The organism is Desulfitibacter alkalitolerans DSM 16504 (assembly GCF_000620305.1).
GTDB classification, from domain to species: Bacteria; Bacillota; DSM-16504; order Desulfitibacterales; family Desulfitibacteraceae; genus Desulfitibacter; species Desulfitibacter alkalitolerans.
Map to the genome: position 1 here is coordinate 393,982 of NZ_KK211101.1, position 96,984 is coordinate 490,965.

The window sequence follows — 96,984 nt, forward strand, 5'->3', positions numbered from 1 at the left end:
AATATGAAAAATATAACAGCTAGCTGTGTAAATTAGCAGACAATATGAAAATAAAAAAAATTCAAAAAACATATTGACAAACGACATATTACTATTTACAATAAAATTAACTAGTAAGTAATATTTACTAGTTCCCCTGAACAGTTGATGGTCTTGCGAGGGCCAAAAAAGAGAAGATTTTAACTCCACTATTATGAAGGATGTTAGTTTTAGAACAAATTAAGAAAGTTGGGATTAGCAAGTTTACCAAAGTTACTTTATATGAAGGTTAATTAAGCTTAAGGCAAGATTGATTTAAGTATTAAGTAAGTTTAAGGTTCATCTATTATTAGTGAGTGAGAGTTAAATCTTAACTACTAGTCGTAGGACTAGAAGGGCAAATCGCAGGCAAGAGCCTTAGCTTAGAAGTAATGAGCTAAAGACTGATTATTGGAAAATAAAATCAGGGGAGAAAGAGAAAGGAAGGCTAAATTGCAGTACGTTCTTGAGAGTAAAGGGTAGGCACATTCCTGAAGTTAAGGAATAGAGCCTACCCTTTACTCATTTATTTTTAGGGCTTAAAAGAAATTTAGTGAATTAATTGAAATACCCCAAAATGGTTTCGTAGATAACCTCTTCTGGATTTCCAGGACTTATATGTCTCCACGAGACATCAGAGAAATTAAGAGGTCAGCTTTCTACCAGTGCTCCATCGCAAATATTATACGCATAGCTGTCAGAAATCTTATATTGTTTAACATTAGTATCCAAATGCCAGAGCATTATATCTATACCACCAGAGGGTACAGGTTCATTGTACTCTACTTTTATCCATACATTTATGTAAGAAATGCCTAATTCCTCATCTTCAACTAATTCCATGGTGGCAGCATCAAAGCTCCAGCTTCTTCTCTCGTCAGAGTGTATAACTTGATATGGATCTGTATTTACATCTTCCCTGGCTCGTTCTTGTGCGCAAGATGTCAAAAAGATCAGGGATATAAATATTATCAAATATATTTTCAATACGGTTTTAAATTTAACCATAACAATTCCCCCCCTTTGTGTATATTTAGTTAAGCTTCGTAAATATATTTTACCATAAGTTCTAAATTAATAATAGTAACTTTTATCAATTAAAAACGCAAAACATCTTTTATTGCAGAATAAATGAGAAGGATTTGAGAAACATATCTAGAAATCAACTGCATAGATAAATTTACTAATTCAGGGAGAGAGAATATGATTGATTTAAGAAGCGATACGGTCACATTACCTAGTGAGGAAATGAGAGAAGCCATGGCAAAAGCAGTTGTGGGTGATGATGTATATGGTGAAGATCCCACTGTAAATGAGCTTGAAAGGATGTCTGCAGAAATAACTGGAAAAGAAGCAGCTTTATTTGTGCCTACTGGAACAATGGGCAATCAGATTGCAATTTTAACACATACCCTGCGGGGAGATGAGATTATAGTTGACGAATTATCTCACATTGCCCTATATGAAGTAGGGGCTGCCTCCATGTTTGCAGGAGTTCAGTTAAAAACCATACCCAATCTACTTGAAGGGGATACTGTAAAGAAATTGTATGGTGCATACCGTGAACCTAATATACATGCACCAAGGTGTAGACTATTATGCCTGGAAAACACCTTTAACATTGGCTCTGGAACTGTTATGCCTGTAGCGGATATGAGGTTAGTATATAAGGCTGCCAATAGTATGTCATTATTTGTGCACCTTGATGGAGCAAGAATTTTTAATGCAGCCATTGCTCTAGGTTGTGATGTAAAAGAGCTAGTAGAAAACTGTGATTCTGTAATGTTTTGCCTTTCCAAGGGGTTAGGTGCACCAGTAGGTTCAATATTAGCCGGTAGTAAGGAATTCATTAATGCTGCACGAAAATATAGAAAGGCCATGGGTGGAGGCATGCGCCAGGCTGGAATATTAGCAGCTGCAGGGTTAATCGCCCTAAAAACGGTTGATAGATTGTCTGTAGATCATGACAATGCCAGGCTGCTGGCACAGCACTTATCATCTGTTGATGGATTAAAGGTGGATTTATCCCGAGTACAGACAAATATTCTACTAGCTGACATTAGTGGTTTGAATATGGATGCTGGTTCTTTCGTGGGCAAGTTATCTGAAGCGGGTGTCAAGGCGGTACCAGTAAGCTCCAGGGTGGTTCGTTTTGTTACCCATAAGGACATTACTAAAGAACATATAATACAGGCTAGTATTATTATTAAAAATTTAGCATCTGACATTCTTGACCTTTAAAATATGAGAGGAAAATATGAGCCTAGCAAGGTGCAGAATTTTAAACAGGAATCAAATTGAGTTTATGAAAAACAAAATTGAAAAAGCTATAGAAATAAACATAAAGGTAATTGTTAAATTTTGACGAATGTTATTCATAATAGCAGTATAACATTAGGGGTGAAACCATGGAACAGTGGAAGCTGAAACTAAAGGAATCTTATAGCTCTTTGATTATGTTTTTCATAGCGGCTTACATGGTATTTGTTATATTTTTTACATCCTTAACTATTCTGCCCATGTATGTCATTGAGTTGGGCGGCAATGAGTTTGATTCTGGTCTGCAAACCACATTGTTTTTTATTTTTGCTGTAATATTAAGGTTTTATTTTGGACCCCTGGCTGATAGCAAGGGGAGAAAGCTTCCCCTGCTAATAGGGACTTTTGTGTTTGCAACATCAGGACTTTTCTTCATGCTGAGTTCTGAGGTGTGGCATTTGACGTTGGCCCGTCTTTACCAATCCATTGCTCTGGCAACTTTTTTGTCCAGTGGAAGTTCTCTGGTTGCAGACATGGCACCATTAAAATCGCGAGGAACTTATATAGGCATGTACCGCTTAATTATTACCCTGGGAGTTTTGACAGGCCCTGTTAGCGCTCTTGAGGTTATCAAAAACCATGGATACAATTACTGGTTTGTCTTAACATTTATAGGGGGTATTATAGCCCTTGGTTTAATTATGCTTGTCAAGGCACCACCCTTAGCTGTTAGTGCTAATACGAGGTTTATGAACAGTATTTATACAGTGTTCAAAAATAGAGCATTATGGCCCATTTATGCTGGATTAGCTTTAACATCCATCTGCTATGGAGCTATCTTGACCTTTGCGTCTCTTTATATTTCCCAGGTAAGTGAAGCTGTTAACCCTGGCATATATTTTACATATTTTGGCATTTCGGGAGTTCTGGCTAATATTAGTGCTGGATACCTCTCAGATAGATACGGGAGAGAGGCAATAGTTTGGCCGGCAGCTATAATTCTTGGAGTAGGTCTTATTGTTCTAGCCTTTGTTCCCATTGTGCCAGCAACCATAATTATTAGTGGGCTGCTCACTGGGATTGGTTGGTCTGGTGGGATTGCAGCTTTTATTGCCTGGTTAATTGATTTAATAGAGGACAAGATGCGCGGTACAGTCCTATCTATTCAAGAAAGTATAATTGATACCTTTGTAGCATTAGGCTCTTTGGTCTTTGGAACATTAGCTGCCATTATAGGCATGCAGTTTTCCTTTGTAGTTACAGGGAGCAGTATTGTAGTTATAACAGTCATTTTGCTGCTCGCGCCAAAAAGATGTGACAGCAAAGCACAAAACGAGGTGGGAAGATGAGTTCACATGTTTTGAAAAACCCGGTTAATATACATAAGGCGGATGTTAAACATAGTCATAAAAGAAAGATAGCGGAAAAACATCATGGAGAGTTTGTTTCACTAGACCTGGAAACCACAGGCTTTAATCCCAAATATGCAAAGATAATTGAGATAGGAGCCATTAGATTTGTAGACGAAACAGCTGTGGAAACCTTTCACACTCTAATAAATCCTGGGATGCCAATTCCCAGAAAAATTACAGATATAACAGGAATTACAGATGACATGGTTATTAATGCTCCGAAAATTGAGATTGTTTTTCCTCAATTTATTGCTTTTTTAAAGGATAGTCCAATTGTAGCTCATAATTCAAGCTTTGACATGGGATTTATACGGCATACTGCTCAAAGGTTTGCTGTTAAAATTTGCAACCCCATTATAGATACCCTGCAAATAAGTAGAATAATGTTCCCCAACTTAGATAATCATAAACTAAATACTGTATCAGACTACCTGCAGATAAAACTAGAAAACCATCATAGATCAATGTCTGATTCAGCAGCTGCAGCAGAAATATACATAAAATGCCTAAAAATGCTCAGCTAAAAAATCTATAAAGGGGAAAAGGTACTTGGTAAACATTATTCATAAAGATAATATGAAGGCAATGTGAAGGAAGCATGAGAGAAAGGGAGGAGGTTTATGAGTCATTTTTTTGCATATCTTTCCAGGATGAAGCTGATCAACCGTTGGGGCTTGATGCGTAACACTTACACAGAAAATATTCAAGAGCATAGCTTGCAGGTAGCTATGATAGCCCATGGCCTGGCTTTAATAAAGAATAAGAAGTTTAACGGTGATTTAAACCCTGAAAGGGTTTTGGTCCTTGCTGTATTTCACGAGGCTGGTGAAGTAATAACAGGTGATTTAGCTACTCCCATTAAATATTTTAATCCCAAAATCAAAAGGGCATATACTGAAATTGAAGAAATAGCTAAAGAAAAATTATTAAATATGCTTGCTCCAGATATGCGGGAGGATTACCAACCATTACTTTTTATAGAAGAAGGGGACAAGGAGCATTGGAAAATTGTTAAGGCTGCAGATAAGATTTCTGCCTATATTAAATGTTTAGAAGAACTTAAGGCAGGGAACCAGGAGTTTTCCAAGGCAGAAAAGATCATTTTAGCTGCTATTAACAACATGGACCTGCCTGAAGTACAATATTTTATGGAACATTATGTTGGAAGCTTTTCTTTAACCCTTGATGAATTAAACTAATTTGATTGGAGGTAAAAATATGATTTTGACCACTACTAGTGAAGTTCCAGGAAAGGAGGCAAGTGAGATTTTAGGAATTGTTAGGGGCAGCACAATAAGAGCAAAGCACATTGGAAAAGATATTGCCGCGGTTTTGAAGCAAATAGTTGGTGGAGAATTAAAGGGATACACTGAAATGCTTAATGAGGCCAGGACAGCCGCAGAAAACATAATGATTAGGGAGGCTAGTGATTTAGGTGCTGATGCTGTGATTAATGTTAGATTTGCTACTTCTAATATAATGCAGGGAGCAGCTGAGATACTAGTTTATGGGACTGCAGTAAAGCTAAGAAACATCAATTAATAAGCTTTTAACAAGATAATGACTGTTATATTAACAGTTATTGTGAAAGGGTGATAAAATGATACTTCTTCCATATGATAAAGGTTTTTTGGAATTACCCCTGCCTGAGAGTGAGAAAGTACACCTGCTGAATCCTCCTTCAAGTGGGTTTAAACCAGAGGGAACACAGGAAGAAATAGTGGAAAAAGCTTTATCTGAGCCAATAAACTCAGAAGCCTTGAGCAAACTTGCTGAAAATAAAGAAAACATAGTTATAATCACTAGCGACCATACCAGGCCTGTCCCAAGTCATATAACCATGCCGCTGATTTTATCTGAGATAAGAAAAGTCAATGAAAATGCTAAAATTACTTTATTAATATCAACCGGAATGCACAGGCCCATGAGTGACGAGGAGATTTCCCTTAGATTTGGTGAAGAGGTTTTAAGGCAGGTATCTGTAGTAAACCACCTGGCAGAAAAGGACGAAGACATGGTTTTCCTTGGCATATTACCATCAGGTGGTGAGTTGTGGATTAACAGGCTTGCCATGAAAGCTGATTTGTTATTAGCCGAAGGATTCATTGAGCCTCACTTTTTTGCTGGGTATTCAGGGGGAAGAAAAAGTGTTCTGCCAGGTATTGCTTCACATAAAACTGTACTTTTTAACCATAATTCCGACTTTATAAATAGTCCCCATGCTAGAACAGGTATTTTAAAAAATAATCCGATACATAAAGACATGGTATGGGCTGTGGAGCAGTCTAAGTTAGCTTTTATAGTAAATGTCATAATCAATTCAAAAAAGGAAATTATTCATTGTGTAGCTGGACATCCAATAAAAGCCCATGAACAAGGCTGTGAATTTGTAGAAAAGCTAACTGCTGTCGAACCAATCCCCGCGGATATAATTGTTAGTACAAATGGTGGTTATCCATTGGATCAAAATGTGTACCAGGCAGTTAAGGGTATGACTGCTGCAGAAGCTACTGCTAAGTCTGGAGCAATTATCATTATGGTGGCAGGCTGTAGGGAAGGCTTAGGAGGGGATAAATTTTATCATCAAATGGCTGATGCTTCTTCTCCTAAAGAAACCATGGAAAAAATTATGGAAACACCTAACAGTGAAACAGAGCCCGATCAGTGGCAGTCACAAATACTTGCAAGGGTGCTTTTAAAGCATAAGGTAATATTGGTAACTGATCCATCACTTGCCCAGTATGTAAGGAACATGCATATGGAATTTGCACCTACTTTAGAAGCGGCATTTGAAATGGCTATAGCAGAAAAGGGAAGGGATGCAGTAGTCACTGTGATACCTGATGGCGTTGGAATAACAATAAAACCCTGTGAATAATGCAGGGGTTTATTGAATATGTAATGTAACAATTGACCTGGGAAAATAATATTGGAGTTATTTATATACTAGACAATGTAAAATTTAGGGAGTATAATTGTGGTGAGCAATTTATTCCGATAGACACCTTTGCCATTTTTCATGGCAAAGGTCTTTTTTCTGCACAATAGGGATTTAGATTAAAGGGATGGAGGGATAACATGATTTTATTAATTATATTTTTAATCCAGATTACCTATGTGACATTATTTACTTTAAGAACCATATTTGTTGTAAGGGGTAAAACCCAGGTAGCGGCAGTAATAAGTGTTATCGAAGTTTTTATTTATATATCTGGGCTGTCAATTGTATTATCTAATCTAGATAATATGTTTAATTTAATAGTTTATTGTGCTAGCTATGGTTTTGGTATTATACTTGGAAGTTATATTGAACATAAAATGGCTCTAGGATTTACCCAAATTCAAGTTATAACTACTAACCTGTCAGAAGGCCTGCCAAATATATTAAGGGAACAGGGTTTTGGCGTTACCAGTTGGGTGGCAGAAGGTAGAGATGGTCAAAGATTAGTTTTAAATATATTGGCTAAAAGAAAATGCTGTGACAGACTTGAAGAAACTGTTAAGTATTTTGACCCGGAAGCTTTCATTATAGCCTTTGAACCTACCAGATTTTCAGGTGGATTTTTAGCCAAAAAGGTGACACATGTGTGCAGCAAGATTATTGATAAACATGGTAAACGGGAGTCAGTTGAAAAAGTGCAGCAATAAATGTTATCATATGCATGAGTATTAATTATATTATGACAGGGGTTGGGTTAGTGAATTTAAGTGATCAGGAACTAATCTTGCTTGTGTTAGCTGGAGATAATAATGCATATGATGAACTTGTAATAAGGTACGAAAAACAAATATATACATTTATTTGCAAAATGGGCTGTAATCCAGAGGATGCCAAGGGAGTAACACAGGGAGTATTTTTTAAAGCATATAACGCCCTTCCTAATTTTAAGAACCAGTGCAAATTTAGTACATGGCTGTATGCTATAGCCAGTAATAGGTGTAAAAACTGGCTGCGCAAATCTAATAAGACTGTATTACTATATGAAACCGATATTAGAGATGGTAAAAGCAACACGCCTGAGGAAATGTATCTAAAAAAAGAAAATTTAGCTGCTGTAAAGAAAGCATTTAACATGCTGCCGGAAAAATATAGAGATGTTTTACAGCTCTATTACCATAACAACATGTCTTATGTAGAAATAGCCCAGACCCTGGGACTGAGGGCTAGAACAGTAGAAACCAGGTTATACAGGGGTAGACAGATGGTAAAAAGCTATTTAATGCAAAATGATAACGAAGTACTTTTCTAATTTTAGCTTAAAAATATTTATTACTAATTAATTGAATTAAATTGAAGTATTTTTGATAACTTCTGTGTCTAATTTATAGATAAAAAAACTGATCAGTAAAATATTTATATGCAAGGGGGGTGTTACTCTGAGGAGAGCATTCCTCTTATTTATTAAGACGTGGGAGAGAGTATTCTAGGATTTAAAACTAATATTAAAGAAAGAAGGAGTGCTGATTTTGAAAAAGTCAATTGATTTATTATTTATAACTGGAAATGACATAGAGAAGTTAAATTTGACTAATAAAGAAATAATGGATGCAGTAGAAGCCAGTTTACTTGCCCAGGGAAATGGTCAAGTTGTCATTGAACCAAGAGAACATCTTATCCCCAATCCCGAGTTTAATGGACATTTTAATATATTAAGAGGTTATATAGAGCCTATTAATATGGCTGGAGTAAAAGTTGTTGGAGATTATGTTTACAACTATAAACAAGGCTTACCCTCAGAACTGGCCTTATTAAACCTATATGATCCTAGAACAGGTGTACCAATAGCAATAGTAGATGCCACAGAACTCACCTCAATGAGAACAGGGGCCCTAACAGCTATTGGAGCAAAATACCTGGCCAATAAAAATAGCAGGGTGCTGGGGCACCTGGGTTCAAGGGGTACAGCTTGGTGGAATGTAGTTCTATTAGATGAAATATTTGATTTTGAGGAAATAAGAGTTAACAGCAGGAGACCTGAATCAAGAAATGAATTTGCAGCTAAACTAAGTGATTATTTAGGAAAACCTGTTAAAGCCGTAGAAACAAGTGAGGAGTGTCTAAGGGGAGCGGATATAATGGTTGAGGCCACCAGGTTAATAGAACCTGAGGTGCTGTTAAAAACAGAGTGGGTAAAGCCTGGAACATTTGTTGTTCCTTATGGAACAATTAGTGCAGTTGAGTTTGATTTGACAGATGTTATGGATAAGCTAGTTGTGGATGATTGGGGACAGTGCAAAGGTGGTAAATTTGGAAGCTTAAGAAGGCATGTTGATGCAGGAAAGCTTTCTTTAGAAACCCTGCATGGAGAACTTGGTGAAATTGTAGCTGGTAAAAAGGCTGGTCGTGAAAGTGATGAGGAAAGAATCCTATTTTGGCATCGTGGCCTATCTTTAAATGATATAGCATTGGGACATTTAATTTATGAAAAGGCAAAAAAACTAGGCTTGGGTACAGTTATTAATTATCACTAAAAAAACCTGAAATTTAGATGTTATTTTTGCACTGCAAAATAATTTGCAGAAATATCAAAAGAATAAACCCAGAACATGGCCAACCAGTCTTAAGATGCCAAAAAATATGCACCAAGAGAATTTTGATATATAAAACTATTCCCAATAATACAAAGAAAATACCAGTTCATTGGTTCTTGCATTGGGTGGAACAATAATTGCATTTAAAGGTTAGCATACTGTTTATTGGATAATGTTTTTTATTGTAATGCCACATTGTAGTTGTTATGATAATTTAAAGCCTTAACAATATGTTATGGTTAGACTTTCACTCATTAATGACGGGGGAGGGGGTGAATGCATGGACCCAATTGGGTATTTTTTGAATAATACTGAACGTATAGCTACCTATGCCCAAGTTCATTTCCATGTAGTACTTATCGTTGTTGCTATATCGTTAGTATTATGGATTCCCGTTGGCATTATTATCACCAGGAATGAACGTTTAGCACAGATATCTTTAAGCATAGCAAATTTATTTATGTGTATTCCAAGTCTGGCATTATTTAGTATATTTGTAACAATACCATTCCTGGGGTTGGGCATCAAATCGGCAGCCACAGCACTTGTGATGTATGCTATGCTGCCTTTACTAAGGAATGTATATAAAGGTGTTAAGTCCGTTGACAAGTCAGTTTTGGAAGCTGGAAAGGGTATGGGAATGTCTTCCTGGAGAATTTTTTGGGAAATAGAATTACCCCTGGCCTTACCTGTAATATTTGCTGGTATTAGAATAACAGTTGTTCTCACAACTGGCATGACTACTGTTGCAACGTTCATTGGAGTACAGAGCTTGGGAAGACTTATTCAGCATGGAATTACAAGGTCCAATTATGACATGATTCTTGTAGGAGCAATAATAGTGGCTGTTATATCATTAGCCCTAGATTTTATTTTAGGTAAGATTGAGAAAAGACTTATTTCTCCTGGCTTAAGGGTTAATAGTTAGTGTAGGGGGGAGCAAAAATTGATTAGATTAGAGAAGTTAACAAAAAAATATCCGGGCCAGAAAATACCTGCAGTTAATGGCATTGATTTGCATGTTAAGGCTGGAGAAATTTGCGTTTTTGTAGGACCATCTGGTTGTGGTAAAAGTACTACATTAAGGTTAATTAATAGGTTAATAGAGCCAACATCTGGAAGTATTTATATAGATGGGAAAAATGCCATGGAGAAAAATCCAGATGAACTTAGACAAAATATTGGTTATGTAATTCAACAGATTGGATTACTGCCTCATAAAACCATTAAAGACAACGTTGCAATTGTACCCAAGCTTCTAAAATGGCCTAAAGACAAAATTACAAAAAGGGTTGATGAACTCCTTATCCTGGTTGGACTTGACCCTGAGGTAGTACGTGATAAGTATCCGTATCAGCTTAGTGGAGGTATGATGCAAAGAGTTGGAGTAGCAAGAGCCATGGCGGTTAATCCTCCAATAATGCTAATGGATGAACCCTTTGGTGCCGTTGATCCCCTTGTAAGGTCATATTTGCAGGATGAGTTTTTAAAGATACAGCAGGATATTAAGAAAACTATTTGCTTTGTTACCCATAGTATTAATGAAGCTATAAAAATGGGTGATAAAATTGCAATTATGAATGAAGGACAAATTGTTCAATATGGTACCCCTGAAGAAATTTTATCTTCTCCAGCTAATGACTTTGTGGCAGAATTTGTTGGTGCAGATAGAGGGGTTAAAATGCTTGGCCTAAGCAAATGCAGTCATCTAATGGAGTCAGTTGAATGTACGGTAAAAGAAATTGATGCTGCTATTATTAGGAACAGATTGGAAAAGCATATGGTTTGCTTTGTTGTTGACAGAGAGAACAAGCCAGTTGGTTTTATTACTGCAGAAGAATTGAAGGATTTGGGAAACCGTACTATTGAAGAAGTAATAAAAGGTCACTCTGCATTTGTTCAGGTTTATGAACCTCTAAACAACGCATTGGCTGCCATGTTAGAAAAAGATACTGATGTTGTTGGAATTCTTGATGGTGAAAAGCTTATTGGTATGTTAACCTGGCGTGAGCTTAAAAAACACGTAAGTAAGATTGGAGGTTGATCTTATGAATAAAGATCGCCTATTGGTGGCTTTATTTGAAAGAGCTCCTCAACACATTGTGGAACACCTTATTTTAGTAGGTATAGTACTTGTAGTAGCAACTGCCATTGCTTTACCAATTGGCATATTTTTAACACGGCCAATGAGCCGGAGGTTTTCAGACCCAGTTATGGCAGTTTTAAATGCCGGGCAAACTATACCTCCACTTGCAGTTATAGCATTATTTTTACCAGTTTTAGGATTAGGTTTTAAATCAGCATTATATGCCCTGGTCATTTATGGCCTGCTGCCAATAGCACGAAATACTATAGCAGGGTTAGCAGGGGTTAGCCCTGATGTTAAAGAGGCTGCTAGAGGAATGGGTATGAGTGCAACAAAGGTTTTTTTTCAGGTTGAGCTTCCTTTGGCTCTTCCAGTAATACTTGCAGGCATAAGAACATCCACAGTAATTACTGTAAGTACTGCCACCTTGGCAGGCTTAATAGGTGCAGGAGGGCTTGGCAGGTTAATAATTGCAGGTCTAAACATGAACTGGCCCGAATTTACAATAGTTGGTGCAGGTCTTGGAGCCCTGATGGCAATATTAATAGACCGATTTATGAACATAATTGAGCATAGATTTGGACCTCCTGGGCCGGTAGTTGATGTGGATTAATTATAAATAATATTTAGATAGGGAGGTAGTTAGATGAGGATAACAAAAAGTATTATAGTAACTGTTTTACTAATCCTAGCACTCGTAGTTACAGGGTGTGGTGGCGGCAAAGGTGGAGATGCTGAGGGACCTTCCATTACTGTAGCATCCAAAACCTTTACTGAGAGTATAATTTTAGGAGAAATGTTAGTTGCTTTGCTTGAAAACCATGGGTATCCTGTAGTAAATGAGGTGGGACTTGGAGAAACTGCTATTCTAAGACCAGCTATTGAAACAGGTGAAATTGACGTATACTATGAGTATACTGGCACTGTTTTAATGAGACAAATGCAGCACGAACCAGTATTTGAATCAGAGAAGGCTTATCAGTTAGTTAAAGAGTGGGACTTAGAAACAAACAATGTAGTATGGCTTGACTACGCTCCAGGCAATAACACCTATGTATTTATGGCTAGACCTGGTTTTTCGGATGAATTTGGAATTACAACAACATCCCAGTTTGTAGAATACATTGAAAACAACCCAGATAAGAAGTTTAAATTTGCCATGCGTGATGAGTGGTATGAAAGGGAAGACGGTCTGCCAAAGTTTGCTGAAACTTATGGTTTTGATGTAAATAAAGTTGAAGTAATGTTTGTAGCAATGGGACTAACTGAAGATGCTTTAAGACAAAAGCAAGCTGATTTGGGTGTGGGTTTTGCAACTGACGGCAGGATCCCTGCTTTTGGATTAAATGTTTTAGAAGATGATAAAAATTGTTTCCCAGTATACAATCCTGCACCAACCATTCGCAAGGAAATAATTGATGCTTATCCTGAAATACCTGGAATTTTAAACCAGCTGTCTGCACTTTTGACAAATGAAGCTTTAATGGAGCTTAACATGTTAGTAGATCTTGAAGGATTAGATGCTGCAAAGGTTGCCAGGGATTTCTTACAGGACAATGGCTTAATTAAGTAAAGAAAAATTTCATTGAAAAATGAAAAGGTTGCTTGTTCATTCTTTGGACAGGCAACCTTTTTTTGCATTAGAAAGCCAAGTTTTCTTTAAAAAAATTGTACCTCTACATGCAATTGAAGCTACATTGTGGTAATCTAAACAAAAAAACAAATCAAAGAAGGTGCATTAGATAATGCTAATAAATTACGAGTTATTAAGTGCTCTTACTGCCATTATTTTAGCACAAGTTTTAAAAGTTATTTTGGATTATTTTTTAGATGGAAAAATAAATCTAGGAATTCTAATTAGTACCGGAGGAATGCCTAGCTCTCATACGGCTTTGACTGCTGCTTTGACTACAGCCATGGGAATATCCCATGGTTTTGAAAGCCCGTATTTTACCATATCACTAGTATTGACCCTTATTGTTGCACATGATGCGGCAGGAGTACGCTGGCAGGCTGGCAAACATGCATCAGAAATAAATAAAATTAGAGAGGATTTACATAGACTATTACAGTCTATATCAGATAATGAGCCTCCCTTAAAGCATAGGAAGGAATTGAAAGAACTATTGGGACACAAGCCATTGGAAGTTATTTTAGGGGGAGTTATGGGGATAATAATTGCAGTTTTTATAAGCTTGTTGGCTTAATTACAGGTATTTATGAATTTTTCCATTAATTGAAAGGAATAATAAAAAATTTAGAGAATACTTTAGAGAATATTAAGATTCAATGCTGATTTAAGGGTGGGTATATTGGAATATAAATCTGGAGCTACAATTCTGATAGTTGATGATGATAAACTTAATAGAATATTCCTAACTAAACTGCTCGAAAAAGAGGGTTATCATGTTGTTCAGGCCCACGATGGTTATGAGGGTTTTAAGGCAGCATATGATTTAAAGCCTGATTTAATGCTGCTTGACGTAATTATGCCAAAAACCGATGGCTTTAATGTCTGTAAAGCTCTTAAAAGGGAGCCGAATACTAAGGATATTCCTGTAATTTTTGTTACTTCTAGAGCAGATAAATCTGACATAGTTTCAGGTTTCCAGGCAGGTGCAGTTGACTTTGTTACAAAACCTGTATTTATGCCAGAATTGTTGGCAAGGGTACGTGCCCATCTTAGTATTAAATTTTATGCAGACCAACTGAGACAAAAGAATGAGGAGCTAGAAGAGCTAAACCATTTACTTAAACATCTGTCAAAAAAAGACGCACTTATGGAAATATGGAATCGTGGTGCTTTTGATATTGAATTGGAAAAATTACATAACCTATCAATAAGATACGAAAGGGTGTATTCTTTAATTTTTGCTGATATTGATTATTTTAAACCATACAATGATTATTATGGACATCAAGCTGGTGACGAGGTTTTAAAAGAGGTTGGGAGGATTTTTAGATCTGCATGTAGAGCTACTGATTTTATAGCTAGATATGGTGGAGAGGAAATAGTTGTTATTTTGCCTGAGACTAACGCGGATCAATCTGTTAAATTGGGTAATAGGATCATGGAGATGCTATGTGAGAAGAACATTTTGCACGAAAAAAGCCCGTTATCTAATAGGGTAACACTTACAATGGGCATTAGTGAACTTGATTTAAATAACATAGTATCATATCAAGAAATAGTTAAAATGGCTGATATTGCCCTGTATGAAGGTAAAAATAACGGGCGAAATACCATAGTAATTTATAATAATAAAATAGTATTTAAAAAACAGGGTGCTGGATAATCTGCAAGAAAGGATTCGCAAATGTCCCCTATATGACTACTAACAAACCTCTAATAAAATGGTAAAACATCTTACTTAGTAGTCACTGCTGGTCATCACGAACCCTTTCAGTAGATATTTTGAACATTTTTAGCAGTTGTTATTCTGGGAAATTTTGGATTATAGATTCCTTCGCAAGGAATTTTTTTATTGCTGGATAAAAATAAAAGGGAACTTCCAGCTTGAAATAGATTCCTTCAGGAGTATACCTGGTTTCAATAATGCTGCAATTATTATGTATGTCAGAAACTATCTTACCCTGGGAAAAAGGTAAAAGTATTTTTATGATAACCTTTTTTTCTGGAAGTTCTTTTTCTATTAAATCTAATAAATCATTTAATCCCTGTCCAGTTTTAGCTGAAAAGGCTAAGTAGGGAGATTGGTCCGGGGGTTTAGGCAGCACTTTAAGATCTACCAGGTCAATTTTATTATATATTGTAATTCTTTTGATTTTTACCGCACCAATTTCTTCAAGGACCTTATATACTGCTTCTTGCTGCTCTTTGACAAAGGGGTTGCTTATATCTACTACATGGAGTAACAAATCTGCATCTAAAACTTCATCTAAAGTGGTTTTAAATGCAGTAACCAGCTGATGGGGGATCTTTTGAATAAAACCCACAGTATCTCCAATTAATATCTCACGTCCATTATTAAGTCTGATACCTCGTATGGTAGGGTCTAATGTTGCAAAGAGCTTATCTGTACCCTGGTCTTCATTAGAGATATTTTGGCCAACTGCCGGAACCTCTCTTAGAAGTCTATACCTTATGGAGGATTTACCTGCATTTGTATAGCCAATTAAGACTATAAAGGGTGTATTAGGATTTCTGCTCTGGCTTTTTATCCTTCTCTGCTGGGAGACTCGAGCTATTTGCTTCTTTATATCATTAATTCGATTTTTTAAATGCCTTCGATCAGTCTCAAGCTTTGTTTCCCCGGGGCCCCTGGTTCCTATACCACCTGCTAACCTGGATAATTGAAGGCCAAGCCCGGTTAACCTTGGAAGACGATAATTAAGCTGGGCAAGCTCTACCTGTAGTTTTCCTTCCCTGCTCTTTGCTCTCTGGGCAAAGATATCAAGAATAAGTGTAGTTCTATCAATGACTCTAACTCCGGTTGTTTCTTCGAGATTTCTAATTTGAGTACCAGACAGTTCTTCATCTACTATTATTAAATTCGCTTTCAATCCTTGTACCCTTAGGCCAAGCTCTTCAGCAAAGCCTTTACCCATATAGTAGGCACTATCAGGTCTGGTTCTTTTTTGAATTAATTTATCTAAAACATCAGCTCCTGCAGTTTTAGCAAGCTCAGCCAATTCCTCTAATGATGCTTCAGTATTCATTAGATGGTTGCCAGGTATTTCAATGCCTACAAGTACTGCTTTTTCAGACTTACCCTCAGTAATAAAATCACCCCCTTCCAGTAGATTAATCATAACATAATCATTTTATTTAGTAAAAACTTCACAACCTTTTAATCAAAAATATTAAGAAAGTAGTCCGTTTATCTAATGTTCTCTATTTTACTTAAATGTGGTAGAATATGAAGGAATATTTTACTGAAGGATGTTTAGCTGATGAAATTAAAATCTATTCTATATGTTATCGGCATTGTCTTGATGTTTGTAGGTTTATCCATGCTCCTTCCCTTGGGGTTTGCTATTTTTTATGGCGAAGATGGGGAAGTAATAAACTTTCTCACTGCTATGGCTATTACAATTACTACAGGTTTGCTAATATTTAGATTTACAGAATTCAATAAGAATTTATCAAATAAAGAGGGCATCCTAATAGGAGCAATGGGTTGGCTAATAGTACCCTTTTTTGGAAGCCTTCCTTATATTCTATCTGGAACCCTGCCAAACTGGTACGACGCCTATTTTGAAGCTGTTTCAGGATTTACTACAACAGGTGCTACAGTCATGGTAAATATTGAAGGAGCTCCCAAAAGTGTGCTTCTCTGGAGGAGCTTTACACAATGGTTGGGAGCCATGGGAATCTTGCTGGTGTTTGTAGCCCTTATTTCCAAGATGGGTATTGGGGGGACACGTCTTTTAAAAGCAGAGACCCCTGGACCAACAGTAAGCAAAATACTTCCAAGGGTAAGCCAATATGCTAAGGCTATTTGGATAGTATATATAGCTCTTACAATAATAGAGATTATAATCTTGATGTTGGTTGGGTTAGATTTTTATGAAGCCCTAAACCATACCTTTACTAGCATTGCAACAGGGGGGTTTTCAACTAGAAATGCAGGATTGGCGGCATTTGACAACCATTTAGTTGATTTTGTTGTTATTGCTTTTATGATTATTGGTGGGGGCAATTTTGCCTTGTATTATATTGTTTTTACAAAAAGAGCTCCATTACTGTTGTTTAAAGATGAAGAGTATAGAAGCTATCTGCTAGTTCTTCTTATTGGGCTGTTAATTGCAATCATTAGCCTTTCCCTCGACTATTATGGAAATATTTCTGATGCAATTCGCTTTGGTACCTTTCAGATTGTATCTTTATTAACTGGTGCTGGTCATGTTACTTATGACTATGACAAATGGACAACCATGGTAAAAATGCTCTTATTTACCTTGATGTTTTTTGGTGGATGCCAGTATTCTACTACAGGTGGAATTAAAATGGTAAGGATGCTCATGGCCCTGAAATTTATCAATGGTGAAATTAGAAAACTGGTTCACCCAAGACTCATATACCAAATTAGAATAAATAATATACCTGTACAGGATTCAGTGGTATCTAATGTAATTGGTTTCTTTCTATTGTATTTTATATTCTTTTTTGTAACAGCAATAATATTGTCGGGATTTGGTTTTGATAAGGTATCTTCAGTTACAGCATCAGCAGCCATTTTAGGCAATGTTGGCCCTGCCATGGGCCTATTTGGGCCAACCCAAACCTATGCAGAACTGCCAAACATTATAAAATTGTGGCTTTCCCTTACCATGATTATGGGGCGTTTGGAAATCTACCCCATGTTAATTCTCTTCCAGGTGTTTATTTCAAAAAAGGACAGGATGTCGCTGTTAAGAAGCAACTAATATTATACTGTTATCTATTTTTAACAGATTATGAATACTATATTTTAAGATTAAATAAGAAGTAGAAGAGATTAACTCTTCTACTTCTCCTAAAGGTACTATTTTTTGAATTGCTGCTGCATTTGCTGCTGCCCTGAAGTCTGATATTGCTTGTACTGGGGTTCCTGCTGCTCAGCATAATTAATTCTGCCTTTTAAACCCTGGCTTATGCTTTCTAACTGATTAGCATAATTGATAAACTGCTGTTTAGCATTTTGGTCTTGGGTATCCATGGAAAAAGTTTTTAATTGAATACAAGCAGAATCTATGCTGTTTAAGGTTTGGTGAAGTTTTTGACCAACTGTCATTTAGTGATCCTCCTAATTTTTTTTCTGCACTACACTATTATTCTTTCATTGTTGAGGACTTTTACTCGTAGTATTTATTTCCTTATGGGAAATAATATATATAAAATCAAAAAATACCAAATGATAGAGGTGGATAAAGTGATAAAAAAGGAAAACCTTATTTCTATTGATGAAGCATTGGAATTAAATAGAGAAACAATAAAAAAAATATATAATACAAATGTAAACCCTGCATTAGGCAATCTTCTTGCCTTATTAAACTTTGATAAAAAATATACTCGTGCACAAGGAACACAGGTTTGGGATGAAAAAGGAAATTCCTACCTTGACTTTCTTGGGGGCTACGGTTCTCTAAATCTTGGTCATAACCACCAAGCTGTAATAGAGGCAATTGATAAGGTTAAATCCCTGCCTAATATCCTTCAGGCCAGCATAAACCCCTTGGCAGCTGCCCTGGCACATAATCTGGCCCAGATAACTCCTGGTGAGCTTTCCAATGTGTTTTTTGGTAATAGTGGAGCTGAGGCTGTAGAAGGAGCCCTTAAAACTGCAAAAATATATACAGGCAAGAGGAAAATTATTTACTGTGAAGGATCCTTTCACGGAAAAACAACAGGTGCATTATCTGTTACTGGAAGGGTAAAATATCAAAAACCTTTTTACCCATTAATTCCCCAATGTGAGCCAGTGCCCTTTGGAGATCTGGAGGCACTAGAACGGGCATTAAAAGATAAAGATACAGCCTGCTTTATTGTGGAACCTATCCAGGGTGAGGGAGGGATAATATTACCACCAGAGGGGTATTTAAAAGCTGCAAGGGAGCTGTGTACAAAATATGAAGCATTGTTTATAGTGGATGAGGTTCAAACAGGCTTTGGCAGGACAGGAAAAATGTTTGCCTCTGAATGGGATGGGATTGCGCCTGATATAATGTGTTTTGCCAAGGCTCTAGGAGGAGGAATTATGCCCATTGGTGCCTTCATAACTACTAAGGAAATCTGGGAAAAATCCTACGGTTCAACTGATAGGGCTACCTTACATACATCTACTTTTGGAGGCAACAGCTGGGCGGCAGCAGCAGCCCTGGCAACCCTGGAAGTACTTCTTGATGGGGATTTAGCATATGAAGCCAGGGAAAAGGGAAATTATTTATTGGAAAGACTTGCTCAATTAAAGAGCCAGTATGCTCTAATAAAAGATGTTAGGGGAAAGGGTCTGCTCATTGGAATAGAGTTTCAGCAGGAACAATCAGTCCTGGACAAGCTGACAGGAGGCAAGGTTAGCGAACTAACAAAGGAGTATACTGGAGCCCTTGTAGCAGGCGAACTCCTTAACAAGCATAATATTATCACAGCCTATACCATTAACAATCCAAATGTTATAAGGCTGGAACCTCCATTAACAGTAACCTATGAAGAATTAGATTATGTTATAAACTCCCTGAATAAAACCTTTTCATCCAACAAGAGTGTCATCAAGCTAGCATTAAGCAGCTCCAAAAGCATAATTGGCTCTCTATTAAAAAAATAGCGGAAAGAAAAAAACAACCTGAAGAAGATTTAGGTTGTTTTTTAAATAAGCATTTTTGAAAATGTTTTAAAGTCATTTACTATATAGTCTGGCTGGCAATTTATGAAGTCTTCAGTTTTAAATGTAGTCCAACCAACAAGTACAGTGGTCAATCCAGCCCTTTTGCTTCCCATTATGTCAAAGGGGCTGTCGCCAATGGAAATAATTTCTGAAGGTTTTAATCCCATTAGTTTTATCATTTTTTCATAGGGATCTGGATGGGGTTTATGTTTTTCAACATCCTCTAAGAAGATTAGATGTTCAAAATAGTGTTCAATGTTGAAAAACTCAAGATTTTGTTTTCCCGCAGCTTTGGATTTAGAAGTCACAAGGGCAATAATTAGCCCGTTGGTTTTTAGCTGTTCAAGGAGCTCCTCAACACCGGGAAAAAGGGCAATGACTTCATCATGATATTTCTGAGAGAACTCTCTATAAGCAGCAATTAAATCCTCAGCTTTTTCAGGGCAAAAATAATTCATCTGCTCTAAAAGAGGTTTACCATACATTTTTAAAAGCTTTTTTTCATCGATCCTTTTGCCAAGATGGATCTCGCAAGCATACTGAAAGGAATCAACATTTAATTGGGTGGAATTTAAAATAGTTCCATCAAGGTCAAAAATTACACCTTTATATGACATCTATTTAAAACACTCCTTTGATAAAAAAGAATAGGTAGGGGTGCTCCCCCTGCCTATTATAATGCTTCCTGACCTTTTTCTCCAGTTCTAATTCGTATAGCTTCTTCCACATTATAGATAAATATTTTCCCGTCACCAATTTCTCCTGTTCTAGCTCCCTCTATGATGCTGTCTACAGCTTTATCTACCATGTCATCTGCAACAATAATAGATATCATCACCTTAGGTAAAAGATTTACATTGTATTCGTTTCCCCTGTAAACCTGTTTATGTCCCTTTTGCATTCCGTAGCCAAGAACCTGACTAACAGTCATGCCAGTAACACCAATGTTATTTAGTTTCTCTTTGACATCTTCAATTTTAGAAGGTCTAATTATGCTATCAATCTTTTTCATACTTAATCACCCCTTAAATAGATTTTATTGTCATAGAAGTATTTGCTAAATCTGAAGTTATGCTGGTCGAATATGCAGGACTGCCAACAATGTCATTATAAGCTTTAGCACCATGTTCACTAACATCTAGCCCATCAACTTCTTCTTCTTCTGAGACTCGTAAACCAATTAATCCTTTTATTATTGTCAAGACAACAAATGTAACTATTACAGTCCATGCCATTACTGCCAAAACCCCAATTATTTGTATACTCAAAAGGGTCAACGAGCCGGTGTAGAATAAACCGCCTTCAACAGCAAACAAGCCCACAGCAATTGTTCCAAAAGCTCCACATACTCCATGTACAGATATGGCACCAACAGGATCATCAATTTTTAGCATTTTATCAAATAATCCAACAGCTATAACAAGAATTACACCAGCAATGAGACCAGTTAATATTGCTCCAACAATGGATAAAGCATCTGCACCAGCGGTAATACCCACTAATCCAGCTAAAGAACCGTTTAAAGTTAAAGTTATATCAGGCTTTTTATACTTAATCCATGTAAATATAAGTGCACTTATGGTCCCAGCTGCTCCTGCAATTAAAGTGTTTGCTGCAACTTGTCCAAGACCTGGATCAAAGGGACTTAAAGTACTTCCAGGGTTAAAGCCAAACCAGCCAAACCAGAGCAGTAATACACCCAGGGTGCCCAATGGTATATTATGACCAGGTATGGGGTTAACCTTACCAGCAGCAGTATACTTGCCAATTCTTGGGCCCAGAAGAAAGGCTCCAACAAGGGCTGCCCAGCCCCCCACACTATGAACAATAGTTGATCCGGCAAAGTCCATAAATCCCAATTGATCTAACCAACCTCCACCCCAGGTCCAATGTCCAACTATGGGGTAGATTAGTGATGTGATTACAATGGTAAACACTAAATAAGTAGAGAACTTGGCCCTTTCTGCAATAGCACCTGAAACAATTGTTGCAGCTGTGGCAGCAAAAACTGCTTGAAAGAACCAGAAAGCTATGATAGGAATTCCAAAATCAACCTCTCCTTTAAAACTAAGACCAAATCCATCACTTCCAAGAAACCCAAATTGACTGCTGCCAAACATAATACCAAAGCCTACTAAAAAGAAACACATGGCTCCTATTGATATGGTAGAAATATTCTTCATTAGTATGTTCACAGTATTTTTAGCCTGGGTAAAACCGCATTCTAGCATTGCAAAGCCTGCGTGCATGAAAAACACAAGAAAACCGGCAAAAAGTACAAACATGGTATCTAACGCAACCCTCATTTCATTAATTTCTCCACTGTCAGCCGCACTAAAACTAGAGAGCAGAAGCACAAGGAGCAAAGCATTTAAAAAGATTTTAAAATTTCGTAACATGTAAATCCCTCCAAAGTTAGTAGTTTTTGAGGATCCTCTGGAAAAAAACAAAAAAACGCCCACAAATTAACAGGCATCTTTACCTGAATTTGTGGACGTCTTTGTCCTTGATATGTAGCACTTCATTGTGCTATTGTTTTTTTAGATTATATATTTGGACATGGCCTCATGTCAACTACATTTATAATAATTTTATAAATAATTTTTTAACCTGTGATTAATGTCACAGAGTTAGTTCCTGTATTTGCTTATAATAAAGTCAAGAAAATCAACTCAAATATAAGAGATAAGAGAAGGGAGATATTAAAAATGATTAGAAGAATAGTTAGCATTAACGAAGAAAAATGTAATGGATGTGGTCTTTGTATACCAGCCTGTCATGAAGGTGCAATTCAAATTATTGATGGCAAGGCAAAGCTTTTAGAAGATAAGTTATGTGACGGGATTGGTGACTGCCTGGGAGAATGTCCATTGGGAGCAATTGAAATAATTGAAAGAGAAGCAGATGAATTTGATGAAGAGGCTGTAAAGGAACACCTTGCTAAATTGGAGAATAAGGCTAAACCGCAGGATAGACACAAAATCCCATGTGGCTGCCCGGGAACAATGAGTAGAATGTTTGAAGATAAAGTAGAGGAAGATACTGAAGAGGGTGAGACTGCAGAAGTAAAATCTACCTTAAGACAATGGCCAGTGCAGCTGAGCCTAGTACCTGTAAATGCACCTTACTTTGAAAATGCAGAATTGTTAATTGCAGCAGACTGTGCACCCTTTGCATACGGAAATTTCCATCAGCTGCAAAAAGGCAAAGCCATTGCAATTGGATGTCCAAAATTAGATGATGGAAATTACTATGCAGATAAGCTTACACAGATACTAAAATCCAATAATATCCGCAAAATAACTGTTGCTCGTATGGAGGTTCCCTGCTGCGGAGGATTAAACAGCATTGTTAATCACGCAGTAGCCCAATCAGGCAAGGAAATACCAGTAGAGACTAAAACTATTTCTATTCAAGGAAAAATCATTAGTTAGAAAAATATACTTTAATACTGTAGAATTTATTAAAAATAGTGCATGTCTTACACATGCGCTATTTTTAATGCAAAAAAACATGCACCTAAACAAAAAATGCCTTATAGATGTAATCTCTAATAATATCAGCTTTTTAAATAATTTTAGTGCAAAAAAATAAGCATCTTAATAAAAGAATAAGAAATGAAAAATACGCGAATTCCTTTAATATTACTACTTATTCATCATGGCATGAAACTTGCTATACCCTATTATGGGTATATTAATCAATATAAAACAGATTGGGAAGACTAGGGGTGGTTCCTCTGTCTTATTTTTAAATAGGCAAATCTCGGAACATTCCAAACCACAATTATTGTCTCGATTATAAGGGGGAAAATCATGATTAAGAGTAAAGTAACAACAATATCAGAGGAACAAATAAAGCAAATCCATAATTCAGCATTGGAGATATTAGAGGATACTGGAGTCGTTGTCCATCATGATGAGGCACTAAAACTCCTAAAGGAAGCAGGTTGTATTGTAGAAAACAGCAATAGAGTTTATATTCCTACAGGTTTAGTTGAAAAGGCTATTGCTACAGTGCCAACAAGGATCACCTTATATGACAGAAAGGGAACCCCTAGAATATTCCTGCAGGACTGGGAAATAAGCTATGGTACTGGCTCAGATACAATTAACTATTTAGATCCCTACACAGGAGAAAGAAGAAAGTGGCAGAAAAAAGATGTGGAAAATGCCGTAAAGGTGTGTGATTTCTTACCTCACATTGATTTTGTCATGTCCATGGGAAATATTGTAGATGTACACAAGAAAATGATAAACAGAGAGCAATATGCTCTTATGCTGTTAAATAGTACCAAGCCCCAGGTTGTCATTGCTGAAGATGATAAAGCCCTGGCAGATATAACGGCAATGGCTGCTGCAGTTGTAGGTGGAAGGGAAGTTTTGAAAAGAAAACCACTTTTCATGGTATACTGTGAGCCTACTTCACCTCTGCAGCTGCCATATGAATCTGTTGCCAAGGTCCTTTTAGCAGCAGAAACAAGTGTACCAACCAACTTTGCCTGTGGAGGCTTAAGTGGAGGTACAGTGCCAATGACTGTTGGAGGAAGTGTGTTGCAGGCACATACAGAAGCATTAAGTGGAATGGTCATTCACCAACTAAAAAATCCAGGTGCACCATTTGTGTATGGTTATGGGATTACTCCTCTTGATATGAGAACCCTACAGTCGGTTTATACGTCTGCTGAATCCATGGCTGCTCAGGGAATGCTGTGTGATATAGCAAGATATTTTAATTTGCCATCCTGGGGATATGCTGGCTGCAGCAGTTCCAAGACAGTAGATGAGCAGGCCGTTATGGAGGCTACAATGTTTACCCTTATGGGGGCCCTCCAGGGGTGTAACCTAATGCATGACGTATTCTACTTGGAATTCGGTCTGACTGGTGCCCTTGAAATGATTGTCATTAGTGATGATACAATCAATAGGGTGAAACACATGATTAAAGGCGTTGATACAAGCAGAGAGGCCCTGGGAGTTGATACCATAAAGATGGTAGGTCCAGGTGGAAACTTCATGGGAACCCAGCACACGGTAGATAATTTTAGAAGAGGCTGGTCCACAGATCTATGTGATCTTCAAGGCTATGAAGGATGGGAAAGAAGCGGCAAGCTGACCTTATTTGATAGAGCCAACAAGAGGGTTAAAGAGATACTTGAAAATCATCAGCCAGAGCCTGTTAATGAACTGCAAGAAAAGGAAATTGCAAAGATTTTAGCAGATGCGGAAAGTAAGCTGTAGTCCAATCAGTAATTGGAGAAGGGAGGTATGAACATATGGCGTATCATATAAATGGACTAAATCTTACCATAGAAAAAGTTGTTCAGGTGGCAAGACATTATGAAGAGGCAGCAATTGCACCTGAGGCTTATGAACGTATGGAAAAATCACGGCAGCTTGTAGAGAAAATGGTTGCAAATGATGAAGTGATATATGGCATAACAACTGGTTTTGGAAAGTTTGCTAATGTATCCATAAGCAATGGTCAATTAGATCAATTACAAGAGAATCTAATTCTTTGTAATACTGCAGGTGTGGGTGCTCCCCTGCCAGAAGAGGTGGTCAGGGCAATGATGCTGCTAAGGGCAAACTCCCTGGTAAGGGGTAATTCAGGAATAAGACCTGTTGTAGTAGAAAGACTTTTGGAAATGCTTAATAAAAAAGTGCATCCTGTTGTTCCTGAAAAGGGGTCAGTAGGGGCAAGTGGAGATCTAGCCCCCCTGTCTCACATGGTTCTTGTTTTATTAGGAAAAGGCGAGGCATATTATGAAGGCCAACTAATGCCAGGTGGGGCTGCCATGGAAAAAGCAGGGATAGAGCCAGTAAGATTAAAAGCCAAAGAAGGCTTATCCCTATGTAATGGTACCCAGGCAATGGCAGCTATTGGTGCCCTCGCTGTATATGATGCTCTAAACCTATCCAAAATAGCTGATATAGCAGGTGCATTAAGTGCAGAGGCATTAGAGGCTATAGTGGCAGCTTTTGACCCAAGAATTCATGAAATTAGACCACATTCAGGCCAGATAGAAACTGCCAGTAATCTAAGAAAGCTGTTAGAAGGCAGTGAAATTCTTAAACAAGCGGATCACTGCAAGGTACAAGATGCATATACACTTAGATGCATGCCCCAGGTCCATGGGGCATCCAAGGATGCCATAAACTATGTCAAGGCTGTCATCGAAACAGAGATAAATTCAGTTACAGACAATCCATTAGTTTTTCCAGAGGAGGGAGAAGTGCTATCAGGTGGGAACTTTCATGGACAGCCTCTTGCTCTTGCAATGGACTTCTTGGGTATTGCTGTAGCAGAGCTTGCAAATATATCAGAAAGACGCACAGAAAGATTAACCAACCCTGCCCTAAGCGGAGGCCTTCCTGCTTTCCTTACAGAACGGGGAGGTATAAACTGTGGTTTTATGATTGCCCAGTATACTGCTGCTTCTCTAGTAAGTGAGAATAAGGTTTTAGCCCATCCGGCTAGCGTTGACTCAATACCCACCTCAGCATCACAGGAGGATCATGTTAGTATGGGAACCATTGCAGCCAGAAAGGCGCGATCCATATTGGAAAATGCCCAGAACGTTCTAGCAATAGAAATTTTGTGTGCCTGCCAGGGTATAGATTTTAGGAAAGGAAAGCCTGCTCCAAGGACATCTGCTGCCTATGAAATGCTGCGAGAAAGAGTCCCCAGGCTGGAAAATGACAGGGAGCTTTATTATGATATTAATGAAGCTGTTAAGCTAATAAAAGAAGGAAAAATAGTCAAGGTACTAGAAGACTACTAAAAAGGGAGGAAAGTAACATGGTATTTATGCGTTCCAATTATTCTGAACAAACGACTCCATTCATGAGCTGGGTCACTGAATCACAATTAGAAAGAATCCATTCAGCATCTTTAGAAATCCTTCAAAGAACAGGCACAAGGGTGGATCATCCTTTGGCTTTGAAGCTTTTAAAAGAAGCTGGTTGTTTAGTTAAGGACAATATAGCTAGAATTCCCCATTGGTTGGTAGAAGAGTGTATCAGAACAGCTCCTAGTAAAATTACTCTGGGAAATAGAAAGGGACAGAGAAAAGTACATTTAGAAAAAAATAATTGTTATTTTGGTACCGGTTCTGACATGCCCTATATAATTGATATGGATACAGATAAGAGAAGATATGCAGCACAGCAGGATGTGGAAAATGCAATAAAATTAATGGACTTCCTTGAAAATTATGATTTTGTAATGAGCTACTGCATTGCAAATGATGCACCTAAAATGACTAATGACCTCCATCAATTTAAGGTAATGGCAGCCAATACAATAAAACCAATAGTTTTTACTGCCCATAGTACAGAACATACACAGGCAATTATTGATATGGCTGCTGTGGCTGTAGGTGGTTATGATAATTTAAGAAACAGTCCCCTAATGGTCCTGTATTCAGAGCCAATATCCCCCTTGATTCACACGGAGGTTGGTATTGGCAAGATGTTTAAGTGTCATGAATATGGCATACCAGTAGTATATACTCCAGGCGTAGTAGCAGGAGCCACCATGCCTGTTACCAAGGCAGGAACAATAGCCCTTATGAATGCCGAGGCCCTGGCAGGGGTTGTCATTTCCCAACTCCATGTTAAAGGGGCACCAATAATCATTGGTGGCGGGGCTACTCCCATGGATATGAGAACTACGGCCACATTATACGGCTCTCCAGATGCCCAGATGAACTATGCAATTATGACACAGCTGTCACAATATTACAAAATACCAAACTTTACTGAAGCAGGATGTGTAAATGCTCCTGTTCCAGATGCACAGGCAGGCTTTGAAGCAGGAATTGGCTTGTTAACATGTCAACTAGCAGGTGCTAATCTGGTTCATGATGTGGGATATTTAGAAGGCGGTAAAACTGGGTATTTGCCATTCCTTGTAATGTGTGATGACTATATAGCTGGTGTTCGACATATGGGCAGGGGCACTAGAATAGATGAAGAAACATTGGCAGTTGATGTAATTGATGAGGTAGGTATAGGAAATAATTATTTAAATCATCAGCATACCTTTGATCATTTTAGGCAAGAAATATGGCAGCCTAGATTCTTCAACAGATATATCTGGGAGGACTGGGAGCAAAGGGGCAAGAAATCCTATCTGGATGCCCACAAGGAAGAAGTAAAACGGGTTCTAGAGGCTGATAATCCAAATTTTATTGATGCATCCATCTTAAATGAAATGGATAAGATTATAGCAGGTATTGAAAAGTAATTTGGCAACAATACTTATTCATTTTAAAAGGAGTGTCCTAATGCTTAATAAATTTAACGAAATATTCAAGGTTCCAGAAGTTTGCCAGGATTATATTGACAATATGGTAAAAGCTGAAGAAAAAAGACTAGTAGTAGCAATGGAAGGAAAGGAATTCACCATAACAGATGCCATAGATAAGCTGGAGCTTACCAAAGAGCAGGTGGAAAAACTAATAGATACTGCCTATAAAAGAGGGATTCTTAATAAAGTTAATGGCAAGCAGGGAACTTACATCAGTACGGATTTATATACCAGGTTAAAATATACTGCAGTATTCGATCATTATGAGGTTATTCCATTGGAAGCAAGAAAAAGTATTGATGAATGGTATATTAATGCTTTTATAGAAAAACACAAAGAAAACTTTCAAAAACTAGGAGATAATGAACTGGATATAGAAGCTGCACATTTTTTGTACAGCCATACACCATTTTTATTGGAGCAGGCTTATGAGGTGATAGACAGTGCAGATAGAATTGTGGCACTGCCCTGTGACTGCAATCAGCTTTCAGAATATAGGGCTGCCAGGGAAGAAGTTTTCCGCTGCATTCACTTTGACACCTATGCTGACGGTTATTTAGAAAGAAGTCTGGGTAAGGTTTTAACCAGGGAAGAGTGCAAGGAGGTAGTCAGGCAGGCAGATAAAAAGGGTTATATGCACTGTATTAATTTGAATTTCAAAAATGCTGGGCCTGGATTTATATGTAATTGTGGTCCCAGGTGGTGCTATCCATATAGAGCTGCAAAGATAATGGGAAGTGAATCCTACTATCCATTAAGAAGAAATGTTGCAGATTATGAAAGTGACAAGTGCATAAGCTGTGGTCTATGCATAAAAAGATGTCCCTTTGGAGCCTTTAGTCAGCTTGATGAGCAGGTAGAAGTCAAGGGAAAACTAAAAAATAAAATCAGCTTTGATAGCACCATTTGTCAAGGTTGTGGCTTGTGTGCCAACACCTGCCCCGAAAATGCAATTAAGATGATAACTTTTAAATAATATAAATTCTTATAGTCAATTTGGCCGGGAATTAAGAAAAAGTGCAGATTTTTGAAGTACTTGTAGGTTTTAAACTGTCTAAATTAGTAAGAGCATAAGATATCCAGCTTTTGGGTATCTTTTGCCTTATTTAATATTTATTAAAGCTTTATACAAATCACTTACTTTTGGAGGTGACAACGTGCAAACAGCAGATCTAATTATTAAAAATGCCAGGGAATTGGTAACCTGCTCTGGAGGCTCAAATAAGCCTAAAATAGGTGAAGAACTGAAAAATCTATATATAATTGAAAATGGCTGGACAGCAGTAGTGGGTAATATGATAGCTGCCGTTGGAACAGAAGAAGAGGTTAAATCTAAAGTGGAAATTACAGATAAAACCCAAATTATAGATGCTGCAGGAAAAACCGTGCTTCCAGGACTTGTTGACTCCCACACCCATCTAGCCTTTGGAGGATCCAGAGAAAATGAACTTGAATTAAAGCTAAAGGGAGTACCATATTTAGACATACTTGCCCAGGGTGGGGGAATATTAAGTACAGTTAGGGCAACAAGAAGTGCTTCAAAAGAAGAACTAAAGGAAGCAAGTGTTAAATACTTAAATCAAATGCTTGCCCAGGGAACAACAACAGCTGAAGCCAAAAGCGGCTACGGACTGACAACAGAAGATGAAATTAAACAATTAGAGGTTATAAAGGAATTAAACGAGGAGCACCCAGTAGACCTGGTTCCAACCTTCCTGGGAGCCCATGCAATACCTACAGAGTTTAAAGGTGGAAATGAGGATAGGTTTGTTGATATAGTTGTAAATGAAATGATGCCTGCAGTTAAAGAAAAAGGACTGGCAGAATTTTGTGATGTATTTTGTGAAAAAGGTGTTTTTGATGTGCACCAGTCAAGAAAAGTCCTTGAAAAGGCAAAAGAACTAGGATTTAAATTGAAAATTCACTCTGATGAAATCTATCCATTAGGTGGTACAGAGCTTGCTGCAGAGCTTAGAGCTACTTCTGCAGATCACCTGTTGGTGGTAACAGATGAAGGAATAGAGAAGTTGGCAGAAGCGGGAGTAATTGGAGTATTATTACCTGGAACCACATTTAACTTAAGAGAAGACCACTATGCCCCAGCCAGGAAAATGATAGAAAAGGGAGCAGCCATAGCATTGGCTACTGACTTTAATCCAGGAAGCTGCCCTACAAACTCCATGGATATTATAATGACAATAGGATGTTTATATCTAAGGCTTGTTCCTGCAGAAGTAATAAATGCAATAACAATAAACGCTGCCCATGCCATTGACAGGGCTCATTTAGTTGGAAGCATAGAGGAGGGCAAGCAGGCTGATATAGTTATCTTTGATGCTCCAAATCATCAATACTTATGTTATCGATTTGGAACAAATCTAGTAGAGAAGGTAATCAAAAAAGGTAAACTTGTAATAGGAGGATTTTGATAATGGCCAAAATAGTACAATGTGTACCAAACTTTAGTGAAGGAAGAAGACAGGAAGTAATAGACCAAATATTAGGGGCTATAACAAGTGTTGAAGGAGTTAAGCTGGTAGACTACTCATCTGATGCAAGTCATAATCGATCAGTAGTAACTTTTTTAGGAGAGCCGCAGCCAGCAAAGCAGGCTGCTTTTAAGGCAATTGAAAAGGCAAAAGAGCTAATCAACATGGATGAGCATAAGGGTGAGCATCCAAGAATGGGTGCCACAGACGTGGTCCCCTTTATTCCAATAAGGGAAATAACAATGGAAGAATGTGTAGAGCTGGCCAGGGAGCTAGGACAGGAGGTCTGGGAAAAGCTTCAGATTCCAGTATACCTATATGAAAAGGCAGCATGTGCTCCTGAAAGACAAAACCTATCAACCCTTAGAAAAGGTCAGTATGAAGGATTAAAAACCGCCGTGGCAGAACCAGAAAGAATGCCGGACTTTGGAGAGGCAAAGCTTCACCCAACAGCAGGTATAACGGCAATTGGTGCAAGACCGCCCCTTATTGCCTACAACATCAACCTTGGCACCAACAATGTAGAAATAGCAAAAAAGATAGCTAACGTAATCAGGGGCAGCAAAGGAGGTTTTCCTGCAGTAAAGGCCCTGGGTATAAAGATTGAAGAAAGGGACATGGCTCAAGTGACAATAAACATGTGTAACTTCAAGGAAGTCTCTCTGTTTAGGGTATTTGAGATAGTAAAAAATGAAGCAGAACGTTATGGAGTAAACGTTATTGGAAGTGAAATAGTCGGCTTGACACCCATGGAGGCTTTAATAGATGTTGCTGATCACTACCTGAGGCTGGAAAACTTTAAAATGGATCAGATATTAGAGACTAAACTATAAAATAACTAGAGACAGTCATGCTGCATAAAAGTTAATTAACGGTTTGCTCATAGAATATTTTCTTAATCATAGCCTTTTAAAGGGTTATAATTTATAAAGCAAGGTATAGGAGGTTCATATAAAATGCTAGTAGAACTAACAGGCCGAGAATTTATTAATGCAGTAAGCTCAGAATCCCCGGCACCTGGTGGAGGAAGTGTAGCGGCATTTGCTGGGGCTCTATCAGCAGCCCTGGTTAACATGGTTATAAACCTAACAGTGGGAAAAGAAAAGTTTCAAGAGCATGAAGAAGAATTAAAGGAAATCAGAAAGAAGGGTTATGAGCTTCAGGAGCAGCTAACCCAATATGTTGATGAAGATACCCGGACATTTAATTTAGTAATGGAAGCATATAAAATGCCAAAGGACACAGAAGAAGCCAAGGCAAAAAGATCAGAAGCAATACAAGGGGCAATGAAAAAAGCAGCAGAGCTTCCCCTAGAGGTGGCCAAATGCTGTTTGGAAATAATAATATTTAGTGATGTGGTAATTACCAGGGGTAACCCCAATTGTCTCAGTGATGGCGGAGTAGGCTGTCTCATGGCTCATGCTGGCCTTAAGGGAGCTATATTTAACGTGCAAATTAACCTAGGAAGTATAAAGGATGAACAATACAAGGCCAGGCTTGCTGAGGAAATCAAAAATATTGAAGATGAAGCAGAAAATCTAACAAAACAGATTATAGCCAAGGTAAAAAGCCGGCTTTAAATTGGGATAGTATCTTGTAATTATTCTGCAGGGTATTTAAAAAAGGGGGATAGTTCAAATGATTAGCAATATAGATATAGCACAGGCAATGACAATTAAACTTGAAGCCGAACTGCCAGAGATGCCCCAATTCCAGGAAGGCATCAGAAGGGCACCAAACAGGGGTTACAAGCTTACACCGGAACAAACAAAAGTAGCCTTAAAAAATGCCCTTAGATACGTACCAGAGGAGCTTCATGAGAAATTGGCACCTGAATTCCTTGAAGAATTAAAGACAAGGGGCAGGATTTATGCTTACCGCTTTAGACCTGAGGGCAGACTCTATGGAAAGCCCATAGATGAGTACAAGGGCAATTGTATTGAAGGAAGAGCCTTTCAGGTAATGATAGATAATAATCTTGACTTTGACGTAGCACTATATCCCTATGAGCTGGTTACCTATGGAGAAACGGGACGGGTATGCCAGAATTGGCTGCAGTATAGATTGATTAAAAAATACCTGGAAGTAATGACAGAAAACCAAACCCTAGTAGTGCAATCAGGTCATCCCATGGGATTATTTCCATCAAAGCCAAATGCCCCCAGGGTAATTATAACTAATGCTTTGATGATAGGTATGTTTGATAACCCAAATGATTGGGAAATTGCTGAACAGATGGGTGTGGCCAATTATGGGCAGATGACGGCAGGTGGCTGGATGTATATTGGCCCCCAGGGAATTGTCCATGGAACCTTTAATACTCTTTTAAACGCCGGCAGAAACAAGCTTGGCATACCAGAAGACAAGGATTTAAGAGGGCATTTGTTTGTATCCTCAGGCCTTGGCGGTATGAGTGGAGCACAGCCTAAAGCGGTGGAAATAGCCAAGGGAGTTGGCATAATAGCAGAAGTGGACCATTCACGAATAATGACACGCTACAATCAAGGCTGGATAAGCAAGGTATCAGATAATCTTGATGAAATCTTTACCACAGCAGATGAATACTTGAAGAAGAAAGAACCAATTTCCATTGCTTACCACGGAAACATAGTAGATCTCCTGGAATATGTGGCAGATAAAAATATACATGTTGATTTATTATCAGACCAGACATCGTGTCATGCAGTATATGACGGCGGATATTGTCCCCAGGGAGTGACCTTTGAGGAAAGAACCAGGCTTATAGGATCTGACAGGACAAAATTTGCAGAGCTTGTTGATAAATCTCTAAAAAGGCATTATGAACTGGTTAAGGTTTTAACTGAAAGGGGAACATATTTCTTTGACTATGGCAATGCTTTCATGAAGGCAGTTTATGACGCAGGTGTTAAAGAGATTTCTAAAAATGGAATTGATGACAAGGATGGTTTCATTTGGCCATCATATGTAGAAGACATTATGGGCCCCATGCTTTTCGATTATGGCTATGGACCCTTTAGATGGATCTGCTTAAGTGGAAAGCATGAGGATCTAATGAAAACAGACAAGGCAGCCATGGACTGTATTGATCCAAATCGAAGGGGCCAGGACAGGGACAACTACATCTGGATAAGAGATGCTGAAAAAAATCAGCTGGTAGTAGGAACCCAGGCAAGGATTTTATACCAGGATGCTGAGGGACGAAAGAAAATTGCCTTGAAATTTAATGATATGATTCGCAAGGGAGAAATAGGCCCTGTTATGCTGGGTAGAGACCACCACGATGTAAGTGGTACAGATTCACCCTTTAGAGAAACGGCTAATATTAAAGATGGAAGTAATGTAATGGCAGAAATGGCCATACAGTGCTTTGCCGGAAATGCTGCAAGGGGTATGAGCCTATGTGCACTTCATAATGGAGGAGGCGTGGGTATTGGCAAAGCAATTAATGGAGGCTTTGGACTTGTGCTAGATGGCAGTGAGAGGGTAGACAATATAATAGAAATTGCTATGCTCTGGGATGTAATAGGCGGAGTAGCCAGGAGAAATTGGGCTAGAAATGAAAACTCCATAGAAACAATAATGGAGTTTAATAAAGTCTATCACGGCAAAGGTCATGTTACAATACCCTACATTGCTGCTGATGAGCTAGTTGAGAGAGTTATAAAAGGGGGCTTGAATTAAAACAGAAGAATTGAGCTAAATGTAAAGAGTGACAGGCTTACCGCTGCCTATCACTCTTTTTTAAATCGTATTTTTTAATTTTATACTGGAGATTCTGTCTGTTTAATCCCAATTGATTTGCAGACTTTGAAATATTCCATTTGGTCTTTTTTAAGATTTCTGCAATGATGTTTTTTTCATACTCTGCAAGCTGCTGATTAAGATCTATCATTACTTTTAGTTTACCAGTGGTTTTTGTATAGGATAAAAGCTCCCTTTGAAAGTGAGTAGGCAGGGTGTCAACCCCAATGGGACTTTTATCAGCTCTAAGCAAAAGATTTTCAATGATATGCTGTAATTGACGAATATTACCTGGCCAATTATATGCTTCTAAAAGTTCAGTTAATTCCTTGCTGAGTTTATAGGAACCCTTTTTATATATCAGGCAATATTTTTTTACAAAATAGTCTATTAAGTCTCTTATATCCTCCTTGTGCTCTCTAAGGGGTGGAATGGTCAGAACAAGACCAGAAAGGCGGTAATACAAATCTGAGCGCATTTCTTGCCTTTCTACGCTAATGAGTGGATCCCTGTTTGTTGAACTGATAATTCTACATCTGATACTATATTCCCTTGGACTGCCTATTCTTCTAGCTCTTCTTTCCTGCAACACCCTCAAAAGCTTAGCCTGCAATGATAGGGGCATGGAGTTAATTTCATCTAAAAACAAGGTTCCTTCTCCGGCCTGTTCAAAAAATCCTGACATGTCTGCAGCACCTGTAAAGGCACCCTTGGTCGTTCCAAATAGCAGGCTTTCCAAGAGGTTTTCCGGTATTGCTGCACAATTAATTGCAAGGAATGGTTCTGTATTTCCCTGGCTGTAGTTGTGAATGCTCTGGGCAAAAAGCTCTTTGCCGGTTCCTGTTTCCCCTGTTATTAATATTGGGGTAGTGCTTGAAGCAATTTTTTTAGCTTCAAACTTTAGCTGGTTCATTACCTGGCTATTTCCAATAATATCATCGAAGGTATAGCTGGCCATGTTATTTAACCCAGCTCTAGTGTTTGAATTGTCTTCAGAATATGATCTTTGCAGCTGCATGGTCCTTTCTAAAAGCTCCTTGAGTTTTGCAACATTTCTGCACAAAGAGTACACTCCTAAAATTTTATCATCTTGGAAAATGGGCAGGGTCTTATATACCATATCCACTTCATTTCCCTGGGTAGTATAATAAATCCTATTGCCTTCTTCAATGGGTTCCCCAGTTTTAAATACATGAATATGTTCATTATGTTCATGATCAACTCTATATACTTCAGATATTTTCTTGCCAATCACTTCACTTTGATTAAGACCATCAAGCTTGGCCATTTCTTTATTGTAGAAAATAATCCTATTATCCTTGTCGCTAATGAGTATTCCTTCTTTAACATTATTTAACGCCTGTTCAAGACAATAAAGCCTTTCATTAAGCTTTTTAACCATGGATTGTTCCACTTTTAGGCTCCTCCTAAACTAACATACTAACTTTTATACTGTTTTTTATACTATCATAATACCATAAGGAGAAGACCATGCAATTTATCTTTGAAATTTTTATGCTGACATTAGTAATACTAGAAGGAAGAAAGTACTTACTTTTAGAATCATTAGAAATAGTATACTTTGCCAAGGAGGTCTAATCAAAATGAAAGAAAGGTCACTATATGCTGAGCCATACAAAATTAAGATGGTAGAGCCTATTAAGGTTACTGCCAGAGAGTACAGAGAGACGAGACTAGCTGAGGCAGGGTACAATGTTTTTAATCTGGCTAGCGAGGATGTTTATATTGACTTGCTAACTGATAGTGGTACTAGTGCCATGAGTGATAACCAATGGTCTGGTATTATGAGTGGAGATGAGTCCTATGCAGGTGGGAAAAATTACTTTAACCTAAAAAGAACCATTAAAGATGTTATGGGATATGACTTTGTGGTGCCAACCCATCAGGGCAGAGGAGCAGAAAATATACTGATGCAGATGTTTGTTAAGGAAGGTGATAGAATACCAGGCAACCTTCATTTTGACACTACAGATGGACATATCCGCCTTAGAAAGGCCCTACCTGTAAACCTCTTGAAAAAAGAAGGATATGACAGTACCTGTAAAGCACCTTTTAAGGGAGACATTGACCTGAACAAGCTTGAGGAAGAGCTTGAAATGCATAAGGAGAAAATACCCTTTGTGCTAATAACCGTTACCTGCAACAACAATGGTGGTCAGCCTGTTTCCATGAATAACCTTAGAGAAGCTCGACAGCTTACTGACAAATATGGAGTACCTCTATTTTTAGATGTTGCAAGATTTGCAGAGAATGCTTTTTTCATCAAGGATAGAGACCCAAATTACAAGGATGTGAGCATAAAAAACATTGTAAAAGAGATGTTCTCCTATGCCCATGGATGTTCAATGAGTGCAAAAAAAGATGCCCTTGTAAATATTGGAGGCTTTCTGGCATTTAAGGATAATCCAGATTATTATAAAAGGGCCGTGGAAATTCAAATACCCTTTGAAGGTTATGCTACCTATGGAGGACTGGCAGGCAGAGATTTAGAGGCCATGGCGAGAGGACTCAAGGAAGTCCTTTCTGAAGAATACTTGGAGGATAGGATAGGTCAGGTAAAATACCTTGCTGATAAGCTTTTGGCCATTGGAATTCCAATTATTGAGCCCCCAGGGGGTCATGGAGTATATGTAGATGTTAAACGATTTCTTAACCATCTGCCACAAAAGTTTTTCCCTGCACAAGCCCTGGTGTGTCAGTTATACCTGGAGGCAGGAATCAGAAGTGTTGAAATTGGAGCCTGTGCTTTTGGATACTTGGATCCTGATACAGGAGAAGAGGTATATCCTGAGATGGAGCTTTTAAGAATGGCTGTACCCAGGCGGGTCTATACAGATAGACATATGGATGTGGTTGCAAATGCATTTGCAAATATTGCTGATAAGAAACCAGACATTAAGGGACTGAAGCTTGTATACCAGGCAGAAGTTTTGAGGCATTTTACAGCCCAGTTTAAGCCCCTTTGAAAAATTTAAGAAATTATAAAACTAGCACCAAAACCATATTGGCTTTGGTGTTATTTTTTTTATTATTATAAAGTATTGACATTTCAACTAAGGAAAAATACAATTAAGTTGTAAATATACAATATTGCAAAATTTATTTGAGGTGAAACCATGATGCGAAATAAAGTTCTAGCCGTGGATTATCATAAGTGCATTGGTTGTCGTATATGCGAGCAATGGTGCAGCTTGAGCCATCACGGAGTAATAAGCCCTGTCAAGGCAAGGGTTAAGGTTCATAGAATTGAAGAAACTGGAGCCAATATACCCGTTATATGTACACAATGTAATCCAGCACCTTGTGTTTCAATTTGTCCGGAGAATGCCTTGTCAAGGGATTTAAAAACAGGTGCAGTTAGAGTTAATGATGATCTTTGCGTTGCCTGTAGAAAATGTATGAATGCATGTCCAAATGGAGCCATATCATTAGATACAAGTGGAGAAACAGTATTAATTTGTGATTTATGCAAGGGGAAACCACAATGTGTGGCTCAATGTCCCACAAATTCACTAACTTATGTCCTGCCTGAAATAGTTGGCAGAGAGCAAAGGACAAGAATTGCACGTTGTTTTGAAAAAGGAGGAAGGGAATAATGGAGAAGATACCTGTAAGTTCAACTGGCAAATTATTGAGAGTAAACCTTTCTTCTAAAGAGATTAGTCAAGAAAGCATTCCCTTTCATGTATATAGAGATTATTTAGGCGGTAGGGGTGCTGGTGCATATTATTTATTAAAAGAGCTTGCAAAGGGAGTAGACCCCCTGAGCGAAGATAATAAGCTTGTCTTTTTTACAGGGCCTGTCATTGGTACCTTGGCCCCAGGCAGTAATAAAGTATCTGTTACCTTTAAATCACCCCTAACAAATACCTATTCCATGTCCCTATGTGGAGGTTTTTGGGGACCAGAGTTAAAATTTGCGGGTTACGATGCCCTTATTATTGAAGGTAAATCAGAGAAACCGGTATACCTGTGGATTGACAATGGAGAAGTTTCCCTAAAAGCTGCAGAGCATTTATGGGGGCAGTTAATCCCTAAAGCAAGTGATGAAGTTAAAAAAGAATTAGGTAATGACAACACAATTCGTGTAGCTTGTATAGGTCCTGCAGGTGAAAAGTTAAATAAAATGGCCTGTATTACTGCAGATAGACACCGGGAGTTTGGCAGAGGTGGAGCTGGTGCAGTTATGGGTTCAAAAAACCTTAAGGCTATTGCAGTTAGAGGTACTGGAGAGATACAGATGTCACAAAAGGGCAAAATGGCTTCTCTAGTTAAAACCCTATATCAAGAGTTTAAAGGGCACCCAAAAGCAAATGCCAGGACAAGGTATGGTACAGTAGAAATGCTTGAAGGAATTAATAATCTGGGCTTCTGGTCAACACGCAACTTCTCACAAGGGTATTTTGAAGGTGGAGAAAAGCTAGTTGGGCCTAAAATGAGAGATGATATTGTCGTTAGTGATGCATCCTGCTATGCTTGTCCAATAGGTTGTGGGAAAAATGCCAGGGTTTACTATAAGGGTTCACGAGTTCACCTTGAAGGACCAGAGTTTGAAACTGTTGGACTATTAGGAGCAAACTGTGGTGTAGATGACTGGGAAAGTATTCTTAAGGCAACTGAAATATGTGACTATTACGGAATGGACACCATGGCTGTTGGGGCTACCATATCCTTTGCCATGGAGTGCTTTGAAAAGGGAATCATTGGCTTAAAGGATACTGATAATATTGAGCTTAAATTTGGCAATGGAGATGCCCTTGTATCTTTGGCAGAAAAAATAGCCAACAGAGATGGTTTTGGTGACCTGCTTGCTGAAGGGGTAAAAATTGCATCAGAAAAATTAAATGCACAGGATTATGCCATGCACAGCAAAGGATTGCCTCTAGCAACCTATGACCCAAGAGGATGTAAGGGAATGGCCTTAACCTATGCCACATCACCCAAGGGGGCTCATCATATGATCTCACCAACCATGGGAGCTGAGATTCCTGGAGATAGGTTTGCCGAGGAAGGTAAGGCGGGTCTAGTAAAAGACACACAAATACAAATGGCCCTGGTAGATTCTCTTGGCTTTTGCTCAACAATGAGATTTGTTCTGAGTGTAGATAAACAGCAGCAGCTTCTTGAGCTTGGATCAGGATTGGAAATATCAAAAGAAGACATGTTCAAAATTGGTGAAAGAATCCTAAATATAGAGAGATTATTCAATATTAGAGAAGGCTTTAATCGTAAGGATGACACACTACCTAACAGGTTTCTAAAAGAGGTCATTAAAGAAGGATTAAGTGCCGGTCATTCAATTAATCTGGAAAAAATGCTTGATGAATATTATCAAGTAATGGGGTGGGATAGAAATGGTATCCCAGAAGAAAGCAAGCTTGCTGAATTAAACATTTCCCAATTTGGGAATAAGTAATTGTAACCTCCTCCCTATGTCATAACCGTTTGCCCATGAAGTAAACGGTTGTGACAATTTTAAATCTGAAGTTATTCTAGGCATAAAGGAGTGTTAATATGGCTATTAAAGGTAATCTTGTTGTTGGTCAATCAGGAGGACCAACTGCAGTTATAAATGGCAGTTTAGCTGGAGTTATTGCTGAAGCGAAAAAGCATAAAAGTATTGATAAGATTTTTGGTATGAAGCATGGCATTGAAGGACTGTTAAAAAAAGATTTTTTGGATCTAACTGATTGTTCACTGCATACCATACAAGGACTTCGTGTTACACCGGCATCTGCGCTGGGAGGGTGTCGTTATAAGGTGAGGGATAATGACTATCCTCAAATCTTGGAGATATTAAAAGAAAACAATATTCGGTATTTTTTCTATATTGGCGGTAATGATTCAATGGACACGTGCAACAAGATTAGCATGCTGGCAGAAAAAGAGGGCTATGAAATGCAGGTTATAGGGGTTCCTAAGACTATAGACAATGATTTGCCTGTTACCGATCACTGTCCGGGATTTGGAAGTGCGGCTCGCTATACGGCTGTCAGTACTGCTGGTGCTGGAAAAGATTTAGAGGCAATGAAAACCTTTGATGATGTAGCAATAAATGAAATAATGGGCCGTCATGCAGGTTGGCTGGCTGCAGCTTCAGCTTTAGCCAAGAATAATTTTAAAGATGCACCACACTTGATTTATCTTCCTGAAAGAGAGTTTTCCATTGAAAAGTTTTTAGAAGATGTAAAAGCTATTCATAAAGAGCTTGGTTATGTTTTTGTATCCATTGGTGAAGGCATCAGAGATGCCTCAGGTGAGTTTATTGGTGAAAACAAGGAAGATGCAGTAGTTGATGCCTTTGGGCATAAGGCTATTGCCCTTGGAAATGGCCCTGCAGCTTATCTGGCAAAAGTAATTAAAGAAAATCTCGGTTTACAAGCTCGTTACAGTAGATGTGGTACAATTCAAAGATCCTTTTCAGAATGTGTGTCTGATACTGATTATGAAGAGGCGTATCTTGTAGGTCTAACTGCCGTTAAATGTGCTTTTGAAGGCAAAACAGGTTTAATGATTACCCTTGAAAGAACCAGTAATAACCCATACACATGCGTTGCTGGCTCAGTTCCACTAAATAAGGTTGCTAATGTGGAACATTTTGTTCCTCAGGAATATATTAATTCCCAAGGAAATTTCGTTACAGATCAGTTTTATGAGTATTGCTTACCCCTGATAGGCAAAAACCTTCCAAGATATGTAAGATTATTCTAATCACACAAATATTCTATTAATTTATTTTGACATAGAGGCAATTAATAGATAAAATATACAAGAAATGGACCAAAAATTGTCGAGGAGAAAAGTAGAATGATTGATAAATCACAACCACTTCCCTTACACTATCAAATTACAATGGATTTAAGAAACAAAATAAGAGAGGGCTACTGGAGCGTTGGTGATCTGTTCCCTACTGACAAAGACTTGATGGAACAGTATGGTGTTAGCAGCACCACTATTCGACGTGCTGTTTCTGAACTGGTTAATGAAGGTTGGCTTAAAAGACAACCTGGGAAAGGAACCTTTGTTACAAAGGAATTTGTGGAAACAGTAGACGATGGCTTAAGGGGATTCTTTGAAGAGGTTAAAGCAAAAGGCATGATTCCCAGTGCAGACGTATTAAGTATGAATTCCTTCGTAGTAGATGAAAATATCTGTGAACATATTCCTGGACTTCAGGTTTTCAAGGATAGTAAGGTTTTTGTAATAGAAAAGGTTCATAGGATTGATGGAAATCCCGTTACCTATGTGAAAAGCTATTGGCCTTATGATATAGGCAGTAAAATTTCCGAATATGATCTATCATTGAGGGGTATGTACGAAGTATTGGAAGTAGAGTTAAAGATTTCACTGGAAAAGGCTGAACAGCTTATAAGTTCAAAAATCGCAGATGAAAGGGAGGCAAAAGCCCTAGAGGTTTTAGAAAAGTCCCCTGTATTATTAATGGAGAGGGTTGCTTATGCACAAGGAAAGCCAATAGAGTTTTCCCATAACGTATATCGTGCTGATAGATATAGATATCGCCTAGTTCTAGAAAGAAATCAGCCTAAAAACGGTGGTATTGTTTTAGATAAATAAAAATATTTTTTATAATAAGAACCTTTAAGTCAATAAGCTTAAAGGCTCTTAGATTTTTACCACTGTAATTAATAAAAAACTATACTATTCTATTTAAGAAGATTATTGCAGGACTCTACCAGATGATCACTTGTATACTTGATATTGTTAATGGCTCCTGCAATTTCCCCCATGGCTATTTTTTCTTTCCTGGAGGAGGAGGCAATATTTTCTATATTCTCCTTGTTTAAATTAATTTCTCTAGACAGCTCTTGCAGAAGAGGAACAATATCCTGAACAACCTTTTGAATGTTAATGATATGAGCTTTTATTCTATCCACAGAAGAGTGGCTCTCAGTTGCTAGTTTTCTTACCTCCTGAGCTACTACTCCAAAGCCCCTGCCTTGATCACCTGCACGGGCGGCCTCAATGGCAGCATTTAAAGCAAGTAGGTTTGTTTGGTCTGAAATCTTTTTAATTGTCTCAACCACATCTCCTATGTTTTTGGTAGCATCAGCCAGTAATTTTGAAGTATCTACAATTGAAACTACCTTGGAGGATTCAACGCTCATTTTATCACTCAAAGACTCTACAGTGCAGGACGTTGTTTCAATTGATGCGTTCATCTCCTGGGTGACAGCAACTATTTGTTGAATTTCAGAATTTAAACGTTGGGATATTTGTGCCACTTCATTAGAAAAAAATTGATAGCTTACATGATAAACTGCCTTCATTAGGGTCTTGGTGCTATCAAAGGTGGCAACCCTTCTGGCAGGAATAATTAAAGCGTCCTCGTGAATATGGTCAGCATATTGGGATAATAAATGACCCCCAGGCCCTACAATAGTATCAGAACCTAATATGTATTTACTATTTGAAACTGCTTCAATAACTTTGTCAGTAGGCAGCTCATTGTAGGCAACTACATCATAACTAATATGATTCAAATTATTTTCTTTACAGTATTCAATTATTTTTTCTCCCTGGGCTTTATTGTTATTGAAGACAATTGCTTTTTCTCCATGAGGTATTTTTGCAACTTGTACATAGAAGTACGAATCAGGAACCAATTCCAGGCTAACAATTTTTCCCATGGGTAGTTTTTGAGCTGCTTCTTTAACTCTGGTAGGGAGAGCAACAAATAAATCTGCCATGGAGCCATTTGATACAGCTGATAATGCCATGGCCCTGGCATCAACTTCATTTGGGAAGATCTCCTTTACTACATGTAATAGCTCCTGGGCAACTGTTTCTGTACTACCAACAGTAATTATCCTAATCTTATTATCCATTTAATTCGCTCCTTACAGTCTCTTATATTTTAATATCATGGGACTTATAAGTACTTTTTATAAAAATATAATATCAAATTATCATTCCATTTGCTAGTTATTTCACATGAAAAAGTATGATTTTACCAAACAAAATCCCTATTTCATTAAGAATTAAGGTATAATATATTTACACAATAAACGGTTCACTTAACAGGGGTAGGGATAAAATGGAGCAGAATACAGATTCTTTGGATTTAATAGAACTGCTTTTTCAAAACATTAATGAACTTGGTCAAATGGCTGAAGAAGCAAGACAAAATAGTATGCTTGTTGCCAAGTCTTTAAAAGACCTTGAAGTGTATTACCAGGACTTAATAAAGAGTATACAAGGCTTAAATCAGGAAAAGTCCGCTCTCTTATGTCAATTGGACAAGGTTAAAATGGATATTGATTTGCTGGAGAAGGAAAAACAAGAACTTGAAAAAGCTCTTGCAAATGAACATGAAAGGGTTATTGAACTTCAGCGAAATAAGCACGAGGTAATAGTTGAGCTTAGAAAAGCTCAAAAGGAATTAGACAAGATCAATGATGATTTGGATATGGCCAGAAGACTGTATTAGATACTTGAATATGATGACAGCAGGAAACTAAAGTTAAATGGAGAATAAACAGTGATTAAATATTTAAAAAAGGAGATGTAAAAATGTATACAGAACTAGTTAATGACCATTTCCAGAATCCCCGTAATCAAGGCTTTATTGAAGATCCTGATGTAATAGGAGAGGTTAGTAATGAAAACCTGGGAGATTCAATAACCCTTTATTTAAAAATCAAGGATAATATTATTACTGATATTAAGTATGAGATATTTGGATGCCCAGCAGCGATTGCAACTGCTTCAATGTTAACTGAGTTAGTGAAGGGTAAAAGTTTAGAAGAAGCATTAAAGGTTACAAAGGTAGATGTTGCTGAAGCATTGGGAGGATTGCCAGAAAGAAAGATGGAGTGTTCTACAGTAAGCGTTCAGGCATTGAGAGAAGCTATTGAAGAATACAAGGCAACCAAAAACTAGCAAAAATATGGTGCATGGCTATAGGCCATGCACTCCTTATTTACCAGGCAATTTAAGTTAAGGCTATAATCTTTTGTAATGTCCTGTCTCTCACTTCATTGATCTTTGAGAAGTCCATGGCAGGTACATAATACTTTTCAAGCTCATCATGGATTTTTTTAGCGCTAGCTATATAATTTATGGCTCTATTTATAGAATTCCAGAACCTTTCTCTACATTCGGAAACTTCCTTATCATAATCAGATAACCTGCTGATTATCATTCCTGCAGTTAGGTCAATTTCAACAATATCTGCCCTAAGGCCATCCAGGATATAATCATTAGGGAAGGGGTTGATTACAGCTGTCTGCAGCTTTGGAATGTAGACACCAGAAAACTTTAAAGGGTCGAAGGAAGATCTAAACGCCTCTGTGCAAAGACTATAACTTTTAGCTTCAGTAATTAGCCTTTGTATAATGGTTGATTTTCCTGTCCCAGGTTCTCCTCTGAGTACAAAAACTTTTTTACAATTCTGGAGAATAGACGGCCATTGATTAACCAGGCCCATTGGAGTTGTTGCACTTGCAAATAGTTCTCTAGAGGTTGGGTAGTCTTCATATTGACGCTGTATATTTGTAAATATCCCTTCAATTACCTGGTGGGTAATTTCATTGACCTTTCTAAAATCTATACACTCAGTGATATAGCTCACCCATTCATCATGAATTACCTTTGCCTCTTTTAACGAGGTATAGGCTGTCTGGAAGCAACGGCTAACCTTTTTAAAGGTGTTAAGAATGGATGTTTTATTTTCAACCAATTGAGCTTCATTCCAATGGTCTCCAAGATGGATAATTTCATCAACTGCGCCAGGTGTGATTGGATCTACTACATGGGGAGCGGTACCATCCAGCAGACACACACCTATTTTAGGGATAACTAATCCATCAAGAGAATTATTATCACTAGAACACCAATGCTGTTCAATGTCATATCCCTTTTCGAGCATTGCATTTCCAATATACTTCATAAATGTTGATTTGCCTACACCAGGACCTCCCTTGATTACAAATATTCTTGAGGCGTCTTTTTGCTGTATTATGTTGTGGTAAAGAGAATAAAAACCCAAGCATGTATTCCCACCAGCGAAAAAACTTCTCACGGTTCCATTATCCATAATTATTCCTCCTGTTTTTAAATTTTTTAAATAATGTCACAATCGACTATGTAATATAGTACTGTTTGGCGGATAAAGGTGTTACACTTGAATGGAATTTTTATGGTAGTAATAAGCAGATGATCAAATCCTGGGAATAATTATTTAAGCTTAATATATTCGTTAATAAAATAATTAAAAACAGTTGAAGTAGTTTTTATCTACAAAGTGTCTCATTATTTAATAGACAATATTTAAATAAAAAATGATATAAACAAAGAAGGGATGTTAATCTTAGACAAATATATTAAACAATCTCTTCGTCAATATATTGAATACAATTATGGGAAACTATATTCTAAAATTTTAAAAGACTTTTAAATTGGGAAGGGGAATGAGAAATATGGTGACAAATACAGAAAAAGTTACAATTAATGGAAATGGATTAACTGTTGAACAAGTTCATGCTGTTGCATCCCAAAATGCACCAGTAGAAATAGCAGAATCTGCAATGGAAAGAGTAAGAAAAGGCAGACAAATAGTAGATGATATTACTTATAGTGATAGGGAAGTTTATGGAATTACAACAGGAACAGGTGCTAATAAGGATGTGAGGATTCCCCAAGAATTGGTTACAGAATTTCAAAATAGAATACTAATTAGTCATTGTATTGGCATTAAACCATATTATCCTGAAGAAATAGTAAGAGCCATAATGCTATGTAGAGCTAATGCAATGGCAAAAGGGGCAACAGGTATACAGCCACAGATAGTTAAAATGTTTGTTGACATGTTAAATGCAGGCATTCATCCTCTTACGCCTATGAGAGGCTCAGTGGGTTTATCCGATCTTGGTCCAATGTCTGAGCTGTCATTGCCATTAATTGGCTTGGGGGAAGTAATGTATAAAGGTAAAAAGATGCCTAGTGCAGAGGCCATTGAAATGGCAGGATTGACTCCCTTAAAACTTGCTGCAAAAGATGGAATTGCCTTGTGCAATAACAATGGACTTACCATGGGGCATGGCGCTATGATAATAAATATGTGCCAGCAGCTATTAGATACTGCTGATATAAGTTACGCCTTGCTTCTAGAAGGATATAGAGGTAATGTTTCTCCTCTTCATCCTGGGGTAAGCAAGGTTCGACCACATGTAGGTCAAGAATTTGTATTAAATAGAGTTCGCAATTTGTTAGAAGGCAGTTTCTTATGGGATAGTGGCACACAAAGATCATGCCAAGACCCCGTCAGTTTTAGAAGTGCCGTCCAGGTCAATGGTGCTTGTAGAGATGCTTTAAGGTTTGCAAAAGAAGGAATTGAAATAGAAATTAATTCATCAGGGGATAATCCATTAGTTATAATTGAAGAAAATGATATAGTTTCTAATGGTAACTACCATATAGCTACAGTAATAATGAGATATGAAATGCTTGGTATCGCTTTAGCATCACTAGCTAACATGATTGGAAACAGACTAACGAGAATTATGACACCAGAATTTGGTGATTTACCAAGATTCCTAACTCCTGATCCAGGTACTAGTTGTGGTTTTTCCACTATGCAAAAAACCTTTGCTGCACTGTATGCTGAGATTCGTCACCTGGCAAACCCTGCTACTTTAGATGCGTTGCAGGTAGCAAATCTTGTTGAAGACCATGCAACCATGGGGCCATACGTTCTCCAAAAAACAGAAAAAATTATTCGTTCAATGTATTACATTCTTGGAATGGAAATGTTTGTAGCCGCGCAGGCAATTGATTTAATAGGTAAGCCTAAACTTGGTAAGGGTACGACAGTAGCGTATAATACTATTCGAAGTGTTGTGCCTACTTTAAAAGAGGATAGACTGCTTAATATTGATATAGAAAATGCTGCAAAATTAATTGAATCAGGAAGGGTTTTACAAGAGTGTAATATTTAAACAAGGTAATATGAAAGGATTTAGAAAAATATATAAGCTATTAAAAAGAATAAACCGCCTATTAGGGTCGTTTATTCTTTTTATTTTAACTTAATCCATTATCCTGTCTGGCTAAACTTATTAAATAACTGCCGTAATAGATTATGGGAGTTAATGCTATTTGATTGGTGATTATGTTATACTTAATTATAATTAATTTTACCTTATTTTAAATGAACCAAGGGGGTTTTATTTGATGATCATATTGGAAGTACTGATAAAATTAATTTTACCAATATTTTTGGTAGCAGCTGTAGGATTTATACTTATAAAAAAGTACCTAAAAAGCAAACCCAAAAAGTAAACTGTCACCAGGAAAAGGACAAGGGATATCCTTATTTATATCGCTTAAGCTCATGGGTAGGAATTTTCCTGCCCTTTTTGGTAATAGAAAGAAGGAAAGTTGGCGCTTATCGAGAATTTGAAAAAAACATAAACTTTCAGTGGGGGTGGCATGATGGGCCTGGGAACTATACTGGTTATTGATGATGAAAAGAAAATAAGAGATTTAGTTAAAATGTATTTACTAAAAGAAGGATTTCAAGTAGATGAAGCTGAGAATGGAAACATAGCCTTTGAGAAAATTAAAAGGCATGAATATAGCTTAATTATATTAGATTTAATGCTGCCAGGTATAGATGGCTTTACTTTGTTTAAAGAAATAAGAAAAATTGGAGATGTACCAGTAATAATGCTTACTGCTAGAGGTGAAGAATTTGACAGGGTGCTAGGATTTGAAATGGGAGCTGATGACTATGTTGTAAAGCCTTTTAGTCCTAGAGAACTCATCGGACGGGTCAAGGCATTATTAAGAAGATCTAGCAATAATGATAAAGATAAATCATCCTTGCTTCAGTTTGACGATTTATCTATAGATAAAACCACCAGAAAAGTATTGGTGGAAGGTCAGGAAGTATTTTTAACTCCTAAAGAGTATGAACTGCTTTTATATTTAACCAGTTCCCCTGGACAGGTTTTTAGTAGAGAGCAAATTATGCAGGCTGTATGGAATTATGATTTTTTTGGTGATTTTAGAACAGTTGATACACATATTAAGAATTTAAGAGAAAAGCTTGGAAGTAATTCAGGTAAAAAATATGTCCATACAGTATGGGGAGTGGGGTATAAATTTGAGGTGCGTAAATGAAATTTGGTGTAAACCATAAACTGCGTATTTTATTAATACTTATAGTCCTTTTAGTTCTTCTTTTTGTTAGCATTTTTCTAGATTCTTCTATAAGAAAATACTATTTTAATAGAGAAGTAGATAGTCTCCTTGAAAAAGGGCAAAGTCTGGCTTTAAAATTAGGTCATAGTGAATCCTTAAGTGATTATAAAGAGGAAATACGATTCTTAAGTGAATTTATTGGTGCTGATATAATAATCATTAACCGTGATAAAAAGATTGTTGTATGTTCAGAAGGCCATCATCTTGACAATGGGATGTATATGGACTGGGAGGAATTAAAGGAAATATTTCAAGGAAAGTCTTTTATACACCATGGAGAGTATTTTGGTTTTAGAGATTCAAGAATCTCTATTGCTGTTCCAATATACCAGGACCAGCATGTAATGGGAACCGTGTTAATCAGCAAATCAGTAGATACCTTTACAGATATGGTTGATGATATGCGAAAAATTATACTGATGGTAGGGCTTGGAGCAGTATTGCTAACAGTACTAGTAACTCCCATTGTGTCCTATAGGTTTACAAAACCCTTATCCCAGATTATAGAAGCAGCACAAAAAATGTTACAGGGGGACTTTTCAGGGCGAGTAACGATTATCACCAAGGATGAAATAGGAGATTTAGCAAGGTGCTTTAACTCACTGTCAAAGGAATTGGAAAGATCTGTTGGAGAATTATTTCGTGAAAAGGATAAACTCATAAGTGTTTTAGAAAGTATGGACGAAGGGGTACTTACTTTTGATAAAAACCGAAACCTTACTCTAATTAGCCCGCAAACCAAAAATTTATTAAATGTAGATACAGATAGCTATTCATTAGCTGACAGCCCAGAAGGAAAATTAATTCTGGCGATGGTATATAAAGCTGTTAAGAGGAAAATGCTTGAAGAAAGAGAAATTGAGATAAATAATAAAGTAGTTTCTCTAAGGGCTAATCTATTAAAGGATAGCAAAACTGGTGAGGTTATGGGGGCAGTTGTAATAATCCAGGATGTTAGCGTAAAAAGAAAAGCTGACCAGCTTAGAAAAGAGTTTTTAGCCAGCGTATCCCATGAGATAAGAACTCCTTTGAGTATTATGCAGGGATATACAGAGGCATTACTTGATGGTATGGCTGACACACCTGAAGATAATAACACCTACTTGTTGATTATTAAAGATGAAATTATTAGATTGCGCGTATTAGTGGATGATTTACTGGATCTAAATAAAATGGAAGCTGGTAATTTTGCTCTTAAGAAGGACTATTATGATGTAGAAAGACTTTTAAAAAGGGTAAAGAGAAAGTATTCATCTTTTCAGGACAATACAGACATATCTATAGAATTAACCATTCAACCAGATATACCACTAATTTATGGAGATGAAAGGAGAATAGAACAAGCCCTGATTAATTTGGTGGAAAATGCCATTAGGCACACTCCAGACGGAGGTAGAATTATTATATCTGCTTTTTGTGAAGACGCAAAACTTACCTTGCAGGTGACTGACAATGGAGAGGGTATACCCTATAATGAATTGCCCTATATATGGGATAGGTTTTTTAAGGTTGATAAAGCTAGAACTAGAGAAAAAGCAGGCTCTGGTCTTGGACTTGCTATTGTTAAGAATATTATTGAGGCTCATGGAGGAACTGTGGGTGTAAGAAGTGTTGAAGGACAGGGCAGTATGTTTAAAATGGAGTTTCCCATAAACTAAAAGTTTATTGTGGGTAATAAAAGATGTTAAGGGAGAATACTTTCTAAGGAGTAGACCTATGAATTTAAAAACTAGAACTATACAACTTATTTCGCAAAGAAAGTTTGCAGAATTGGTTGATCTGGTTGACCAGGATAAAAGGGCTGTAAAATATATATATTCTCTTTTATATGACCCTGAAAGTACTGATAAATGGAATGCTGTTGATGCTTTAGGATATTTAGCAAGGAAACTGGCGGAAAAAGATAAAGAGTTTTTCAGGAATATTATTAGAAGATTTCTTTGGATGATGAATGAGGAGGGTGGAAATAGTAGCTGGAGTGCACCTGAAGCCATTGGAGAAATCATATATAACCAACCAGAGCTTTTTGGTGACTTGGCGCCAATGATGATAGCTGCAGCACTGGATGAAGCAATATTTCAGAAGGGAATGCTTTGGGCTGTTGGCAGGTTTGGGGAAAAAATACCTGATGAAGTTCAAAAGTTTGAAGAAGAAATTATAGATTTTCTGCATTCTGAGGACTTGGAAATAAAAGGGCTGGCCATAAGGGCCGTGGGTAATAGTGGTTTGAAAAAGGCTATCCCAATATTGCAAGCCATGAGTAAAAATGATAAATTTATTGAAATATATATAAATGGTACAAAGCACAAAATAACAATAAAGACCCTGGTTACAGAAGCTGTATCAAAGCTGGAAAGCTAAATGAAAAATCAAGGAAGATGTGGTTAAATGAATGAGCTAAGGTGCATAATTGGAGGAGATGAGATAAACTATCCTTATTCCATTGAGGAGTTTATCGTATTAGAGGGGCACTTGGTAGTGGCAAAACATAATAATGAAAGGCCCTTATTACAATCCATAATAAATATACGACCTGATGCCGTTATTATTAATACAAGCATGGAAGCAAAAAACCTTTTGGAATTATGCAAGAATATTTCCGAACAGAAGATTGCACCAATTATAATAATAGGAAATCAACTTGAAGCTCACAAGCTTTCCGCTTATATGAAAACTGATGTTTTCAGTTTTCTTATTGCTCCCATTAACCGGGATAATTTTATATCAGTATTGGAATTTTCATTAAGTAAATTTCAACAGATAGTTAATTTGGAAAAGAAAGTTAAGGAGTATGAAAAACAAATTGAACACAGGGCTCTTATTGAAAAAGCAAAAGGCTTGGTAATGAAGAATAAGGGGATGACAGAGGAAGAAGCTTATAGCATGATGAGAAAAATCAGTATGGATCAATGTATTTCAATGCAGAGGGTTGCCAAAGCAATAATAAAAAAATTGGGGTGAAACAATGAATCAAGACACCTATGAAGTGCTAGAAAAAGTAAAGGAAAATAATATAAAATTTATTAGACTTCAGTTTACTGATGTTTTTGGAAGGCTTAAAAATATTGCTGTAACTGTTGAAGATTTAGAAAAGGTTTTAAACAGGCAAAAAAGGTTTGATTCATCTGCAGTAATTGGAATAACAGAAAACAGGGAAGCAGATATAGTTTTATATCCTGATCCAGATAGTTTGGTGATCTTCCCCTGGAGACCCAGAGAAGGAGCAGTTGCCAGAATGCTTTGTGACGTTTACAATCCAGATGGTAGTATTTTTGAACTTTGCTCCAGGTCAAAGCTTAAAAAAGTCGTTAGAGAATCTTATGAAATGGGCTATGATGTGAAAATTGGTTCGGAAATTGAGTTTTTCTTGTTTCATACCACAGCAGATGGTACTCCAACAGTTAAGGCTCACGACCAGGCTGGATACTGTGATTTGACCCCTGTGGATCTTGGAGAAAATGCTAGAAGAGACATGGTTCTTACCCTTGAGGAAATGGGATTTGAAATAGGCTCCTCCCACCATGAGAATGCTCCTGGCCAGCATGAAATAGTCCTTAAACATGATGATCCTATAGAAGCTGCAGATAAAATAGCAACCTTTAAATTTGTTGTAAGGACCATTGCCCAAAGACATGGGCTCCATGCCTCTTTTATGCCCAAGCCTCTAATTGATACCAATGGATCTGCCCTGCATCTCCATCATTCCATCTATAACAATGAAGGGGATAATATATTCTTTGAAAAAGATGCCAAGTGGCAGTTAAGTAAGGAAGCACTATCCTATATAAAGGGAATTTTAGACCATGCTGGTGCCATTACTGCTTTTGCAAACCCCTTGATTAATTCTTATAAAAGATTATCCCCTAGTTATGTAGCACCCTTTTATATGGGATGGTCCCAGACAAATAGAAATACCATGATACGGGTTCCCTCGGAAAGGGAAGTAGGCTGCCGTATAGAATTAAGGAGTCCTGACCCTGCCTGTAATCCCTATACTGTTTTAGCTGCCAGCATAAAAACTGGTATAGATGGAATTATTAAGTTTCAACAAGGCTGCTCTTTACCTGAACCTTATGAAAGCATAGATTTTAAACACTATACGAATATCAATACCCTAGAGGAACATAGAAATGCTATTTTACCACGCAATTTAGATAGGGCTTTACAGGAATTAAGAAGCGATACTCTCATTAAAGATACCCTAGGCGAAGGTTTTGTACAGCTTTATTTAAATGCTAAGGGGAAAGAGTGGGAAAGATTCAACTCATTTATCCATCCATGGGAGTTAGATGAATATCTAATCCACGTGTAAAGATGTCAAATTGGCGGTGATAATACTAATGGATAGCATCTATTTAGCAACTGATGATACTGGCCTTCAACAGCAGGTTCAAAAAATTATGTCCAGAAATGGCTATCAAATTACAGAAACAGCTAATTCTGCTGTAAAAGTGGTCAGAGATATTAGACAACGTAAATTTCAATTAGTCATTTTAGACTATTTACTCCCGGGATTTAATGGACTTGATATTATTGATATTTTGTCCATGGAGCATGTGTCAATAATTCTTGTTGTAAATGCATGGCAGACAAATTTTTCAGAGCTTACCAGATCTGGCCAAGTAAACTCTATTGCGGTTAAACCAATTGCTGAGAATAACTTAATGCCAGCTGTTGAGTCTGCTTTGGCATCATCTCAAGAAATCAGGCGTTTAAAATCTGAATTAGATGAATTAAAGAAAAAAATGGAAGCTAGGAAATCCATTGACAAGGCAAAGGGCATATTGATGAAATCTCTGGGCATTTCAGAAGAAGAGGCATTTAGAAAAATTCAAAAGCAGAGCATGAATCAGTCCATGTCTATGAAAGCTGTTGCTGATGCTATAATAAACAGCTATAAATTTTTTAAATAATTTTAAGTAAAAATAGTTGTCAAGAGGTAGTTTTAATGATATATTATATTTAAGTAAGTGCTAGGCAATGGTGCCTGGCCTATACAAAGGGCAAAGAAGCTCTCAAGTGTACCATACATTAAGTATGTACATCTGGGAGCATTTTTTATTTATTAAATTTAATATAGGAGGGTATTAAGATGGATGATTTAAGGAAAAAGGAAATTATTGAGAAAGCAAGGGAACATGACGTCAAATTCATCAGATTGCAGTTTACAGATATTACTGGAGTACTTAAAAATGTTGCAATTACCATTGAACAATTAGAAAAAGCTTTAGACGGCGAGTTAATGTTTGACGGATCTTCAGTTGATGGTTTTGTTCGTATTGAGGAATCTGACATGTACTTAAGACCTGATCCAGATACATTTGTAGTGTTTCCATGGAGACCACAAAATGGCAGGGTGGCAAGATTGATATGTGATGTTTATAATCCAGATGGAACTCCCTTTAATGGCTGCCCAAGGGTAACTCTTAAGAGAGCGGTGGCAGAAGCGGAAAAAATGGACTACACAATGTATGTTGGGCCTGAATGTGAATTCTTCTTGTTTCATACTGACGAAAAAGGCCATCCAACCTTGGAAACCCATGATAATGCTGGATATTTTGACCTTACACCAGTAGATCTGGGAGAAAATGCAAGAAGAGATATGTGTGTTGTACTGGAGCAAATGGGCTTTGAGATTGAAGCTTCACACCATGAAGTTGCACCCGGCCAGCATGAAATTGATTTTAAATATGCTGATGCTGTAACAACAGCAGATATGATTGCAACCTTTAAGTTTGTAGTAAGAACAGTAGCTCAACAGCACGGCTTGCATGCCACCTTCATGCCAAAGCCAATAGCTGGAATTAACGGATCTGGTATGCATACAAACCAATCATTATTTAAAGACGGAACAAATGCTTTCTATGACCCGGCAAGAAAATATGGCTTAAGCAAGGTGGCATATAACTATATAGGCGGATTGCTTCACCATGCCAAGGCAATATGTGCCATTACCAACCCAACAGTAAACTCATATAAAAGGCTGGTACCAGGTTACGAGGCACCTATCTATATTGCATGGTCCCATAGAAATAGAAGTCCCCTTATCAGAATTCCTGCTAAAAGAGGTCTTTCAACCAGGGTAGAAATGAGAAATCCAGATCCCTCCTGCAATCCATATTTAGCCCTGGCAGTGATGCTAAGAGCAGGTTTGGACGGCATTAATAAAGAACTGGATCCAGGTTCACCAACAGATGTAAACATTTATACAATGACTAATGAAGAGAAGAATGAGAGGGGCATTGAAAGCCTGCCATCCACTATTATGCATGCCGTTGATGAGCTTGACAAAAATGAAATCGTAAAGGACGCTCTAGGTGAGCATATAGTAGCTAAATTTAAAGAAGCAAAGCACAAGGAATGGGAGTCTTACAAGATACAGGTTACTCCCTGGGAAATTGAGCAGTATCTATCACGTTTTTAAAGGGTCAGGCTTGACAAATTGACAATTATAGCTTTAATATATAAAGTCACTTAAAACCTTTACAATAATATGGATTTGAAAAAATAAAAATATATAATTTTTCCTATTTCAGTAGTTTTCTTAAAACAAGAAATACTGACTTTTTTTTTATAATAGTATATAATTACGTATTAAATATTATTGAAATTTTTAATATAATCCGGGGGTGTATAATGTACGATATAGTTGTATTGGGTGGAGGTCCAGGGGGATATGTTGCTGCCATCAGGGGGGCTCAGCTTGGAGCCAGGGTTGCCTTAATAGAAGCAGGAGAGGTTGGGGGCACGTGCTTGAATAAGGGCTGTATACCTACCAAGGCCATGATTGCTAGCATTGATAAGCTTGAGGCAGTAAAAGAGGCTGGAGAGTATGGGATAGAAGTTGATGGATATAAAATTAATTTTCATAAGCTTCAAGAAAGAAAGAGCCAGGTTGTGGCACAGCTTGTAAAGGGCATACATTTTCTAATTAAGAAAAATAAGATTGACTATTTTAAAGGATATGGTTATTTTCTCAATGAAAATGAAATCCAGGTCAGATCTGATGACGGGGAACAGACAATAGCAGGTAAAAATATCATCATAGCTACAGGCTCAGAGCCACTGTTATTTGATGCGTTTAATTATGATGGAGTTAATATCATAACTAGTGACGAAGCTTTAGAATTGACAGAAATTCCAGAGAGTTTATTGATAGTAGGAGGAGGAGTGATAGGGTGTGAGTTTGCCACCATATATGCTGCCCTTGGAACACAGGTAACAATAGTTGAAGCACTGCCTCATGTATTGCCCATGGTAGATAAGGATATTGCCATGAGATTACAAACCTTCTTAAAGAAAAAGGGAATTACCATTAAAACAAAAACAATGATCAAGGAGCTTACTGCCTCCTCAGGGTCAGTGAAAGCTGTCACTGACAGCGGTGAACTTAAAGCCAAGAAGGCACTTATTTCTGTGGGAAGGAAGGTTGCTTCCCGGGGTTTTGGAATTGAAAATACTGGGGTTGAGCTTGGCAGCAGGGGTGAGATTCTTGTAAACAAAAAGATGCAGACAAATATTCCTAATATTTATGCTATAGGTGATGTGACAAACAAAATACTACTAGCCCATGTAGCTTCTTTCCAGGGAATTGTGGCAGCAGAAAACATTCAGGGCAAAGAAGTGGAAATGGATTATGATGTTGTTCCCAATTGTGTATTTACCAAACCTGAAGTAGCTTCAGTAGGTTTAACAGATGATGAGTGTGCAAAGGAAGGAATTCCTGTTAAGGTAGGCAAATTCAATTTCATAGCTAACGGAAAGGCCGTGGCAATGGGAGAAACCGATGGAATGGTAAAAATAATTGCTAGAGAAGAGGATGATGTGATTTTAGGAATTCATATCATTGGACCCCACGCTGCTGATTTAATATCAGAAGCATCAATAGCAATTCATAATAAATTAACCCTAAAGGATATAACAGAGGTAATACATGCACATCCAACCCTGTCTGAAGCAGTAATGGAAGCTGCCGAACAAGCCCTTGGAATGGCAATACATGCTTAGGAGGTCATAATGAGTAAGACTAGATTTCCTGATTGGTTAAAAAGAAGAATCCCAGCTTCTGCAAATATCAATAAGACAAATGAAATATTAAAAAGTCTAAACCTCAACACTGTGTGTGAAAGTGCACTTTGTCCCAATAGGGGTGAATGCTTTACAAAAAAAACTGCAACCTTCATGATATTAGGAAATACATGTACCCGTAATTGTGGTTTTTGTGCTGTTCCAGTTGATAATAAGCCAGGTCCTGTTAATACTGAGGAACCAGATAAAATAGTCCAGGCTGTCAAGCAATTAGGACTTAAGCACGTGGTTATTACTTCAGTTACAAGAGATGACTTGTCAGATGGAGGGGCAGGGCATTTTAGTGCGGTGATTAGGAAACTAAAAGAGTTTGATAAAAGCCTGATCATTGAGGTTCTAACTCCTGATTTTGCTGGTTCCATATCAGCTATTGAAGCGGTAACCCTTGCCAAACCCAATATATATAATCATAACCTTGAGACAGTCCCAGAGCTGTATAAAATAGTCAGGCCTGAAGCTGATTACGATAGAAGTCTTAATCTATTAAAGCTAGTGAAATCACTTGACGAGGAAATATATACAAAATCAGGGATTATGGTAGGCCTGGGTGAAACCTTTGAACAGGTAGGAAAGGTTTTGGAAGATCTAAGGTGTGTAAATTGCGATGTAGTAACCATAGGCCAGTATCTTGCACCGTCTCAAAAGCATTTGGAGGTAAAGGAATTTGTTCATCCAGAAGTGTTTAAGGAATATGAAGCCCTTGGACAAAGTCTGGGGTTTAAGCATGTAGCAGCAGCGCCCTTTGTGCGCAGCTCCTTTAATGCCGATGATTTCTCAAAAAAAGTTTTAAGTGTGAACTAGGTATAAAGTATACACGACATAAAAGTCTTGAAATATTAATAAATTTATTTTATAATGTGTTAACAACAAAATATATCAAGACAACGGCGTCTTTGTATTCAGATGAGTCTGGTGCAAAGGCGTTTTTTGTTACCTGTTAAGGCAATGGCGTCTTTATGCCCGTTAAATTTAAATGAGGGGATAAGGACGTTTATTTTTTTGGATTAAAATTTTAAGGAGATGATTTAATATGTGCGGAATCGCTGGTTTCATAAGTCAGGACCAGGTTAGAGAAAATGGTCAAAGAATACGCAAGGCAATAGTATTACAAAATGATAGAGGAAATGGATTAGGAGCTGGTTATGGAGCATATGGGATCTTCCCGGAATACAAGGATTTATACGCCTTCCAAGTAGCATGTAATGAAAAAAGCCAGCATGAAGAGGTTTACTCATATTTGATTAAACACTTTAAAATTCATCACCAGGAAAGGGTAAAGGTTTGGGGTCACAGGATTAAAAACTGCCCATTAATTGTCAGGTTTTTTTTAGAACCTAAACAGGAGCAGATCTCCTTGAATATGATGGATGATGCAGGAAGCATGAGATTTGATGATTATGTTATAGGTCATGTAATGCACATAAACTCTAATATTCAAGGCGCATATGTTTTTTCAAGCGGCAAAAACATGGGGGTTTTCAAAGGTGTAGGTACCCCAGAGGAAATATATGATTTTTATTGCTTGGATGAGTATGAGGCATACTGCTGGATAGCTCATAACAGATTTCCTACAAATACTCCTGGCTGGTGGGGTGGTGCCCATCCCATGAACCTGTTAGGATGGTCAATTGTTCACAACGGTGAAATATCATCTTATGGAATAAATAGAAGATATTTAGAAACATTCGGTTATAAATGTAATCTGCAAACAGATAGTGAGGTGGTTGCTTACCTTCTTGATTTACTAATTAGACAGCATGGCCTAAGTATTGAGGATGCCATCAAGGTTTTAGCTCCCCCATACTGGTCTGAGATAAAAAGGATGAAAAACAGCATAGAAAAAAGCAGGTTAATTCAGCTTAAGACTACTTATGAAGCAGCAATGTTAAATGGTCCCTTTGCAATCTTGTGTGCACATGACAATGGTCTCTTTAGCATTACAGATAATACCAAGCTTCGACCCATGTCAGTGGGTGTATGCAAGGGTTATAAATATTTTAGCAGTGAGATATCAGCATTATATGAAATGGAGAATAACCTGGAAGAAATATTTGCTCCAAGGGCAGGGGAGCCTGTGATAGTTGAATACACCCGACAAGTTAACGTTTGTCAGAAGCAGGCTTCATAAACTAAAAAAGGAAACAGAATCAGGAGTGAATTCTATGAATAAATGTTACGACCAGGGTCTAAATTCCTTGTTTAAGCCAGAGTTTAATTATGAGCTATGTGATGGTTGTGCTCAATGTGTCCGGGAGTGTTCATTTAATGAGATAAAAATAATATTAAAGAATGGGAAAAAGCTGCCGGCAGCCAACCAGTCCTCTTGTGGTGCATGTCACCGTTGTGAACTAACCTGTCCTAAAAGGGCTATAACCATAGTTGACAGACCTTTTCCACTAAGGGCCAACAAGCTTTGGGACTATAAAAGTGTTAACAGGGTGCATTTACAGGCAGCTTCAGGGGCTGTTATTTTAACAGGCATGGGAGCTGATAATGATCTGCCAAATTATTTTGATAGAATAACTTTTAATGCTTGTCAGGTTACAAACCCATCCATAGATCCGCAAAGGGAGCCCATGGAAACCACTACCTTCCTTGGCAGAAGAGAAGTCTCATATAGCAATAGTAAAGACCAAAAGCAGCAACATTTGATAGAGATTGATTTGCCATTAGTCTTTGGACCAATGTCCTATGGAAGTATAAGCTTAAATCTACAGAAGGCTCTGGCAAAGGTGGCAATGAAAAAGAATATTTTATGGTATTCGGGAGAAGGTGGCCTTCATAAGGATTTATATGATTATGCATCAAGGGCTGTACTCCAGGTGGCCTCTGGAAGATTTGGTGTAAGTCCAGAATATTTAAGGCTTGGTGGAGCTTACCAAATAAAAATCGGTCAGGGTGCAAAACCGGGCATTGGTGGTCACCTGCCTGGGGAAAAGGTTCTGCCTGGAATATCTGAAACTAGAATGATACCACTTCATAGTGACGCCATATCACCTGCACCACAGCATGATATTTATTCTATAGAGGATTTAAAGCTTTTAATCCATGCATTAAAAGAAGCTACTGGTTATAAGCCAGTATGTGTTAAGATTGCAGCTGTTCACAATGTTGCTGCAATTGCCACAGGAGTAGTACATGCTGGTGCTGATATGATATATATTGATGGCTTTAGGGGAGGAAGTGGGGCAACTCCATCTATTGTAAGGGATAACGTTGGAATTCCTATAGAGCTGGCATTAGCAGTAGTTGATGAGCGATTAAGAAATGAAGGCATTAGGCACCAGGCATCAATAATTGCAGCAGGGGGTATAAGAAATAGTGCTGATGTGATGAAATGCATAGCCCTGGGTGCAGATGCCGTAGCAATAGGGACGGCTGCCCTTGTAGCATGTGGATGTCACATGTGCCAAAGATGCCATTCGGGAAAATGTCCATGGGGAATTACAACTAATGAGGAGTCTCTATTAAAACGCCTTGATGTAGAATGGGCAGAAGAACGCCTTAGAAATCTTGTAGAAGGCTGGCACCATGAAATGCAAGAGCTTATGGGGCTCAACGGAATTTATGATATGGGAAGCTTTAGAGGCAACAGACTCCTTTTAAGGGGAGTAGGCTTGAATGATAAGGAATTAGAGATTCTTGGAATAAAACATGCAGGTGAATAGAGGTGACATCATGGCATATGTGATTGATGCAAAGGGTATTTATTATAGAGATTTAAATGATAAAATAAGGTCCGCCTTAAAAGAGGGATATAAACATATTTTATTAAAAAATGTCCTTGGTCAGAGATATATTGGCACTGGAATAAATGACCCGAATGCCATTATTGAGATAGAGGGTATTCCAGGTGAGGACCTTGGCTTTGCCTTGGAAGGTAGTAAAATAATAGTTAAAGGCCACGGACAAAACGCAATAGGAAATACCATGGATAGTGGGACTATTGTAATTCATGGTATAGCAGGGGATGCCCTTGCTTACGGGATGCGCGGCGGGAAAATCTTTGTTAGAGATGATGTTGGTTACCGGGTTGGTATCCATATGAAGTCATATAAGGAAAAGGTTCCTGCTTTGGTTATAGGTGGTACTGCAGGAGATTTTCTAGGGGAATATATGGCGGGGGGAACTATTATTGTTTTAAATAGGAATAATATAAAGGATGATGTAGTCGGCAAAGCTGCCAGTACCCTGGCAACAGGTATTCATGGAGGCGAAATCTTCGTTTTTGAAAGCCATGTTGAACAATATCAGCTTGGAATAGGAGGAGCCTTTTCTGAAGTAACCAATGGGGATATGGAGAAGATTACTTCTCTAGTTAATGAATTTTGCCGTGAGTTTGATTTTGATCCAGGCAGTTTACTCGAACGCAGTATTGTTAAGATTGTTCCTGTGGGCAGCAGACCTTTTGAAAATTTCTATTATCCCGCATATCCAGTAAATACAGGTCTAAAACCAATTCATAAGGAGAGAAAATCTCCATGTGAAAGATCCTGTCCTGTTGGTATTCCTACTGGACAATTTCTTAAGCATATAAGACAAAATCATATTAACAAAGCAATAGAGCTTTTAGATGAATATACTCCCTTCAGGAACAGCTGCTGCGGCCATATATGTCCACATTTATGCATGGATGGATGTACCAGGGGATATTTAGATTTCCCAATTAATAGCAGTGAATTGGCTAAAATGTATAAAACCCATCAAGTTACTTTTCCAATAGATAATTGTAAGGGTTCTATTGGTGTTATTGGAGGAGGCCCAGCTGGACTTAGTGCTGCATACTTTCTTGCACGTTTAGGATATTTGGTAAAGATTTATGAAGCAGACCAGGAGCTTGGAGGAAAAATGTTCCAAGTAATTTCCAGAGAAAGGTTGCCTCTTGAAGAACTCAGGCATGATATTAAGAGAATTATGGACATGGGAGTAGAGGTAGAATTAAACTCGCCAGTAGATTCAGAGAAATTCAAGGAGCTCATGACTATCCATGACAGCATTATTATTGCAGTCGGTGCTCACAAGGGTATGATGCCCCCTGTTAAAGGCATAGATAAGGCTGTTTCTGGCATAGACTTCTTAAAGGATTACAACAAGGGAAAGGTAGACAGATTAGGTAGGAAAGTAGTTTTTTTAGGAGCTGGTGATGCAGCAATTGATGGTATAGAAGCAGCTCTAAAAATGGGAGTTAGTCCAGAAAATATAACAGTACTTGATATAAAAACCCCTTCTGGAAATAAACATGAGATAAATAGACTAAAACAGAAAGGTATAAAATTCGAATATCCGGTTTTTATTGAGGAAATTACTAGGGATGGTCTGGTAGTTGCTAAAAGCCACATGGGAAGTAACCTTAGTTTTCAAGCGGATAATATTCTGGTTTTTACAAGTGAACTGCCAGTATTAAATTTTATACCAGAGGAGTTAACGCAGCAAAAGGACAATAGGGGCTTTTTGAAGCCTTTATCTGAAAAAAGCTTTAGAGTTAATAATTCAAATGTATACTTTGTAGGTGATGTTAGTGGGCTGAAGCTTGTTGCAGAAAACATAGCCCAGGCCAAAAAATGTGCTTATGAAATTCACGCAGACCTGCAGGGGATTCCAAATCAATGGAGTAATAACATGGAAGAAGAGGACTTTATTCTAGAACCTTACAAATGTTCTCCCATAGAAAATCCACATTATATTGAACCCCATGAACGCTGTTTACATTGTGGTGTGTGCATCCAATGTGATGAATGTGTTGAGGCATGCCCCAGGGGAGCCCTTGTCAGAGAAGGTGAAGAATTTCATGTAAATCTTCAAATGTGCGGCGGTTGTGGAACTTGTGCAGCAGTGTGCAAAGGCTCGGTTATACAAATGTTATCCAGGAGGTAATTTATATGGAGTTTATTAAGATGCATGGATTAGGCAATGACTTTGTAATAATTAATAGCTTAACAAATACTACGCCTATAACAGATTATGTTCAATTAGCTGTTAGGGTTTGCAACAGAAACTTTGGTGTTGGTGCAGATGGTCTAGTTGTACTTTTGCCATCAGACAAAGCTCATGTAACCATGAGAATTTTTAATCCTGATGGTTCTGAGGCTGAGATGTGCGGCAATGCAACCAGGTGTGTTGCCAGATATCTTTATGAGAAGGAAATAGTCAAGGAGCAACTTATAACCATTAGCACCCTGGCGGGTTTAATCATAACTGAGGTAATAGTAGATGGCTTAACTGTAAAAAATATTAAAGTAAATATGGGGTCCCCTCGCCTTAAACCTGAGGAGATACCAACCACTCTTTCTGGAAACCCAGAAGTAATTAATCAATCTATTGAAATTAATGGGCAGCATTTTGCAGTGACGTGTGTTTCCATGGGAAACCCTCATTGTATCATATATGTGGAGGACTTGGTGGAGGTGCCTCTAGAAAAATGGGGTCCATTGGTTGAGAAGGCATCTGTATTCCCTGCATATACAAATGTTGAATTTGTTCAGGTCATTAATAAATCAACAGTAAAGGTAAAGGTCTGGGAAAGAGGTGCTGGAGCCACCCTGGCCTGTGGTACTGGTGCATGTGCTGTAGCGGTGGCAGGAGTATTAAATGGAAAAAACAACAGGGACGTAGAGGTTATTCTGCCAGGAGGCAGCCTTCACATAAAATGGAGCAAGCAAGATAATATGGTCTACATGACAGGTGCTGCAGAATATGTATTTGAAGGAAACCTTTTAAATAAATTAACCAAGGGGTGATTAAATGATTAAGCAGGCTGAAAGAATTTCAAAGCTTCCACCATATTTATTCGCACGTATTGAACAAAAAATAGCTGAGGCAAGGGAAAAGGGCGTTGACATTATTAGCCTTGGAATTGGTGACCCTGATCAACCAACTCCTAGCTATATTGTAGAAGAATTAAATACTGCCTCCAGGGAGACAGCAAATCATCAATATCCAAGCTCAGTTGGAATGCTTGAATATAGAAAGGCTGTATGCCAATGGTATGAACGTCAGCATGGAGTTACATTGGATCCCAAGAAGGAGGTAGTTTCTCTAATTGGCTCAAAGGAAGGAATAGGCCATATTTCTTTTTGCTATGTTAACCCAGGAGATATAAACCTTGTACCGGATCCAGGATATCCAGTTTATGGCATAGGAACTATTCTCGCAGGCGGTACACCCTATGTAATGCCTCTAAAAGAAGAAAATGGCTTTTTAGTAGATTTAGATATAATACCTGAGGATGTGGCTCAAAGAGCTAAACTAATGTTTATCAATTATCCAAATAATCCTACTGGTGCAGTAGCTAATAGGGAATTTTTTGAAAAGGTTGTGGCCTTTGCCAAAAAATATGATATTGTTGTATGCCATGATGCTGCATATTCAGAAGTCTTTTTTGATGGTCAAAGACCCCTGAGCTTCATGGAGATACCTGGGGCAAAGGATGTGGGTATAGAATTTAATTCACTTTCCAAGCCTTTTAACATGACTGGATGGAGGATTGGTTGGGCAGTGGGAAGACAAGAGGTTATAGAAGCTCTGGGAAGAATAAAATCCAACCTTGATTCAGGTGTATTTCAGGCTGTTCAGGTTGCAGCAATAAAGGCCTTAACAGGTCCTTTAGATTGTCTGGAGGATATGCGTAAACTATATGAACACAGAAGAGATATGGTTATTGATAAATTAAACTCAATGGGTTGGCAGCTTGAAAAGACCATTGGAAGCTTTTATATCTGGGTTCCAGTACCTAAAGGCTATTCATCTGCCCAATTCTGTGAATTAATTTTTGAAAAAGCCAATGTAATTATTACTCCTGGCAATGGGTATGGAGAATATGGTGAAGGTTACTTTAGAATTTCTTTAACAGTTGCTGAAAATAGGCTTAAAGAAGCCTTGGAAAGAATGAAAAAGGTACAATGGTAATAAACTGATAATAAACCTAGACAGTAACAAACTTTGATAGCTTGCAATAGATAGATAAAAAGTGTATAATATGTTACGTTAATATTAGGTTAGCGGGCGATTAGCTCAGGTGGTTAGAGTGCTTGCTTGACATGCAAGAGGTCACTGGTTCAAGTCCAGTATCGCCCACCATCAATTAAAACATAGAGCGCCAAGGTTTTAGAACCTGGCGTTTTTTCATCTCTTTAAAAGCGAATATTCTCAAATTTTTTACTCCTTAATTCTTAATTACCCAGATACCAGACAATAAGTCTGGTTTTTGCTTTGGAAAAATACTATTTGCCAAATTGTAACAACATAGGGAAACTTAACATATATATAAGTATCAAATAGTGAAGGGGGCTTTCATATGGGTAGACCAGGACATGGACCAAGACCAAATCCAGGTCCAGTATTGCCAATCTTTGATGACAACCTAATTCTTATTCTGCTATTGTTATGCTGTTTAATGGGAAACAACAATCATTGTGGTGGTAACGATTTTTTCTTGATTATAATCATAATACTATTCTTCTTCCTTTTCCCAAATAACAACCTGTTCGCTGCAGGTGCCGATTAAGAATTAGATTATATGGTGGATGACAACTCTTTTTTCCAGTCCCAGCCGCTATAGCTGGGATTCAATTTTACAGGTATATTATGGGTAAAAGTGCATGCTATAATATATAATTAAATGGAACCCTCGGGTTCCATTTAATTATATTAATGAATATTCTTTTTTCCGATTCTTACTATTAATCTAGCTATTGTGTACTTTTCTTCTTCATTAGCGTTTTCCCACATTGTTTTCATTAAAGCTTCTTCCGCAGTATCCGGTTCTGTAAACTTTTCTAAAAGATTACCTAAAGAAACAATACCTTTCACCATGTTTTCTTCAGAAACTCCATGTTTTTGACCATCACGTATTTTTTGTGCTAATTCTTCAGGAAACTGTAATTCAGCCATTATATTCACCTCCATTATCTATTATCTCCGAAATGAATTTTTTTACCCATTATATAGGATGTGTGTTTTTAGATTTTATATTACTCAGTTTTTGATTAAATAGAAAAAATATTAGTATATAGCAATTTTATATCCAATTACTTACTTTTGAATACATTAAAATTCTTCTACATATATTGATAAGGGAAGGAAGTGATTTTATGGATTTATTGTATTCAATTGTCACTAATAAAGATTTAAACTTTATGTATGAAGAATTGGAGAATCAATTTATTACTATGAGAGAGCAGGGATTAATAAATGATCTAGATATAAAAGTTAAGGGAAAATACTATTTTTATGAGCTTAAGCTTACTGCAAATCAAAGCTCCAATTCTTTAAACAATTGCATAAACTCACTTATTTCAACCTTAACTAATTTAATAGTGGATAAATATAAGGATATAATAATTGAAAAAACTATTAAAAACCACTATTATTATTTTGACATAGATGAAAGAAGAGCTATTAGTACTAAAACGGAAAACTATCTATTAGCTTTCAATGACATAAATAATCAAAAGGCTTGGAAATCGCGAATTTATAAAAGAATAATAAAGCACTTTGAAAATAACAACAATTTAATTATTGACGGCTTTGTAAATTTTAGGTTGAAAGATTTTTGCAATGAGATACAATTAGCAGTAGAGGATTCTGTAGAAGATTATCTTCTTGAAAAGGAATATGACGAATTCGTAGATTTACTAAAACACCTTATGCATATTACTAGACCCAAATTTAAATGTGTTCATATCTTTTTTAATGACTCTGGAACCTTTAAGCTTTATAATGAAGAGCTAAAGGGTATAGAGTTCTATAAATATGGTGTAAATTTAATGGATGAGGACATTAGCTATGAAGATATTGTAATAAGCTCTGTTATTTCACTTGCTCCAAAAGAACTAGTTCTGCATGGGTTTAGAAACATAGAGCATCAGGGGCTGATTTCTACCTTGCGTAAGGTATTTGGGGAAAACAGGGTAATAAAGTGTGAAGGCTGCATAAAATGCAGTCATTCATATTCAAAAAACAAATAAGCAAGCTATTAACTATAGGAGCTAATAGAGTAAAGGTTGCAAATTTAATCCAGCTAAGGATGAAACAATTATGGAATTAAAATTAATAATAATTCCCGTAATGGGAGCTATAATTGGTTGGGTCACTAACCTTATCGCAATAAAACTAATATTCCGTCCATATAAGCCAATGAGGTTTCCTATTATTAATTTTTCAATACAGGGTATTATTCCAAAAAGACGTTATGAGATAGCTGCTAATATAGGTAAGATTGTGGAGAAGGAGCTGCTCTGTATTAAAGATCTTATACCTGCATTTGAAAGCGGCATAAATGACACTGTCTTCATAAAAAATATTGCATCTATAATCAAATCTAACTTGACAAACAGAATACCCGGCATATTTCCATCAAGGCTTAAAGAAACAGTAGGCAATATGATTGAAGAAATTTTAATTAAAGAATTAACAAAGGTACTGCCTACCATTGCAAGACAAGGATTAGAAGACTTAAGTGACAATATAGTTGTACACAGTATTGTCGAAGAAAAGATTAATAATTTAGAGCTGGCAGAGTTTGAAAAGCTAATAATAAGTATAACCAGACGAGAATTAAAGCATATTGAATACCTGGGAGCGGTACTTGGATTTATAATTGGCCTGGGACAGCTATTAATAATTACTGTTCTTGCATAATGGCTATTGATTTTTCTAAAAATACGTATTTAAAAGACTAATTGACAAAAATATTAATTAACAGTTATAATCTTTTTCAAAGAATAATTTCCAAATAAAAGCTATGATAGGGAAAGTAAATTGAATGGTAATTACTCAGAGAATAGATACCTAGGCTGAAAGTATCTTTTAATTCCAACTATTGAATACCACCCTTGAGCAGCAAGTCTACAAAGACTTGACGGTTAACACCGTTACATGTACCTTTCAAAGTGGGGAGTTTATCCCAAAAAGGGTGGAACCGCGGTTATAACCGTCCCTTAAACATCAGGGATGGTTTTTTATTTTTTATTAACATAGGAGGTAGTATCAATGTTTGAAATTGTTATTACGTTAAAAGATGGCACTCAAGCCAAATACCCATCAGGCTCAACACCGCTGCAAATAGCAGAAACGCTTAGCAAAAGACTTGCTAAAGAGGCTGTAGTAGCCAGATTCAATGGTAAGATTGTTGACATGGATAAACCCTTACATGAAGATGGAAGTCTTGAAATATTTACATTTGATACTGAAGAAGGCAAGCATTGCTATAGGCATAGTGCTTCACACATTTTAGCTCAGGCTGTTCAAAGACTCTATCCCGGAACCAGGCTGGGAATAGGTCCAGCTATTGAAGATGGGTATTACTATGATTTTGATTCAGAACACAAGTTTTCACCAGAGGATTTGGAAAAAATTGAAAAAGAAATGGACAAAATTATTAAAGAAAACGAAAAGTTTACTAGAAAAGAGATATCCCGGGAAGATGCAATTAAGCTGTTTAAAGAAAGGGGAGAGGATTATAAAATAGAATTGATTAACGACTTGCCAGATGATGCAGTTATATCCATTTATGAGCATGGAGATTGGTTAGATCTATGTGCTGGGCCTCACGTTGCAACTACTGGAGATATAAAGGCCATAAAGCTATTATCATTAGCAGGGGCCTACTGGCGCGGCTCGGAAAAGAATCCAATGCTGCAAAGAATCTATGGCACTGCTTTTCCTAAGAAAAAGGACCTAGATGGGTACTTAGCGCTCATAGAAGAGGCCAAAAAGAGAGATCATCGAAGACTTGGAGCCCAGCTTGGTCTGTTTAGTATTCAAGAGGAAGGCCCAGGCTTCCCATTTTTTCATCCAAAGGGTATGGTGTTAAGAAATCAACTGGAGGATTTCTGGAGAAAGGAACATAAAAAATGGGGTTATCAGGAAATCAAGAGCCCCATTATTCTTAACAAGGTACTTTGGGAAAAATCAGGTCACTGGGAGCATTATAGAGAAAACATGTATTACACAAACATTGATGAAAACAATTTTTGTGTTAAGCCTATGAATTGTCCAGGGGCAATGCTTGTGTATAAATCCGAACAGCACAGCTATAGAGAGTTTCCCATTAGATTAGCTGAAATGGGTTTAGTCCACCGTCATGAGAAGTCAGGTGTTTTACATGGTTTAATGAGGGTAAGAGCCTTCACCCAGGATGATGCTCATATCTTTATGCTGCCATCGCAAATAACATCAGAAATAAAAAATGTTATTGATTTGGTTGACTATTTTTACGAGACATTTGGCTTCGAATACTCAGTAGAGCTATCAACAAAACCCGAGAAGGCAATGGGTTCAGATGAAATTTGGGATAAGGCCATTTGCTCATTAAAACAGGCATTAGAAGAAAAGAGAATCAATTATAAAGTCAATGAAGGAGATGGTGCTTTTTATGGACCTAAAATTGATTTTCATTTAAGGGATTCCATTGGCAGAACGTGGCAGTGTGGTACAATACAGCTTGACTTTTTAATGCCGGAGAAATTTGATCTATATTATATTGGTGAAGATGGTGGTAAGCATAGGCCTGTTGTAATCCATAGAGTTGTATTTGGTAGTATTGAAAGGTTTATAGGAATTTTAATTGAGCATTACGCAGGAGCCTTTCCCTTATGGCTAGCCCCTGTTCAGGTGAAAATCTTACCAATAAGCGAAACCCATGGAGACTACGCAGCTATGGTTTTAAAGAAATTGGATAATAATGGTCTCCGGGCAGAAGTAGATTATAGAAACGAAAAAATTGGTTATAAAATTAGAGAGGCACAAATGCAAAAAGTACCTTATATGTTGGTTATTGGTGATAAGGAAGTAGAAAACAGAGAAGTGTCAGTAAGAAAAAGGGGTGCTGGTGATTTAGGGGCACAAACTTTAGATGACTTTGTTAATGAAATTGTTAAAGAAAGCCAGATGCCAAAAAGCACTAAATAAAGCACTAAAAGCACTAAATAAAGCACTAAATAGATCATGATAATATTTGACAGTTTGTTAAGAAACATGGTATAATTCATAATTAGAGAATTAAATATGTTTTCATATTTAAGAAGGGGCCCGAAGCTTCTCACCTTATGGCTAACGCTTATAAGGTTGCAATCAGTATATGAAGTACTGTTTACGCATTTTAACGGGCACATTGTGTCCGTTTTTTTGTAATTGCTTTGGGCACATATTTTATGGAGGTGACAAAATATTAGTAAAGAATTAAGGATTAATGAGGCTATTCGTACAAGGGAAATTCGCCTTATTAGTGAGACCGGAGAACAATTGGGGATAATGTCTCCTAAAGAGGGGCTGCAGATTGCCATGGATAAGGGGCTGGATTTAGTAGAGGTTTCACCGGCTGCTAAGCCACCCGTGTGTCGTATCATGGATTACGGCAAGTATATGTTTGAGCTAAGCAAAAAGGAAAGAGAATCCCGAAAGAAACAAAAAATTGTTAATGTTAAAGAAGTAAAATTTAGAGTGGGTATTGAGGAGCATGATTTTCAAACAAAGGCCAGAAATGCAGCAAAGTTTATCCAAAATGGTGATAAGGTTAAAGTAACAATCATGTTCAGGGGCAGAGAAATTACCCATTCTGAATTAGGGAAGGCTATATGTCTTAAGCTGGCCAAACAACTGGAAGACATAGCAAATGTTGAAAAACCTCCGAAGGTAGAAGGAAAAAACATGACAATGATTTTAGTTCCCAAGGCAGATTAAATAGATTAAAGGAGGAAGCAAAATGCCTAAAATGAAAACCCATAGGGGTGCAGCTAAAAGATTTAAACGCACTGCATCTGGTAAGCTAAAAAGATCACAAGCTTTTACTAGCCATATACTAGGTAAAAAATCAGCAAAGAGAAAAAGACAGTTACGTAAAAATACTATAGTTAGTGCAGGAGATGCAAGAAGAATGGAACAACTTATTCCTAGATAATTTAGCAAAGGAGGACTATATATGGCAAGGGTTAAAAGGGGTGTAACTGCCCGTAAAAGACATAAAAAAATTCTTAAGTTAGCAAAAGGTTATTATGGAGCAAAATCAAAGATTTTTAGACCTGCTAATCAACAGGTATTAAAATCTTTATCATATGCATATGCCCACCGTAAGAAAAGAAAGGGCGACTTTAGAAAGCTGTGGATTTCCAGAATCAACGCAGCAGCTAGAGTTAATGGAATGTCTTATAACCGTTTCATTAGAGGACTAAAAAATGCTGGTATTGATATTAACAGAAAGATGCTGGCCGAATTAGCAGTCAGTGATGCCAATGCATTTGGAAAGTTAGCTAATATTGCAAAAGAAAATAACTAACACTATTAAGACGACTTTCCAAAAGGTCGTCTTAATTAATAATAGAGGAGTATTTTGTGGAATGGATTTTAAAGATATTAATTCTAAAGATAACCCTATATTTAAACTAATTAAAACTCTAAACAAGAAAAAAGGCAGGGATGAAAATGGCTTATTCTTGATAGAAGGTATTAGACTGCTAGAAGAAGCCATTAACCATGGAGTAAAGCTTCATTACCTGGTTATAAATGAGAATACCAATCTGCTACCAAAGGAAAATCTTGATTGTCAGGTATTAAGAATATCTAATAACCTTTTTAAAGACTTATCAGATACTGTTACGCCACAGGGAATTATTGGAGTAGCCAGACAACCTAACCCTTCACTTAAGGAGCTAACACTTTTACCTAACCCTTTAATAGTTGTTTTAAATGGAATCCAGGATCCTGGCAACCTTGGGACTATTATAAGAACTAGTGCAGCAGCAAAAGCTGCTGCAGTATTACTAACAGAAGGAACTGTGGATCTATATAATCCTAAGGTCATAAGAGCTACAATGGGTGCTGTTTTTCAGATTCCTATAATTCATGGACTTGGGGATGAAGAAGCTATTAATTGGCTAAATAGTAATAATATCAATATTTTAGTGGCTGATATAAATGCTGAGCAGTATTACTTCTCTGTTAACTTAAAAGGGGCAACTGCTTTGGTTATCGGCAATGAAAACAAGGGACCTTCTCCTAAATGGAAAAGTGCAGCTAATAATAGGATAAAAATCCCCATCCTTGGTGATACAGAATCGCTTAATGCATCAATAGCTGCTGGAATATTAATTTATGATGCTATTCGTCAGAGACATAATGAAATCTAACACCTTCCTTGATTATAGTTTCGGAGATATGATATAATACCCATGTAATCCAAAAATGGAAAGGTTGGTGTATGCCCTGTGTTTCTACCTGCTGAAGTTTTTTGGAGAATTTTTGAAAAGACCGGATCAATTCGTGCTTATATTTTATACAAAAAGTTAATTGTACAGTAGAAAAACAGGGTAAAAATAGCTTAGATTGGGACAAGTAATTATTTTTTGCTCTTCAGGGAGGTAGGACCTTGACTGTAAGTCCTACTAGTGACAAAAAATAATGAAATTCACCCAGGAGCTGCCTTTTTGAAACACAGTAGGGAAGGCCGGTGAATACACCGTTATCAAATAGAGATAATCTATGATAAGTTTGTATTCATAGATTAATTAGGGTGGTACCGCGGAATATGCTTTCGTCCCTTAGGGAAGGAGGCATTTTATTTTTTGCAAATTAATACATACAGCAGGAGGTTAAGTAGTATATGATAGAAAAACTAAACACCATTAAGGAACAGGCCTTTGATGAAATAAGTGGCAGTCAAGACATGGCCAGCCTGGAGAAAATTAAAATTAAATTCCTTGGAAAAAAGGGAGAACTCACATCAGTATTACGTGGTATGGGGCAGCTTTCCTCAGAGGAAAGGCCTAAGGTTGGCAAGCTTGCCAATGAGGTAAGAGACAGTATTCAAGCATTTCTTGATGAAAAAATTTTTGATCTGAAACAAAGAGCTGCTGAAGATAGGCTGAAAGAAGAAAGGCTTGATGTAACGCTTCCTGGATACAAAATGGGAGTAGGAACAATTCATCCCATTAGCTTGGTTTTAAACGAAATAAGGGAGATCTTTGGTGGCTTAGGGTACTCTGTAGCTGAAGGTCCAGAAATAGAGAGTGACTATTATAACTTCGAAGCACTAAATTTACCAAAGGATCATCCGGCAAGAGATATGCAGGACTCTTTCTATATAACCCCAGAAGTATTGCTAAGAACCCATACATCTCCAGTTCAGGTAAGGGTAATGGAAAAAGTTGCTCCAAAGGTGCCGGTAAGAATAATTGCACCTGGAAAGGTTTATCGAAGAGACGATGATGCTACTCACTCACCAATGTTTCACCAGGTTGAGGGATTATTAATTGATAGAGAAGTAACCTTGGGAGATTTAAAGGGTACCCTGCTGGCCTTTGCAAAAGCCATGTTTGGAGAAAGGGTTGAAATTCGCTTGAGGCCTAGTTATTTTCCCTTTACAGAACCGAGTGCTGAAGTTGATATTTCTTGTGTTATGTGTCATGGCTCAGGATGCAGAGTATGTTCAGGCACTGGTTGGTTAGAAATACTGGGAAGCGGTATGGTACATCCAAGGGTATTGGAAATGTCAGGCTATGATCCTGAAAAGGTAAGGGGATTTGCTTTTGGAATGGGTGTGGAAAGAATTGCCATGTTAAAGTACGGGATTAATGATTTACGTCTATTCTTTGACAATGACATTAGATTTTTAAAACAGTTTAAATAGGAGGAATATAGGGTGAGAGTTTCTTTAAATTGGGTAAGAGAGTATGTAAATATCAGTATCACCCCTGAAGAATTGGCGGAAGCCTTAACACGGGCTGGTATTGCAGTTGATACAATTGAGTATTTGGGCCATGAAATTTCAGAAATATTCGTAGGACAAATCAAGGAAGCTGAGCAGCACCCAAATGCTGACAAACTAACACTTTGTACAGTTGATGTAAATGAACAATACAAGGATTTACAAATTGTATGTGGAGCACCAAATGTTAGAAAAGGTCAAAAGGTAGTAATAGCCCTGCCAGGTGCAAACCTGCCTAATGGTATTAAAATACGCAAAGCAAAAATCAGGGGAATTGAATCCCACGGAATGATTTGTTCAGGTCAAGAGCTGGGAATAGATGAAAGTCTAATACCAGAAGACCAAAAGAATGGCATATTAGTCTTAGATGAGGATGTACCCAAGGGAGCTGATGCTAAAAAGCTTTTGGGATTGGACGATGTAGTTCTTGTTCTAGATTTAACACCAAATAGGTCTGACTGTTTAAGTATAATAAATGTAGCTAAAGAGGTAGCTGCAGTTACAGGAGACAGGGTTAAGCTTACTGAAGTTACAATGCCCCTTGATAGCAGCATTAATAATACAGTTTCTGTCCATATAGCTGATGAGGATTTGTGTGAAAGATATGTGGCCAGGGTTGTCAAGGACATAAAGATAATGCCATCTCCCATGTGGATGCAAAAAAGGCTTCAAGCAGCAGGAGTGCGTCCAATAAATAATGTTGTGGATATTACCAACTACGTAATGCTGGAAATGGGCCAGCCGTTACATGCCTTTGACCATGACCTGGTTGCCCAGCAAAAAATTATTGTGAGGCGTGCAAATAATGGAGAAGTTATAAAAACCCTGGATGAAAAGGACAGAAAATTACATAATGAAATGCTTGTTATAGCAGATCCCGAAAAAGCAATTGCAATTGCTGGTGTAATGGGTGGTTATGATACAGAGGTTACAGATGGTACCAAAAACCTAATCATCGAGTCAGCACATTTTCATCCAATAAATACAAGAAAAACATCCCGGGAGCTTAACCTAAGATCTGAAGCCTCTTTACGCTTTGAAAAGGGTGTAGACAAGGAAAGAATTGATGTTGCTGCCAATAGGGCATGTCAACTGCTAGTAGAGTTAGCTGGCGGAAAGGTTGTAAAGGACTATGTAGACAATTACCCAGTGAAACACTCTCCAACAACAATAGTTCTTAGGAGAAACAGGGTTAATACAACCATTGGTGTAAACCTTTCAGTTCACGAAATACAAGAGCTTTTAGAAAAAATTGAACTTGGGGTAGAAATTACTAATGAAGATACAATGACTATATCCATACCTAGCTATAGAGGTGATATTACAGGTGAAATAGACCTTATAGAAGAAATAGCTAGACTTTATGGTTTTGATAATATTCCAACAACAATGCCCTTTGGAACAATTGAAAGAGCTGTCAAGTCTAAGACTAACTTAATAGAGCAAATTGTAAGAAGTTCTCTTGTATCCTGTGGTTCCATGGAAATCATAACTTACAGTTTTATTAATGAAAATGCATATGATAGACTTAATATTCCTGAAGGTCATGTTTTGAGAAATTGTATAAAAATAGCCAATCCATTAAGTGAAGATGGGGCAGTAATGAGAACTACTCTTGTTTCCAATCTAATTGATGTCTATGTTAAGAATAATAATCGTCGAATAGAGGATGTTAACATATTTGAAATTGGTAGAGTATATGCTCCTACTAATAACTTATTGCCTCTGGAAACAAATATGTTGGGAGTGCTAATATCTGGAAAGGTGTGGAAGGGATGGAATTGGAGCACTATTCCATTGGATTTTTATTATCTCAAGGGAATAGCTGAACAAGTTGCTGATAGTCTCAACCTGAGTTTTGAATTTTTGCCAGAAGCAGAGATGGCATTTTTACACCCTGGCAGAGCAGCCCAGATTAGAGCTCAAGAAATCCCAATAGGTACTATTGGTGAACTGCATCCCCTTGTAAAGGAAAACTATAATATAGAAAACCCAGTATATCTTTTAGAAATAGACCTTAATAAAATAGTTGATCTATATGTTTCTCACATTGATTATAGGGAAATAGGAAAATACCCCACGGTTGAAAGGGACTTGGCCATATTACTTAAGGAAGACATTAATGTAAAGGAAGCTGAGAGGATTATAAAAGAATCAGGTGAGGAGCTCTTAAAAGATTTTCATGTATTTGATGTATATAGAGGAAAGCAGGTGCCTGCAGGGTATAAAAGCCTGGCCTTTTCATTGATATATCAATCAATGGATAAAACCTTGACAGATTTAGAAGTAAATGAGGTTCATGAGAGGATACAAAAGCATCTAGCTAAGGAGCTTGGTGCACAACTCAGGTAATTTTCCCCTTTAATAATTTAAAAATAAATGGTAATATTAGGCTAAGTATAGTAGAAATTTGTAAAAAGAGGTGGCATAATGACGGAAAATGGGGAAAAAAACCGAGTTAGAGTTTCTATATTTGGGCAAGAATACACAGTAATAGGAGATAAGTCTTCAGATTATATTGTTAAAGTTGCCGAAGAGGTAGATAGATTGATGAAGAAAATTCATCAAAGTAATCCGCATATGCCACAAGTAAAGATCGCTGTGTTATCGGCCCTCAATCTTGCTGACGAATTGACTAAAACTAGAGAGGATTATAGATGGCTTCTAGAAATAATTGAGGATGAAAAGAAAAAATGACGGAATAACCCGGTAACTTAAACACTGGGTTATTCTAAAAATTTATATTATGGTGATAATTAAATGACAAGTCATAGCATTCCTGAAGATATATTGCAGTTATTAGACTTACCAGGCATAGAAACAAAAACAATAAAGGAAATATATAAAAAACTAGAGATTAAGAACCTGGAAGATTTAGAAGAGGCTGCTAAAGAAAAGAGAATTCGGAAGCTGCCTGGAATGGGAAGCAAAACAGAGCTGGCGATATTACGTGGAATTGGTTTGCTTCACAATCCTCCAAATTCCTTTCCCCTTGGGGTAGCCACATATATTGGAAGAGACCTTTTACATATTTTAAAAAGCCTCAATACCGTAAAAAATGCAGCTGTGGCAGGTGAAGTAAGAAGAGGCCAGGAAATGGTTGAGAAAATTGAATTTGTTGTAGAAGCTGTAGAAAGAAACTTGATCAAAAGGGTTCTATCAAACCACCCTTTAGTCTGCAAGACGCTAGATGACAGTAAAAAGTTAAAGCTTTTAACAAAAATTAACCTGCCTATTTATATACATTTTTGCCAAGGTAGTTTCTTTGCATGCCTTCACTATTTTAGCGGAAATAAGGAGTATATGAACGAGTTTGCCAAGGAAATAGAAACGTTGGGGCTTGACTTGTCAAATATTACCTCAGAGGAAGAGATATATTTTAGAGCAAATATGCAGTTTGTCCCTCCGGAAATCAGGGAAACCCCTCAAGTCATTCAATGGGCCAAAGAGAATGACATACCTGATTTAGTAGATCTTAAAGACATTAAGGGTGACCTTCACATTCATAGTAATTGGAGTGATGGGGTCAACACAATAGAGGAACTTATAGAAGCCGCCCAAGAAAGGGGATATGAATTTATTGCTGTTACTGACCATTCCCGATCTTTAACGGTAGCAGGTGGCCTTTCAATAGATGAAATACATGAACAGCATAATATTATTTATAAGCTAAACGAAGCTTTAAGTGACTTTAAGGTTTTTACAGGAATCGAGGTTGATATCTTAAAAGCTGGAGATTTGGATTATCCTGATGAGATAATGGAACAGACAGATCTTATTATAGCTTCTGTGCATAATAATTTAAGACAAGATGAGGAAAATATAACTGCAAGGGTTGAAAACGCTATAAAAAACCCCCATGTTGATATTCTTGCCCATCCAACAGGTAGGATACTTGGAAGAAGAAGTTGTTCCCTTATTGATCTGGAAAGAATATTTATACTGGCAGAAAAAACGGGGACTGCAATGGAGATTAATTCATCCCCTGATAGGCTGGATTTAAACTCTGAAAATGTAAGACTTGCACAAATGTTTAATATCCCTATTGCAATTAATACTGATGCTCACAACATCAAATCTTTGGCTGACATTGAACTGGGCATTAAAACTGCAAAGAGGGGTTTGCTCACCAAACAATCAGTTATAAATACATGGTCAAAAGAGGATCTTGAAAAATGGCTCAAGAAAAAGAAATAACTAGAAATTTTTTTACTAATGACACTAAGACTGTGGCAAAGGATTTACTAGGATGTCTGTTAATCTATAATTCTTCCAAAGGTTTAGTTGGAGGATATATAGTTGAAACTGAGGCCTATTTGGGACATAATGATCCTGCATGTCATTCATGTAGAGGCAGAACAAAAAGAAACGAAGTAATGTTTCTTGGACCAGGACTGGTCTACGTATATTTGATTTATGGATTATACTATTGTCTAAATTTCACTACTGACCTTAAAGATAAGCCTGAGGCTGTTTTGATAAGGGCATTAGAACCAGTTACCGGAATAGAAATCATGCAACATAACCGGAATAGAATGGAGCTTAAAGAGCTTTGTAGTGGACCCGGTAAGCTGGCACAAGCCCTTGGAATTGACATGGAATTAAACGGAACTAGGATAGGCGATAAAATAACTATATATATGAGAACAAATGAATTAAAGAATCATATAGTAGCAACAACACGAATAGGCATATCCCAGGCTGCAGATTTACCTTTGCGCTTTTACATAAGAAATAATCAATTTATATCAAAAAAGTAGAGTATTTATTCATATTTAATTTTATAAGGAGTGATTAATTTGAAACTAATTGATATTTATCACTTAGCAGTTCAATTAGGCATTGAAAATGATCCTAGAGATAGTGAAATGGTAGAAAGAACAATGAGACTAGCAAAAGAAGAATTTCAAGACCTTAAAGAGGAAAGGAAGAAAGAGTTTGATCAGGATAAGCTCGAAAATCCATATGCCGATACCCGAATCCTTGTAGGCGAGGATGACCAGGAGATCAAGGGAATCCTTGCAGGTATCGATATGGAGGTAGGAGAAATTTTACTGGCTGATAGATTAAGAGAAAAGGGACAGGTTATTGATCTCATTTTATCACACCATCCTGAAGGCAAGGCCCTGGCTAGACTATCAGAGGTTATGAAGCTTCAAGAAGATTTGTTATGCAAATGGGGTCTTCCAATTTCTGTAGCAGAGGGCATTATGACAAAAAGAATTAAAGAAGTTGATCAGGGGCTATGGCCGATTAACCATAACAGAGCCGTGGATGCTGCAAAACTTTTAGGTTTCGCATTTATGAGTACCCATACTCCAACAGACAACCTGGTAACAACCTTTCTTCAAAAGTACATAGATGAAAAAAAACCAGAAACTCTTAAGGATGTAGTTGAAGCAATTAAGGTAATTCCTGAGTTTTCACAGGCCCTGGAAACAAATGCAGGACCTAAAATATTGCTTGGAACTGAAAAAAGTAGAACAGGAAAAATAGTTGTAGACATGACAGGAGGTACAAGTGGGTCAGAGGAAGCATATGCAAAGCTAAGTCAAGCTGGAATAAGTACATTAATAGTCATGCACATGGGGGAAAAGCATCGCAAGCTAGCTGAAGAAAACAACATAAATGTAATTGTAGCAGGTCATATGGCAAGCGATTCCCTGGGAATGAATCTTCTTCTTGATGGACTTGAAGCAAGGGGAATAGAGATTTTTACTTGCTCGGGATTGATAAGAGTAAGTAGAAATTAATAAACATCAGCGGCATAGTAGCCGCTGTTTCCATGCACAATATTAAACAAAGTTGACAAATGTGAAGGTGATTTTAAATGGTAAGGAATGTAGAGATTCTAGCACCTGCAGGTGGGGCTGAAGCCCTTGTGGCAGGGGTTGAAAATGGGGCTGATGCTGTTTATCTGGGAGGGCATCTTTTTAATGCCCGGCAGTATGCTTCAAACTTTTCAAATGAAGACCTTAAAAAAGCAGTTACCTATTGTCATGCAAAGGGGGTCAAGGTTTACGTCACTGTCAATACCCTTGTATTTAATAATGAGTTAGAAGAAGTAATGGATTATTTATACTTTTTATATTCAATTGGGGTGGATGCAGTAATTGTCCAGGATTTAGGACTGTTGCTTATTATTAAAGAAATCCTGCCGGGTTTACCTGTCCATGCAAGCACACAGATGACAATTCATAATCAATTTGGGGCTAATTATTTACACACGCGAGGAGTTGAGAGGGTAGTCCTTGCGAGAGAATTATCTATTAGTGATATTAGGGAAATTCATAAGAAAAGTGATATAGAATTAGAAATTTTTGTTCATGGGGCATTATGTATAAGCTATTCTGGACAATGCCTTTTTAGCAGCATGATTGGTGGACGTAGTGGCAATAGGGGCAAATGTGCCCAGCCCTGCAGACTGCCATACAAGCTGGTAGAAACTAAAAACGACAAAATTGTCAAGGAATTTCCAACTTCCGGAGACTACCTATTAAGCACCCGGGATCTCAATACCATAAAAATTCTGCCAGAATTGGTTGAGGCCGGAGCTGTATCATTTAAATTTGAAGGCAGAATGAAAAGGCCGGAATATGTGGCGACTGTTATAAGGGTATATAGACAAGCTCTCGATAGATATCTATGTAATCCAAGCAATTATGGTGTTACCCAGGAAGAGCTTACCGCCCTGGAACAGATTTTTAACAGGGATTTTACACATGCATACCTAATTAATAACCCAGGGGCAGATTTAATGGGCTATACCAAACCTAATAATAGGGGAGTTTTTCTAGGTAGAGTTGTAGATTTGGAAAAAGGCCAAGGATTTGTAAAGCTTGAGGAGGATTTATCTATTGGTGATGGAATACAAGTTTGGGTATCTGTAGGAGGGCGCAAAGGGGAAACTATAAATAGTATACAGCTCAATGGACAAAATGTTCAAAAAGCACTTAGGGGTTCAGTAGTTAGCCTCAATTTACCCAAAGGCATAAGAAAAGGTGATAGAATCTTTAAGACTTATGACCATGAACTGATGGAGAAGGCAGTAAGCACCTATGCTCATGAACAGCCAAAAATAAAATTAAATTTTATAGTAAAGGGTCAGATTGGAGAGCTGTTAGAGATTTATGCCCAGGATGAATTGGGTAATAGTGTTCAGGTAAAATCACAAATAGAGTGTCAGAAGGCAGTAAAACATTCTCTTGATGAAGAGGTTCTTATTAAGCAGCTTGGTAGATTAGGAGATACTGATTATGAATTAGGGAATCTTAGTGTAGAATTGAATGGTCAAATGATGCTTCCCTTAAGTGAGCTTAATAAAGTTAGAAGATTAATTATAGAAAAACTAGAAGGACAGAAACAAAAAAATATTGTTGCCTTGACCTACCAGGACTTTTGTATAAAGAAAAAAGCCTTTTTAAGAACAATTAAGGAAGCTCAAAAGAAAAGCACGAGGAACAGGCCTAAGCTCAATATTAAAGTTGGTGATTATAAATCCTGTAAGACTGCTTTATCATATAAAGTTAGTAATGTTTTTATACCCTTGCTTCCGTTTAAAAATAAACAATTTACAATAGAACAGATCATTAGAACTATTGAACAGGGAAAAGCCCAGGGTGCAAAGGTTATACCCTACTTACCAAAAATTGCTCATCCTCACATGATAAATGATATAATAATGTCGCTACAAGCTATCTCACAGGTAAAACCAGAGGGTATTTTAGTGGGAAACTTGGGATTAATCCAGCTGGTGCAAGAAATTGCCCCAGAAACAGCTATATATGGAGATTATTCACTCAATGTCTTTAATTGGGCATCGGCAAAATTTCTTTTAAGGGATAAGCTTATTAGCCTATGTATGTCACCTGAATTGAACTTTATACAGCTAGAAAGCTTTCCTCGTGAAATTATGGAGGTTTCGGAATGCTTGGTTCATGGATATTTACCGTTAATGGTATCCCGCTATTGCCCTATTTTTGCTGTCAGTGGTGGGTGTAGAGAGGCTAATCAGAAGGGTACTACCTGCAAAAACGTCCAGCTAGGGCTTAAGGATAGAAAAGGTTATCTTTTCCCGGTGGAAATGGACACCCATTGCTTAATGTATCTGTATAATGCAAATGTCCTTTCAGTTATTGACAGCCTGCACAGGATGAAGGATTTAGGTATTGGTGCAATAAGGCTGGAGATGGAGCGGGAAGATGAAACCAGAGTTGCCAGGATTCTTGAGCTATATGAGGATGCCTTAACTAACAAAAGGGGAGATATGATGGAAGCTATCAAGAAGTTATATCCAGGAGGAGTAACTAAAGGCCATTATTTTAGGGGAGTGGAGTAATGATAATGGAAGGCAGAAAGAGGGTTCTCGAAAAGCTAGAATACAATAAAATAATTAAGCTTCTTGCAGATGAGGCTGGCTCTAACCTGGGTAAAGAGAGAATTCAACAGCTAAAACCTTCTTATAAAATGGAGGACATTAATATACTTTTACAGGAAACTAGTGAAGCTAGTGAGGTTTTAAGACTATATCCCCAATTTTCCATAGGTGGTTTCAGAAACATCAAGCCATATATAAAAAGGACTTTGCTGGGATTAAGCCTAGAACCAGAAAATCTCTTAGAAATTGCCACATCAATTGGTAGTGGTGTAAAGGTTAAACGCTTTTTTGAAGACTTGGATAAAAATTATCCATTACTTGCTAAACAAGTTCATAGGATAGAAAACTTGTCTGGGTTAAAAAATACCATTGAAAGGGCAATTACATCTGAAGGGACTATTGCTGATGATGCAAGCCCTAGGTTGAAAGATATTAACAGAGGAATAGCAGATATTAAAGATAAAACAAAAAGCAAACTTCAGGGGATTATACATTCAACTGCAATGCAGAAAAAGCTGCAAGAGCAGATAGTTACAATAAGAAATGGCAGATATGTTGTACCAGTAAAACAGGAATACGTGTCACAGGTCCCAGGCATGGTCCATGACCAGTCAGCTAGTGGAGCTACCGTATTTATTGAGCCAATGATTGTAGTTGAACTTAACAACAAGCTTAAACAGCTTATACTCCAAAAAAAGGCTGAGGAAGAAAGGATATTAAGTGAACTTAGTCAAAAGGTGGCAGGGGAAGAACTGTCCTTGCATGAACTAGTTGAAGCACTAACTAATTTAGATGTATTTTTTGCAAAAGCTGGTCTAGCATATAGACTAAAGGCAACTAAACCAATTATCAACCAAAATAAACATATCAACTTAAAAAGGGCCAGACACCCGCTAATAAACAAAGAACAAGTTGTACCAATAGACTTTTGGATAAGGGATAATATCACTATGGTGGTTATTACTGGACCTAACACAGGTGGAAAAACAGTGACTATAAAGACCATAGGATTGTTAACTCTCATGGCTCAAAGTGGTCTTTTTATTCCTGCTGATGAAGAGAGTGAAATAACCCTGGTGGACAGTGTTTATGCTGACATTGGTGATGAACAGAGTCTTGAACAGTCCTTAAGTACTTTTTCATCCCATTTGACAAATATAATAGATATTTTAAATAATGCTACAGATAATAGTTTGATACTTCTTGATGAACTTGGTGCAGGAACAGATCCCATAGAAGGGGCAGCCCTTGCCAGGTCAATTTTGGAATATCTTCATAACAGAGGCATCCTAACAGTTGCAACAACTCATTATGGATCTTTAAAACACTTTGCCTATAACACCCCAGGTGTAGATAATGCCAGTGTAGAATTTGACATAGGAACCCTAGAACCAACATACAAACTATTAATGGGTCTACCCGGCAAAAGCAATGCTTTTGAAATATCAAAAAGGCTTGGTCTTGATATTTCAATAGTTGATAGGGCAAAGGAATTTATGGATTCTGATGAGATTGAAGTAGGTAATTTGATACAAGATTTAGAGCAATCCAGGAGACAAATAGAGCAGGATAGGGAGGAAATTCTTAAGCAAAAACAGGAAGCTGAGGAATATAAAGAGCATTTAAGAAATAAATATGAAAAGTTGAAGAATCGTGAGAGTCAAATCCTAGAAAAGGCTGCTGATGAAGCCCGCAACCTCTTGAAAAAGGTCAAATTAGAGGTAAAGGAAATTATCCAGGAACTGCATGTAACAAAGCAAATTCAGGAAAACCAGGATAGACTGAAAGGTTTAGATGAGGAAATTTCCAAAACTAAAAAAGAAACAGTGCCTTATTATACTGGGGAAAGACCAAAAGAATTACGTATTGGAGAAGAAGTCTTTATACCTAAGCTAAATCAAAAAGCAACAGTACTAGAGCTCGTTGGGGATAACGGAGATGTTTTTGTTCAAGCAGGAATAATGAAAATTAATGTCAACATTAAGGATCTGAGGACGGTTGCTCAAAGTGGGGCAAAGAAGGAAAATTCAAGGCCCATAACAGCAATGATAACAGAAAAAAGCAGAGGCATTTCCCCAGAATTAGATCTTAGAGGTTATAGTGGAGAGGAAGCAATTAAAGCAGTAGAAAAGTACCTTGATGATGCAGTAATTGTAGGACTGGGCCAGGTTTCTATTATCCATGGTAAAGGGGCTGGTATATTGTCCAGGGCGGTACAGGAATACTTGAAGAGTCATCCACAAGTAAAAGATTTTAGATTTGGACAGCATGGAGAAGGTGGTCATGGTGTAACTGTAGTAAAATTATAGTTAAAATTTGCTTGTTCGGAAATAATTATAATGATACAATTTTAAAGAAGAATCATAAGAAGGAACTTGCTCTCATTGGACACGAGACCAGTTCCTTCTTTGCATTTTACCTGGTATTTACATTTATAGTATTACTTAACCGATTGCCGGCAATGATTTGATATTTATAATTCTTGCCTGGTTCAATAGCTTCGTCCAGGAATGTTGTTCCAGTTGTAGAACCAAGCTGTTTTTTAAGGTTTCCATTTTCCCAACGTTGAACCTTATAGGTAATATCTGTTCCTATGGAATTCCAGCTTAAGAGAATTCCATGGTTAGTACCATCATTAATTAACTCTATAGATAACTTCAATGGTAATTCACCATTTTCAAAATCTATATCATTGTTGGGTCCATTTCCAGAACCCGGTTCTGGACCTGATCCTGGTGTGAAAATTTGATGTTCATGCAGGTCACAGTATTTACTTGGGATATCATTGGGAGACATCCTTCTTTCAGTTATTACATGACTAGGACAACCACCATCCTGCCCTGGTTGAGGTATAAGGGCCAAGAAGGGAACTCCTCTGTGTCTTTCATCTTCGCACAAATAAACTATCCTTTTGCTTTGAGAATCGTGCATATCACATATTTCACCCGGATAAGTCATATTATAGTCCTCAGGATAAACACCTGGGCGACTTGGAGGTGGAGTATAAGGAGTTGGTCTTTGCAAATACACTCCATATACTATATCAGTACAGTATTGAGATGGTTGTTTGCCGGTTTCAGCACATATGGGGGCCTCAATCCATGCATTAGAAATTTCTTTTGGTACATTATCTCTTGTAAAGACTTCATTAATTATATACTGGCTGGGTGTCAATTCACTTGGCAGCAAGCCAGACTTTGCATCAATAGCTGTATATACAAGGTTTGGGGGCTTGGGGAATTGTTTAACAGGTTCATTCCTTAAAGCTTCCAGCATAGCCTGCCGCCAAATTGCGGCTGGCATATGACCTCCATATACTGCCTTGAGATAATGCTTGGTTGTAGTTTCATCATATCCCATCCACACCACTGCTGTGTATTCAGGTGTATAGCCGGCGAACCATGCATCTCTAAAATTGTTTCTTAAATTCCTAAACTCTGGAAGATCTGGCAGCTGAGTTGTACCAGTTTTGCCAGCAGCTGGTCTTCCCAAGTTCGCCCTGGTTCCTGTACCACTTTGAATAACTGTAACCAGCATATCCGTCATCAAATAAGCTGTCTGTTCACTCATAACAACATTTTTACTTGGATTTGCTTCATATAAAACTTGCCCATCTTTATCAACTATCTTGCGTATAGCATGGGATTCAACCAATATTCCCTGATTAGCAAAGGCACCATAGGCTGTAGCCATATCAAGAGGTGATACACCATGGGTTAATCCACCTAGTGCCAAACTTAGGTTCCTGTCATTATCAGAAAGTGGCAAACCAAGTCTTTTAGAAAATTCATGGCCTTGATTTACTCCTACCTGCTGTAGTGCTTTAAGGGCAGGGATGTTTACCGAGTCCTTAATAGCTGCTCTCATTGTAATTAAGCCTCTCCAACGTCTATCAAAGTTGTGTGGAGAGTAGATTGATCCACCGCCTCCTGGAAAATCAGTTGGCACATCATCATATACTGTAGCTGGAGAGTGACCAGCCTCGAGAGCAGGTCCATATGCAGCAATAGGCTTTATTGTTGAACCTGGCTGTCTTTTCATGTCCGTTGCCCTATTAAAGCCTCTTCGAGTTGATAGTTCTCTACCACCAACAAGTGCTTTGATTTCACCACTACGATGATCTAAGAGTATTGCAGCACTCTCTATTAATACTTCATCTACACCTGGGGGAAAGTTATCTGGATTGCTATACAATTCTTCAAGCTTCTTTTGTACTCTAGTATCCATGGTGGTATAAATGCTTAATCCACCTCTATAGATTTGGGCAGCCTCCATACCCATATCCTCTAAAATACTGGAGGCCTCCTTAATTATATAGTCAGTAAACCATGGATAGTTTTCCTGCATCTGGCGTCTATTTTCATTTAGTACAAATTCTTCCTTCTTGGCCTCTTCAGCCTGTTCCGTAGAAATGAAACCATGCCTTGCCATTAAATTCAAAACAGTATTTCTTCTGCTCATGGCCAAGTCAGGATTTCTAAAGGGTGAATATGCTGATGGTCTTTGAACTAAGCCTGCCAATAATGCCGATTCAGCAAGAGTTAATTCGTTAAGCTCCTTATCAAAAAAGGTCTGAGCCGCAGTCCTAACACCCCATGCACCTTCACCAAAATTTATATGATTTAAATATAAATTGAAAATTTCGTCCTTGGTATATATTCTTTCCAGCTGTATAGCCAGAAGTGCTTCTTGAATCTTTCGTTCCATTCTTTTTTCTCTATGGCCAATGAAAGCATTACTTGCTAGCTGCATGGTGATAGTACTAGATCCTTGAACATAGCCACCACGTTGAATATTAGCAACAACTGCCCTGCCAATAGATCTAATATCTACACCAAAGTGATCATAAAACCTTATATCTTCTGTTGCAAGAAAAGCCTCTTTAACTGAAACAGGAATTTCATCGAATGAAGCCCATATTCTATTTTCTGCACCCCTCAACTGGGCAATCACCTCACCCTGATCATCATAGATGAACGCAGACAAAGCAGGGTCATAAGTCAAATCAAATTCAGGCATGTTCTTTATTACCCCTGCCATAAAACCAATTCCTGCTCCTCCAATAATGAAAACTAATAGTAATAAAACAAATAAAGAAAAACGCCATTTGTTTAGTTTACGTTTCTTTTTATCATTATTTTTCTTTGTGTTGGACATTTTCCTTACCTCCTTGATTGTCAAGACAAATAATAATCCTTTGCTTGACCTAGTTAATTATAACATAAAATAAAAACCAAGAGAAATTCATAATATTTTATTGTATAGGAAACTTCAATTGTGCTAAAATATAATAACATAATGTAAAGGGCTCTTCTTACCAGCTGGTGAGAAGATATTTTTTTGCAGGCTTTAAGTTCACGCTTTAGTTATGGAGGGATAACAATTGTTATTAAATGATTTAAAAACACACATTGAAACTATTAAAAGGGGTACAGCAGAAATTATTCCAGAAACGGAACTAATCACTAAGCTCGAAAACTCTTTGAAAAATAACCAACCCCTAAAAGTTAAGCTTGGTCTTGACCCCAGTGCCCCAGATATTCACCTGGGACATACAGTTGTATTACATAAGATGAGACAATTTCAAGAGTTGGGGCACCAGGTTATTATCATAATTGGTGATTTTACTGGCCGTATTGGTGATCCAACTGGTAAATCAGAAACAAGGAAACCCTTGACAGAAGAAGAAATTAAAAATAATGCCCAGACTTATAAAGAACAGATTTTTAAAATTTTAGATAAAGAAAAAACCCAGGTTGTTTTTAACAGCCATTGGTTAGCACCTCTTAACTTTGCACAAATAGTGGAACTTGCTGCAAAAACTACAGTAGCAAGAATGCTTGAAAGAGACGATTTCTCAAAAAGATATAGTTCAAACCAGCCAATCAGCATTCATGAGTTCTTTTATCCTTTAATGCAGGGTTATGATTCAGTCCATTTACATGCAGACATTGAACTAGGTGGAACTGACCAGAAATTTAATCTATTAATGGGTCGCACCTTGCAAAAGGAATACAATCAGGAACCTCAAATTGCTATAACCATGCCTATACTTGAAGGCTTAGACGGTGTCCAAAAAATGAGCAAAAGCCTTGGGAATTATATAGGCATTAATGAAGCTCCAGAAGAAATCTACGGAAAAGCAATGTCCATAGCAGACGAGTTAATGCTTAGATATTTTGAATTAGTAACTGATATTACTTTAGACGATTTAAATCAATTAAAGTTGCAGCTTGAAAATGGGCAACTCCATCCAAGGGATACTAAAATGCTACTAGCAAAAACCCTTGTAACCATGTATCATGGACAGGATGCAGCTCAAAAGGCAGAAGAGCACTTTAAAACTGTATTTCAAAAAAAGGATTTACCAGATGATATTCCAGAGATTGTTATTAAACCGGACATGATGGAAAATGGGAGGGTATGGCTTCCTAAATTAATGGTAGACGGAGACTTATCAAGTAGCACAAGCGAGGCTAGAAGGCTTATAAAGCAGGGGGCAGTGAGAATTAATGATGAAAGAATTGAAGACCTTGATTATAAGCTGCAGCCTGAGGATAATATGGTAATAAAGGCAGGTAAAAGAAAATTCCTTAAGATTAAGCTTTAATATTAATAAATTACCAGGTTTTTGGCCTGGTTTTTTTTATGTTTATTTGCACCTTTTTTAAATTATCTCATATATTAATGGTATGGGGAGGTGAATAGTTTGTATAAAAGAAAAAAAATAATAAGAATTAACTCCCTGACAAAACTACTGTTGGTTATTGTTTTGTTGTTCTTTTTAATAGTATTTATTTTAGAAGGACTATTAAAGCCAACTCTAAAAACCCTTGCAGAAACCCAGGCACAATGGACTGCTACAGAAGCCATTCATCAGGCTATCCTTGAAGAAATAGCATCTGATATAAAGTATACAGACCTGGTAATACCACATAAGGATAGGGATGACAGGGTCGTTTTTATGCAGGCTAATTTAATAGTGGTAAATAGGCTTGCATCTGAGTCAGTTTTGAAGGTTCAAAAACATCTAGAGGAAATGAGAACTGAGAATTTTTACATTCCCCTTGGACAGATTACAGGCATAAAACTACTGGCAAACCTTGGTCCCAAGATAAAATTCAAGCTTTTACCTGTTGGTACGGTAAGGGTACAAATTTCTGATGATTTTTCACAGGCCGGAATAAATCAAACCCGTCATAAAATATATCTAAATGTAAGTAGTGATATGAGAATTGCTTTTCCTTTAATAGCAACAGAAACAAATGTAGAAGCCAGGGTACCAATTGCAGATTCAATCATAGTTGGTCCAGTACCAGATACCTATATGTTTTTAGATATAGGGGCACAGGCAAAGCTATCAGAGCTAACTGAATTATAGTCATTAGCCATTGACATGAATAAATATGTCAGGTATTATTTCAGGTGAAACCATACCAGTACTTTAGTACTGGTTTTTCTATAATAAACCCGTATACTTGCCTTGAAGGAGCGGAAAATAATGATTTTACTAATAGATAACTATGATTCCTTTGTATTTAATCTTTATCAATATCTGGGACACCTGGGTGAAGAAATAAAGGTAGTTCGCAATGATAAGGTTACAATTCCAGAAATAGAAGAACTTAACCCGGATCATATAATTATTTCTCCAGGCCCATGTACTCCAAATGAAGCAGGGATAAGTCTTGAAGTTGTTAAACATTTTGCCAATAGAATTCCCATTTTAGGAGTATGCCTGGGACACCAAACAATTGGACAGGTTTGTGGTGGACAAGTAGTTAGGGCGGATAGATTAATGCATGGAAAAACCTCTGATATTTATCATGATGGGAAAACTATATTTAAAGGATTAAAAAATCCTTTAACAGTAACACGTTATCACTCACTAATTGTAAAGAAAGATACTCTTCCAGACTGTCTTGAAATCAGTGCAGAAACATCTGAGGGAGAAATTATGGCATTTCGTCATAAGGAATTATTAGCAGAAGGAGTACAGTTTCATCCTGAGGCAATCCTTACCGAACAGGGCTATGAGCTTTTACAAAACTTTCTTAAATTAAGATGCCTGCCAGTCCATAAATAACATCAAATTTAGTCATCGGAGGTTAACATGGAACATGAGAATAAGGTTTTCGTACAGAAGGTAGATGTACAATGGGAGCCTGAAAAAATATTCCCATTCTTTCTAGAAGGAGAATATCCTTTTTTCTTGGATAGTGGATTTTATCATCCGGAAATTGGCAGATATTCTTTTATGGGCAAAGATCCCTATATGATTTTTAAATCCAGGAAAAACCAGATAAACATTATTGAAAAGGATAAAGTTACCATCAGACACGGAAATCCCATTGATATTTTGAATGATATTTTAAGTGATAGTAAATGCTCGACAGTAGATTCCTCATATCCCCCTTTTCAAAATGGGGCAGTTGGTTATTTAGCATATGATTTAGGATGGCATATGGAGGTTCTTCCTAACAAAGCTGAGAATGACATTGATTTGCCTGAAAGCTATTTTTCATTTTATGACTGTGTGCTTGCTTATGACCATTTAGAAGAAAAGTGCTACTTGTTCTCAACAGGACTGCCTATTAAGGGAAGAGAAGCTGAAAAAAGGGCAAAAGACAGGTTGAAAGAGATTAGTGCACAGCTTTATGCTTTTATAAAAAATCCAAAAGAAATTATTAGGGGCAGCAGTACTCAGGAAAAGCAAGTACCAGAGCTAAAATCCCACTTTACAAAGGAAGAATATTGTAAAGCTGTTCAGAAAGCAAAAGATTATATTTCTGCAGGGGATATATATCAGGTTAATATGACCCAGAGATTTGAGACTAAGAGCCTGGTGCCTCCCTGGGAGCTTTACTGTAGGTTACGTAGAATTAACCCAGCACCCTTTGCTGCCTATTTGGATTTAGGAGAAGGTGTTATAGTTAGTGCATCCCCAGAAAGATTTATCAAAGTGTATAGAGATTTTATTGAAACTCGACCAATTAAAGGTACTAGACCAAGAATGGACGATAATGAGTTTAATGAAAAAATGAAAAACGAGCTCTTAAATAGTGAAAAGGACAGAGCTGAGCTTGTTATGATTGTTGATTTGGAAAGAAATGATTTAGGAAGAGTTTGTGAATTTGGAACAGTAAAGGTGGAGGAATTGTTTAGATTAGAGACATATGCTACTGTTTTTCATCTTGTCTCAACAATAGTAGGTAAACTTAAACCAAACTACGGCTTTAAAGAGGTTATTAAGGCTACATTTCCTGGCGGGTCTATAACAGGAGCTCCAAAAATTCGTGCCATGGAGATTATTGAGGAGCTTGAACCTGTCAAAAGGGGGATATATACTGGGTCTATTGGATATTTAAATCTATCGGGCAATATAGATTTAAATATTGTTATAAGAACTATTATCATTAAAGATGACAAAACCTATTTCCAAGTCGGGGGAGGGATTGTGGCAGATTCTGAGCCTGAAAAGGAATATCAGGAAACCCTAGATAAGGCAAAAGCTCTAATAATGGCTTTACAAACATGATAAGACAAGGAAGTTGATTGAAGTGAAGGTATGGTTCAATGGGACAATAGAGAATTCTGAGAAACCATTAATTTCTTTAGCTGATGAAGCATTGCTTTATGGTTATGGCCTTTTTGAAACCCTGCTTGTCTATAATGGTAGACCAATTCTCTGGGAAGACCATATTGTCAGAATGATGAAATCTGCAGGAGAATTTAATATTGGAGTTACCTTTGATCAAGATAACTTGCTGCAGGGTGCACATAACCTTATACAATCAAATAGCATTGAACACGGTAGTATTAGAATAACCATTTCAGGAAGCGGCAGCATGTTCATGACGTGTAAGAAAGGAAAGCCATATGATGATAGGTTAAACAATGAAGGGGTTTCACTTACCATAATTAAAGAAAAAAGGGTTTATAGCAAAACCAGGTTAATAAATCATAAAACTACTTCTTATATGGAAAAATTATTAATTAAAAGGCAGCAAGTTGCTGCAGGTTTTTTTGATGCTGTTTTGTTAAATGAAAAGGGAAATGTGGCAGAATGTTGTGTTAGCAATGTTTTTTGTGTAAAAGATGAAACTATATATACACCACCTGTTGGTGCTGGGATACTTCCCGGGGTTGTAAGGGGTTTAGTATGTAAGCTGCTTCAAAATGCCCATTTCAAAATAGAAGAGATGGATTTTACACCCGAGTTTTTGACAAGCTCTCAGGAGGTTTTTTTAACTAACTCACTAATGGGAATTATGCCTGTGAAAACTGTAGATAATTCTTCCTTTACAGTTCCAGCCAAACTTACTAAAAAGATAATGAAAATATATAAAGAAAATGTGTTTTGAAAAATGCAAGCAATCCTGATCAACTTTTGGGATTGTGTTTTTTTTGCCATTATTTTAATCCCTGATTACATAATTAGTAAAAGCAAAAGTAGATTATATATGCTACAATTATGCTGCAATGTATTTAAATTTGTCTTATTACATCTAATCAATGAGGAGAATTAACAATAATGACTGAAAAAGTTAAAAACCCTTTAATTAAAGCAAATGAAAAGTTCTATCTAAGAATTCCTATTAAGACACATGTACTTTCAAAAGAGGACAGTATAGTAGAAGCTGTTCAGAAATACACTGTTCCCATTTTACAAGAAGGGGACATAGTCTTTGTAAGTGAAAAGGCCACAGCTATTACCCAGGGTAGAGCAATTAAGTTAGTGGATATTAAACCAAGGTTTTTAGCAACTTTTCTTTCCAAATATGTGAAAAAGGTTAGCTATGGTATTGGGCTTGGCATGCCAGAAACTATGGAGATGGCATTTCGTGAGGTAGGCACGTTAAGAATACTCTTGGCTGCTGTGGTTAGTGCCATTGGCAAGTTATTTGGACGGAGTGGAGATTTTTATCGTATTGCGGGAAGAAAGGTGGCCATGATAGATGGTCCCACACCCTATACCCTTCCTCCATACAATCAATATGTAGTTTTGGGTCCTGAAGACCCATATGAAATAGTAAATAATATAGCAAAGCAGATTAATGCTGTTTGTGCAATTGTAGATGTTAATGATATTGGTAGTGAAGTAATAGCTCTATCAAATAATTCCCCCCTTACCAAGGGTGAAATTGCTGGTATTTTAAAGGACAACCCCCTTGGACAAGGCTCTCAGCAGACACCAATGGGAATTATTAGGTTGCTTGGAGCTGAAGAGAGTTTTGCTTTATCTCAGGTATCAGCAACGAAAGAAGAATAACTTAAAATAATGAACTATACATTAAATATTTTTAATCGTGTAAGGAATTTGGCTATTCTTGGTCCAATTCTAGGAATGGCGTTTAAGTCTCTAACCTTTACACCACCTAAAAATAGAAGACTAAAAGAATAAACTAATATTCCTGCTGTAATAGCAATTAATACCGAGAGTGTATTCCCTAATGGTTCAACTGCTAAATCATAGGCCAAGAATGCTAAAACTGCCATTAGGATTGTACATATAAACGGAATGGTTACATTTCTTTTCCAATTCATTTTGAAACCAGTGTGTTTTTTTACATGATGATAATTAAGTAGAACCGAAGCTGTAAAACCAGTAACTGTAGCAATTCCAGCACCAATAATTCCTAACGTAGGTATGCCCACTAAAATATAATTAAGAGATCCCTTAATTATAATACCAACAGTTAGATTAATTACAGGGAGATAGGTTTTACCCAATCCCTGAAGTGCACCACGTGTAGTTTGGTATAAACCTAAAAGAAGGGCTGAGGGTGCTAATACTGCTATGCTTTGGCCTACCTCAGGTATTTTAAATAACATTTCTGCTATAGGTGCAGCTAAGATAAATAAACCAGCAGAAGCAGGAAGACCAATTAAGAAGGTCATCCACATTGCCAGGTTAATTCTATACCTGGCTTCTTCTATTTGATTTTTTGCCATTGCTTCAGAAATGGCCGGTACCAGGCTTACCGCAATGGAAATGGTAATTATTGGTGGCAAGTTAATTAAAACATTAGCCATTCCAGAGAATTGACCAAAAAGCTCAGTAGCCCTTGCTATTGAATGCCCAGCATCCTGCAGTCTGGTTGGTATAATTGTGGCATCTACCACCTGCATAATAGGAACAACAAGCCCACCAATTGATATTGGAAGTGCCAAGGCAACTATTCTTTTTGTCAGTGATATAATTGGCTCAACATCATAAATGGCAGCCAGGGAAACGGGATTATTTTTTTGTCGTTTATTTCTAAATGAAATATAAGCAGCTACAAGTACGAATAGGGCTGCTAGACTTCCTGTAACTGCTCCGAAGGCCGCCCCGGCTGCAGCAAATTCTATACCTCTTGGAAGAAAGATATAGGCAAGGGCCAAAACTGTAGCTACCCTAATAAATTGTTCTACTACCTGAGAAAGGGCAGTAGGCACCATTGTTTGGTTGCCCTGAAAATAGCCTCTAAACGCTGAGGATATAGCAGTAACAAAAATAGCTGGAGCTACGGCTATAAGTGCATAAAAGGCTCTAGTGTCAAATAAAACATGAGCAGCTAGCCATTTTGAGCTAAGAATTAATAGTAATGTAAATACTAGACCAATGACTGCTAGAATCGAAAGTGAAACTAAAAAGACTCTTTTAGCTCCCTTATCATCATTTCTAGATTGCTTTTCAGATACCAGAATAGAAATAGCAACAGGAATCCCTGCAGTAGAAAGTGCTAATAGCATTGTATATATGGGATAAGCCATCTGATATAGTCCAATCCCTTCGCCACCTATTAATCTGGCTAGTGGAATTCTATATAAAGCCCCCATTACTTTTACAATTATTCCGGCTATTGATAAGATAAATGCCCCTTGAAGGAAACTCCTACTGCTCATACTAAACCTTCTTTTCAATAAATATAAAACATCTAACATAGCATGTTATGGTTCTATATGTAGGTTACCACTTACCAAGAACCATTAAACTATAACGACAAAAAGATTCAAAGAAATGGAATAATACTTACAAAGTATCATATCATAATACTAGTTATTAGACCATATTTCTACATATAATAAACAAGGCAAATAATATACTCGGATAATTTTGCAGAAAACATGTTAAAACTTGCAATTTATAAACCGTGTTAAAACTTTTAAAAACTGTTGACAATGAAATAAATAAATGTTAATATAACAACTGTCGTTTGAAACAGCAAATGCACAAAAAACGGTATCAATGGGACAAATAAGCAGTAAACTAGAAGCAGCAATAAATAAAGCAGAAAACATACCATAAGATACCAGTTGCAAAACTAAAGCAGATGTGCTAAACTAAAGTTCCTGCCACAAAGAAGCAGGACAAAAGCAAGAAGAAACAAAAGACAAAAGCAAGAAAAAAATGATCTTTGAGAATTGAACAGTGATAGAATTAAACCCGTTAATATTAAAGCCAAACTAAATTATGAAGATAATGTAGTAAGGCACAAACAGTAAAGAATTAACAGGACAACAAGTCCAAAAAAACGAGCAGGTCAAACGAAAGTTAAAAACTAGCTTAGGTTAAGACTTAAGCTAGAAAAAATATAACTGGAGAGTTTGATCCTGGCTCAGGACGAACGCTGGCGGCGTGCTTAACACATGCAAGTCGAACGGAGCGGAGGTCAGTCGTCAGAGGTCAGAAGTCTGCAATAGAAGCAATTGGCAAGCCAATTGCAGACAAGAGCGGACATCGGACTTCCGATGACTGACTTCCAATCAGTGGCGGACGGGTGAGTAACGCGTGGGTAACCTACCCTTTAAGCTGGGATAACTCCGGGAAACTGGAGCTAATACCGGATAAGCTTACAGTATGGCATCATACAGTAAGAAAAGGAGGCCTCTGGAATAAGCTTCCGATAAAGGATGGACCCGCGTCCCATTAGCTAGTTGGTGAGGTAGAGGCTCACCAAGGCGACGATGGGTAGCCGGCCTGAGAGGGTGGACGGCCACACTGGGACTGAGACACGGCCCAGACTCCTACGGGAGGCAGCAGTGGGGAATATTGCGCAATGGGGGAAACCCTGACGCAGCAACGCCGCGTGAGTGAAGAAGGCCTTCGGGTCGTAAAGCTCTGTCAATGGGGAAGAAGTCTTATTTTTGAATAGGGAATAAGGTGACGGTACCCAAGGAGGAAGCCACGGCTAACTACGTGCCAGCAGCCGCGGTAATACGTAGGTGGCAAGCGTTGTCCGGAATTACTGGGCGTAAAGGGCGTGTAGGTGGTCAAACAAGTCAGGTGTGAAACCCCGGGGCTTAACTTCGGGCATGCATTTGAAACTGTATGACTTGAGGGCAAGAGAGGAAAGTGGAATTCCTAGTGTAGCGGTGAAATGCGTAGATATTAGGAGGAACACCAGTGGCGAAGGCGACTTTCTGGATTGACCCTGACACTGAGGCGCGAAAGCGTGGGGAGCAAACAGGATTAGATACCCTGGTAGTCCACGCCGTAAACGATGGGTACTAGGTGTTGGAGGTATCGACCCCTTCAGTGCCGCAGCAAACGCATTAAGTACCCCGCCTGGGGAGTACGGCCGCAAGGCTGAAACTCAAAGGAATTGACGGGGGCCCGCACAAGCGGTGGAGCATGTGGTTTAATTCGACGCAACGCGAAGAACCTTACCAGGGCTTGACATCCTCTGACGTCCATAGAGATATGGAGTTTTCTTCGGAAACAGAGAGACAGGTGGTGCATGGTTGTCGTCAGCTCGTGTCGTGAGATGTTGGGTTAAGTCCCGCAACGAGCGCAACCCCTGTACTTAGTTGCCAGCAATAAGATGGGCACTCTAAGTAGACTGCCGGTGACAAACCGGAGGAAGGTGGGGATGACGTCAAATCATCATGCCCCTTATGTCCTGGGCTACACACGTGCTACAATGGTCGGTACAGAGGGCAGCGAGACCGTGAGGTGGAGCAAATCCCAAAAAGCCGATCACAGTTCGGATTGTAGGCTGAAACTCGCCTACATGAAGTCGGAATCGCTAGTAATCGCAGGTCAGCATACTGCGGTGAATACGTTCCCGGGCCTTGTACACACCGCCCGTCACACCACGAAAGCTGGCAACACCCGAAGCCGGTGAGCTAACTCGTTCGGAGGTCAGAGGTCAGAAGTCAGAAGTCTAAACAGAAGTCAGAGGACAGAAGTCCGAGGTCAGAAATAGAAGCAATTGGCTAAGCCGATTGCAACAAGAACTGACAGCAGACAATGGATACTTGACAACTGAACAGACAACCGACATCCGATTTCCGACTTCCGAATGAGGGGCAGCCGTCTAAGGTGGGGCTAGTGATTGGGGTGAAGTCGTAACAAGGTAGCCGTATCGGAAGGTGCGGCTGGATCACCTCCTTTCTAAGGAGTAAAGATACTTCTAGGTCGGTTTAACG

The 96,984-nt window shown here is 37.6% G+C and carries 83 protein-coding genes, 1 tRNA gene, 1 rRNA gene and 2 other annotated features; of the genes, 73 read left to right on the top strand and 12 right to left on the bottom strand.

What is annotated here, in order from left to right:
* Positions 1-669: 669 nt before the first annotated feature.
* On the bottom strand, positions 670-1,026 hold the full coding sequence (locus K364_RS0113830) for a hypothetical protein (protein WP_028308508.1): 357 nt from the start codon (positions 1,024-1,026) through the stop codon (positions 670-672).
* A gap of 195 nt (positions 1,027-1,221) precedes the next feature.
* Between K364_RS0113830 and ltaE the strand changes: the two genes are divergently transcribed.
* The 15 genes from ltaE (at position 1,222) to K364_RS24200 (ending at position 14,603) form a co-directional block, all read left to right on the top strand.
* On the top strand, positions 1,222-2,259 hold the full coding sequence (gene ltaE / locus K364_RS0113835) for a low-specificity L-threonine aldolase (protein WP_028308509.1): 1,038 nt from the start codon (positions 1,222-1,224) through the stop codon (positions 2,257-2,259).
* A gap of 167 nt (positions 2,260-2,426) precedes the next feature.
* A complete protein-coding gene (locus K364_RS0113845) occupies positions 2,427-3,626 on the top strand; it encodes an MFS transporter (RefSeq protein WP_028308510.1) in 1,200 nt (399 codons plus the stop codon).
* Positions 3,623-4,213 carry a 3'-5' exonuclease gene (locus K364_RS25745; RefSeq protein ID WP_051534068.1) on the top strand — a complete coding sequence of 197 codons (591 nt, stop codon included), beginning with the start codon at positions 3,623-3,625 and terminating at the stop codon, positions 4,211-4,213. Before K364_RS0113845 ends, K364_RS25745 begins: the two co-directional genes overlap by 4 nt.
* A gap of 96 nt (positions 4,214-4,309) precedes the next feature.
* Positions 4,310-4,888, top strand: coding sequence for a 5'-deoxynucleotidase (yfbR, locus tag K364_RS0113855; RefSeq protein ID WP_028308511.1), 579 nt, complete (start codon positions 4,310-4,312; stop codon positions 4,886-4,888).
* Between the two features lie 19 nt (positions 4,889-4,907).
* Positions 4,908-5,231, top strand: a complete 324-nt coding sequence (locus K364_RS0113860; RefSeq protein WP_028308512.1) for a YbjQ family protein — start codon at positions 4,908-4,910, stop codon at positions 5,229-5,231.
* A 58-nt stretch (positions 5,232-5,289) separates the two neighbouring features.
* Complete coding sequence (gene larA, locus K364_RS0113865) at positions 5,290-6,567, top strand: nickel-dependent lactate racemase (protein ID WP_028308513.1); 1,278 nt, start codon at positions 5,290-5,292, stop codon at positions 6,565-6,567.
* A 200-nt stretch (positions 6,568-6,767) separates the two neighbouring features.
* Complete coding sequence (locus K364_RS24190; protein ID WP_084295859.1) at positions 6,768-7,337, top strand: DUF2179 domain-containing protein; 570 nt, start codon at positions 6,768-6,770, stop codon at positions 7,335-7,337.
* Between the two features lie 50 nt (positions 7,338-7,387).
* On the top strand, positions 7,388-7,939 hold the full coding sequence (locus K364_RS24195; RefSeq protein WP_051534069.1) for an RNA polymerase sigma factor: 552 nt from the start codon (positions 7,388-7,390) through the stop codon (positions 7,937-7,939).
* A 217-nt stretch (positions 7,940-8,156) separates the two neighbouring features.
* Positions 8,157-9,161, top strand: coding sequence for an ornithine cyclodeaminase family protein (locus K364_RS0113885; protein WP_242841706.1), 1,005 nt, complete (start codon positions 8,157-8,159; stop codon positions 9,159-9,161).
* A 340-nt stretch (positions 9,162-9,501) separates the two neighbouring features.
* Positions 9,502-10,149 (top strand): ABC transporter permease, encoded by a 648-nt coding sequence (locus K364_RS0113890; protein ID WP_028308515.1) that lies wholly within the window; start codon positions 9,502-9,504, stop codon positions 10,147-10,149.
* An 18-nt stretch (positions 10,150-10,167) separates the two neighbouring features.
* A complete protein-coding gene (locus K364_RS0113895; RefSeq protein ID WP_028308516.1) occupies positions 10,168-11,265 on the top strand; it encodes a betaine/proline/choline family ABC transporter ATP-binding protein in 1,098 nt (365 codons plus the stop codon).
* Between the two features lie 4 nt (positions 11,266-11,269).
* Positions 11,270-11,920: an ABC transporter permease gene (locus K364_RS0113900; RefSeq protein WP_028308517.1), complete on the top strand. Its 651-nt coding sequence runs from the start codon at positions 11,270-11,272 to the stop codon at positions 11,918-11,920.
* Between the two features lie 33 nt (positions 11,921-11,953).
* Positions 11,954-12,880, top strand: coding sequence for an ABC transporter substrate-binding protein (locus K364_RS0113905; RefSeq protein ID WP_028308518.1), 927 nt, complete (start codon positions 11,954-11,956; stop codon positions 12,878-12,880).
* Positions 12,881-13,052: 172 nt separating this feature from the next.
* Positions 13,053-13,514: a divergent PAP2 family protein gene (locus K364_RS0113910; protein WP_028308519.1), complete on the top strand. Its 462-nt coding sequence runs from the start codon at positions 13,053-13,055 to the stop codon at positions 13,512-13,514.
* A gap of 105 nt (positions 13,515-13,619) precedes the next feature.
* Positions 13,620-14,603 carry a diguanylate cyclase gene (locus K364_RS24200; protein ID WP_051534070.1) on the top strand — a complete coding sequence of 328 codons (984 nt, stop codon included), beginning with the start codon at positions 13,620-13,622 and terminating at the stop codon, positions 14,601-14,603.
* 139 nt (positions 14,604-14,742) lie between these two features.
* Here K364_RS24200 and hflX read toward each other — a convergent pair whose 3' ends face one another.
* Complete coding sequence (gene hflX, locus K364_RS0113920) at positions 14,743-16,080, bottom strand: GTPase HflX (protein ID WP_084295863.1); 1,338 nt, start codon at positions 16,078-16,080, stop codon at positions 14,743-14,745.
* Between the two features lie 141 nt (positions 16,081-16,221).
* Between hflX and K364_RS0113925 the strand changes: the two genes are divergently transcribed.
* On the top strand, positions 16,222-17,697 hold the full coding sequence (locus tag K364_RS0113925; protein ID WP_028308521.1) for a TrkH family potassium uptake protein: 1,476 nt from the start codon (positions 16,222-16,224) through the stop codon (positions 17,695-17,697).
* A 98-nt stretch (positions 17,698-17,795) separates the two neighbouring features.
* On the opposite strand, the gene K364_RS0113930 is transcribed toward K364_RS0113925, so the two are convergent.
* Entirely contained in the window at positions 17,796-18,044 is a 249-nt protein-coding gene (locus K364_RS0113930) for a DUF1657 domain-containing protein (protein ID WP_028308522.1), read from the bottom strand.
* Positions 18,045-18,164: 120 nt separating this feature from the next.
* Between K364_RS0113930 and K364_RS0113935 the strand changes: the two genes are divergently transcribed.
* Positions 18,165-19,574 (top strand): aspartate aminotransferase family protein, encoded by a 1,410-nt coding sequence (locus tag K364_RS0113935; protein ID WP_028308523.1) that lies wholly within the window; start codon positions 18,165-18,167, stop codon positions 19,572-19,574.
* 41 nt (positions 19,575-19,615) lie between these two features.
* On the opposite strand, the gene K364_RS0113940 is transcribed toward K364_RS0113935, so the two are convergent.
* From K364_RS0113940 to K364_RS24205, 3 genes are read right to left on the bottom strand one after another with little or no spacing between them, the layout of a single operon-like run.
* Positions 19,616-20,251 (bottom strand): HAD family hydrolase, encoded by a 636-nt coding sequence (locus K364_RS0113940; RefSeq protein ID WP_028308524.1) that lies wholly within the window; start codon positions 20,249-20,251, stop codon positions 19,616-19,618.
* 56 nt (positions 20,252-20,307) lie between these two features.
* On the bottom strand, positions 20,308-20,646 hold the full coding sequence (locus K364_RS0113945; RefSeq protein ID WP_028308525.1) for a P-II family nitrogen regulator: 339 nt from the start codon (positions 20,644-20,646) through the stop codon (positions 20,308-20,310).
* 13 nt (positions 20,647-20,659) lie between these two features.
* Positions 20,660-22,033, bottom strand: coding sequence for an ammonium transporter (locus tag K364_RS24205; protein ID WP_051534071.1), 1,374 nt, complete (start codon positions 22,031-22,033; stop codon positions 20,660-20,662).
* Positions 22,034-22,342: 309 nt separating this feature from the next.
* Between K364_RS24205 and K364_RS0113955 the strand changes: the two genes are divergently transcribed.
* From K364_RS0113955 to hutU, 9 genes are all read left to right on the top strand, one after another.
* On the top strand, positions 22,343-23,068 hold the full coding sequence (locus K364_RS0113955; protein WP_028308526.1) for an ATP-binding protein: 726 nt from the start codon (positions 22,343-22,345) through the stop codon (positions 23,066-23,068).
* A 381-nt stretch (positions 23,069-23,449) separates the two neighbouring features.
* Complete coding sequence (locus K364_RS0113960) at positions 23,450-24,874, top strand: trimethylamine methyltransferase family protein (RefSeq protein ID WP_035269318.1); 1,425 nt, start codon at positions 23,450-23,452, stop codon at positions 24,872-24,874.
* A gap of 35 nt (positions 24,875-24,909) precedes the next feature.
* The gene (gene hutH / locus K364_RS0113965; RefSeq protein ID WP_028308528.1) at positions 24,910-26,418 is read left to right on the top strand and encodes a histidine ammonia-lyase; all 1,509 of its coding nucleotides are present in this window, start codon (positions 24,910-24,912) and stop codon (positions 26,416-26,418) included.
* A 17-nt stretch (positions 26,419-26,435) separates the two neighbouring features.
* On the top strand, positions 26,436-27,884 hold the full coding sequence (locus K364_RS0113970; RefSeq protein WP_028308529.1) for a trimethylamine methyltransferase family protein: 1,449 nt from the start codon (positions 26,436-26,438) through the stop codon (positions 27,882-27,884).
* A gap of 40 nt (positions 27,885-27,924) precedes the next feature.
* A complete protein-coding gene (locus tag K364_RS25750; protein WP_051534072.1) occupies positions 27,925-28,923 on the top strand; it encodes a 4Fe-4S binding protein in 999 nt (332 codons plus the stop codon).
* Positions 28,924-29,104: 181 nt separating this feature from the next.
* Positions 29,105-30,376 (top strand): imidazolonepropionase, encoded by a 1,272-nt coding sequence (gene hutI / locus K364_RS0113980; RefSeq protein WP_028308530.1) that lies wholly within the window; start codon positions 29,105-29,107, stop codon positions 30,374-30,376.
* Between the two features lie 2 nt (positions 30,377-30,378).
* The gene (gene ftcD / locus K364_RS0113985; RefSeq protein ID WP_028308531.1) at positions 30,379-31,269 is read left to right on the top strand and encodes a glutamate formimidoyltransferase; all 891 of its coding nucleotides are present in this window, start codon (positions 30,379-30,381) and stop codon (positions 31,267-31,269) included.
* 123 nt (positions 31,270-31,392) lie between these two features.
* Positions 31,393-32,016 carry a cyclodeaminase/cyclohydrolase family protein gene (locus K364_RS0113990; RefSeq protein WP_028308532.1) on the top strand — a complete coding sequence of 208 codons (624 nt, stop codon included), beginning with the start codon at positions 31,393-31,395 and terminating at the stop codon, positions 32,014-32,016.
* A gap of 58 nt (positions 32,017-32,074) precedes the next feature.
* Positions 32,075-34,099, top strand: coding sequence for a urocanate hydratase (hutU, locus tag K364_RS0113995; RefSeq protein ID WP_028308533.1), 2,025 nt, complete (start codon positions 32,075-32,077; stop codon positions 34,097-34,099).
* 37 nt (positions 34,100-34,136) lie between these two features.
* On the opposite strand, the gene K364_RS0114000 is transcribed toward hutU, so the two are convergent.
* Positions 34,137-35,573: a sigma-54 interaction domain-containing protein gene (locus K364_RS0114000; protein WP_051534073.1), complete on the bottom strand. Its 1,437-nt coding sequence runs from the start codon at positions 35,571-35,573 to the stop codon at positions 34,137-34,139.
* 190 nt (positions 35,574-35,763) lie between these two features.
* Here K364_RS0114000 and K364_RS0114010 point away from each other — a divergent pair, with 190 nt between their 5' ends.
* The 5 genes from K364_RS0114010 to K364_RS0114030 all read left to right on the top strand — a co-directional run bounded on the left by K364_RS0114010 (position 35,764) and on the right by K364_RS0114030 (position 41,755).
* Positions 35,764-37,146, top strand: a complete 1,383-nt coding sequence (locus K364_RS0114010) for a tryptophanase (RefSeq protein ID WP_028308535.1) — start codon at positions 35,764-35,766, stop codon at positions 37,144-37,146.
* Positions 37,147-37,296: 150 nt separating this feature from the next.
* Positions 37,297-37,776: a 4Fe-4S dicluster domain-containing protein gene (locus K364_RS0114015; RefSeq protein ID WP_084295865.1), complete on the top strand. Its 480-nt coding sequence runs from the start codon at positions 37,297-37,299 to the stop codon at positions 37,774-37,776.
* Positions 37,776-39,596: an aldehyde ferredoxin oxidoreductase family protein gene (locus K364_RS0114020; RefSeq protein ID WP_035269322.1), complete on the top strand. Its 1,821-nt coding sequence runs from the start codon at positions 37,776-37,778 to the stop codon at positions 39,594-39,596. Before K364_RS0114015 ends, K364_RS0114020 begins: the two co-directional genes overlap by 1 nt.
* A gap of 98 nt (positions 39,597-39,694) precedes the next feature.
* Positions 39,695-40,891: a 6-phosphofructokinase gene (locus K364_RS0114025; RefSeq protein WP_028308538.1), complete on the top strand. Its 1,197-nt coding sequence runs from the start codon at positions 39,695-39,697 to the stop codon at positions 40,889-40,891.
* A gap of 96 nt (positions 40,892-40,987) precedes the next feature.
* Complete coding sequence (locus K364_RS0114030; protein ID WP_035269326.1) at positions 40,988-41,755, top strand: GntR family transcriptional regulator; 768 nt, start codon at positions 40,988-40,990, stop codon at positions 41,753-41,755.
* Positions 41,756-41,844: 89 nt separating this feature from the next.
* On the opposite strand, the gene K364_RS27620 is transcribed toward K364_RS0114030, so the two are convergent.
* Positions 41,845-43,026, bottom strand: a complete 1,182-nt coding sequence (locus K364_RS27620) for a methyl-accepting chemotaxis protein (RefSeq protein WP_028308540.1) — start codon at positions 43,024-43,026, stop codon at positions 41,845-41,847.
* Positions 43,027-43,235: 209 nt separating this feature from the next.
* Between K364_RS27620 and K364_RS0114040 the strand changes: the two genes are divergently transcribed.
* Together K364_RS0114040 and K364_RS0114045 are read left to right on the top strand one after the other, a co-directional pair.
* A complete protein-coding gene (locus K364_RS0114040) occupies positions 43,236-43,628 on the top strand; it encodes a hypothetical protein (RefSeq protein WP_028308541.1) in 393 nt (130 codons plus the stop codon).
* 83 nt (positions 43,629-43,711) lie between these two features.
* Positions 43,712-44,080, top strand: coding sequence for an iron-sulfur cluster assembly scaffold protein (locus K364_RS0114045; protein WP_028308542.1), 369 nt, complete (start codon positions 43,712-43,714; stop codon positions 44,078-44,080).
* 52 nt (positions 44,081-44,132) lie between these two features.
* Here the strand turns inward: K364_RS0114045 and K364_RS0114050 are convergent, their stop codons facing one another.
* Positions 44,133-45,236, bottom strand: coding sequence for a PRK06851 family protein (locus K364_RS0114050; protein WP_028308543.1), 1,104 nt, complete (start codon positions 45,234-45,236; stop codon positions 44,133-44,135).
* A 382-nt stretch (positions 45,237-45,618) separates the two neighbouring features.
* Here K364_RS0114050 and K364_RS0114055 point away from each other — a divergent pair, with 382 nt between their 5' ends.
* The 17 genes from K364_RS0114055 to K364_RS0114140 all read left to right on the top strand — a co-directional run bounded on the left by K364_RS0114055 (position 45,619) and on the right by K364_RS0114140 (position 64,994).
* Positions 45,619-47,136 carry an HAL/PAL/TAL family ammonia-lyase gene (locus tag K364_RS0114055; protein WP_028308544.1) on the top strand — a complete coding sequence of 506 codons (1,518 nt, stop codon included), beginning with the start codon at positions 45,619-45,621 and terminating at the stop codon, positions 47,134-47,136.
* A gap of 502 nt (positions 47,137-47,638) precedes the next feature.
* A complete protein-coding gene (locus K364_RS0114065) occupies positions 47,639-48,322 on the top strand; it encodes a response regulator transcription factor (RefSeq protein WP_422857228.1) in 684 nt (227 codons plus the stop codon).
* Positions 48,319-50,061, top strand: a complete 1,743-nt coding sequence (locus K364_RS0114070; RefSeq protein ID WP_028308546.1) for a sensor histidine kinase — start codon at positions 48,319-48,321, stop codon at positions 50,059-50,061. The genes K364_RS0114065 and K364_RS0114070 overlap by 4 nt, the downstream gene beginning before the upstream one ends.
* Positions 50,062-50,119: 58 nt before the next feature.
* Positions 50,120-50,764, top strand: a complete 645-nt coding sequence (locus K364_RS24215) for a DVU0298 family protein (protein ID WP_051534074.1) — start codon at positions 50,120-50,122, stop codon at positions 50,762-50,764.
* Between the two features lie 27 nt (positions 50,765-50,791).
* On the top strand, positions 50,792-51,364 hold the full coding sequence (locus K364_RS0114080) for an ANTAR domain-containing response regulator (protein WP_028308547.1): 573 nt from the start codon (positions 50,792-50,794) through the stop codon (positions 51,362-51,364).
* A gap of 4 nt (positions 51,365-51,368) precedes the next feature.
* Positions 51,369-52,715 carry a glutamine synthetase family protein gene (locus K364_RS0114085; RefSeq protein WP_028308548.1) on the top strand — a complete coding sequence of 449 codons (1,347 nt, stop codon included), beginning with the start codon at positions 51,369-51,371 and terminating at the stop codon, positions 52,713-52,715.
* Between the two features lie 28 nt (positions 52,716-52,743).
* Entirely contained in the window at positions 52,744-53,316 is a 573-nt protein-coding gene (locus K364_RS0114090) for an ANTAR domain-containing response regulator (RefSeq protein WP_051534075.1), read from the top strand.
* Positions 53,317-53,495: 179 nt separating this feature from the next.
* Complete coding sequence (gene glnA, locus K364_RS0114095; protein WP_028308550.1) at positions 53,496-54,827, top strand: type I glutamate--ammonia ligase; 1,332 nt, start codon at positions 53,496-53,498, stop codon at positions 54,825-54,827.
* A gap of 212 nt (positions 54,828-55,039) precedes the next feature.
* The gene (lpdA, locus tag K364_RS0114100; RefSeq protein WP_277995593.1) at positions 55,040-56,410 is read left to right on the top strand and encodes a dihydrolipoyl dehydrogenase; all 1,371 of its coding nucleotides are present in this window, start codon (positions 55,040-55,042) and stop codon (positions 56,408-56,410) included.
* Positions 56,411-56,419: 9 nt separating this feature from the next.
* A complete protein-coding gene (lipA, locus tag K364_RS0114105) occupies positions 56,420-57,292 on the top strand; it encodes a lipoyl synthase (RefSeq protein WP_028308552.1) in 873 nt (290 codons plus the stop codon).
* A 229-nt stretch (positions 57,293-57,521) separates the two neighbouring features.
* Positions 57,522-58,619, top strand: coding sequence for a class II glutamine amidotransferase (locus K364_RS24220; protein ID WP_051534076.1), 1,098 nt, complete (start codon positions 57,522-57,524; stop codon positions 58,617-58,619).
* Between the two features lie 34 nt (positions 58,620-58,653).
* Entirely contained in the window at positions 58,654-60,159 is a 1,506-nt protein-coding gene (locus tag K364_RS0114115) for a glutamate synthase-related protein (RefSeq protein ID WP_035269330.1), read from the top strand.
* Between the two features lie 10 nt (positions 60,160-60,169).
* Positions 60,170-62,365: a GltB/FmdC/FwdC-like GXGXG domain-containing protein gene (locus K364_RS0114120; RefSeq protein WP_028308554.1), complete on the top strand. Its 2,196-nt coding sequence runs from the start codon at positions 60,170-60,172 to the stop codon at positions 62,363-62,365.
* 5 nt (positions 62,366-62,370) lie between these two features.
* Positions 62,371-63,228: a diaminopimelate epimerase gene (gene dapF / locus K364_RS0114125; RefSeq protein ID WP_028308555.1), complete on the top strand. Its 858-nt coding sequence runs from the start codon at positions 62,371-62,373 to the stop codon at positions 63,226-63,228.
* 4 nt (positions 63,229-63,232) lie between these two features.
* Positions 63,233-64,396: an LL-diaminopimelate aminotransferase gene (locus K364_RS0114130; protein WP_035269333.1), complete on the top strand. Its 1,164-nt coding sequence runs from the start codon at positions 63,233-63,235 to the stop codon at positions 64,394-64,396.
* Positions 64,397-64,490: 94 nt separating this feature from the next.
* Positions 64,491-64,567: transfer RNA gene (locus tag K364_RS0114135), tRNA-Val, on the top strand.
* Positions 64,568-64,784: 217 nt separating this feature from the next.
* Positions 64,785-64,994: a hypothetical protein gene (locus K364_RS0114140; protein ID WP_028308557.1), complete on the top strand. Its 210-nt coding sequence runs from the start codon at positions 64,785-64,787 to the stop codon at positions 64,992-64,994.
* 143 nt (positions 64,995-65,137) lie between these two features.
* On the opposite strand, the gene K364_RS0114145 is transcribed toward K364_RS0114140, so the two are convergent.
* A complete protein-coding gene (locus tag K364_RS0114145; protein WP_028308558.1) occupies positions 65,138-65,380 on the bottom strand; it encodes a DUF3243 family protein in 243 nt (80 codons plus the stop codon).
* Positions 65,381-65,580: 200 nt separating this feature from the next.
* Between K364_RS0114145 and ytxC the strand changes: the two genes are divergently transcribed.
* The 16 genes from ytxC (at position 65,581) to K364_RS0114220 (ending at position 83,876) form a co-directional block, all read left to right on the top strand.
* Entirely contained in the window at positions 65,581-66,456 is an 876-nt protein-coding gene (ytxC, locus tag K364_RS0114150; RefSeq protein WP_028308559.1) for a putative sporulation protein YtxC, read from the top strand.
* 70 nt (positions 66,457-66,526) lie between these two features.
* Positions 66,527-67,129, top strand: a complete 603-nt coding sequence (locus tag K364_RS0114155; protein WP_028308560.1) for a DUF445 domain-containing protein — start codon at positions 66,527-66,529, stop codon at positions 67,127-67,129.
* A gap of 94 nt (positions 67,130-67,223) precedes the next feature.
* Positions 67,224-67,432 (top strand) — a binding site (T-box leader).
* 48 nt (positions 67,433-67,480) lie between these two features.
* Positions 67,481-69,400, top strand: coding sequence for a threonine--tRNA ligase (gene thrS, locus K364_RS0114160; RefSeq protein WP_028308561.1), 1,920 nt, complete (start codon positions 67,481-67,483; stop codon positions 69,398-69,400).
* 276 nt (positions 69,401-69,676) lie between these two features.
* The gene (infC, locus tag K364_RS0114165) at positions 69,677-70,171 is read left to right on the top strand and encodes a translation initiation factor IF-3 (protein WP_340622511.1); all 495 of its coding nucleotides are present in this window, start codon (positions 69,677-69,679) and stop codon (positions 70,169-70,171) included.
* A gap of 22 nt (positions 70,172-70,193) precedes the next feature.
* Complete coding sequence (gene rpmI, locus K364_RS0114170) at positions 70,194-70,388, top strand: 50S ribosomal protein L35 (RefSeq protein ID WP_028308563.1); 195 nt, start codon at positions 70,194-70,196, stop codon at positions 70,386-70,388.
* 21 nt (positions 70,389-70,409) lie between these two features.
* Positions 70,410-70,763: a 50S ribosomal protein L20 gene (rplT, locus tag K364_RS0114175; RefSeq protein WP_028308564.1), complete on the top strand. Its 354-nt coding sequence runs from the start codon at positions 70,410-70,412 to the stop codon at positions 70,761-70,763.
* A 61-nt stretch (positions 70,764-70,824) separates the two neighbouring features.
* Positions 70,825-71,613, top strand: a complete 789-nt coding sequence (locus tag K364_RS0114180) for a TrmH family RNA methyltransferase (RefSeq protein WP_051534078.1) — start codon at positions 70,825-70,827, stop codon at positions 71,611-71,613.
* Positions 71,614-71,691: 78 nt separating this feature from the next.
* Positions 71,692-71,784: a YqzL family protein gene (locus K364_RS27970; protein ID WP_156946481.1), complete on the top strand. Its 93-nt coding sequence runs from the start codon at positions 71,692-71,694 to the stop codon at positions 71,782-71,784.
* A 12-nt stretch (positions 71,785-71,796) separates the two neighbouring features.
* Positions 71,797-72,028 (top strand) — a binding site (T-box leader).
* A gap of 58 nt (positions 72,029-72,086) precedes the next feature.
* Positions 72,087-73,112, top strand: a complete 1,026-nt coding sequence (pheS, locus tag K364_RS0114185) for a phenylalanine--tRNA ligase subunit alpha (RefSeq protein ID WP_028308566.1) — start codon at positions 72,087-72,089, stop codon at positions 73,110-73,112.
* Positions 73,113-73,124: 12 nt separating this feature from the next.
* Positions 73,125-75,542 (top strand): phenylalanine--tRNA ligase subunit beta, encoded by a 2,418-nt coding sequence (gene pheT, locus K364_RS0114190; protein WP_028308567.1) that lies wholly within the window; start codon positions 73,125-73,127, stop codon positions 75,540-75,542.
* 78 nt (positions 75,543-75,620) lie between these two features.
* Positions 75,621-75,887 carry a cell division protein ZapA gene (locus K364_RS0114195; protein WP_028308568.1) on the top strand — a complete coding sequence of 89 codons (267 nt, stop codon included), beginning with the start codon at positions 75,621-75,623 and terminating at the stop codon, positions 75,885-75,887.
* Between the two features lie 63 nt (positions 75,888-75,950).
* Complete coding sequence (polX, locus tag K364_RS24225) at positions 75,951-77,387, top strand: DNA polymerase/3'-5' exonuclease PolX (protein ID WP_051534079.1); 1,437 nt, start codon at positions 75,951-75,953, stop codon at positions 77,385-77,387.
* Positions 77,366-77,950, top strand: a complete 585-nt coding sequence (locus K364_RS0114205; protein ID WP_028308569.1) for a DNA-3-methyladenine glycosylase — start codon at positions 77,366-77,368, stop codon at positions 77,948-77,950. Before polX ends, K364_RS0114205 begins: the two co-directional genes overlap by 22 nt.
* A gap of 39 nt (positions 77,951-77,989) precedes the next feature.
* On the top strand, positions 77,990-78,943 hold the full coding sequence (locus tag K364_RS0114210) for a Nif3-like dinuclear metal center hexameric protein (RefSeq protein WP_028308570.1): 954 nt from the start codon (positions 77,990-77,992) through the stop codon (positions 78,941-78,943).
* Positions 78,944-79,020: 77 nt separating this feature from the next.
* Entirely contained in the window at positions 79,021-81,528 is a 2,508-nt protein-coding gene (locus tag K364_RS0114215) for a U32 family peptidase (protein WP_028308571.1), read from the top strand.
* 5 nt (positions 81,529-81,533) lie between these two features.
* The gene (locus K364_RS0114220) at positions 81,534-83,876 is read left to right on the top strand and encodes an endonuclease MutS2 (RefSeq protein ID WP_028308572.1); all 2,343 of its coding nucleotides are present in this window, start codon (positions 81,534-81,536) and stop codon (positions 83,874-83,876) included.
* Between the two features lie 106 nt (positions 83,877-83,982).
* Here the strand turns inward: K364_RS0114220 and K364_RS24230 are convergent, their stop codons facing one another.
* The gene (locus tag K364_RS24230; RefSeq protein ID WP_051534081.1) at positions 83,983-86,724 is read right to left on the bottom strand and encodes a transglycosylase domain-containing protein; all 2,742 of its coding nucleotides are present in this window, start codon (positions 86,722-86,724) and stop codon (positions 83,983-83,985) included.
* Between the two features lie 226 nt (positions 86,725-86,950).
* Here K364_RS24230 and tyrS point away from each other — a divergent pair, with 226 nt between their 5' ends.
* The 6 genes from tyrS (at position 86,951) to K364_RS24235 (ending at position 92,839) form a co-directional block, all read left to right on the top strand.
* On the top strand, positions 86,951-88,177 hold the full coding sequence (gene tyrS, locus K364_RS0114230; protein ID WP_028308573.1) for a tyrosine--tRNA ligase: 1,227 nt from the start codon (positions 86,951-86,953) through the stop codon (positions 88,175-88,177).
* Between the two features lie 99 nt (positions 88,178-88,276).
* Positions 88,277-88,948 (top strand): sporulation protein YunB, encoded by a 672-nt coding sequence (gene yunB, locus K364_RS0114235; RefSeq protein ID WP_028308574.1) that lies wholly within the window; start codon positions 88,277-88,279, stop codon positions 88,946-88,948.
* Positions 88,949-89,068: 120 nt separating this feature from the next.
* Complete coding sequence (pabA, locus tag K364_RS0114240; RefSeq protein ID WP_028308575.1) at positions 89,069-89,653, top strand: aminodeoxychorismate/anthranilate synthase component II; 585 nt, start codon at positions 89,069-89,071, stop codon at positions 89,651-89,653.
* Positions 89,654-89,680: 27 nt separating this feature from the next.
* Positions 89,681-91,105 (top strand): aminodeoxychorismate synthase component I, encoded by a 1,425-nt coding sequence (gene pabB, locus K364_RS0114245; protein ID WP_028308576.1) that lies wholly within the window; start codon positions 89,681-89,683, stop codon positions 91,103-91,105.
* 22 nt (positions 91,106-91,127) lie between these two features.
* Positions 91,128-91,931: an aminotransferase class IV gene (locus K364_RS0114250; protein WP_028308577.1), complete on the top strand. Its 804-nt coding sequence runs from the start codon at positions 91,128-91,130 to the stop codon at positions 91,929-91,931.
* A 170-nt stretch (positions 91,932-92,101) separates the two neighbouring features.
* Positions 92,102-92,839 (top strand): coenzyme F420-0:L-glutamate ligase, encoded by a 738-nt coding sequence (locus K364_RS24235; protein ID WP_051534082.1) that lies wholly within the window; start codon positions 92,102-92,104, stop codon positions 92,837-92,839.
* A gap of 14 nt (positions 92,840-92,853) precedes the next feature.
* Here K364_RS24235 and K364_RS0114260 read toward each other — a convergent pair whose 3' ends face one another.
* Positions 92,854-94,458 (bottom strand): putative polysaccharide biosynthesis protein, encoded by a 1,605-nt coding sequence (locus K364_RS0114260; protein ID WP_028308578.1) that lies wholly within the window; start codon positions 94,456-94,458, stop codon positions 92,854-92,856.
* Positions 94,459-95,148: 690 nt separating this feature from the next.
* On the opposite strand from K364_RS0114260, the gene K364_RS0114265 reads away from it, so the two are divergent.
* Positions 95,149-96,949: ribosomal RNA gene (locus K364_RS0114265) — 16S ribosomal RNA — on the top strand.
* Positions 96,950-96,984: the final 35 nt, after the last annotated feature.

Excerpts from the sequence above, each read along its gene's own strand:
- K364_RS0113830 (WP_028308508.1), bottom strand. The coding sequence starts at position 1,026 with ATGGTTAAATTTAAAACCGTATTGAAAATATATTTGATAATATTTATA.
- ltaE (WP_028308509.1), top strand. The coding sequence starts at position 1,222 with ATGATTGATTTAAGAAGCGATACGGTCACATTACCTAGTGAGGAAATG.
- K364_RS0113845 (WP_028308510.1), top strand. The coding sequence starts at position 2,427 with ATGGAACAGTGGAAGCTGAAACTAAAGGAATCTTATAGCTCTTTGATT.
- K364_RS25745 (WP_051534068.1), top strand. The coding sequence starts at position 3,623 with ATGAGTTCACATGTTTTGAAAAACCCGGTTAATATACATAAGGCGGAT.
- yfbR (WP_028308511.1), top strand. The coding sequence starts at position 4,310 with ATGAGTCATTTTTTTGCATATCTTTCCAGGATGAAGCTGATCAACCGT.
- K364_RS0113860 (WP_028308512.1), top strand. The coding sequence starts at position 4,908 with ATGATTTTGACCACTACTAGTGAAGTTCCAGGAAAGGAGGCAAGTGAG.
- larA (WP_028308513.1), top strand. The coding sequence starts at position 5,290 with ATGATACTTCTTCCATATGATAAAGGTTTTTTGGAATTACCCCTGCCT.
- K364_RS24190 (WP_084295859.1), top strand. The coding sequence starts at position 6,768 with ATGATTTTATTAATTATATTTTTAATCCAGATTACCTATGTGACATTA.
- K364_RS0113890 (WP_028308515.1), top strand. The coding sequence starts at position 9,502 with ATGGACCCAATTGGGTATTTTTTGAATAATACTGAACGTATAGCTACC.
- K364_RS0113900 (WP_028308517.1), top strand. The coding sequence starts at position 11,270 with ATGAATAAAGATCGCCTATTGGTGGCTTTATTTGAAAGAGCTCCTCAA.
- K364_RS0113905 (WP_028308518.1), top strand. The coding sequence starts at position 11,954 with ATGAGGATAACAAAAAGTATTATAGTAACTGTTTTACTAATCCTAGCA.
- K364_RS0113910 (WP_028308519.1), top strand. The coding sequence starts at position 13,053 with ATGCTAATAAATTACGAGTTATTAAGTGCTCTTACTGCCATTATTTTA.
- hflX (WP_084295863.1), bottom strand. The coding sequence starts at position 16,080 with ATGATTAATCTACTGGAAGGGGGTGATTTTATTACTGAGGGTAAGTCT.
- K364_RS0113925 (WP_028308521.1), top strand. The coding sequence starts at position 16,222 with ATGAAATTAAAATCTATTCTATATGTTATCGGCATTGTCTTGATGTTT.
- K364_RS0113930 (WP_028308522.1), bottom strand. The coding sequence starts at position 18,044 with ATGACAGTTGGTCAAAAACTTCACCAAACCTTAAACAGCATAGATTCT.
- K364_RS0113935 (WP_028308523.1), top strand. The coding sequence starts at position 18,165 with ATGATAGAGGTGGATAAAGTGATAAAAAAGGAAAACCTTATTTCTATT.
- K364_RS0113940 (WP_028308524.1), bottom strand. The coding sequence starts at position 20,251 with ATGTCATATAAAGGTGTAATTTTTGACCTTGATGGAACTATTTTAAAT.
- K364_RS0113945 (WP_028308525.1), bottom strand. The coding sequence starts at position 20,646 with ATGAAAAAGATTGATAGCATAATTAGACCTTCTAAAATTGAAGATGTC.
- K364_RS24205 (WP_051534071.1), bottom strand. The coding sequence starts at position 22,033 with ATGTTACGAAATTTTAAAATCTTTTTAAATGCTTTGCTCCTTGTGCTT.
- K364_RS0113955 (WP_028308526.1), top strand. The coding sequence starts at position 22,343 with ATGATTAGAAGAATAGTTAGCATTAACGAAGAAAAATGTAATGGATGT.
- K364_RS0113960 (WP_035269318.1), top strand. The coding sequence starts at position 23,450 with ATGATTAAGAGTAAAGTAACAACAATATCAGAGGAACAAATAAAGCAA.
- hutH (WP_028308528.1), top strand. The coding sequence starts at position 24,910 with ATGGCGTATCATATAAATGGACTAAATCTTACCATAGAAAAAGTTGTT.
- K364_RS0113970 (WP_028308529.1), top strand. The coding sequence starts at position 26,436 with ATGGTATTTATGCGTTCCAATTATTCTGAACAAACGACTCCATTCATG.
- K364_RS25750 (WP_051534072.1), top strand. The coding sequence starts at position 27,925 with ATGCTTAATAAATTTAACGAAATATTCAAGGTTCCAGAAGTTTGCCAG.
- ftcD (WP_028308531.1), top strand. The coding sequence starts at position 30,379 with ATGGCCAAAATAGTACAATGTGTACCAAACTTTAGTGAAGGAAGAAGA.
- K364_RS0113990 (WP_028308532.1), top strand. The coding sequence starts at position 31,393 with ATGCTAGTAGAACTAACAGGCCGAGAATTTATTAATGCAGTAAGCTCA.
- hutU (WP_028308533.1), top strand. The coding sequence starts at position 32,075 with ATGATTAGCAATATAGATATAGCACAGGCAATGACAATTAAACTTGAA.
- K364_RS0114010 (WP_028308535.1), top strand. The coding sequence starts at position 35,764 with ATGAAAGAAAGGTCACTATATGCTGAGCCATACAAAATTAAGATGGTA.
- K364_RS0114015 (WP_084295865.1), top strand. The coding sequence starts at position 37,297 with ATGATGCGAAATAAAGTTCTAGCCGTGGATTATCATAAGTGCATTGGT.
- K364_RS0114020 (WP_035269322.1), top strand. The coding sequence starts at position 37,776 with ATGGAGAAGATACCTGTAAGTTCAACTGGCAAATTATTGAGAGTAAAC.
- K364_RS0114025 (WP_028308538.1), top strand. The coding sequence starts at position 39,695 with ATGGCTATTAAAGGTAATCTTGTTGTTGGTCAATCAGGAGGACCAACT.
- K364_RS0114030 (WP_035269326.1), top strand. The coding sequence starts at position 40,988 with ATGATTGATAAATCACAACCACTTCCCTTACACTATCAAATTACAATG.
- K364_RS27620 (WP_028308540.1), bottom strand. The coding sequence starts at position 43,026 with ATGGATAATAAGATTAGGATAATTACTGTTGGTAGTACAGAAACAGTT.
- K364_RS0114040 (WP_028308541.1), top strand. The coding sequence starts at position 43,236 with ATGGAGCAGAATACAGATTCTTTGGATTTAATAGAACTGCTTTTTCAA.
- K364_RS0114045 (WP_028308542.1), top strand. The coding sequence starts at position 43,712 with ATGTATACAGAACTAGTTAATGACCATTTCCAGAATCCCCGTAATCAA.
- K364_RS0114050 (WP_028308543.1), bottom strand. The coding sequence starts at position 45,236 with ATGGATAATGGAACCGTGAGAAGTTTTTTCGCTGGTGGGAATACATGC.
- K364_RS0114055 (WP_028308544.1), top strand. The coding sequence starts at position 45,619 with ATGGTGACAAATACAGAAAAAGTTACAATTAATGGAAATGGATTAACT.
- K364_RS0114070 (WP_028308546.1), top strand. The coding sequence starts at position 48,319 with ATGAAATTTGGTGTAAACCATAAACTGCGTATTTTATTAATACTTATA.
- K364_RS24215 (WP_051534074.1), top strand. The coding sequence starts at position 50,120 with ATGAATTTAAAAACTAGAACTATACAACTTATTTCGCAAAGAAAGTTT.
- K364_RS0114080 (WP_028308547.1), top strand. The coding sequence starts at position 50,792 with ATGAATGAGCTAAGGTGCATAATTGGAGGAGATGAGATAAACTATCCT.
- K364_RS0114085 (WP_028308548.1), top strand. The coding sequence starts at position 51,369 with ATGAATCAAGACACCTATGAAGTGCTAGAAAAAGTAAAGGAAAATAAT.
- K364_RS0114090 (WP_051534075.1), top strand. The coding sequence starts at position 52,744 with ATGGATAGCATCTATTTAGCAACTGATGATACTGGCCTTCAACAGCAG.
- glnA (WP_028308550.1), top strand. The coding sequence starts at position 53,496 with ATGGATGATTTAAGGAAAAAGGAAATTATTGAGAAAGCAAGGGAACAT.
- lpdA (WP_277995593.1), top strand. The coding sequence starts at position 55,040 with ATGTACGATATAGTTGTATTGGGTGGAGGTCCAGGGGGATATGTTGCT.
- lipA (WP_028308552.1), top strand. The coding sequence starts at position 56,420 with ATGAGTAAGACTAGATTTCCTGATTGGTTAAAAAGAAGAATCCCAGCT.
- K364_RS24220 (WP_051534076.1), top strand. The coding sequence starts at position 57,522 with ATGTGCGGAATCGCTGGTTTCATAAGTCAGGACCAGGTTAGAGAAAAT.
- K364_RS0114115 (WP_035269330.1), top strand. The coding sequence starts at position 58,654 with ATGAATAAATGTTACGACCAGGGTCTAAATTCCTTGTTTAAGCCAGAG.
- K364_RS0114120 (WP_028308554.1), top strand. The coding sequence starts at position 60,170 with ATGGCATATGTGATTGATGCAAAGGGTATTTATTATAGAGATTTAAAT.
- dapF (WP_028308555.1), top strand. The coding sequence starts at position 62,371 with ATGGAGTTTATTAAGATGCATGGATTAGGCAATGACTTTGTAATAATT.
- K364_RS0114130 (WP_035269333.1), top strand. The coding sequence starts at position 63,233 with ATGATTAAGCAGGCTGAAAGAATTTCAAAGCTTCCACCATATTTATTC.
- K364_RS0114140 (WP_028308557.1), top strand. The coding sequence starts at position 64,785 with ATGGGTAGACCAGGACATGGACCAAGACCAAATCCAGGTCCAGTATTG.
- K364_RS0114145 (WP_028308558.1), bottom strand. The coding sequence starts at position 65,380 with ATGGCTGAATTACAGTTTCCTGAAGAATTAGCACAAAAAATACGTGAT.
- ytxC (WP_028308559.1), top strand. The coding sequence starts at position 65,581 with ATGGATTTATTGTATTCAATTGTCACTAATAAAGATTTAAACTTTATG.
- K364_RS0114155 (WP_028308560.1), top strand. The coding sequence starts at position 66,527 with ATGGAATTAAAATTAATAATAATTCCCGTAATGGGAGCTATAATTGGT.
- thrS (WP_028308561.1), top strand. The coding sequence starts at position 67,481 with ATGTTTGAAATTGTTATTACGTTAAAAGATGGCACTCAAGCCAAATAC.
- rpmI (WP_028308563.1), top strand. The coding sequence starts at position 70,194 with ATGCCTAAAATGAAAACCCATAGGGGTGCAGCTAAAAGATTTAAACGC.
- rplT (WP_028308564.1), top strand. The coding sequence starts at position 70,410 with ATGGCAAGGGTTAAAAGGGGTGTAACTGCCCGTAAAAGACATAAAAAA.
- K364_RS0114180 (WP_051534078.1), top strand. The coding sequence starts at position 70,825 with ATGGATTTTAAAGATATTAATTCTAAAGATAACCCTATATTTAAACTA.
- pheS (WP_028308566.1), top strand. The coding sequence starts at position 72,087 with ATGATAGAAAAACTAAACACCATTAAGGAACAGGCCTTTGATGAAATA.
- K364_RS0114195 (WP_028308568.1), top strand. The coding sequence starts at position 75,621 with ATGACGGAAAATGGGGAAAAAAACCGAGTTAGAGTTTCTATATTTGGG.
- polX (WP_051534079.1), top strand. The coding sequence starts at position 75,951 with ATGACAAGTCATAGCATTCCTGAAGATATATTGCAGTTATTAGACTTA.
- K364_RS0114205 (WP_028308569.1), top strand. The coding sequence starts at position 77,366 with ATGGCTCAAGAAAAAGAAATAACTAGAAATTTTTTTACTAATGACACT.
- K364_RS0114215 (WP_028308571.1), top strand. The coding sequence starts at position 79,021 with ATGGTAAGGAATGTAGAGATTCTAGCACCTGCAGGTGGGGCTGAAGCC.
- K364_RS0114220 (WP_028308572.1), top strand. The coding sequence starts at position 81,534 with ATGGAAGGCAGAAAGAGGGTTCTCGAAAAGCTAGAATACAATAAAATA.
- K364_RS24230 (WP_051534081.1), bottom strand. The coding sequence starts at position 86,724 with ATGTCCAACACAAAGAAAAATAATGATAAAAAGAAACGTAAACTAAAC.
- pabA (WP_028308575.1), top strand. The coding sequence starts at position 89,069 with ATGATTTTACTAATAGATAACTATGATTCCTTTGTATTTAATCTTTAT.
- pabB (WP_028308576.1), top strand. The coding sequence starts at position 89,681 with ATGGAACATGAGAATAAGGTTTTCGTACAGAAGGTAGATGTACAATGG.
- K364_RS24235 (WP_051534082.1), top strand. The coding sequence starts at position 92,102 with ATGACTGAAAAAGTTAAAAACCCTTTAATTAAAGCAAATGAAAAGTTC.
- K364_RS0114260 (WP_028308578.1), bottom strand. The coding sequence starts at position 94,458 with ATGAGCAGTAGGAGTTTCCTTCAAGGGGCATTTATCTTATCAATAGCC.